The organism is Acinetobacter sp. yr461 (assembly GCF_900110445.1).
Classification (GTDB): domain Bacteria; phylum Pseudomonadota; class Gammaproteobacteria; order Pseudomonadales; family Moraxellaceae; genus Acinetobacter; species Acinetobacter calcoaceticus.
In genome coordinates this window covers 1-93,225 of record NZ_FODU01000012.1, presented here as the reverse complement: position 1 = coordinate 93,225, position 93,225 = coordinate 1, and the positions used below count along the sequence as shown (strand labels likewise).

Annotated in this window: 73 protein-coding genes, 4 tRNA genes and 1 pseudogene; 31 read left to right on the top strand and 47 right to left on the bottom strand. The window is 37.8% G+C overall.

All coding sequences use genetic code 11. The features are described from left to right. The 3 genes from BMW38_RS15130 to xerA form a co-directional block, all read right to left on the bottom strand. Nucleotides 1-556: electron transfer flavoprotein subunit beta/FixA family protein (locus BMW38_RS15130; RefSeq protein WP_092709544.1), on the bottom strand; the 556-nt coding region annotated here is incomplete at its 3' end. Nucleotides 557-1,005: 449 nt separating this feature from the next. After that, nucleotides 1,006-1,587, bottom strand: a complete 582-nt coding sequence (locus BMW38_RS15125; RefSeq protein WP_092709540.1) for an HD domain-containing protein — start codon at nt 1,585-1,587, stop codon at nt 1,006-1,008. Further along, entirely contained in the window at nt 1,577-2,470 is an 894-nt protein-coding gene (xerA, locus tag BMW38_RS15120) for a site-specific tyrosine recombinase/integron integrase (RefSeq protein ID WP_080595434.1), read from the bottom strand. Before xerA ends, BMW38_RS15125 begins: the two co-directional genes overlap by 11 nt. Nucleotides 2,471-2,644: 174 nt before the next feature. Between xerA and BMW38_RS15115 the strand changes: the two genes are divergently transcribed. Further along, nucleotides 2,645-3,268, top strand: a complete 624-nt coding sequence (locus BMW38_RS15115) for a LysE family translocator (RefSeq protein WP_092709537.1) — start codon at nt 2,645-2,647, stop codon at nt 3,266-3,268. Nucleotides 3,269-3,317: 49 nt separating this feature from the next. Here the strand turns inward: BMW38_RS15115 and BMW38_RS15110 are convergent, their stop codons facing one another. From BMW38_RS15110 to BMW38_RS15090, 5 genes are all read right to left on the bottom strand, one after another. After that, entirely contained in the window at nt 3,318-3,923 is a 606-nt protein-coding gene (locus tag BMW38_RS15110) for an alpha/beta fold hydrolase (RefSeq protein WP_092709534.1), read from the bottom strand. 101 nt (nt 3,924-4,024) lie between these two features. Next, entirely contained in the window at nt 4,025-4,870 is an 846-nt protein-coding gene (gene dapF, locus BMW38_RS15105; protein ID WP_092709531.1) for a diaminopimelate epimerase, read from the bottom strand. Between the two features lie 5 nt (nt 4,871-4,875). Beyond that, nucleotides 4,876-6,126: a diaminopimelate decarboxylase gene (gene lysA / locus BMW38_RS15100; RefSeq protein ID WP_092709527.1), complete on the bottom strand. Its 1,251-nt coding sequence runs from the start codon at nt 6,124-6,126 to the stop codon at nt 4,876-4,878. 22 nt (nt 6,127-6,148) lie between these two features. Further along, a complete protein-coding gene (locus BMW38_RS15095; protein ID WP_092709524.1) occupies nt 6,149-6,373 on the bottom strand; it encodes an LPS translocon maturation chaperone LptM in 225 nt (74 codons plus the stop codon). 140 nt (nt 6,374-6,513) lie between these two features. Then, nucleotides 6,514-7,920, bottom strand: a complete 1,407-nt coding sequence (locus tag BMW38_RS15090; RefSeq protein WP_092709521.1) for an amino acid permease — start codon at nt 7,918-7,920, stop codon at nt 6,514-6,516. A gap of 487 nt (nt 7,921-8,407) precedes the next feature. On the opposite strand from BMW38_RS15090, the gene radA reads away from it, so the two are divergent. Together radA and BMW38_RS15080 are read left to right on the top strand one after the other, a co-directional pair. Next, nucleotides 8,408-9,796 (top strand): DNA repair protein RadA, encoded by a 1,389-nt coding sequence (gene radA / locus BMW38_RS15085; RefSeq protein ID WP_092709518.1) that lies wholly within the window; start codon nt 8,408-8,410, stop codon nt 9,794-9,796. A gap of 82 nt (nt 9,797-9,878) precedes the next feature. Continuing rightward, nucleotides 9,879-10,868, top strand: a complete 990-nt coding sequence (locus BMW38_RS15080; protein WP_092709515.1) for a Tim44 domain-containing protein — start codon at nt 9,879-9,881, stop codon at nt 10,866-10,868. A 59-nt stretch (nt 10,869-10,927) separates the two neighbouring features. On the opposite strand, the gene epmA is transcribed toward BMW38_RS15080, so the two are convergent. From epmA to BMW38_RS15055, 5 genes are all read right to left on the bottom strand, one after another. Further along, entirely contained in the window at nt 10,928-11,902 is a 975-nt protein-coding gene (epmA, locus tag BMW38_RS15075) for an EF-P lysine aminoacylase EpmA (protein ID WP_092709512.1), read from the bottom strand. Then, nucleotides 11,899-12,966 (bottom strand): 4-phosphoerythronate dehydrogenase, encoded by a 1,068-nt coding sequence (locus tag BMW38_RS15070; RefSeq protein ID WP_092709509.1) that lies wholly within the window; start codon nt 12,964-12,966, stop codon nt 11,899-11,901. The genes epmA and BMW38_RS15070 overlap by 4 nt, the downstream gene beginning before the upstream one ends. 105 nt (nt 12,967-13,071) lie before the next feature. Continuing rightward, on the bottom strand, nt 13,072-13,464 hold the full coding sequence (locus BMW38_RS15065) for a YkvA family protein (RefSeq protein ID WP_092709506.1): 393 nt from the start codon (nt 13,462-13,464) through the stop codon (nt 13,072-13,074). A gap of 143 nt (nt 13,465-13,607) precedes the next feature. Further along, on the bottom strand, nt 13,608-14,399 hold the full coding sequence (fdhD, locus tag BMW38_RS15060) for a formate dehydrogenase accessory sulfurtransferase FdhD (protein ID WP_092709503.1): 792 nt from the start codon (nt 14,397-14,399) through the stop codon (nt 13,608-13,610). Between the two features lie 78 nt (nt 14,400-14,477). After that, nucleotides 14,478-16,886 carry an FdhF/YdeP family oxidoreductase gene (locus BMW38_RS15055; RefSeq protein WP_092709500.1) on the bottom strand — a complete coding sequence of 803 codons (2,409 nt, stop codon included), beginning with the start codon at nt 16,884-16,886 and terminating at the stop codon, nt 14,478-14,480. 397 nt (nt 16,887-17,283) lie between these two features. Between BMW38_RS15055 and BMW38_RS15050 the strand changes: the two genes are divergently transcribed. Then, complete coding sequence (locus tag BMW38_RS15050; protein WP_092709497.1) at nt 17,284-18,426, top strand: glycerate kinase; 1,143 nt, start codon at nt 17,284-17,286, stop codon at nt 18,424-18,426. 52 nt (nt 18,427-18,478) lie between these two features. Further along, nucleotides 18,479-19,084 (top strand): nitroreductase family protein, encoded by a 606-nt coding sequence (locus BMW38_RS15045; RefSeq protein ID WP_092709494.1) that lies wholly within the window; start codon nt 18,479-18,481, stop codon nt 19,082-19,084. 111 nt (nt 19,085-19,195) lie between these two features. On the opposite strand, the gene BMW38_RS15040 is transcribed toward BMW38_RS15045, so the two are convergent. Further along, nucleotides 19,196-19,813, bottom strand: a complete 618-nt coding sequence (locus tag BMW38_RS15040) for a TetR/AcrR family transcriptional regulator (protein ID WP_092709491.1) — start codon at nt 19,811-19,813, stop codon at nt 19,196-19,198. Between the two features lie 107 nt (nt 19,814-19,920). On the opposite strand from BMW38_RS15040, the gene BMW38_RS15035 reads away from it, so the two are divergent. Further along, nucleotides 19,921-20,784, top strand: a complete 864-nt coding sequence (locus BMW38_RS15035) for a metal-dependent hydrolase (protein ID WP_092709489.1) — start codon at nt 19,921-19,923, stop codon at nt 20,782-20,784. 68 nt (nt 20,785-20,852) lie between these two features. On the opposite strand, the gene BMW38_RS15030 is transcribed toward BMW38_RS15035, so the two are convergent. Continuing rightward, on the bottom strand, nt 20,853-21,422 hold the full coding sequence (locus BMW38_RS15030; protein ID WP_092709563.1) for a TetR/AcrR family transcriptional regulator: 570 nt from the start codon (nt 21,420-21,422) through the stop codon (nt 20,853-20,855). A gap of 718 nt (nt 21,423-22,140) precedes the next feature. Between BMW38_RS15030 and BMW38_RS15020 the strand changes: the two genes are divergently transcribed. Both BMW38_RS15020 and BMW38_RS15015 read left to right on the top strand, forming a co-directional pair. Further along, nucleotides 22,141-22,467, top strand: a complete 327-nt coding sequence (locus BMW38_RS15020; protein ID WP_092709486.1) for a hypothetical protein — start codon at nt 22,141-22,143, stop codon at nt 22,465-22,467. Between the two features lie 92 nt (nt 22,468-22,559). Beyond that, a complete protein-coding gene (locus BMW38_RS15015; protein WP_092709483.1) occupies nt 22,560-23,045 on the top strand; it encodes a hypothetical protein in 486 nt (161 codons plus the stop codon). Between the two features lie 193 nt (nt 23,046-23,238). Here the strand turns inward: BMW38_RS15015 and BMW38_RS15010 are convergent, their stop codons facing one another. Continuing rightward, nucleotides 23,239-23,664 carry a hypothetical protein gene (locus BMW38_RS15010; RefSeq protein WP_092709480.1) on the bottom strand — a complete coding sequence of 142 codons (426 nt, stop codon included), beginning with the start codon at nt 23,662-23,664 and terminating at the stop codon, nt 23,239-23,241. Nucleotides 23,665-23,712: 48 nt separating this feature from the next. Next, nucleotides 23,713-24,456: a hypothetical protein gene (locus BMW38_RS15005; protein ID WP_092709560.1), complete on the bottom strand. Its 744-nt coding sequence runs from the start codon at nt 24,454-24,456 to the stop codon at nt 23,713-23,715. A 319-nt stretch (nt 24,457-24,775) separates the two neighbouring features. Here BMW38_RS15005 and BMW38_RS15000 point away from each other — a divergent pair, with 319 nt between their 5' ends. The 3 genes from BMW38_RS15000 to BMW38_RS14990 are packed head-to-tail and all read left to right on the top strand — an operon-like array spanning nt 24,776 to nt 27,513. Beyond that, the gene (locus BMW38_RS15000) at nt 24,776-25,627 is read left to right on the top strand and encodes an alpha/beta fold hydrolase (RefSeq protein ID WP_092709477.1); all 852 of its coding nucleotides are present in this window, start codon (nt 24,776-24,778) and stop codon (nt 25,625-25,627) included. Nucleotides 25,628-25,661: 34 nt separating this feature from the next. Next, nucleotides 25,662-26,726, top strand: a complete 1,065-nt coding sequence (locus tag BMW38_RS14995) for a hypothetical protein (RefSeq protein WP_092709474.1) — start codon at nt 25,662-25,664, stop codon at nt 26,724-26,726. 4 nt (nt 26,727-26,730) lie between these two features. Further along, entirely contained in the window at nt 26,731-27,513 is a 783-nt protein-coding gene (locus BMW38_RS14990) for a TSUP family transporter (protein WP_003650131.1), read from the top strand. Between the two features lie 157 nt (nt 27,514-27,670). Here the strand turns inward: BMW38_RS14990 and BMW38_RS14985 are convergent, their stop codons facing one another. The 4 genes from BMW38_RS14985 to greB all read right to left on the bottom strand — a co-directional run bounded on the left by BMW38_RS14985 (nt 27,671) and on the right by greB (nt 34,024). Next, on the bottom strand, nt 27,671-28,549 hold the full coding sequence (locus tag BMW38_RS14985; protein ID WP_017391793.1) for a MetQ/NlpA family ABC transporter substrate-binding protein: 879 nt from the start codon (nt 28,547-28,549) through the stop codon (nt 27,671-27,673). 465 nt (nt 28,550-29,014) lie between these two features. Then, on the bottom strand, nt 29,015-33,013 hold the full coding sequence (gene posA, locus BMW38_RS14980) for a delta-poly-L-ornithine synthetase PosA (protein ID WP_092709471.1): 3,999 nt from the start codon (nt 33,011-33,013) through the stop codon (nt 29,015-29,017). A gap of 337 nt (nt 33,014-33,350) precedes the next feature. Next, a tRNA-Ser gene (locus BMW38_RS14975) sits at nt 33,351-33,440 on the bottom strand. Nucleotides 33,441-33,529: 89 nt separating this feature from the next. Continuing rightward, the gene (gene greB / locus BMW38_RS14970; RefSeq protein ID WP_092709468.1) at nt 33,530-34,024 is read right to left on the bottom strand and encodes a transcription elongation factor GreB; all 495 of its coding nucleotides are present in this window, start codon (nt 34,022-34,024) and stop codon (nt 33,530-33,532) included. Nucleotides 34,025-34,396: 372 nt separating this feature from the next. On the opposite strand from greB, the gene BMW38_RS14965 reads away from it, so the two are divergent. Then, the gene (locus BMW38_RS14965; protein WP_092709466.1) at nt 34,397-35,509 is read left to right on the top strand and encodes a transglycosylase SLT domain-containing protein; all 1,113 of its coding nucleotides are present in this window, start codon (nt 34,397-34,399) and stop codon (nt 35,507-35,509) included. Between the two features lie 91 nt (nt 35,510-35,600). Here BMW38_RS14965 and BMW38_RS14960 read toward each other — a convergent pair whose 3' ends face one another. Beyond that, the gene (locus BMW38_RS14960; RefSeq protein WP_003650124.1) at nt 35,601-35,984 is read right to left on the bottom strand and encodes an SCP2 sterol-binding domain-containing protein; all 384 of its coding nucleotides are present in this window, start codon (nt 35,982-35,984) and stop codon (nt 35,601-35,603) included. Between the two features lie 204 nt (nt 35,985-36,188). After that, complete coding sequence (ttcA, locus tag BMW38_RS14955; RefSeq protein ID WP_004643831.1) at nt 36,189-37,094, bottom strand: tRNA 2-thiocytidine(32) synthetase TtcA; 906 nt, start codon at nt 37,092-37,094, stop codon at nt 36,189-36,191. 504 nt (nt 37,095-37,598) lie between these two features. Here ttcA and BMW38_RS14945 point away from each other — a divergent pair. Continuing rightward, on the top strand, nt 37,599-38,468 hold the full coding sequence (locus tag BMW38_RS14945) for a lytic transglycosylase domain-containing protein (RefSeq protein ID WP_213031178.1): 870 nt from the start codon (nt 37,599-37,601) through the stop codon (nt 38,466-38,468). Between the two features lie 247 nt (nt 38,469-38,715). Then, a complete protein-coding gene (htpX, locus tag BMW38_RS14940; RefSeq protein ID WP_092709463.1) occupies nt 38,716-39,621 on the top strand; it encodes a protease HtpX in 906 nt (301 codons plus the stop codon). 46 nt (nt 39,622-39,667) lie between these two features. Here htpX and BMW38_RS14935 read toward each other — a convergent pair whose 3' ends face one another. Together BMW38_RS14935 and BMW38_RS14930 are read right to left on the bottom strand one after the other, a co-directional pair. Further along, nucleotides 39,668-40,246: a DUF4112 domain-containing protein gene (locus BMW38_RS14935; RefSeq protein ID WP_092709460.1), complete on the bottom strand. Its 579-nt coding sequence runs from the start codon at nt 40,244-40,246 to the stop codon at nt 39,668-39,670. A gap of 73 nt (nt 40,247-40,319) precedes the next feature. Next, entirely contained in the window at nt 40,320-43,415 is a 3,096-nt protein-coding gene (locus tag BMW38_RS14930) for a multidrug efflux RND transporter permease subunit (RefSeq protein ID WP_092709457.1), read from the bottom strand. Nucleotides 43,416-43,678: 263 nt separating this feature from the next. On the opposite strand from BMW38_RS14930, the gene BMW38_RS14925 reads away from it, so the two are divergent. Beyond that, nucleotides 43,679-44,821 (top strand): glycerophosphodiester phosphodiesterase, encoded by a 1,143-nt coding sequence (locus BMW38_RS14925; protein WP_092709454.1) that lies wholly within the window; start codon nt 43,679-43,681, stop codon nt 44,819-44,821. A gap of 44 nt (nt 44,822-44,865) precedes the next feature. Here BMW38_RS14925 and BMW38_RS14920 read toward each other — a convergent pair whose 3' ends face one another. Beyond that, the gene (locus tag BMW38_RS14920) at nt 44,866-45,828 is read right to left on the bottom strand and encodes an MBL fold metallo-hydrolase (RefSeq protein WP_092709451.1); all 963 of its coding nucleotides are present in this window, start codon (nt 45,826-45,828) and stop codon (nt 44,866-44,868) included. A gap of 106 nt (nt 45,829-45,934) precedes the next feature. On the opposite strand from BMW38_RS14920, the gene BMW38_RS14915 reads away from it, so the two are divergent. Then, complete coding sequence (locus tag BMW38_RS14915; RefSeq protein WP_092709448.1) at nt 45,935-46,309, top strand: diacylglycerol kinase; 375 nt, start codon at nt 45,935-45,937, stop codon at nt 46,307-46,309. Between the two features lie 171 nt (nt 46,310-46,480). On the opposite strand, the gene groL is transcribed toward BMW38_RS14915, so the two are convergent. From groL to BMW38_RS14890, 5 genes are all read right to left on the bottom strand, one after another. Further along, nucleotides 46,481-48,115 (bottom strand): chaperonin GroEL, encoded by a 1,635-nt coding sequence (gene groL / locus BMW38_RS14910; RefSeq protein ID WP_092709445.1) that lies wholly within the window; start codon nt 48,113-48,115, stop codon nt 46,481-46,483. 58 nt (nt 48,116-48,173) lie between these two features. After that, nucleotides 48,174-48,464, bottom strand: coding sequence for a co-chaperone GroES (locus BMW38_RS14905; protein WP_002120604.1), 291 nt, complete (start codon nt 48,462-48,464; stop codon nt 48,174-48,176). Between the two features lie 240 nt (nt 48,465-48,704). After that, nucleotides 48,705-58,244: a biofilm-associated Ig-like repeat protein Blp1 gene (blp1, locus tag BMW38_RS14900; protein ID WP_092709557.1), complete on the bottom strand. Its 9,540-nt coding sequence runs from the start codon at nt 58,242-58,244 to the stop codon at nt 48,705-48,707. A gap of 304 nt (nt 58,245-58,548) precedes the next feature. Then, nucleotides 58,549-59,307: a metallophosphoesterase family protein gene (locus tag BMW38_RS14895; protein ID WP_092709442.1), complete on the bottom strand. Its 759-nt coding sequence runs from the start codon at nt 59,305-59,307 to the stop codon at nt 58,549-58,551. Beyond that, the gene (locus BMW38_RS14890; RefSeq protein WP_092709439.1) at nt 59,288-60,226 is read right to left on the bottom strand and encodes a diacylglycerol/lipid kinase family protein; all 939 of its coding nucleotides are present in this window, start codon (nt 60,224-60,226) and stop codon (nt 59,288-59,290) included. The genes BMW38_RS14895 and BMW38_RS14890 overlap by 20 nt, the downstream gene beginning before the upstream one ends. A gap of 392 nt (nt 60,227-60,618) precedes the next feature. Here BMW38_RS14890 and BMW38_RS14885 point away from each other — a divergent pair, with 392 nt between their 5' ends. Beyond that, nucleotides 60,619-62,451: a phosphoenolpyruvate carboxykinase (GTP) gene (locus tag BMW38_RS14885; protein ID WP_092709436.1), complete on the top strand. Its 1,833-nt coding sequence runs from the start codon at nt 60,619-60,621 to the stop codon at nt 62,449-62,451. A gap of 41 nt (nt 62,452-62,492) precedes the next feature. Here the strand turns inward: BMW38_RS14885 and glpD are convergent, their stop codons facing one another. Together glpD and glpK are read right to left on the bottom strand one after the other, a co-directional pair. Continuing rightward, nucleotides 62,493-64,010, bottom strand: coding sequence for a glycerol-3-phosphate dehydrogenase (gene glpD, locus BMW38_RS14880; RefSeq protein ID WP_092709433.1), 1,518 nt, complete (start codon nt 64,008-64,010; stop codon nt 62,493-62,495). A gap of 150 nt (nt 64,011-64,160) precedes the next feature. Continuing rightward, the gene (glpK, locus tag BMW38_RS14875; protein ID WP_092709430.1) at nt 64,161-65,669 is read right to left on the bottom strand and encodes a glycerol kinase GlpK; all 1,509 of its coding nucleotides are present in this window, start codon (nt 65,667-65,669) and stop codon (nt 64,161-64,163) included. Nucleotides 65,670-66,041: 372 nt separating this feature from the next. On the opposite strand from glpK, the gene BMW38_RS14870 reads away from it, so the two are divergent. Together BMW38_RS14870 and BMW38_RS14865 are read left to right on the top strand one after the other, a co-directional pair. Next, a complete protein-coding gene (locus tag BMW38_RS14870) occupies nt 66,042-67,373 on the top strand; it encodes an MFS transporter (protein WP_092709427.1) in 1,332 nt (443 codons plus the stop codon). A gap of 117 nt (nt 67,374-67,490) precedes the next feature. Continuing rightward, the gene (locus BMW38_RS14865) at nt 67,491-67,913 is read left to right on the top strand and encodes a hypothetical protein (RefSeq protein WP_092709423.1); all 423 of its coding nucleotides are present in this window, start codon (nt 67,491-67,493) and stop codon (nt 67,911-67,913) included. Nucleotides 67,914-67,932: 19 nt separating this feature from the next. Here the strand turns inward: BMW38_RS14865 and BMW38_RS14860 are convergent, their stop codons facing one another. Both BMW38_RS14860 and folD read right to left on the bottom strand, forming a co-directional pair. Continuing rightward, on the bottom strand, nt 67,933-68,601 hold the full coding sequence (locus BMW38_RS14860; RefSeq protein ID WP_092709420.1) for a class I SAM-dependent methyltransferase: 669 nt from the start codon (nt 68,599-68,601) through the stop codon (nt 67,933-67,935). Between the two features lie 254 nt (nt 68,602-68,855). Next, nucleotides 68,856-69,704: a bifunctional methylenetetrahydrofolate dehydrogenase/methenyltetrahydrofolate cyclohydrolase FolD gene (folD, locus tag BMW38_RS14855; protein WP_045125884.1), complete on the bottom strand. Its 849-nt coding sequence runs from the start codon at nt 69,702-69,704 to the stop codon at nt 68,856-68,858. Between the two features lie 152 nt (nt 69,705-69,856). Between folD and BMW38_RS14850 the strand changes: the two genes are divergently transcribed. Together BMW38_RS14850 and BMW38_RS14845 are read left to right on the top strand one after the other, a co-directional pair. Beyond that, a tRNA-Cys gene (locus tag BMW38_RS14850) sits at nt 69,857-69,930 on the top strand. A gap of 11 nt (nt 69,931-69,941) precedes the next feature. Then, a tRNA-Leu gene (locus BMW38_RS14845) sits at nt 69,942-70,027 on the top strand. 109 nt (nt 70,028-70,136) lie between these two features. On the opposite strand, the gene BMW38_RS14840 is transcribed toward BMW38_RS14845, so the two are convergent. Next, nucleotides 70,137-71,900, bottom strand: a complete 1,764-nt coding sequence (locus BMW38_RS14840; RefSeq protein ID WP_092709417.1) for an alkaline phosphatase D family protein — start codon at nt 71,898-71,900, stop codon at nt 70,137-70,139. 173 nt (nt 71,901-72,073) lie between these two features. Here BMW38_RS14840 and BMW38_RS14835 point away from each other — a divergent pair. Next, nucleotides 72,074-72,159, top strand: a tRNA-Leu gene (locus tag BMW38_RS14835). Between the two features lie 76 nt (nt 72,160-72,235). Next, nucleotides 72,236-72,577 carry a hypothetical protein gene (locus BMW38_RS14830; protein ID WP_213031177.1) on the top strand — a complete coding sequence of 114 codons (342 nt, stop codon included), beginning with the start codon at nt 72,236-72,238 and terminating at the stop codon, nt 72,575-72,577. Here the strand turns inward: BMW38_RS14830 and BMW38_RS14825 are convergent, their stop codons facing one another. The 4 genes from BMW38_RS14825 to rlmE form a co-directional block, all read right to left on the bottom strand. Beyond that, nucleotides 72,578-72,892: a DUF5713 family protein gene (locus tag BMW38_RS14825; protein WP_213031176.1), complete on the bottom strand. Its 315-nt coding sequence runs from the start codon at nt 72,890-72,892 to the stop codon at nt 72,578-72,580. A 132-nt stretch (nt 72,893-73,024) separates the two neighbouring features. Further along, complete coding sequence (folP, locus tag BMW38_RS14820; RefSeq protein WP_213031175.1) at nt 73,025-73,876, bottom strand: dihydropteroate synthase; 852 nt, start codon at nt 73,874-73,876, stop codon at nt 73,025-73,027. Between the two features lie 135 nt (nt 73,877-74,011). After that, complete coding sequence (gene ftsH, locus BMW38_RS14815) at nt 74,012-75,907, bottom strand: ATP-dependent zinc metalloprotease FtsH (RefSeq protein WP_003650077.1); 1,896 nt, start codon at nt 75,905-75,907, stop codon at nt 74,012-74,014. Between the two features lie 133 nt (nt 75,908-76,040). Further along, complete coding sequence (gene rlmE, locus BMW38_RS14810; RefSeq protein ID WP_005038716.1) at nt 76,041-76,691, bottom strand: 23S rRNA (uridine(2552)-2'-O)-methyltransferase RlmE; 651 nt, start codon at nt 76,689-76,691, stop codon at nt 76,041-76,043. A gap of 199 nt (nt 76,692-76,890) precedes the next feature. Here rlmE and BMW38_RS14805 point away from each other — a divergent pair, with 199 nt between their 5' ends. Both BMW38_RS14805 and BMW38_RS14800 read left to right on the top strand, forming a co-directional pair. Next, nucleotides 76,891-77,214, top strand: coding sequence for a YhbY family RNA-binding protein (locus tag BMW38_RS14805; protein WP_092709414.1), 324 nt, complete (start codon nt 76,891-76,893; stop codon nt 77,212-77,214). Nucleotides 77,215-77,230: 16 nt separating this feature from the next. Continuing rightward, the gene (locus BMW38_RS14800; RefSeq protein ID WP_003650074.1) at nt 77,231-77,767 is read left to right on the top strand and encodes a DOMON-like domain-containing protein; all 537 of its coding nucleotides are present in this window, start codon (nt 77,231-77,233) and stop codon (nt 77,765-77,767) included. A 59-nt stretch (nt 77,768-77,826) separates the two neighbouring features. Here BMW38_RS14800 and BMW38_RS14795 read toward each other — a convergent pair whose 3' ends face one another. Both BMW38_RS14795 and BMW38_RS14790 read right to left on the bottom strand, forming a co-directional pair. After that, on the bottom strand, nt 77,827-78,414 hold the full coding sequence (locus BMW38_RS14795; protein ID WP_056481669.1) for a hypothetical protein: 588 nt from the start codon (nt 78,412-78,414) through the stop codon (nt 77,827-77,829). A gap of 29 nt (nt 78,415-78,443) precedes the next feature. Next, a pseudogene (locus BMW38_RS14790) lies at nt 78,444-78,600 on the bottom strand (hypothetical protein). Between the two features lie 123 nt (nt 78,601-78,723). On the opposite strand from BMW38_RS14790, the gene carA reads away from it, so the two are divergent. The 4 genes from carA to BMW38_RS14770 all read left to right on the top strand — a co-directional run bounded on the left by carA (nt 78,724) and on the right by BMW38_RS14770 (nt 84,376). Further along, entirely contained in the window at nt 78,724-79,863 is a 1,140-nt protein-coding gene (gene carA, locus BMW38_RS14785; protein ID WP_092709411.1) for a glutamine-hydrolyzing carbamoyl-phosphate synthase small subunit, read from the top strand. 14 nt (nt 79,864-79,877) lie between these two features. Beyond that, the gene (carB, locus tag BMW38_RS14780; protein WP_005038712.1) at nt 79,878-83,108 is read left to right on the top strand and encodes a carbamoyl-phosphate synthase large subunit; all 3,231 of its coding nucleotides are present in this window, start codon (nt 79,878-79,880) and stop codon (nt 83,106-83,108) included. An 87-nt stretch (nt 83,109-83,195) separates the two neighbouring features. Then, nucleotides 83,196-83,672: a transcription elongation factor GreA gene (gene greA / locus BMW38_RS14775; protein ID WP_003650066.1), complete on the top strand. Its 477-nt coding sequence runs from the start codon at nt 83,196-83,198 to the stop codon at nt 83,670-83,672. A 74-nt stretch (nt 83,673-83,746) separates the two neighbouring features. Next, nucleotides 83,747-84,376, top strand: coding sequence for a CatB-related O-acetyltransferase (locus BMW38_RS14770; RefSeq protein WP_092709408.1), 630 nt, complete (start codon nt 83,747-83,749; stop codon nt 84,374-84,376). On the opposite strand, the gene BMW38_RS14765 is transcribed toward BMW38_RS14770, so the two are convergent. Next, nucleotides 84,371-85,801 carry a KAP family P-loop NTPase fold protein gene (locus BMW38_RS14765; protein ID WP_086264424.1) on the bottom strand — a complete coding sequence of 477 codons (1,431 nt, stop codon included), beginning with the start codon at nt 85,799-85,801 and terminating at the stop codon, nt 84,371-84,373. The genes BMW38_RS14770 and BMW38_RS14765 overlap by 6 nt on opposite strands. 187 nt (nt 85,802-85,988) lie before the next feature. On the opposite strand from BMW38_RS14765, the gene BMW38_RS14760 reads away from it, so the two are divergent. Next, complete coding sequence (locus BMW38_RS14760) at nt 85,989-86,426, top strand: universal stress protein (protein WP_092709405.1); 438 nt, start codon at nt 85,989-85,991, stop codon at nt 86,424-86,426. A 75-nt stretch (nt 86,427-86,501) separates the two neighbouring features. Here BMW38_RS14760 and BMW38_RS14755 read toward each other — a convergent pair whose 3' ends face one another. Beyond that, on the bottom strand, nt 86,502-86,831 hold the full coding sequence (locus BMW38_RS14755) for an MGMT family protein (RefSeq protein WP_080028334.1): 330 nt from the start codon (nt 86,829-86,831) through the stop codon (nt 86,502-86,504). Between the two features lie 81 nt (nt 86,832-86,912). Between BMW38_RS14755 and BMW38_RS14750 the strand changes: the two genes are divergently transcribed. Next, on the top strand, nt 86,913-87,632 hold the full coding sequence (locus BMW38_RS14750; RefSeq protein ID WP_092709400.1) for a metalloprotease: 720 nt from the start codon (nt 86,913-86,915) through the stop codon (nt 87,630-87,632). Nucleotides 87,633-87,638: 6 nt separating this feature from the next. Here BMW38_RS14750 and BMW38_RS14745 read toward each other — a convergent pair whose 3' ends face one another. From BMW38_RS14745 to BMW38_RS14735, 3 genes are all read right to left on the bottom strand, one after another. Further along, nucleotides 87,639-89,369, bottom strand: coding sequence for a CapA family protein (locus BMW38_RS14745; RefSeq protein WP_092709397.1), 1,731 nt, complete (start codon nt 89,367-89,369; stop codon nt 87,639-87,641). Then, on the bottom strand, nt 89,366-91,021 hold the full coding sequence (locus tag BMW38_RS14740) for a poly alpha-glucosyltransferase (RefSeq protein WP_092709394.1): 1,656 nt from the start codon (nt 91,019-91,021) through the stop codon (nt 89,366-89,368). The genes BMW38_RS14745 and BMW38_RS14740 overlap by 4 nt, the downstream gene beginning before the upstream one ends. A gap of 145 nt (nt 91,022-91,166) precedes the next feature. Further along, on the bottom strand, nt 91,167-93,225 hold a 2,059-nt coding region (locus tag BMW38_RS14735; RefSeq protein WP_139193543.1), incomplete at its 5' end, for a beta strand repeat-containing protein.

Sequence of the window (93,225 nt, the reverse complement as noted above, 5' to 3'; positions counted from 1 at the left end):
CATAACGTGGCTCATTCAAACGCAAGTCAGTTGTAATGATTGCAGGAAGTGCCAGTTCAACAGTTTGTAAACCACCGTCAACTTCACGAGTTACTTGTACTTTGCCGCCATCAACTTTCACTTCAGAAGCGAATGTACCTTGGCCCGCACCTAATAATGCGCCAAGCATTTGACCTACTTGGTTAGAGTCATCATCAATTGCTTGTTTACCAAGAAGGATAAGTTCTGGTTTTTCAGCGTCCACAACACCTTTTAAAATTTTAGCAACTTCTAAAGCGCCAATTTCATCAGTAGTTTCAACTAAAATACCGCGGTCTGCACCCAAAGCCATTGCAGAACGGATTTGTTCTTGAGCTTCTTTAGGACCTACAGAAACAACAACGATTTCTGTTACTGTTCCTTTTTCTTTTAAGCGAACCGCTTCTTCCACTGCGATTTCACAAAATGGGTTAATTGACATTTTAACGTTAGTTAGGTCAACCCCACTATTGTCCGGCTTAACACGAACTTTGACGTTGGCATCAACCACGCGTTTTACAGCAACAAGAGCCTTCATGTAATCCTCGGCTGTTCTAGCAAAAGTAAATGTTGAGAAAAGTATATTAACTCTTCAATTAAAATTTTTTAGGTGCCCTATCTTGCAATGTGTTTGGCATTTCGGTCAAGTCACAATTTTCGCTACTGCTATAAAAAAGATGAAATGCCCAGTTCACTAATTCAAATTGCTTATTCGCTCAATGAATTTAGCAAATCAGCCAAATAAATTTTAAACCTTGAATTTCTTGATATTTTAAAAAATACGGCAGCTTAAAACCCTTTAATTCTAGTGAGGAGAAAAACAACAAAAACATCATTTTCCCACCCAATGAAAGTACTTAAGGTACTCTGAAAAACTGGCAATTAAGTAAGAACATCCATAAAATAATGTTACACAAAATAAAAAGCCATTTACTGCTAACCACTTAATATCTCAGCACATATTTCTATTAAAAACAGAATATTAAGTTACCATTTAAACATAGGTAAAGGACTCCAAGGCTTTTGTAAAAAACGTTTTAATCCTAAATAAACTAGCGTTTTATGGAATCCAGAATTTGGATATTGACTCGTTAACTTTTTAAACTCGCTTCTTGGAATATTTGAACGCAATAAACCTAAAGAAAAATCTGCATAATCAGCTTGTCTAAAATATTCAACCAATGGATATTCTGAACACTTTGTCGTTGTTAATTTATGATGCTCTGTAATCATCAATGTTATTTCTATTTGCCAATCTAATAACCGATGCAAAGTAAGATAACTTAACATCACTTTGACGGATGGCTCTAAATAATCAATTGTTTTACTTGTCCATATGCCAATATCATGAAAAGCAGCTACAATCGCTATTTTACGAATAGTGTCTTCACTACTATCTTGGCTTAATATTAAACAATATGCAGCCACACGTTTACAGTGATTTAAGTATCCTTGATAATCGGCATCAATAATAGTTTGATATTTCTTCAAAATCATCTCAATGAAAATACTACATTGACTAAACGCATCTTGATCAAGTGATAAAATCAAACCTTCTTTAGTGTTCATTCTTTTGTGCTCTTGGGTGAGCTCGATCATAGACTTGTGCCAAATGATCAAAATCAATATGCGTATAAATTTGTGTCGTAGACAAATTACTATGCCCCAACATTTCTTGAACTGAGCGTAAATCACCACTGCTTGATAACATATGGCTAGCAAAACAATGGCGTAATAAATGAGGATGTAAATCCACATTTACACCGGCTCTTTGCGCTTGAAGCTTTACACGTTTTTCAATTTGTCGCGGAGTTAACACGCCACCTCTTTGAGAAATAAAAACAAAAGCATTTTGATCAAAATGGCCTTTCCAGATTTTGTAAATTTTTAACCAATTCAATAGGCTTTCTTTCGCCTTTTTTCCAAACGGTACAATACGGGTTTTATTTCCTTTACCCGTAATACGGACGAGTTGCCGATTAAAATCTATATCTTTAATTGTTAAACCTTGCAGTTCAGCGAGTCGTAAACCACTTGAGTAAAGTAACTCCAACATGGCTTTATCACGTAACCAAAGTTGCTGATCAATTGGTTTTTCAGGCATAGGTTGATCTAAAATCTGATTAACTGTTTCTATGTCGATCATACCGGGCAAAGGTCTAGGCTGACGTTTTAGTTTAAAGTCATCTGTAGGGTTAATTTCTAGATATTTTCCTTGTTCAGCCCATTTCATGAACTGGCGAATGGAAGTGAGATGACGCTGCATACTGCTTGAACTTAACTGGTCCTGCTCAACACGCTGGGCCAAATATTCACGTAAATCTGAAGCTTCAACATTTCTTAAATCAATTTGTTTGAGATCACAAAACTCAAGAAAGCTTTTAACATCTCTTTCATAAGCAGTAATCGTGTGCTCAGACTGGTTCTGAATTTTTCTTTCTTTTAACCACATTGAGAGCAGTTGTAATGCAAAATCCAAATTGCTCTCCATTTATTTGCTCATTTTATTTTTTTCAGTGTACCAAAAAGTAGTTGATCAGGAAAATTGAGATCTTACAGCATAACAACTCAATACCTTATATATGTATTACACTTTAGCTCAAGTATTTGTCGGAACCTTGCTGCCATGACCACCATACTCATACCCTATCTACTTGCAATTACCTTACTTACGCTTACCCCTGGTCTAGATACGACTTTAATTATTCGTACTGCTACACTTGAAGGTAAATCTAAAGCATTCCAAGCAGCAGTAGGCATTAGCCTTGGTTGTATCGCGTGGGGAATTGTGGTTGCTTGTGGTCTGGGTGCTTTGCTCATGGCTTCTGATTTAGCTTTTAATATATTGAAATGGATGGGGGCCGCTTATCTTGCATGGCTGGGTTTAAATATGATTTTAAAACCGCGTAGCCAACTTACTGACATGCAAGGGAGTAATTCAAATACATCCCCTTCGCAAAATTGGTTCATTAAAGGTTTCTTAGGTAATTTACTTAATCCTAAAGTCGGCATTTTTTATATTTCATTTCTTCCCCAATTTATTCTACCGCAAGCATCAGCTGTTACTTGGGTCATGGGGCTTGTGATGATTCACGTGGTGATTGGAATGTTATGGTCAACTCTATTAATTTTGGCCATGCAACCACTGTCACGTTATCTAAAGCAACCTAAATTTGTGAAATATATGGACCGTATTACAGGCAGTATTTTTGTGTTGTTTGCTTTGAAATTGGCTTTGAGCAAAAAGTAAATCTAAAAAAGCGTGCTGATATCTAGCACGCTTAATATTACTTAAAGAGTTACTTCAGCTTTTTTAAATACTCTTTTATTTGGATTGCAACTTCATCTGCATATTTTTCTGCCAGCTGATGATCTCCCCCTTGAACAATATGCAATGTTGAACTTTTAAGTATCTGATTTAAGTGTGTCCCGACTTCAACTGGACTCACTGGATCTTGGTCGCCCCAAATTAGTAAAGTTTCGACGTTTATATCTGACAAAAATTCTTCATAGTTAATATTGGTAGTAACAAACCAATCTGGATATTTTAAAAATGCTTGGCGATATGCTTCACGCCAATCTTGAATATTAAATGCAGAGAGATCGATTCCACCGGAAGTTGCAATCAAGACCAATCCCTTAATCATTTGAGATTTTTGTAAAGCTGCGGCAACAGCAAAAATTCCTCCCATAGATTGAGCAACAATTACAGATTCATCATTAATTTGATTAAGAACATAGTTTGTTAGTTCTTCAAAATTTTTAACACCTACAGATTCTGGCGTATCTCCAAAGCCCGGATAACCAATAATTTTTGAATGATACTGCTGAGGTAGTTTTTCAATCAATGGGTGCCAGAATGTAGTACTTCCTGAAGCTCCGGGAAGGAAAATTAAATTATTCATATTTTTATAAAGTAATTAAATCAAATATTATTGTACATATAAAAGAAAGCCTCTTTTATCAGTTTAGTGGATGAAAAGAGGCTTCTATTTAGGTAACGCTATTAGCCTTGGAAATAACGTAAATCCAAACGCCCATCATACACATGGGTTGTTGGACCAGTCATCCAGACCACATCACCTTCTTGCCATTCAATTTGCAATTTACCGCCAGCCAATTCAACTTCCACAGAATTAGCAAGTAAGCCACGGCGCATACCACTTACCGCAGCAGCACAAGCACCTGTACCACATGCAAGTGTTTCACCTACACCACGTTCAAATACACGAAGGCGCACATGGTTTTCATCAATTACTTGCATAAAACCAGCATTAACACGCTCAGGAAAACGTTTATGTGACTCAACTTGTGGACCAATACCAGCAACATCTGCTGTGAGTACATCAGGAACAATAGTTACAGCGTGAGGATTGCCCATATTGACCACATCAATACTAATGGTTTGGTCATTGGCTAATTCAAGTGTATATAAAGCTTCCGGTTGTTCAGCAACAAATGGAATTTCATTTGGTAAAAATTTCGGGTAACCCATATTCACGCGTACCCAACCATTTTGCCCAAGTTCTGGCTTTACAATACCTGCTTTGGTTTGAACAGTAATATTGGTTTTGCTCGTTAAATGACGCTCATGGACAAAACGAGCAAAACAACGGACACCGTTACCACACTGTTCAACTTCAGAACCATCGGCATTAAAAATACGATATTTAAAATCCGCTTCTGGTAAATCTGGTGGTTCAACAATCAAAAGCTGATCAAAACCAATCCCAAAATGACGGTCAGCTAAGCGTTGAATTGTTTCTGTATCTAAATAAGCACGCTGGCTAATCAGATCAACCACCATAAAGTCATTGCCTAAGCCATGCATTTTAGTAAATTCTAATAACATCTCATTTACTCCTCAGGCAATAAACGTTCTTTTTCCCAAAGGGATTCAACTGTTTCACGTTCACGAATCAAATGAGCTTTATCACCTGATACCATTACTTCAGCGGCACGTCCACGTGTATTGTAATTTGAGCTCATTACAAAACCATAAGCACCAGCACCGAGAACAGCTAACAAGTCATTTTCTTTTAAAGCCAATGAACGATCTTTACCAATGAAGTCACCTGTCTCACAGATTGCACCAACAAGATCCCAAGTTTTTTCTTCAGTATCTGAACTTGGTACCACAGGCTGGATATCCATCCATGCTTCATATAATGCAGGGCGAATTAAATCGTTCATTGCAGCATCAATAATGGCAAAGTTACGGTGGCTCGTTGGTTTAAGCAAATCAACTTTTGTTAAAAGCACACCTGCATTTGCACTAATGCTACGACCCGGCTCCATATAAACTTTGAGACCTAACTTTTCTAAAGCAGGTTTCATTGAGTTAGCATATTCTTCAACACTTGGCGGTGTTTCATCTTTATAACAAACGCCTAAACCACCACCAATATCAATATGTTTAAGATTGATGCCAAGTTTTTTCAATTCATCGATCATTAACATGACACGATCTAAAGCATCAACAAATGGCTTAGTCTCAGTTAATTGCGAACCGATGTGGCAGTCAATCCCAATAATTTCAAGGTTAGGTAAAGATGCAGCATATTGATAGGTTTCATAAACGGTATCACTTGGAATACCAAATTTATTTTCTTTAAGACCTGTTGAAATATAAGGATGAGTTTTTGCATCTACATCAGGATTTACACGTAAAGAAATCGGAGCTTTCTTACCCAAACGAGCCGCAACTTTTTGGAGACGGTCTAGTTCTGCATATGACTCTACATTAAAGCAGGCAATACCCACATTTAATGATGTTTCAATATCAGCTTCCGTTTTACCTAAACCCGAAAAAACAATTTTAGATGCATCCCCGCCCGCTTTTAAAACACGTGCAAGTTCCCCACCAGATACAATGTCAAAACCCGCACCAAGTTTTGCCAATACATTAAGAACAGCTAAATTTGAGTTAGATTTCACCGCAAAACAGATTTGATGATCAATAAAGTCAAAAGCACGATCCATATCTAGATAATGTTTTTCAAAAGCTGTTTTTGAATAAACATACAACGGTGTGCCAAATTGCTGTGCAAGCTGCTCCAGAGAACATTGCTCTGCGTGCAATACTCCATTAATGCGGGTGAAACTCATGAATGTGTCCTTATTTCAAAGCTTAAGGTGATGTTGTTTGGGTTGGAGCTGTTGAAGATTCGACTGACTGTTCAGCCTTTTCATCGTTTTGCACAACTTGTTTTGATTCTTTATTACGATAGAGCAAGTATTTTGCACGTTTGTCATAATTTGGATCAGAAGGTAGTTGTAATACTCCTGACTGACCACAAGCACTAAGCAAAACACTGCTGCTCAATAAACTGATGAGGCAAATGACACGACGCATCTGAGCACCTGATTTAAACAATTCGATGCAGTATACCGTGATCATGCAAGCGGCTAAAGAGTAAACTTGAAGAGAAAAACAATATGCATAAAAAACGCCAGCTTTTCAGCCGGCGTTTAGTCATAACCAAATAAGTTTAATTATTTTTTATGACGCGGTTTATAGAAGAAGAAATAACCAATGAGCAAGATAATAAACCAGATTGGACTGACCTTAAGCGCCTTAAATGTGTCAGGCTCTAAAGACAACACGTAAATCATACCAACAAAGAAAATAATCGTGATCCAACATGTGAATAAACCACCCGGTAATTTAAATGTTGATTTGGCATGTAACTCAGGACGCGTAGTGTAATAGCGGATGTAACTCCAAATAATTAACAACCATACGCAAATGAACAGAATCGTTGAAAGCGTCGTTGCAAGCGTAAATGCTTCAACTGTATTTGGCACAAAATATTGTAAAGCGGCACCTAACAATAAACACGCAGCAGAGAAATACAATGCATTTGCAGGTACTGCACGTTTGTTAAGTTTACCAAAAGCTTTTGGCCCTTGGTCTTCACGTGATAGACCAAATAACATACGACTTGTTGAAAACACACCACTGTTCATTGATGACATCACTGATGACAACACGACTAAGTTCATCAAGATTGCTGCTGCTGCAACACCTGCTTGACTAAACAAGTTTACAAACGGACTGATGGCTGGATCAATTCTGTTCCATGGTGTTACTGACATTACAATAATTAATGCGAACACATAGAAAATAATGATACGAATTGGAATTGAGTTAATTGCTTTAGGCAAATTACGTTCAGGATCTTTAGTTTCCGCAGCTGTTGTTCCGACTAGTTCTACACCAACGAAAGCAAAAATCGCAATCTGGAAGCCTGCCAAGAAACCATGCACCCCTGTTGGGAAGAAACCACCATTGGCCCAAAGATGAGTAAATGAAGCAACTTCACCTGTAGTAGAGGTAAAGCCCGTAAAGATCATCCATAAACCCACAGCAATTAAAATAATAATTGCAAGGATCTTAATAAGCGCAAACCAAAACTCCAATTCACCAAACAAGCGAACCGTTAACAAGTTCAAGCCCATAATGAATACGATGGCCGCAACACTGATCATGGCACCTTCGACTGGTGAGAAAGGTAGACCATTATTGAAGAATTGTAAGTAATAGATAATTGCAGAAAGATCGGCAATACCAATGGTGATCCAGCATAGCCAGTACGTCCAGCCTACAAAATAACCTGCCCATGGGCCAATTAAATCTGTTGTAAAATCAATAAATGATTTATAGGCCAAATTTGAAAGAAGTAGTTCGCCAAGCGCACGCATGACAAAAAACACCATCACACCAATAATCAGGTAAATGAATAAGATTGATGGACCGGCAAGACTAATTGTTTTGCCTGATCCCATAAACAATCCCGTACCAATTGCACCGCCAATCGCGATCAGCTGTAAATGCCGATTAGAGAGGCTACGATGGAGCTCACCTTGTTCATGAGACTCACTCAGATTTTGATTCGACATCTTATCAATACACTCCAGTAATTTTTTTTAGTCCGTTAGCTAAAATCAAAAAGACGATATCGCACCATTTGCAGGTATCTTTTAAATGTATATTTTTTGACAATTTTTCAGCTAACCGATTTTTATCTGTATTGCTGATGATTTCAAGCTACATACAATTAAATCTGATAATACGCACAAGCCCATAGCAATACAACGCACTTTACGGTCTAAAAACATGACTTGAACTGGTCTGATTTTTAAATTAAAAAGACAACTCGATTTGATTGTTTCTCTAATATTCAATTTCATTTCAGTCCTTCATCTGTTTATTAAAAAACACCCCTGCTCGATCTTAATCTTTTAGATTATTTAACACATGACAAAGACCTGATTTTTACGTTGTTTTAAATTAAGCAAAATGTATTCCACATCAGTCAATTTCTCTATTTCGCTTTTTGCTATACTGTGTTTTTACTGATTATGAAGTTTTTAGCTGAAGTCGAATATGAGCAAAGTCAAAACTGTTTACCGTTGCGAACAATGTGGTGCTGACCACCTTAAATGGGCAGGTCAATGTTCAGAGTGTGGTGAATGGAATTGTCTTAGTGAAGTCAGAGTAGAACCAACCACTGCGCACCGAGCACGTCCCAAAACTGGGGGCTATGCAGGCCAAGCCGCCAATATTACAACACTCAATAAAGTCTCAGTTTCCCATGAAACCCGCTTACAGACAGGTATTAGCGAATTTGATCGTGTACTTGGCGGAGGCTTAGTTACCGGTTCAGTCGTACTGATCGGCGGTGACCCCGGTATTGGTAAATCAACCATTCTGTTACAAACCGCAACCCACATGGCAAGCGCAAAAAGCTCTGCACTTTATATTACGGGTGAAGAATCGTTATCTCAGGTTGCTCTTCGTGCTCAACGTCTTGATTTGCCTACTGACAAATTAAAAGCCATGGCCGAAACCTGTGTAGAACGAATTTGTGAAGTTTTAGAACAAGAAAAACCTGCGGTGGCTATTTTAGATTCTATTCAGACGCTTTACACCGAAACACTTCAATCGGCACCAGGTGGTGTTTCTCAAATTCGTGAATCTGCTGCATTACTTACACGCTATGCAAAAAATAGTGGCACAGCGCTATTTCTTGTTGGTCATGTGACCAAAGAAGGTGCACTTGCTGGTCCTCGTGTTTTAGAGCACATGGTGGATTGTGTACTTTACTTTGAAGGTCAATCTGACTCACGCTATCGAATGATTCGTGCGGTTAAAAACCGTTTTGGTGCGGTCAATGAACTGGGTGTATTTGCCATGACAGATAAAGGGTTACGTGAAGTTGCTAACCCTTCTGCCATTTTCTTGAGTCGTTATGATGAAGCCATCCCTGGTTCAATTGTCATGATTAGCCGTGAAGGGACTCGTCCTCTTTTGGTCGAAGTACAAGCTTTAGTTGACGATGCACAAGGCCAACCACGACGTGTCGCATTAGGTCTTGAACAAAACCGTTTAAACATGCTCCTTGCTGTAATGCATCGTCATGGCGGTGTCCAAACCACGGGACAAGACGTCTATGTCAACATTGTAGGTGGATTAAAAATTACTGAAACAGGTTCCGATTTAGCGGTTTTGTTAGCATGTGCTTCAAGTCTACGTACTAAAGCCCTACCCCAACAACTTGCAGTTTTTGGAGAAGTTGGTCTTTCTGGTGAAATTCGTCCAGTCCCTAATGGTCAGGAGCGCTTAAAAGAAGCGGCTAAACATGGCTTTAAATATGTCATTTTACCAAGAGGGAATGCGCCGCAAAAAGCAATTCCAGGCGTACAAGTCATTGCGGTTGCCCGCCTGCATGAAGCATTGACCGAAGCAATGCAACTTAGTGATGAATTGACATAAAAAAACATACTTTTATAGTTGAAATTTAGTGCAAATACCTTCATAAATACTATTACAATTTAATTTTAAACAGGAATTTCCTATGGAAGTACACCAGCGTGGCTTGATTACCGGTATTTTAATGGCTGCTTTAGCGATTTCGCCTCTTGCTGAAGCTAAACGTGCAGGTGGTGGTAAAAGCCACGGTATGGCACGCTCTACTACTTCAAGCCAGTCTTATCAACAACCTCGTCAAGTGACTCCTGCTCAACAACCTGCTACTGCACCTCAAAGATCTGGTCCAGGTGTGGGTTCAATGGTTGCAGCTGGTGTGGCTGGTGCTGCCGTAGGTGCTGTTGCAGCAAATGCTTTAGCTGATGACAAACCAACATCAACTGAACATCAAGCAACTCAAGCTGGAACAGACCAAGCTGCTCAAGCACAAGAAGAGAAAAAAGGTGGTATCCCTGGCTGGATTTGGGTTTTACTTGCAGCAGCTTTAGCCTTTTTTGTATTCCGCAAATTGGGCGCAAAAAAAAAATTAGCGGGTAATAATCCTTACGCACCAAACAACGGCGGTCAAAACCCATTTGGCCGTTCTGCTGCGCCACAAGCAACACCACGTAATGCTGGAGATAATACAAACATCTTTGGTCAGTCTGTGACTGGTGGTGCTGCAACCCAAGCTCCTTTTGGCGGTGTAACAACTAGCAATGGCAACCAACTTCCAGACGGTAGTGAACCAGCGGCGTTCTTGCGTATCGCACGTCAACGTTTTAACCACATCCAATCGATGAATACTGCAAGTAACATTGAAGAAATTCGCCGTTACTTAACACCAGAACTTTATACTTCTATGTATAACGACATCATGGAAAACCAAGATCAAGACGTTGCTGAATTTAGCAATCTTAATGCGATGGTTGTAGACAGTGCGACTGAAAATGGTCAATACGTTGTGAGCGTACGCTTCACAGGTAACGTGAGTGAAGATTTAAACAGCTTGCCACAACCATTTACTGAAATCTGGCACTTTGTTAAACCTGCTGGCTCTCAGCAAGACTGGGTAGTTGCTGGTATTCAACAAGCTTAAATTGAATAAGCTCTAAATAAAAAAGCCACAATATTGTGGCTTTTTTATTTGTTAGTTTTTTAAGCAATGTCTGCGGGAAATGTAATGACTTTTTCAATTTTGACCTGATCCATCGCAACCATTAATAGACGGTCTATACCTAAAGCAATTCCCGAACATTCCGGCATATGAGGTAAAGCAGCTAATAGATGTTCATCTAAAGGCATGACATGAAGGCCTTGCTTAGCCCGCTCTGAATTGTCTGCTTCAAAGCGTGAACGTAACACCTCTGCATCAAGCAATTCGTCATAGGCATTTGCCAGCTCTAAACCTTCAATATAAACCTCAAAACGGGCAGCAACCTCTTCCCCATCTTCATCCAGTTTTACCTTTGCCAAAGATGCCATTTCTGGTGGAAAGTCGGTTAAAAAGACAGGTGCATCAAACCCCAAACTTGGTTCAACAAAATGCGAGAATAATAAATCGGTATAAGCTAAACGGTCGTCACCTAAATCAAGGTTTAAGCCCACACGATTTGCCGTATCTTTAAGTTGCTTCAACGTTGCTTGTAATGGATTAATGTCTAGACGATCTTGAAAGGCATGCTTATAACTTAGAATAAAAGGACGAACTTCACCCAAACGATGCTGCAAGCAGGTTTGCAATAAATCGGCAGTTTCATGCATTAAAGCTTTTAAATCTAAACTCGGGCGGTACCATTCAAGCATCGTAAATTCACTATTGTGTTTACGCCCGTGTTCATCATCTCGAAAAACCTTACAAATCTGATAAATCGGCCCACTACCACTCGCCAATAGCCGTTTCATGGCAAACTCAGGCGAAGTCTGCAAATATTGAGTTTGCAATTTGCCATTGATATGGCGCAAAGCTTGAACAGACGCTAAATGCACATCGGTGACACCTGCTTGTGAAACAATCGGTGTTTCAACTTCCATGACGCCACGTTCTGCAAAAAACTGACGAATCTGGTTGTAGAGCTTGGCACGAGCTTTTAAGGCATCAATTGAACAAGTAGGTTGATAACTTAAACTCATGCCTGCGGCCCTCCATGTGCTGCCCATTCCCGACGTAGCGGATAGTTTTTACGTAATAAATCAAATGCTTTTTGCTCTACTTTGCCATCTTTAATACAAGCACGTATGTTGGCATCGTCTTGTGCAATATCATAAATTTGAGTTAATTTTTGCTTTAACACAGCCTTTAAGTCATGACCTGAAAAATAATCTTCGCACGCAGGCAATTGTGTCTCGAAACGCTTATTTATATTGAACCCAAACTTTTGGCAAAACGCTTCGTAAATCATTTGTGTACCGCGGGCCTTCCCTTCGAGGCTATAACCAGCAATATGCGGTGTCGCCAAAGCCAACATGTCTATAAGCTCTTCTGAGATGACTGGCTCATGCTCAAATACATCCAACACAACTTTACGTTTGGTACGTTGAATATCTTCGATTAAAGCCGCTTCTTTAACGACTGGACCACGCGCACTATTAATTAAAATCGTGTTAGGTTGAAGTACTGCAAAAGCTTGCTCATCAAAAAGATGATACGTCGCATGCTCAACATTTTTAGTTAAAGGCACATGAATTGAAATTGCATTCGCTTGTTTCAAAAGCGTTTCTAAGCTTACATTTTCAATTGAATCTAACTGTACATACGGGTCAAAGCCAATCACACGCCAGCCAAGCAACTGAGCCATATATGCTAACCGTTTACCGACGTTTCCAAGGCCCACAATGCCTAGGGTAAATTTTTCTTGTTGTTCTAAAAGGTTGGCATCTAAATGCAGTAAAGCAGTAATTACATATTCGGCAACCGCCTGTGCATTACAACCTGCTGCATTTGCCCACGTAATTTCTTGTTTTTCTAAAGCTGGAATATCTAAATGATCGGTACCAATAGTGGCACTACCTACATATTTTATTGAAGTGTCTCGAATTAAACTCTCGTTAACTGCGGTTACCGAGCGAACCAATAAAGCCTCTGCATCTTTTACATCTGCATGAGTTAAGGTACGCCCTGCATGGTGTTGAATATCGCCAAACTCTGAAAAAAAGTAATCGGTAAATGCCAAATTTTCATCTGCGACGATTTTCATTGTCTGCAACTCATAGCTTATAAAAACGTTATTATCCTTTGAGTTGTAGCAAAGTACAATGTTAATGCCTTTAAATTAGTACTCTATATCTTGAACCTTTAGAACTTATAAACCACCGCTAAAATAGAAATAAGCCATCATAGCCAAAGTTATCCAAACTAGAATAATCAACACAGCAACCAAATAATTTTGGGGACGGCGTTCTTGTTGTTCAAGCCATTCTTCAGCTTGTTGTTCCGCCTCTAAAATAACGTGTTTGGGCGTAAAGCGAACAGCTAACCAAATGAGTATTGGTAAAATTAAAGCCTCATCAAGCAAACCCAAAACAGGAATAAAATCTGGAATTAAATCAATAGGACTAAAAGCATAAGCTACCGCCACAACAGCAATAATTTTTGGTAACAACGGCATTTGCGGGTGCTTCGATGCAAACCACAGCATAATAATTTGTTTTTTTAGATGTTTTGCCCAATCTTTTAGAGACTGCAACCAAGACATTGGGACTCACTCCAACCTACCGAAGTCTGATAATAAAGTATAAAACTCATGCCTAGCTTAAAATTAGAAAAAATAGAAATGTAAATTTCTATCTTTTTGATCATTCTTTTAATGAGAGTTTATTTAATGGTTATTTTAAGGCTTCATACTTCGGTATATAAAACAAAGCCATCACCACGACAAAAACTAGCCAAAGTTAGACCCGATATTTTTGCCAGCCGAATAGCCATGCTGGTTGGGGCAGAAATTGAAGCCAATAAACCTATATTTAACTGAGCGCATTTACGAATTAATTCATAGCTTGCACGACTGGTCATGACAACAAAACCAGAACTTGTATCATAATTTTCTTGGGCTAAATAACCGAGTAATTTATCTAAAGCATTGTGACGTCCCACATCTTCAAACAAAGCGATAATTTGGCCTTCAACGACCCAAGCTGCTGCATGGGCGCCTCCTGTTAAAGCAGTAATTTCTTGCCGATTCTTTAAATGAGCAATTGCCATCGGAATTTGCGCAAGCCATTCTTTAGAAGGTTCGGTGGTAATTTTAGGAACATCGAGATGAAACTGCTCTAAACTTTCAATACCACATAAACCACAGCCCGTACGCCCAACCATCATTCGTCTACGTTCTTTTAATGTGGCAAATGCTCTAGATGAAATCGTCATTTGAACTTCAATACCAAGCTCACTTTGATGAACCTCAATGGCATACAGTTCTTTTAAGCTCGTTAAAATCCCTTCAGAGAGACTAAAACCTTTAGCAAACAAACTCACATCGGTCGGTGTCGCCATCATCACTGCATGAGAAATACCGTTATATACCAAAGCAATTGGATACTCTTGAACAATATTATCTAAAACACTTTCAGATTCGGTTTTCTTAAACCGTTGTACTTGTAATGTTTCAACCCCATAAGAATGTGGTGTCAAAATAATTTCCTTTATATTGGAATGGCGCCTTTTGGAAGCGCCATCTGTTTCAATTACATTTCTAATATCGCCTTTGATTTAAAGGCTGCTTACTTTTCTATCTGCATCTTCAGGGTCAACTGCTGTTGCCAAATTAAAGTGTTCAGGTGCATCACCGGCATGCAAAATCACAGGAACACTTTTTGAAGCCGGAATCTTGGCATATTTATCATGACTGCTTAAGGCCACTAAAGGATTGGTTTCCGGATAGTAAGCAGCTAAGCTGCCCCGTGGAATGTTGTAAGGCACAATTCGGAAACTATGCACAATACGTTTAACGCCATCCGAGAAAACACTTTCAATATCGACCCATTGGTTTGCTTCGAAGCCAGCTTCATCAATATCGGCCTGATTCATAAACAATACACGGCGTTGACCAAAGACCCCACGGTAACGGTCATCGAGACCATATAGCGTGGTGTTGTACTGATCGTGAGAACGAGTCGTCATTAAGGTATAAACTTTACTCTCGGTATAGGCCGCAGCATATTGATTTTCTTTATCGCCATAGACTTCATTAAGCGGCGTAATCATAAACTGTGCTTTACCACTTTTTGTATTCCAGATGTGCTGATTGGCTGGATGCTCTAAGTGGAATCCACCTGGTTCATAGACCCGTAGATTAAAGTCATGGAACTCATCAAAGACATCAGCAATTGAATCACGGATACGGTCATAGCTTTCGATGTACCATTTCCATTTAATTTGGCTATCTGGTAACACGGCCTCTGCCATTCTTGCCACAATGTCTGGCTCAGATAAAATATTTTCAGAAATTGGAGTATTACGCCCTGCCGACAAATGAATATTACTCATCGAATCTTCGACTGAAATGGCCTGTGGGCCATGGAGTTGCTCATCAATTTCAGTACGGCCTAAACATGGCAAAATGAGTGCCTCTTTACCACACACCAAATGACTACGGTTTAACTTGGTTGCGACATGAACAGTTAAATTACACTTTCTAAGTGCTTCTTGGGTATACGGTGTATCAGGGGTTGCAACTGCAAAGTTTCCGCCTAGACCAATAAAGACTTTGACCTCGCCTTCAGCCATGGCTTTAATGGTTTCGACGACACCATGTCCATTTTTTCTAGGGGATTTAATGCCAAACACACGGTCAATGTTGTCTAGTAATTTAGGGCTAGGTAACTCATTAATGCCCATGGTTCGGTCGCCTTGCACATTACTGTGCCCACGAACTGGACATAACCCTGCACCTGGCCTGCCAATTTGACCACGTGCCAACAATAAATTCGCTAACATATGTACATTGGCAGTTCCGTGGCGGTGCTGGGTAATTCCCATACCCCAACAAAAAATTGAACGTTCAGAATCTAAAAAGAGTTTGGCTAATTTTTCTAAATGTTCAGCAGACAAACCTGAATGTTTATAGATATCTGCCCATTCAGTTTTTTCAACCTCAGCAATCATTTCATCAAAACCAATGGTATTTACGGCAATAAAATTCCGGTCAAAAACGCTTGGTTTTCCTGACGCAATGGCTTTTTTATCCCACTCATTTAAGTGCTTTAAAATACCTAACATCAGTGCGTAGTCACCACCAATTTTAGGTTGGAAATAATAACGGCTAATCGGTGTACTGCCATTGGTCATCATTTCAAGCGGTGCTTGTGGGTCTTGGAAACGCTCTAAACCTCGTTCTTTAATTGGGTTAATCGCAACAATGTTGCCGCCACGTTTAGACACTTCACGCAAAGTACCTAACATACGCGGGTGATTGGTTCCGGGATTATGCCCAAAACTAAAAATTGCATCGGCTAAATCAAAGTCTTCTAGGGTGACTGTGCCCTTTCCTAAACCAATCGAATCAAGTAACCCAACGCTTGTCGTTTCATGGCACATGTTCGAACAATCTGGAAAGTTATTTGTACCAAAGCTTCGCACAAACAGTTGATATAGAAATGCCGCTTCGTTACTGGCGCGACCAGACGTATAAAATGCCGCTTGGTCTGGGTTGTCTAGCGCATGAAGATGTTTAGCAATAATCTGAAATGCTTCATCCCATGAAATGGGTACATATTTATCAGTTGCCGCATCGTAGCGAACTGGATCAGTTAAACGCCCTAAGTCTTCAAGAAAAAAATCACTTTGTTCGGACAACCAACTAACTGTATGCCCTGCAAAATATTCAGGAGTAACTGTTTTACTGGTTGCTTCAAACGCAACCGCTTTTGCTCCGTTTTCGCAGAAATTAAACGCATGAGCATTTTTCTTTTCAGGCCATGCACAACCCGGACAATCAAAGCCTGTAGGCTGATTAATATTGAGTAAGGTAATCGAACCTTTTTTTAAAATATCTTGTCGTTTTAGATTTCGAGCGACACTGAGTAGCGCCCCCCATCCCCCAGCAGGATGAGTGTAGGGTTCAATTCGTGCAAAGCCGTTATTTTCTTGTATATGCTTTTGTTCTTCTGAATTATCCACTTTGTCATCCTCTTAATTCTTTTTACATATTCAACAGATGCAATAAATTCACAACTTCATTATGGTTATATCTACGCTATCTGCTGTCTAGCTTATGGGTAGAGTCCGCTTTTTATGCTATTCCCAATATTTTAAAAGCTGGCTCAATCGTTCTTATAATATGTGCCATATTTTTTATAATTACAATAATTTAGCCAAATCCAAAAAATCATTTAAATTAAATAATAACAATACCTTAACATCAGAAAGATCTATTTTTTACAGATAAAAACATAATTAACTTTATATTTTTCACAAATAGAAATGATGTGATGAACTGAAATTTACGTCATTTTAAGTAGGTTTTTATTGGTTTAAGCAGTATAAATTAATTGAAAAAAACAGATTTAGAGAACGTATGAAGGTTGTGATTGCGCCAGACTCTTTTAAAGATAGCCTGTCGGCTTTGGGCGTAGCACAGGCAATTGCTCAAGGATGGCAAGTGGTTTTTCCTGAGGCCGAAACGATTCTATGCCCTATGGCAGATGGTGGTGAAGGCACACTTGAAGCAGTGTTAGAAGTCTGCAAAGGTGAATGGCGTGAAAAAACCGTAATTGGCCCCTTAGGTAAACCTGTTCAAGCAAAATGGGGATGGTTAGAAAAACAAAAAATAGCCATGATTGAAATGGCTCAAGCCAGCGGCATACAGTTAGTGCCACCGTCAGAACGTGATGCCTGCCAAAGCACAACATTTGGAACAGGTCAGCTTATTTTAGATGCTTTAGACGCAGGTGCAAAAGACATTATTTTAACTGTGGGTGGTAGTGCAACCAATGATGGCGGCACAGGTTTATTAACTGCATTAGGTGCACGTTTATTAGACTCAAACCAACACGTTTTACCCGCAGGCGGCCTCGCTTTAGAAACATTGTCTAAGATTGATTTAACTCATTTCGACCCGCGTATTCAGCAAACACGTTTTTTATTGGCTGCCGATGTGACAAATCCACTCTGTGGCCCAAATGGGGCATCTTATATTTTTGGTCCACAAAAAGGTGCTACCCCTGCTCAAGTACAGTTACTTGATGAAGCTCTTGCCCACTTTGCCGATGTCTCTGCACACTTACTCGGTTTCGATAAAAGAGATGAAGCTGGCTCTGGCGCGGCTGGAGGTTTAGGCTTTGCAGCCAAAAGCTATTTAAATGCTGAGTTTAAGGCTGGAGTCGAAGTTGTGGCTGAACTCAACCAACTGGCCAGTAAAATTTCCAATGCAGATTGGGTGATTACGGGTGAAGGTAAATTTGACCGACAGACGTTAAATGGCAAAACAGTTTTTGGTGTGAGCCGAGTCGCGAAAATGCAAAATATACCTGTTATTGTGATTGCAGGAACTTTAGGCGAAGGCTACCAAGCGCTTTATCAACACGGCGTTACGGCTGCTTTTTCACTGACAAATGGTCCAATCACATTAGAACAAGCCTGCGAACATGCATCAGAACTCATTTTCGATAGAACAATTGATATTGCTAGATTAATTAAGTTTAATCTGAAGCAACCATAACAATTTACCCAGTAATCTTTAAAACGGTTAAACCAACAAATAGGAATGTCTTATGAACGTTATTGATGCCATTCAGAAACGTCGTGCTATTAAGCGCTTCGATCCTTCATTTCAACTCTCTGAAGAAAATAAACAACAGTTATTACATGAAGTTTTAGCAAATGCACCAAGTGCGTTTAATTTGCAGCATTGGCGCCCTGTTGTAATTGAAGATGCTGAACTAAGACAAAAAATTCGCACTATTGCGTGGGACCAACCACAAGTGACAGAAGCATCATTACTCATTGTTTTATGTGCGAAAGTAAGCTCGTGGGAAACTGATGCAAAGCGTGTGTGGGATGGGGCTGCTCCAGAAGTTCAAAATATTATGGTTGGTGCAATTGATCAATATTATCGTGACCGCCCACAAACCCAACGCGACGAAGTGATGCGTAGTGCGGGCATTTTTGCTCAGACCTTAATGCTTCTTGCTCAAGAGCATGGTTTAGACAGTTGCCCAATGGATGGTTTTGACTTTGATGCGATGGCGAAGCTCATTAACTTACCAGAAGATCACGTGGTGTGTTTAATGATTGCAGTTGGTAAGTCAACTTCCGAGCCTTACCCACGTGTCGGCAAACTTCCTTTTGATGATGTAATTATTCAAAATACATTCTAAGTTGTTAGTCAGATTTCAGGCTTTCATTCTATTTAGTAGTTTTATTATAAATAGTTGGAAGCCTTTAATTTGGTACTTAAATTCTAATATTAAAGAATCATAAACGTTAAGTTAAACCACCTTATTCCTATCATTCTCGATGTATGACATCGTAAGATTAATTAAGCAGTCAACTAACTCTTCAAAAGTAAAACCCATATTTTGTGAAGTAAAAAAGTTCATCGTTAAAGCAATACTTGAATGAATCAAAATATAAACCATCATTTTTAAATTTTTGATTTTTAATACTTCAGGATGCTTCATGGCATATTCAATCGCCAATACATTAATCGCTTTTACAGCTTTTACATGACTTGCTTCAGTACTATATTTAGAAGAAACACTAAGCCAATAAAAATATTTATTATTATCCTTCGCCAAAAATTCACCAATTTTTAAAAAAATTCTTCTGATTGCTTCAGGAATCTCTAAATCCAAAATTTCTGGAATTACGTCATAAATGACTTTTGATATTTCCATAATAAAGTGCTGCTGCATCTCAATAAAAAGTGCTTCTTTATTTTTGAAATACTCATAAAAACTTCCCGATCCTACGCCTGCTATCTCACACACTTTAAGTACAGTTGTATGGTCCAAGCCGTTTTTCATAACAGATATAAATCCTGCACTTACTATAGACTCAAATGTGTTTTTAGCTCTATTTTGTTTTGGTTTTCTTATAGTTACCATTGATTTTTATCCTTCTAAAAATCCGTCTTTTTTCCGTATAAATTCATTGATAAATTCTAGTTGAAATCAAAATTTGATCAATTATTTTTTAAAGATGAGTTAAAAAAATGAATACAGCTCTCGCTACAAATCAAAAAATTGTTCGTCGTAATGTTGAACTTTCTTACGATGCGAATAAAAGTTACTCTTTTTATTACGAAGAAAATCCTGTCGTTACGTCTTTATTCGTTGTACTTTCCGCCATGTTTCCTCCAGGTGAAATGTTCTTTATTGAAAGTATCAGAAACGTTCGAAATCAAATTAAGGATGAAAAACTTTTAGAAGATATCAGAGCGTTTATTGCTCAAGAAGCTTTTCATAGCCGTGAACATAAAACACTGAACAATCACCTCATACATTCTAATTATCCAGAAGTAATCGAGATTGAGGTCAAAACCAAAGCACGTTTAGATAAGTTACGTAAACTTTCAACGGTCGAACAAGTCGCGGCGACCGTAGTCATGGAACACTACACAGCTACCCTCGCTCGGCTATTGCTTACAGATCAGTTAATTAAAAGAAAAACTACACAAGAGAGCAGAAATCTTTGGGAGTGGCATGCACTCGAAGAGCTTGAACATAAGTCGGTTGCATTTGATGTATTAAATGCCATCGGTGGCAACTCGAGCAAAAACAGAAAAGCAGCTTTAGCTAGAGTCACAAAACTTATCATGCCTATTATGTTTGAATATTGGATAAAAATCTTAAAAAGAAAAGATATTAGATTTAGCTTAAAACAGTTAAAGGATGGCGTTTATTTAGGATTTGGCGGAATCAATCGCTTAGGAATTTTATCGAAAGCATTTGTGGATATGCTTGATGTCAGAGATGAAAATTTTAATCCTTTACACATGCAAACCGAACAATTAGAAGCCGAATTCCGAGAAAAGTTATTTGGCCAACAAGGGGTTTTGAAGGAGTCTCTAAGCTAGAAAAATCAATGTATAAAGCCCTCATTTGAGGGCTTACAGACTTGATTCTCTTTAAAAATGTGTAGAGACTACATAGGCTCGCCGAATTTAAACTGCTTCAAAAAACATTCTAATATCATCTCTCGCTCCCCTGTTTTATCTGAGCTTAAAAGCTGAATAATTGCGCCTTCAATCATATATAAAAATAATTTGGCATCCTGAAAGGAAACATAGGTTTTTAGTTTTATCAGTTGGCTATAAATTTCATTAAGTAGCCACGTTCTATACCTCACTGCAATTTGATAGGCCTTTGGATAGGTCAGTTTCGTTTCAAAAATGGCTTTAAATAATAAATAGTACAACCCTTCTAAATCAGTATGTAAAAGATAAAGTGCTTTGAGTTTATCAATCGCGCCCGCTTCGTGGTCGTAATCAGCAATTGAAACTACTTTTTCTTTTAAGCGTTCTTTTTGCACAGTCATACAGATTTCGATAAACCGCTCTTTAGAGTGAAAATAATGATAAAAAGTGGCTTTGGGAATTTGAGATTCTTTCACGATTCTGTCAATTCCAACCGTATGAAATCCGTGGTGGTGAAACAGATTAATCGATTTATTTACGACTTGTATGGCACGTGGGGAGATCACTAAATGTCGCATAGTTTTACCGTTATAAAATTCTTGTTGTAGATAAACGAGATACTTTTTTGGGAGAAAAAAAGGCATAGCAAAGCCGTAAAGACTGTGCTCGGCACATCTCAAGTTTTATTGTTGATTAAGTTTTTTGGTCGTGACGATTTAAAGCCTGAAAAGCCCAATGGCCATCAAACTGCTTTAAACGTTTAAGTCGTGTCGTTATAGCTTGTGGCAAAGGCTGCCAAGAAATAATGGGTGTGCAAAGCCAACTCCTTTTTATTGGGAGTTCTGCCAGACATTAAGATTATGGTGGCAGAACGAGAAAGGGTTCGCAGACTAGTAATAACTCAAACTAGCACACCCGAAGGTGTCCCTCTCCCGTCCTACCGCTACGGGAAAGGGACGAGTAGCTACCACACAAGACTATTCCTCAGAAGGAATGACTCTGATGCGGGAGTTATTATGCGGTCTGCGACGACCGACTGGCAATGTAGGCCAGCAGGCAAAGGATAGTGCTCTGCCCTTTTTCAGTCAAGCACACAAAATGACATTTGTTTTAAATTAGATCATTAAAAAGTAAGGATAAATAATGAGTGAGTTATTGTTAAAGTGGGGTTTATAAAGTTATAGAAATTCAGTAAATTTTAGTGATTTATGGGCTTTTTGATTTGGGTCTACGCAAGCATTTCGTATAAGGTGTATGTTATTAATTCTAGAATATCTTTAAAATATAGGTCTTTGAATGAATCAAGAATATAAGCGACTTTTGAAAATTAGAAAGTACTTTGTTATTTTTACACTCTTTGGAAATCCTTTTTTCTTGTTTTGTATCTTTCAGCTTCTCACCTACTTTAACGTTAATATTTCAGTGACTACACTTGTTTTGATTATAGTAGCTTTATTACTCATGCTTTTTAGTAGCTTTTTTTTCTTGTCTAAAGATATTTGTCCTTGGTGTAAAGAGAGTTTTTTTACTGAAGGTTTTGGAACGGATGGAATAAGCCTTGTATTTAGAAGAAACTGTAAGCATTGCGGAATGCCTAAAAAGGTAAGAAATTCTTCATATTAAAATCTTATTTTATATAAAATGAGGCAGCCTACTAATGATAGGCTATTTGTGTAAGGTATATTATATGAATGCTAAAAAGTGAATAATATAAAATGAATGATGCAGAAAAATTTCAGTTCAAACTGGAATTAACATTAAACTTAAAATCTGCTAAAGACATTCAAAACTGGGCTATAGATAAATTAGACAAAAATCCAGCAGATCTATTAGCTTTAGACATTTGTTTTTTCTCTAAAGATGAAGAAGTCTTAGATTATTTTAATAATATTAGTATTGCTGAAACTAACGTAAAACCTACTCTTAAGAAAAAAATTCTTTGTGAAGTATTAAAGAAACATGTAGAGACACTATCATCTAGCAAATATTCAATAGAATTAATCTCTAATTTATTTGCAATATTACTAGAAATATCCAGATACGCTGACGATGAAGATTTATACGATTTTATAAATTATTATGATGATGAGTTATATCTGGCTTTAGAAGGTATATCTAAATTAGAACCAGAAGAGATATGGCCTACCTTCTTAAATGATCTTAAAAATTGGCTTTCATTACAATATGAACTTCTTTCATAGAATGACTACTCTTAGAAATTAACATCACTTAAGAAAGCTGGTTCATATTTTTCTAATAATTTTCCAATTCATACTCTAAATCATTTAGTACCTGTCTTATCTCTGGAGTTATGCCATTGTTTAAAGGAGTATAAACAAAGCAGTCTATTGATTATAGGCGGCTTTAAGCTAGAAAAATTTCATATAAGTTGCATTACGTTAATTTTAAATAATCTTCATAACTCATTATCTCTAAAACGTGTAATTTACTTATTTCTAGTTTTTTCATAATATCTGGGATCAAAGATGTATTAGCTAAAAAGAGCTGATCAGTCCTATCAAATCCACCTTTTAACTTTATTCTTCCATTTTGAACATAAATATCCATTAACCGATGTTCTCTTAGACTTTGTATAACAGTGGCTTTATATTCATCAAAATCTATTTTTTTATTATCTTTAAAAGAATACTCATCAAAAAGTTGATAGTAAAAGTTTAAGAATTTTTCTTCTCCATTTAAATATTTATCCAAGCTATTATTTTTCAATGAGATGTCATAGCAAATGATATTCGATTGATCAGCTTCTACTTCTGAAAGCCAATGATCAAAAATAGAAATAGAAATGACCGTGTCCCACATAAATTTACTCAAATTACTAGAATTTTATAAGGATACATTAAGAGCTTTTCAGTAAAGTTGAAACCAAGGCTGCTTTGGCTTAGCCCCAATATATGCAGGGCTAACTTTAATTGGTTCCTGACCTTTTTCACATTCTTGGACACCCCATTCACTTGGGCGAAAACGCGCATTAGCTCCATCGGGTTCAGGTTTACCAAATTCTTTTCCAATATCATAATCAATGAGTGGAATTTCAAGTAACACTATATCTCCACGAGAACAAGCGATTGTAGGATGCTTTGTGTCGTAAACCCATTTACCATAACCATTTTCTTCATTAGGATCAAAGCGCATGACTGGACCTATTTGCTGATCCCACGCCAATTCCACTCGAGGAGGCTCCATCGCAGTTACCCACATTCCTGCGACTTGTACAGGATGAGGGAAACGTACAGCCTGTAATCCACGTAAACTCAGAGGTAATTGTGGCTCACCGTTGTCAAAAGCATCGTAACGACTAATTAAGCTCCCTTTGGGAATCAACAGTTCGCCATATTGTGCATCTTGAGATAAAACGAAATGACTACGACTTTCCTTGTAATGCTCTTTAAGTGCGATCTCATACTTTACCGATGCAGTCATATAAAATAAATAACCTGCCCATAGGTCACATATCAATGCCAATAGCATAATGAATAATGTCTTTTTAGAAAAAAACCTCACAGGCTTTTGAGCCTTATCTCGCCAAAAGAATAGTGCTTTCACCAATAGGCCTAGTGTTAGTACAACACCAATTAATGGCGCAATAAACAACAGAAAAATTGCAAAAAGAGAGAATGGTTGTACAGGTATCATAATTTTTAAATCTTTAATTTCATATTTTTCTTAGGCGGGCCGCTAAGAAAATTGTATATATGTATATTAAAAAATAGAAATGATTAGTCAACAAATTAAGTTGTTACAATACGAAAAAGATAAATCTTTTTGATGTTTAAAAATATATTAAATATATAATTAAAAGCTTGTATAAACTTGCAAAAAATTAAATTTAAGAATGCTGTTAAAGTTTTTTATTTAAATTTTATTTTATCAACAATAAACTCCTTAACACTTCTATCAGGAACAATGAGTCATGGAAAAACAAGATAAGATATCAATTGCTCATAAATATCTTTCTAATACCATTTCTAAAGTAACAAACCAGCCCACACATGAGCTAAAAAACAATAATCCTGTCGAAAATGAAAACTCTTTCTTCTTTGTACATGATTTTGGTACTTATGAATTAGAAGCCAAATTCAATTATTGTGATGGTTTTCCAGAAAAAATAGCTTTACTTATACATGGAGGTAACTCTGATTTAAGCTCTTTAAATCCTTTAGAAGATCTACTTAGAAGGGAAAATATTGGAACTCTTTCATTTAATTTAAGTGGGTTAAATAGTACGAGTAACACAAAATCATCGTTATCTCAAAATATAAATGAAAGTATTGCTTTTTACAGTCTCTTAAAAAAGGTGGATATTGTTATTGGATATAGTTTGGGTGGTTATATTGCAATAAATTTAGCAAAAAAATTTCAAATAGATCAATTAATTTTATTATGTCCAGCTATATATTCAGATCAAGCAGTAAACAAAAATTATGGAAATGAATTTAAGAATGAAATTTCTAAACCTTATAGTTTTTATTCATCATCAATTTGGTATTTTTTAATGGAGTATAAAAGAGAAGTATTAATAGTATATGGAGAATTGGATGGAATAAAAACGTGTGATGGAAAGTCGAAAGGATTTTATAAAATTAATGGTATAACTCAGTATTCTCCAATTCCCTATGAAATAGTTCAAGCATTTAAAAAAATTTCTATGCGAAAAGCTAATTTTAATTTAATAATTGAGAAAGATAAAGATCATTATCTCTTAAAAAATATAAAAACTTATAATATTAAAAAAAATATTGATTTATCAAAAGAGACACTCTAGTCTGTAGCAGAATTTTAATCACAATAAACTAGCCATGAATCAAATAGTTAAGAAATTAGAAACTTATCACCTTCATCTTTCTTCCGAGATTTCTCATTTAATTAATGAAATGTCATATGAGTTGGCGTTATTAGGAGGTCCAGATTCTTTATATGTTCAAGAAAAGATTCTGGCTTTTAAGGAAATACTAAGTACAAAGTTAAATTCATATGAAAAAAGTATGATAGAAAAATACATTCATAGAGAAATACCTTACCTAGTACTTGAAGGGCTAAATATTAAAAAATTAGATCGAAGTAAAATTGATATTACTCAATCAACTCAACTACCACCCCTTGAAACACTCGAAAAAGATATAGATATATTAACCTTAGCGTCTTCTGAACAAATAATATTGGCACTCCTTGAAGAAGATGCTTTTGCATTTGATATTGATAATGTGGGTAAAATCGTTAGAGTTGTTGCAAACCTAAAAGGCGGTGGAGCTACAAAAATTGATAATGAGAATCCTGATAAGAGTTCACATTCAGGGATAGAATTAACTGCACATACCGAAGCGCCTTACCATACAGTTACTAAAGTTGTTAATAATCACTCACCAGCTCCTTCTTCCTTAATTTTAACAGCAAGATGGAACCCCTTAAATGAACCTACAAGTTTAATTCCAATATCAAGAGTGTTAAGCCAATTAACTATTGAAGAGATACTGGCTTTAACAACAGAAAGTTTTAATTTCACAAGAAGTGAAACATTTAATGAGGGCCAAGGATCTGGAGGAGAAAATGTTTCTATCCTAGAAGTAGATAAATATGGTTATAAAGCCATGAAATACAATTCATATAGATTCACTCCAAATGAGAATGCCTCTATAAAAATTAAAAATGCTTTTTATAAATTTGAATCAATTGTTCGAAAAACTAGTATTGTTGATTCTATTAATTTAAATCCTAATACCGTTTTAATTATTAATAATAGTTTATGCTTACATTGCCGAGATACTATTAAAGATAACCGAAGAACATTAGTTCGTTTATTTGGTTATAGAAAAAATCTTGATTATATTGTACTGAAAAAAAATCCTCTTATTGTGAAAGGCTAATAAATTGAATTTTGAACTCCTACTTATCTTAGGCTTAGTGGCTATGGTAGCTGGATTTATTGATGCTATTGCAGGTGGGGGTGGCTTAATAACTCTACCCGCATTGCTCTTATCAGGTGTTCCTCCTGTATCTGCAATAGCAACCAATAAATTGCAAGCTGCCTCTGCAACACTTTCAGCAACTATTAGTTTCGCAAGAAAAGGACTCATCGAGTGGCGTAAAGCAATCCCTATAGCTTGTATGTCTTTTTTAGGTGGAATATTAGGGGCACTTTCAGTTACCCTCATGCCTAAAAATGTACTTTTAACGATTGTTCCAATACTTTTAATTTTAGTAGCCTTATATTTTATTTTTTCACCAAAACTAAGCGATGTAGATAAAAAACCTCTTATTCCTTATTTTCTATTTGCACTTTTAGTAGCACCGTTACTAGGGTTTTATGATGGAGTTTTTGGTCCTGGAGTCGGTTCATTTTTCATAGTTGCATTTGTACTATTATTAGGTTTTAAGTTGGTGAGTGCTTTATCTTATACCAAGTTAGCAAATGTGGCTTGTAACCTAGGTTCTTTATCTATTTTCATCATTAAAGGATATGTCATTTTTCCAATCGCCTTAGTAATGGCTGGTGGAGCTTTTATTGGGGCTTCGATTGGCGCAAAATTTGCGGTAAGATTTGGATCAAGAGTGATTAAGCCTTTGTTAATATTGATAAGCTTATGTATGGCTCTAAAATTATTATTGGATCATAAGAACCCTATTTTCATATATTTTAGCCATTTCTTTTGATCTATTTATTGCATTATTTGCATCTCAATAGCGTGTTTTCTAGAGGCTCTTAAGTCTGTTAAGAGCTCATTACTCTGAAACAGAACATACCATAGAAAAAGCTAAGCCCCGATTACCGAGGCTTAGCTCTGGAAAATAATTTTAATTAAAAAATTACTTATTTGATGTCTGTAAACTCAGAAACAGGTTTGTTGACTTCAACTTTTGTACCAGCAAATTTTTCGCTCACAAATTTTTGTACTTTAGGTAAGTGGTAAAGTTCACCCAACTTCGTATAGATCGGGTCATTTTTATTCGCTTCAGCCACACCTAATAAGTTCACATAAAGCTTTGTAGACTGGTCAATAGGCTCACGGAAGATAGAATCTTTCAGTACGTTTAAACCGCCTTCAAGTGCCAATGTGTTACCCAGTACAATTGCATCTACATCGTTTTTAACACGAACTGCCGTAGTCATTTGAATTGGTTTTAATTTTAAACCTTTAGGATTTTCAGCGATGTCGTTGGTTGTCCCTTTTACAGGGTCAAAGTCTGGTTTAAGTTTAATTAATTTAGCAGACTGTAATAATGTTAATGCACGCGCTTCGTTAGCAGTATCGTTTGGAATCGCGATTGTCGCGCCTTGTGGGAACTCATCTACAGTTTTAACTTTATTTGCATAAAGGCCCATTGGTTCCAAGTAAGTTGTTGCAACAGCAGCAACTTTGGCAGTATTTGAAGCATTGTAAGCCGCTAAGTAGTTAAATGACTGGAACGCATTTACGTCTTGCTCACCACTTGCTACAGATGTATTTAACACAACGTAGTCAGTCAGATTAGTCACTTCAAGTTTAATACCCGCTTCTTTAGTCTCAGGAAGCGTTGCAACATATTTCCATACGTCAGTGTCTGAACCTGTTGAAACAAGTTTAATTGTGCGTACTGACTCAGTTTTGTCTTTAGCTGGTGCTGTATTTTCAGTTTGTGCAGGTTGTTTATTACATGCAGTCAGTGTGAGTACAGATGCGCTGAACAGGACACTAAATAATTTTTTCATAGATACATCCTAAAATAGGAAACGCCTACTCTAAAAAAGTGAGACATTCCCAACCATTGGGTCGAAATGCAATATTTGGCTGGAAATAATTTCCAGATATATAAGGGTTTAGAAGCCTGAATTCAGCCTAATTTCTTCCTTGATCTTGCTCGCTGAACAATAGAATTATGTTTTGAATCAGTTTCTAAATATGGGTTCATCATATATCAATAAGTGAATATTCTACAAATAACTTGTTCGATTTTGATATATAGACACGTTGTCGGTAAGACACTGAAAATAAAAAACATATTATATAAATAAAACAATTTTGATTAAAATATATACTTATTTGATTTATATGAAATTTTCAGGATTTGTTAGCAATATTTAAGCTAACTATGACGCTAATTTATAGGCTATGCATAAAAAAGCCCCTGTTTTCACAAGGACTTTTTTAAATGAGATGATTCAACTTAATTTGAGTTATTTATGAACCCAAGGCACAGCTGGTGAACCAATCCACGCAGATTTAGCAGGAATATTTTCACCTTTCATGACCAACGTTAATGGCCCTAGCACTGCATGATGGCTAACATTAGCGTTGTATAAAATAATACTACGTGAATTTACGACTACATCATTTCCAACATTGACCTTTCCAATTTTCATAATACGATCTTCAAACAAGTGGGTTTGTGGTCCTGAAAAGCTATTAAATTCTGCACGGTCACCAATGCTTACACAGTCAAATTCTGTGATATCAGCCGTATCCATGTAGACATCTTTACCAATTCGAACACCTAAAATACGCAAGAAGAATGGCAACATTGGCGTTCCTCTTAAGTAATTTAAGAAGTTTGGAATGGCAACTGATTCATATAAGCTGGTAATCCCTTCACTTAACCACACAAACATGGTCCACATTGGCGCTGAACGTGGTTGATAACGTCCAATCAAGATCCATTTTAATAAAGCCACAATAATGAAACAGCCGATGCCATAGAGCAGCCCTGCAATGGTTAATGCTAATAGTCCTTTCGCTATGCCGTAGTTATTAATAACATCAATAACGTCTAATACAATCATATAACCTACGCCAATTGCGAGTGCGGCTGGCAATACAACACGAAGTCCTTCAATAAAACCACGCATGAAACGGCGCTTGAAACTTGGTTTAAACGTTAAATGGTCAGGATATTTTTCGGCAGCTTCACGCGCAGGCAATAATAATGGCGGAGAACCAAACCAAGTTTGACCATCATACATTTCAAGGTTATCTGGTGTTTTTGACTGTACGCCAATTAAGACATTGTCTGGCAAGACAGTTCCATCAGCAATATAAGCACTGTTTCCGACAAAGCTACGATTTCCGATTTTAGTCGCTTTTAACGACATCCAACCGCCTTTAATTTCTTCATCGCCTAACATTACCGCATCGGCAATAAAGCTTTCTTCACCCAAAGTCAGCATTTCGGGAATCACACCCGTTGCTGTAGAAATTTCAGTATTTTTACCGACTTTTGCCCCGAGCATACGGAACCATGTAGGCGCATAAATCGTAGCAAACAGGCCATGCAATGTTTGTAAGCTTGTTTCTAAAATTTGAGCCGCAAACCATTTACGATAGTAAGTTCCACCATGAACTGCATAGGTTCCTGTCTCAAGGCTCGGTAATACAATTTTGCGCAGCCCAGAAGAAATTACAGCAGTAATCATCATCATCATTGCACTAGCAGGAATCGCTAAAATGAAATAATAAAGTGCGATTTGGAAGTGGTTATTCGGATTGATATTAAATACGTTTACATCTAACCAATCGACCAAAAGGAAACTTGGAAAAATTGGAATAAAGAAGATACAAGCAATAATTAAAGCACTAACACCATAATATCCATATTCAGAAATTTTACGAATGAACGATAATTTAGGTCGTTCTGGCATTTTAGCGTGTTCATCTACATGCCCTATTTTTTTAGCTGGCGTACCATCCCAAATTTCTCCGGCCGGTACAACCGTGTCATATTCAATTGAAGTTAAGGCATTTACATGAGCTTGTTTTTCTAACACTGTATTTTCTTCCAATACAGCATATGAACCCACATAGCTATCTTGTTTAAGGTGAATTGAGCCCAACACCAAATGGCCATGTTCGACTTTGGCATTTTCTAAATTCACTTGAGAGCCAATACTCACACCATCTTCAACAGTTAATAAAGATGGCATACGAATATGAACTGAACTAATCGTGACATCATGTCCGATTTTCGCGCCCAGTGCTTTTAAATAGAGGTTAAGTAAAGTTGAACCCGACAAAAGATAAACTGGTGAAATATTGCTAATACGGTCTGCTAACCACCAACGGAAATAAGTCATTCCCCAAAGTGGATAACGACCTGCACCAATGCCCAACATTAATAATCGTTTTACCGTAATTGAAAGCACAAAACTGCTAACAATAACGCTGATATAAACCAATAGAGACAACGCGATTGCATATGGAATGCTATCTCGGGTTCCCCCTGTAAAATAGTGATAGGTAAAGAATGGTGCCAACCACTGCAAAATATTAATCGAGATTAAAACGGGAATAGTTGCAAACTGAACGATACCACATAGCCATTTATAAGTTTGATTGCGTGGGTTGTCTTGCCCAATCTGACTATCAAATAAAGTAGGCTCTGGTTGCTCCAACATTAAAGCTGCTATAGCCCCCACTCTGCGGGCTTGATATAAGCTTTGAATTGTAAGATGGCTATATTGAGGATGTTCACGCAGGTTTGAAATTAAAACGGCCGCTAAAAGCGAATGCCCACCTAAATCATCAAAGAAGTCCGAATCTAGCTTAATCGGCATGTTTGGAAACAGGCGAGTCAAAATTTCAAATAAGATTTCTTCTGCTGGATTTTGTGGCTGATCAGACTCACTGCGGTCAATCACACTAGTGAGCGGTCTTGCTTTTAACGCTTTACGGTCAATTTTCCCAGATAATAAACGCGGTACTTCTTCAATAATCTCAAAACGATTCGGCACCATATAAGGTGGTAAACGTTGACCCAGATTATGTCGAAGCTGCTTAATCTCTATAGGCTGTTTTGCATCAAGTTCAGGTGCAATAAAAGCAATAAGCTGATCAATCCCGTCTTCTGGTCTTAAAATTACCGCTGCTGTACCAATACCGTCAATATCGCAAAGCGCCGCTTCAATTTCACCAAGTTCAACACGGAAACCACGGATTTTTACCTGATCATCAGCACGCCCTAAGCAGTGCACCTGACCAAATTCATCAATTTTTGCCAAATCACCAGTACGGTAAAGTAACTCTTCACCCGCACTCATTGCCCAAGGGTTTTCAATAAACTTATCAGCCGTTAAGTCAGGTCTACCTAAATAGCCTGGTGCCACACTTGGGCCAAAAATACAGAGCTCACCTGTTTCACCTTGAGCCAGTAATTCTCTTTCAGCGTTAATGACTAACATGCCATAGTTTGGTAAAGGTTTCCCAATCGTGACGGGTTTACCACGTTCTAACGACTCAAGGCTTGCAGTAACCGTCGTCTCAGTTGGACCATAGGTATTAAACATTTGATGGTGAGGTAATGCCCAACGGTCAACGAGTGAATCCGGACACATTTCCCCACCTAAGTTAATAATTCTTAAGTTAGGTACATCTTCAGGGAATAAAGCCAGTAATGTTGGTACAGCATGCAATACTGTAATTTGTTCCTGCTTTAATGTTTGGCATAACCGCTCAGGGTCACTCACCAAGTTTTTTGGAGCAATCCATAATGTTGCCCCAACTAAATAAGATAACCAGATTTCTTCAAATGACATATCGAAAGCGACTGAAAAGCCTTGATAGACCTTGTCTTGCTCTTGAATCCCTAAAATACTGTTTTCACTACGCAGAAAGTGACAAATATTTTTCTGGGTAATCACAATACCCTTCGGCTTTCCGGTTGAGCCTGAAGTGTAAATAATATAGGCAGGTTGATCTGGGGTAGTTTTCGGTAAGCTTACTTGTTTAATAACAGGCTGTTGTAGCTCAGTGTTTGTCCATTTGGTTTGTGACACTTCAGCTAAATGTTCATACCATTCATGTGTAGTAATCATTCCTACAGCTTCAGCATCTTCAAGACAAACTGCAATACGGTCTGCTGGCGTATCCATATCAAAAGGAAGCCAAGCCGCACCACTCAAACAAATTGCCAGTTGTGCTTTTAAAAGCTCAATACCCCTTGGTAGCCATAACCCGACAATATTCCCCGCTTTTACCCCATTTAAAGTCAGTTGTTGCGCCATAACGAAAGCTTGCTGATATAACTCGCCATAGCTCAGCGTTTTATTTGCTTCAATTAAAGCTGTTTTATCTGAGAGATTTTGAGCGGTTTGAATAAAAATATCGGCGAGTACTTCATCTTGCAAAAATTCGGGGTGAAATTTACCACGAATAATATTTTTCGAGCTTGTTACGCATTGGTTCATTTTTATAACTCTCTTTAAGTTCTTGATTTAACCTAAATACAGTCATGTTTGGATTTTTATGACCTATTAAAGAAATCAATTGTTAGGCTACAAATTAAAGAGTTGAACTTAAATGAAGATTAAAGATTTTATTTTAAGCGTAGAGAGTGAGTTATTAACTTAGAAGAACAATCGATTTTTATGACTTATAAATCAAACGGGAATGACAATAAGGGAAAATATATGCACGTGTTTCAATAAAATTTAAATAGCTTTATTCAAAATTGATATAAGTCGAGAAAATAAAAAACAGGCATGAAAAAAAGCCCTCGTCATTAACAAGGGCTTTTTAAGAATTTGGCGGAAGCGGTGAGATTCGAACTCACGGAGGACTCACACCCTCGTCGGTTTTCAAGACCGGTGCATTAAACCGCTCTGCCACGCTTCCAACGAGCGCTATCATATAAACAAAAAGCCAAGTTGGCAAACCTTTTATTTAACTTTTAATTCAAACGCTCAAAATAAATACAAATTAATTTAGTTTTCTGGGTTTTCGCTCTTCTCATAGCGAATTGTATTGATATACCAAAGCTTTTTTCCAGATGGCGTATGCACTTCAATCTCATCATCTACTTCTTTGCCAAGCAGTGCACGGGCCATCGGTGATTCAATCGAAATATGTTGCGGGTGATGATCATAAATTTCATCAATCCCCACAATACGTAAAGTTTTTTGCTCACCTTCTTCGTTTTCAATCTCAACCCAAGCGCCGAAATAAACCTTACCGGCTTGCTCAGGGGAGTAATCAATGATTTTTAATTCTTCTAAACGTTTTCCTAAATAGCGTACTCGTCGATCAATTTTTCTAAGTAGCTGCTTGTTGTACTGATAATCTGCATTTTCACTGCGATCACCCAAGCTTGCAGCCCAATTCACTTTCTTTGTGATTTCCGGTCGTTCTTCATGCCAAAGTTGTTTTAATTCAGCAACTAATTTGTCATGCCCTGATCGGGTGATTAAGTTAGATTTCATGATTAAAAACCACTGTTCAACAACATATCGCTTACAAGATGTAGCATTTTATACCCTATTTTCTCATATCAGAAGTGTATAAATTTTCTTCCTTAAGAAATTCATGTGTTTATGATGATATATCGAATATTTAATTGTACGAAATTTGACAATACTTTTTTTCAATACTATGATGCGCGCAGATTAAATGTTGAGCATTTTTTAACCTTTTAGAAAACTATGTAGATTTTCTACACAGTTTGTTTTTTTCATTTCATGTCATTTTGAATGACGTCATGACTGCCCACCCCTTATTGAATTTATCAACTTTTAAAAGTTATGGCAGCTTATTGTCTGACTTTTTGGGCATAAATTATCTGTAGCGGAGACAACATGCACAGTAATTCAAGTTCAGGGTCGAGGCTTTGCCTTAACTCTTTATTTTCTTCTCTCCCGTTAAAAGCACTTGCACTCAGTACTATGCTTTTTCCATTTCATAGTATTAATGCAGGAAAAACCCTACAGTACAATACTGTAGTAAATACAAACACTCTAACTGTTGTTGCGGTAGAAAGCCCGACAACCGTTTTCAAAGAAGATCAGTTCTTACATGGTTTTGGTTACGACTTAGCACGTAACTATGCACAAACCCTTAATGTAAAGCTGGACTTTAAAATTGTGGCAGACAATGCCACTGCACTTAGATGGGTTCAGCAAGGTAAAGCAAACTTTGCAATGACGACCGCAGGTTTAAGTACCATCGAGAACAAAGGTTTGATGTCTTTTTCTGCAAGTTGTGGCGACACAGTCAGTTTGCAAAAAAATGGTTTAAATTCTGAGTTGAGCTGGGTATTTAAACAAGCTGATGACCCCCTCACCCAGACTGCTAGTGGCTTTGTATGTCAAAGTAAGCAAAATGGTGTAACCCAGCAACTTGCTTCTTTCTATAATCGTAATGTGGTAAAACCAGAAGCTTGGTCAACCATTCAGCGTGACTTAACGACGCGTTTACCGATTTATAAAGCGAGCTTTAAACAAAGTGCAGCTAAATATGATCTCGACTGGCATTTACTTGCAGCCATTGGTTATCAAGAATCATATTTAAAGCCAGAATCTGTTTCTCCCACAGGTGTTCGTGGCTTAATGATGCTCACCAATAGCACTGCTCGAGCAATGGGTGTAAGCAATCGTAGTGATCCAGCTCAAAGCATTCAAGGTGGAGCAAAGTATTACGACCAGATGCTAAGTGAATATGATGATATTCCTTTCCCTGATCGGAACTGGTATGCGCTTGTGGCCTATAATATGGGACCAGGTGCGGTAAACCAGATTCAGAAGCGCTTGCAGGCACAAGGGAAAGATCCAAATCAGTGGGTTAATCTCTACGATTATTTGCAAAGTAATAAAACGCGTAATGGTCGATATAAGCAAGCGGTTCAATATGTCACTCGTATTCGTGCTTATCTTGAACATATCAAAACGGCGCAAACACGAATCAATATCTAATTTTTATTGTTTAAAAGTTGATAAATTCATTGTTTGTATGAATAAAAAGCTTACCTCTTGGGGTAAGCTTTTTATATGAATTCTTTTAAATTTAAGCTGTTTGCTCTAATACTTTCTTAAATAAATCTTTTTGTTCTTGGCTTGGCTTAGCTGTTTGCAAAGCCATCAATTGAGACATATCGCCTTGAACTTTAATTTTTCCAGTCATGAATGCCTGCATAGCAGCAGCCATATCAAACTCTAAGAATACTTTACGTAAAGTTTCAGCATCCATATTTAAAGTTGTTTTGGCATTTGAAGACAAACCTTTTTTGATTTTACCCCCATCTAAAGCTAATTCGGTATTTCCAGAAGCATCTGTAACTACTAAATTAATTGCCAAATTCGCAAGAGCGGGTGGCAAATTAAGATCCCCTGCTTCAGCAGTTAATTTTTCGACAGTAGCAAACCAATCTTCAGTTAAAAATGCAGGCATGATTCTTCCTCAAATTTATTTGTTCAATTTCTCTAGTTGCCTATCCAGACAACATCATGTGAAGCAATTCTGCTTGAGCGTTGTTATAGCATGTAATTTAAATTTTGGGCTATGACTTTTTGTACGGAACATTCATTTTTTAGTATTTTGATACATTAAAGGCACTTGTTTATAAAGTGCCTTTAATTGACTTATCAAGTAGTTTTACTCAGCAGCAAAACTTAAGTTCACAACATCTAAGCGATTCTTAAGCTCTTCTGGATCTTTAAAATCCAGCTCGCGCTGAGAATCTAGCGCTTCGAAATCAAACAATTCACGGTCCGCTAACTGAGACGGAGATACGTTTTGTAACGCACCGAAAATGCTGTGTAAGCGTTTTGGATATTGTTTATCCCAATCACGTAGCATGTCATTAAGCATGGCACGCTGTAAGTTTTCCTGCGAACCACAAAGGTTACATGGAATGATTGGGAACTGACGCAACTCGGCATACTTGATGATGTCTTTTTCTTCAACATATGCCAATGGACGAATCAGAATATTCTTCTTATCTGATGATAAAAGCTTTGGAGGCATCGCCTTTAAACTACCACCATGAAACAGATTTAAGAAGAACGTTGCAAGAATGTCATCGCGATGATGTCCTAAAGCAACTTTAGTCGCACCAATTTCTTGTGCAAAGCCATACAAAGAACCACGGCGTAAACGCGAACATACTGCACAGTAGGTTTTACCTTCCGGTGTTAAACGCTTAGTAATGGTATAGGTGTCTTTTTCTAAAATGTAATATGGAATGTTATTTTCTTCCATATAACGAGGTAAGACATCTTCAGGAAAGCCTGGTTGCTTTTGGTCAAGGTTAACAGCAACAACATCAAAATTGATTGGTGCAATACGTTTAAACTGCAACATGATATCGAGCAAGGTATAACTGTCTTTACCACCAGACACACACACCATGACCTTATCGCCCTCTTCAAGCATATTGAAGTCACGAATAGCATGCCCAACTTGACGGCGAAGCTTCTTGAGCAAACGGTAATAGGCCGAGCTTGTTGGAAGTTCAGGCTTAAAATTAAATCCCTGATTAGACTCAACTGGCGCGTACATAGACGAGATATACCCATAAATAAAAATACCGCGCAATTTTATATGATTCGGACGAGAATCGCATCAAAAGAATAGTTTCAATTCTTGAAGCCGTCACATTGCTCCTGCATGATGCAAAAGTCGTGCTTTATTTTGACTAGTGCGTTCAAAATTTGTGCAAAGTGCTTACTTTTTGGACTTTTCCACAGTTTTCCACAAAACCTGTGGATAAAATTGTGGATTTCTTCGTACTTGACAAACTGTTTAGACCTTCTGTTAAGGGTTTTATTTAAATTGATCATTTTTTAACCAATGTTTTTTACATTTAAATATCAACATGTTAGTCAAGTCAATAGAATCATTTTAAAAATAATTTTTAATTTTTTTTGATGAGCATTCGAACAAAACAGCTTGATTTTTTGAAAGAGTCGAAATAAAAAAAATTACACAAAAGTTCTTTCTGTAATATTTTTTGATAAACTCTTCGACAAGTTTTGAATATCTTAAAATTGTGAATAACATAAAATGAAAAAACCGGTTCAATTTCTTTTTTCTTGTTTACTGGGGATGACCACTTTTTCGGTCGGCATAACGTCGAGTTCAGCAGGTCAGATGTATATTTACCAAGATAAAAATGGTAGTACATTGCTGACGAATCGAAAAAGTTATGATCAATCACTTAAAAAAGTAAAAGTGACCTATTACCCTGACAGTAATATTCATAGTTATACCAACTGGGGAGCCTCAGAGGCCTCTGTTCTACCAAGCTACAATAAAAATAAAAACGCTTTTGACCACATTATTAAACAGGCTGCACAGCAACACGGCGTATCAGAAGGCTTAATTAAGGCCGTCATGCATACCGAGTCAGGATTTAATGTAAATGCCCGCTCTCCTGTGGGTGCACAAGGCCTTATGCAGCTTATGCCTGCGACTGCACGTCGATTTAACGTGACCAATGCCTTCGATGCCCAGCAAAATATTTTTGCAGGTGCAAAATATTTAAGCTGGCTGCTCAAGCGGTTTCGGGGCAATACACAAATGGCTCTTGCTGCTTATAATGCAGGTGAAGGTAACGTTGATAAATACGGCGGTATTCCACCTTTTCGTGAAACCCAAGATTACGTGCGCCGTGTAACCAGTCGATATCAAAACTTATATTCATCTGGTTCAGGTTTTTCATCTTTTACTAATTCTTCTAATACTTCAGCGCAAGTCTCTTCTCAGTCTTCTAATTTAACGGAAAACACAACAGCTCAAATAGCAGCGCCAGCACCTAAATATTCCTCTTCTCGTCAAATTGTGACTTTATCTAATGGGACATTTACTGATGCACCTACGGGTACTTATGTCACGAACAACGCCACGGCTATTGCACATATTCGAATTGAATAAGAACTTTTAATGACGGATCTATTCCGTCAAATTTCTGTGCTTTAAATTGTAAAGATCTATTACCTGATCCTTACCATTTAGGCGAATTTAGCCAATAATTCTTTAAATTTAGGTACATTCTACTTCGTGAAAGAATGTATCAATTCCTTATTTTTTTCTTGAATTTTTCCCCTAAGCCCCGCATATTAGCTGCATGATTTAGAATTTGTAAATCAGATAACATTTTATTTATAAGAGGGTTTTCTCAATGATGCGGATTGGTTTGTTTTTGCTTACCAACCTCGCGGTACTGGTTGTAGCTGGCATTATTTTGTCACTCTTCGGTGTCGGTAGTTACCATGGCGCGGGTGGCTTGAATCTAGGCAACCTTTTAGTGATCTGTTTTGTGTTTGGTATGGTGGGATCTTTAATCTCGTTATTCATGTCAAAATGGATGGCTAAGAAAACGACCGGTACAGAACTGATCGACCCGAATGCTCCCCGTAACCAAGCTGAAAGCTGGTTATTGCAAACAGTCGCTGAACTTTCTCAACGTTCTGGTATTAATATGCCAGAGGTTGGTATTTTTCCATCATATCAATCCAATGCTTTTGCAACAGGTTGGAATAAAAATGATGCCTTAGTTGCCGTTTCATCTGGTCTACTTGAGCGTATGAATAAAGATGAGCTCCGTGCTGTGCTTGCGCATGAGATTGGTCACGTTGCGAATGGTGACATGGTTACCCTAGCACTCATCCAAGGTGTCGTGAACGCCTTTGTTATGTTCTTTGCTCGTGTAGTCGGTGACTTTATCGACCGTAATGTTTTTGGTCGTCAAGATGATCAAGCCCCAGGTATGGGTTACTTCGTTATTACCATGGTATTAGATATTGTCTTTGGTATTCTCGCTTCTGCGATTGTGATGTGGTTCTCTCGTTATCGTGAATATCGTGCTGATGAAGCAGGTGCGCGTTTAGCAGGTAAACAAGCAATGATTTCTGCATTATTACGTCTACAAGCTGAGACAGAAATGCCAGATCAAATGCCAAAAGAAATGAAAGCTTTCGCGATTGCGGAAGGTAAAGAACAAGGTTTCAGCTTAGCTGCTTTGTTCCAAACCCACCCAACAATTGAACAGCGTGTAGCAGCTTTACATCAATTAGACTGCCCATAAAACGTTTAACGTGAAGAAATAAAGCCTCCAATCGGAGGCTTTATTTTTATGACATTGATTGATAAAAGCTCCACAGATAACTTGCTCCCCACCAAACAGCCAAGCCAATTAAAAGCAGTACAAAGGCACCTAATAAATCGGGTATATGTAACCATAACCAACTCACCACAGGATTACGCCAGAAGGCTGAGTGCTGCTGCTTCTTTTCAAGCTTTTCATGTAAATATGGATGAACGACATGAATATCACTTTGAATCGCATATTCTTCACGTATGTGCGTATGCACCACATCTAATGCTTTTCTACTAGGACGTATAAAAATATCGAAAATAGTTCCTGCAACCGGAACAAAGCCCACTACAGCATCTACAACTGCCAGTTTAATGACTGGAGTTAATTTATGTTGGGGTACACCAATTTGTTTGGCTTTATATATGGCATAGCACGTCAGCGCGAAACCAGCAACATCACCAGCAATTGGAATCGTACTCAATGCAGCATCAGCACCAATACCCTGCTTTGTAAAAGGAATGCGAACCGCACTATCCATCATGGTGGCAAACTTGGCAAGGTCTCGTTCTAGTGCGATGACCTGCTGCTCTGTTAATTTTTTTTCTTGAGGCATCTAAATCAAATATATGAAGAGAAGTTAAACTTAATATACTTGATTTAATACCTCTTTTTAAAATTGTTTACTTTTAACTAGAAGCTTTCGATCTAAACAATGAACGAAGCAACACGTACATCACTGGAATAAAGAATAAAACCAGCACAGTACCAAACATAACACCACCTAAAATACTAATACCGATTTCTTGGCGACTCACAGCCCCTGCGCCTTGAGCAAAGACCAAAGGGATTACTCCAGCACCGAAGGCTAAGGAAGTCATTAGAATGGGTCTTAAACGCAAGCTAGCGCCTTCTAAAGCCGCTTGAATCGCATTCTTACCTTTTTCTTGAGCCAATGCTGCAAACTCAACAATCAAAATTGCATTTTTGCACGATAGGCCAATCGTGGTTAACATTGCGATTTGGAAATACACGTCATTTGGTAGTCCAAAAATATAAGAGAAAATTACACTTCCCCCTACGCCAAGCGGAATAGATGTCATCACAGCCGCGGGAATGCTCAAGCTTTCATATAAAGCAGCTAAACATAAGAAAATAAAGCCTGCCGAGATTAAATATAACCAGACTGCCTGATTTGTCGACTTCTGTTCTTCAAAAGATAAGCCAGTCCATGCTAAACCTACATCCTTTTGCTGATTAACAAGTTGTTCAACATCTTTCATTGCTTGACCTGAACTGCTGCCACTCGTAACATCTGCTTGTAGCTGTAAAGCACTATATCCCATATAGCGTTTTACGATTTCAGGAGCTCCGCCCCAGCTAAAGTTAGCAAATGAACTAAAAGGCACCATTTCATTTTGGTTATTACGTACAGACCAATTATATAAATCTTCCGGTTTTGATCTGAACTCAGCATCACCTTGAATCATGACACGCTTGATACGACCACGATCGATAAAGTCATTCACATAAGTTCCACCCCACGCACTCGACAGGGTGTTATTAATCGCAGGTAGCTCTAGCCCATTTGCTAATGCCTGTTTCTGGTCAATTTTGATATTTAGGTTTGCTTTACTATTGGTTGATTGCTTATCAAAATTTTCGAAAGTTGAGTAACTTTTGCTCTGTGTTTGCAATTGACGGAAGGTGCTATCCAGAAAATCTTGCCCCTGCCCATTTAAATCTTGAATCCATAAATCCATGCCATCAGTTTGACCTAGACCATTGACTGAAGCAGGTAAAGTCACATTGATTTGAGCATTATTAAAACGGCTAAAATATTTCATCGCACGCTTTTGTATAGCGTCTGCCGAATCATCTTTTCCTGTACGCACATCCCATGGTTTTAAAGCAATAAATCCTTGTGCCAAGTTTTGTCCTGTACCCGAGTAATTTCGGCCATAACGGATTAAAACCAAGTCAACATTTTTATCTTCTTGAGTCAGGAAATATTGACGAACTTGTTCTCCAATTTTCTGACTTTGAGAAATTGGGGCGCTATCAACAAGTTTAATTTGAACACTTAAAATGCCTTGATCTTCTTTAGGAATAAAACCACTTTTTAAACCACTATAGAACAGGGCGAAAACAGCAATCAAAGCCACAAAAATCACAACAACCGATTTATTGTAACGAATACTTGTTTGTACGATCTTTATATATTGATTTTTAAGTTGATCAATTTTTTGGTTAAACCAAACTGCCCAACGCATAGGCTCAGGGTTAGGTTTTAAAATTAGGGCACACAAAGCTGGTGTAAGCACTAAGGCAACGACGAGCGACAACGCCATAGCGGCAACTAAAGTAATGGAAAACTGACGGTAAATAACCCCAATTGAACCACCTAAAAAGGACATTGGAATAAAAACCGCAGTTAAAACCAATGTAATCCCAATTAAAGCTCCACTAATTTCTCCCATCGACTCAATGGCTGCTTCTTTCGGTGTTAAGTGCTGTTCATGCATGAGCCGTTCAACGTTTTCCACGACTACAATTGCATCATCAACTAACAAGCCAATGGCGAGTACCAGTGCAAATAAAGTTAAAGTGTTAATACTAAAACCAAGCACATATAAGACAGCAAAAGTTCCTAAAATAACAACCGGAACGGTAATACTCGGAATGAGTGTAGCGCGCCAACTTTGTAAAAATAGGAACATCACCAAAATAACGAGAATAATCGCTTCAATAAGCGTCTTCACTACTTCCTTAATCGACTCTTGCACAAATGGCGTGTTATCTCGTGGATAAACAATTTTATATCCGGCAGGTAACTTGCTTGTAACCTGATCTAGAGTTTGATGGATAAGCTTAGAGGTTTGAATGGCATTCGCACCTGAAGATAACGAAATACCTAAACCTGCGGCAGGATAACCATTAATGGTATTAAAAGACTGATAATTTTCTGCACCCAACTCAACTCTCGCAATATCTTTTAAATAGACATAGCTCGCGGTTTGATTTGATTTCACTACAATATTTTTAAACTCTTCAACTGTTTTTAGTCGAGAACCTGCTGTAACTTTCGTATTTAAATATTGCCCATCGATAACAGGTAAATCACCAATTGCACCAGCGGCCACCTGTGTATTTTGAGCGGTGATTGCACTGGCAACGTCACTTGGCATTAAATTATATTGTTTTAATTTATCGGGATTTAACCAGATTCGCATTGCATATTGCGAACCAAACACATCTGACTCACCAACCCCTTCAATACGGTTTAAGTCATCTACCACATGCGTTGTTAAATAGTCCGATAGCTCAATATTGCCCGCTTTACCTGTCGAGTCATATAAACCTACCACCATAAAAGTATCGCCGAGTGACTTACTCACCGTCACCCCTTGGCGTTGGACTTCATCTGGTAAACGTCTTATTACACCACTAATACTATTTTGTACTTGCACCTGTGCCGTATCTGGATTTGTTCCATTATCAAAACTAATCGTAATTCGGCTACGTCCTGATGAGTCACTGGTCGAACTGAAATAAAGTAAGTGATCAATACCTTGTATTTGCTGTTCTAAAATCTGAGTAACACTTTGCTCAACCGTTTGTGCATCTGCCCCACTATAACTTGCCGATACTGTAATTTTTGGAGGTGCAATATCAGGATAACGTTCTACGGGTAAATTCAGCACCGAGAAAATACCAAATGCCATAACAATAATTGCTAGTACACTGGCAAAAATAGGGCGCTGAATAAAGAATTTAGATAGCATGGCTGCTCAGAATTAAGTCGTCAATTAACAGGTGGCAATACCGAATTCGGCATCTTGATCATCAACGAGCGATATATAAAAGACAAGTAGAATTAACACAATAAATGCAATTAAGACAAAAACAAAGCCAGAATGGGCATTTCCTACAAACCCATAAAAAAGGTTTTAACAAGTGTCACTGAAAATTCATGAATTCTTCATGATCACGTCAAGTTCAACGAGCAGACTAAATGCGTTTCGACTAAAACAATATGAGTAGCATTATGTTTAAAAAAGCAATTTTATGCTTAAGTTTAATTAGCTTGGTTGGTTGTAATGACGATGATAAAACTGAAAACACGCCAACTACACCAGAATATCAACTTCCTAAAATTTTAGTGATAGGACACCGTGGAGCTAGCGCTTTACGTCCAGAACACACCTTAGCTTCATATCAAAAAGCCATAGATGATGGTGCAGATTTTATTGAACCTGATCTAGTGTCTACAAAAGACGGCGTATTAGTTACTCGCCATGAAAATGAGATTGGTGGAACAACCAATGTGAGTACCTTAACTCAATTTGCAGACCGTAAAGTAACGAAAAATATTGATGGCAAGGACTTAACAGGTTGGTTTACGGAAGACTTTACTTTAAATGAATTACAGCAAATTAAAGCGCGTGAGCGTATTCCAGAGTTCCGACCTGCAAACACCGCTTATAATGATCTCTATCCAGTCCCGACCCTAGAACAAGTCATTGAGCTGGCTGAAGCAAATTATAAAAAAACTGGAAAAATTATTGGTTTATATATTGAAACTAAACATCCGACTTACTTTAAAAATCATAATCTGGCAATGGAAGATACCCTTCTTAAAACATTAGCCAAATATAAATATACACGTGATATTGCACCTGTCTATTTACAGTCTTTTGAAGTCAGCAATTTAAAATATCTAAAAGATCAACTCGACCTTCATAAAACCATTAAACACGCACAAATCATTCAATTATATGATGCTAAAACCTCTCAACCAGCTGACTTTGTTGAATCTGGAGAAACTAAAACTTATGCCGATTTAGCCACGTCACAAGGATTAAAAGACGTTGCTAAATATGCAAATGGTGTAGGACCAAGTAAAGGCTATATTCTGAGCTTTAATGACAATGGCTCAGTTCAAACGACTTCATTTATTTCTGATGCACATACAGCTGGCTTAAAAGTACATCCTTATACTTTCCGTCCAGAAAATAATTTTTTACCAGCGCCTTTAAAATGCAGTCAAGATAAACCAGCTGAGCGCTGCCCATCTGGTGCTTTAAAAGAGTTTGAAGCATATTTCAAAGCGGGTGTTGATGGAGTCTTTACAGATGACCCAGCACTTGGCCGTGAAGCTGTTAATAACTTTGAGAAAGCAGCAAAATAATCAAAGTTTCTAATAAAAAACAGGGCAATAAATGCCCTGTTTTTTTATTTCTCTACGACATTATCAAAATAAAGTGGGATCCACTGATATTGCTCAGCATTTACTTTATAAACATGACCAATGCCTGGGAATGGTAAATGTGGCGCTGCAACCCATTGCTGCTTATTTGAAATTTCAGCAAACATTTTTAAACGGGTATTAATCGCCTGCTCAGAGTTCACATCAAAATCTACGCCTGTTTTTGGAGCATCAAACTGCAAAGAATGTGAGTGAACAATGTCTCCGACAAAAATGATTTGTTGATCATTACTCTTTAAGCGAAAACTATGATGACCAGGTGTATGACCACGTGTATCGATCACTTCAAAGCCTTGAATGACATCACCATCTTTAAATGTCTTAAATGCTTTTTTTGCTTGATAGGGAGCAAGAGCAGTTTTTACATTTTTCACAGTACTTAAGTAGCTTTCTTTTTTATCTGCTGGCACTGTTTTTTCAGAAGCTGGATTTAACCAATAATCAGCCTCACGTTCATGTGCATAAACGGTTGCATTTGGAAATACAGCTTTTCCATTTTGAGCAATACCGCATACATGATCTGGGTGTAAATGCGTGAGCAATACTGTTTTTACATTTGCAAGTTGATAACCTGCCAATTCAATATTTTTCGCAATCGAGCCAAGTTGTGGACCAAAGCAACTTGCTGCACCACTATCCACAAGCGTCAAACTTTTGCCGTCATCTACTAAAAATGCATTGACCGAAGTTTGAATCCCCTTCTCATTCACAGCAGCATATTTAGTTAATATTTTAGTTTTCTGAGTCTGATTTAAGTTTTTAAATAAATTAGGATTTAGATAAATTGTGCCATCAAGTAAAGAAGTCACACGATATTTACCAAATTGATGGTGATAATAACCTGGTACTTGCTGGGTAGGAGCTTGCTCGGCATACGTTGCATGCATGCTACAGAATGCAAGACCCAAAGCTACACATAATTTTTTCATCTCTTCTTCTCTATTCAGTTATAAAGTCAAAATCTTTAAAAAAGATTTAATAATTTTTTAAGACCCAAATTATATAATGCATGAAATGTGTCAGAAATATAAGTAAATGAATAGCTATTCTCCTTATAAGGGCAAAACTGGTCTTAAGCGTATATTAAATGCAACGGGCTACTCTATTTCCGGATTTAAAGCAGCGTATAAAAATGAAGCAGCTTTCCGTCAAATTGTTTTTATTAATCTTATTTTAATTCCAGTCAGTTTTTTTCTTGATGTAACCCGCAGTGAACATGTCTTACTCATTATTGTATGTTTATTTGCAATGAGCGTTGAACTGTTCAATTCAGCTATTGAAGCTGTAGTTGACCGAGTTTCTCTTGAAAAACATCAACTTTCTAAAAATGCAAAAGATATGGGAAGTGCTGCTCAATTTGTTGCACTTTCTATTATTGCCATTACATGGTTGTTCATTTTATTAGGATAAAAAAAACCATGCTTATAAGTAAATAAGCATGGCTGTAACAAAGAGGAACTTCTAGCTGCTGTTCCTGTTTTTTAATATAAGTCATTGAACTTAACGATTTCTTAAAATCACGTAAAATAAAAAATCCCTGCATTTGCAGGGATTTTTTTAGGTTAAAGCGTTGATGTGTTATTACATCATGCCGCCCATACCACCCATACCGCCCATATCTGGAACAGCTGGTTTATCTTCTGGAATGTCAGTAATCATACATTCTGTAGTTAACATTAAACCAGCTACAGAAGCAGCGTGTTCAAGTGCAGAACGAGTTACTTTAGCAGGGTCAAGAATACCCATTTCTAACATATCGCCATATTCGCCAGTTGCAGCGTTATAACCGAAGTTACCTTCACCAGCTTTAACTGCATTAATCACTACAGATGGCTCATCACCTGCGTTTGAAACGATTTGACGAAGTGGAGCTTCAATCGCACGGCGTAAAATGTTGATACCCGCTGTTTGATCTTCGTTAATGCCTTTTAAGCCATCTAATGCATTTACTGCACGTACTAGCGCAACACCACCACCAGCGACTACACCTTCTTCAACTGCTGCACGAGTTGCATGAAGCGCGTCGTCTACACGGTCTTTCTTCTCTTTCATTTCAACTTCAGTTGCCGCACCGATTTTAATTACAGCAACACCGCCAGCTAATTTAGCAACACGTTCTTGTAATTTTTCACGGTCATATTCTGAAGAAGATTCTTCAATTTGAGCACGGATTTGTTGAACACGCTCAGCGATTGCAGCTGCATCACCAGCACCATCAACAATAACAGTGTTTTCTTTAGAAACAGTGATCTTGTGTGCAGTACCTAAATCTTGAAGAGTCGCTTGTTCTAAAGACATACCAACTTCTTCAGAAATAACAGTTGCGCCAGTCAAGATCGCGATATCTTGAAGCATTGCTTTACGGCGGTCACCAAAACCAGGAGCTTTAACAGCACATACTTTGATAATACCGCGCATGTTGTTTACAACAAGCGTAGCAAGCGCTTCGCCTTCAACATCTTCAGCGATGATAAGAAGTGGTTTACCAGTTTTCGCAACTGCTTCTAAAACAGAAATCAATTCACGAATGTTACCGATTTTCTTGTCAACAAGAAGAATGAACGGGTTTTCAAGCTCAGCTGTTAAAGTATCTTGCTTGTTTGCAAAGTACGGAGAGATATAACCACGGTCAAACTGCATACCTTCTACAACGTCTAATGCGTCTTCGAAGCCAGAACCTTCTTCTACAGTGATTACGCCTTCTTTACCTACTTTTTCCATCGCTTGAGCGATAAGTTTACCAACAGTAGTATCAGAGTTAGCAGAGATAGAACCAACTTGTTCGATCGCTTTGAAATCATCAGCAGGTTTTGCATTTGCACGGATATTTTCAACTACAGTTCTTACTGCGATATCGATACCACGTTTTAAATCCATTGGGTTCATACCTGCAGTTACAGATTTGATCCCTTCATTTAAAATTGCTTGAGCAAGTACAGTTGCAGTTGTCGTACCGTCACCAGCGATGTCGTTAGTTTTGCTAGAAACTTCACGAACAAGTTGAGCACCCATGTTCTCAAACTTGTCTTTTAATGAAATTTCTTTCGCAACAGTTACACCATCTTTAGTGATGTGTGGAGCACCGAAAGAACGGTCAATCACAACGTTACGACCTTTAGGGCCTAAAGTCACTTTAACAGCATCTGCAAGTACGTTTACGCCTGCAATCATTTTTGAGCGAGCTGAATCACCAAATTTTACGTCTTTAGCTGACATATTAAACTCCGAATCTTTTTAAATACTGAATCTGATAATGGATTGAGTTATGGATTGATTAGCCTTCCAACACAGCTAAAATATCTGACTCTTTCATGATTAAGAGTTCTTCACCACTTACTTTCACTGTTGTACCTGCATAAGTACCAAACAATACTTTGTCACCAACTTTAACATCCAAAGCACGTACGCCATTCTCAGTGATTTGACCATTACCTACTGCAATTACCTCACCTTGCGAAGGTTTCTCAGCAGCAGAACCTGGAAGTAAAATACCACCAGCAGTTTTGGTTTCTTCTTCTACGCGACGAATTACAACGCGATCATGTAATGGACGAATGTTGCTCATAATTAACTCCACCAGACTAAGTCTTTTTGATTAATCGTTATTGCCATAATCCAGAGCAATAACAAAATATTTAGATGTCACTTTTGTGGGGATGAAAAAAAACGCTTCAAGGGGAAAATGAAAAAAAACTTCTCTTTTTTGATCATTTTTTAACAGGTTGTGAAGAGTTTTTATTAAATTTAAAGCACAAAATAAAAGGGACTATTTTCATAGCCCCTTTTATTAATAAAAATAATAATATTAAACAATAAGTTGTTGGTTATTTAACAATTCATCCAATGTTGTATTTACATGATTCAAAGTAATCAATGAAATACTACTAAACATTGTACCTTCACCATCTCGGTCAAGACTAATAGTCGTGTTTCCTACATCTTGTTCTACGGTAATAAATTTCGCTAATGTGCTCACATCTTTAGAATAGTCAATTAATAGTTCACTTAAATCGATTTTGTCAGCTTGAGTATCAGTTCTTACATCACCTAAAGTAAAATCTAACACCGTGTCATGTCCATTCCCGCCAGTTGCATCTTGGCTATTTAGCAATTGGAACAGAATGGTATCTGTACCTTCATTAGTCATATAGGTATCGTTACCTTCACGCCCATTCAAAATGTTATTACCAGAGTTACCTGTTAAAAGATTATCTAAAGCATTGCCTGTTGCATTTAGATGAGCAGAGCCAACTAACTCCAAGTCTTCAACATAACGACCACTTTCTATATTTGACGACCAATCAGAATATCCAACCAGACTATAACTCACAGAGCTAATTATTTTATCGTGTCCACCAAAATCAACATCTCGATAGCCAGATTCAACCAGTTGACTCTGCCAATAACCGCTTTCTACGAAAACATCTTGATAGTGGCTAGTATCTACCCAAACATCTTCATAACGACTCAGATCAACATAAACGTCTTCATAATGACTAGTATCAACCCAACCTTCCTCTGAACGTATATAGGTCAATTCATAACCTTCTTGCCATTGCCCATTCGCAAAATCATAATATTGTTGTTCATATCGACTATAATCGCTATCTGACGTGCCATTATCAATATAAGTTATACCATTCTGATTTTGATAAACATTTTGTACAGTTGAATAACCACTTTTGACCAATTGGGAATCATAATAACCATCAACAAACCATATCTGTTCGTAATGACCTTCAGTGACCCATTCTGGATATGTATAGCTATCATCAATCCAGACATCTTTATATGTTGCATACGGCTCAACAATATATTCTTGAACAAAATCACTTATATGATCAACTATATAAATATTATCTGTAGCATCGCCTATAAACTGATCAACCGTGATCGTATGTAAGTCACTAATCGCTTTGCTGATAGTTTCACTACGATTTCCTGCACGATCAATAACAGTAATATCAAATGATGTCGCATTCTCATACATATAAGTAGAGAAAGTTCCATCTGCCATGACCATAGTATTTGTTACAAAAGGTTCTTGATCAGCAAAATGATATGTAACTTCAAGAGTAGCCTTACTTTCTGCATGCCCCGTCAGCTCGTCCCATCCCTTCATGGCAAGCTGTGTGGCTATCTTCGGCGCTGTTGTATCATTTATAGCAACAACCGTTGTACCCCCACTCTCATTTTGATTGGCATCAACTACTTTTACCGTCAATGTTTCACCGTGCCAATATTGTGACCATAAGTATGTTGTGAAACTTCCATCATTTCTGACAGTAGTCTGACCAACTAAATTATTATTAGCATCAAAAATATTAACTGTTGAATATGCTTCCGCTTGTCCAGAAAGTACATTTCCATCTTCTAAGACAAGCTGAGTTGCTGCATTTGGCGCGACGATGTCTATAGGTGCGGTAATTTCGGTGTAAGTGCTTAGATAGCCATTTTGTTCCACAACAATGCGTAAAGTCTGTCCACTCACCTGAGGTGAGTACAACTGGATATTAAAGTGTCCTGTTTCATCTACAGAACCACCACCAATATGATTAGTATACACATCAAAAATATATACATAACTACTTGCTAAAGCAGTCCCCTCAATAAACAAACCATTTTCAGAAACAACAATATGCTCTGCTGATGGAGGTGCATTAGTATCTGCATTAAAAGTAATATTAAATGGTGTACTTATATTTTTGGCTAAATCTATTACCGTGATAAATAACTGCTCTCCACGTAATATAGGTGGATAAATATTAGCATTGAAATATCCTAATTCATCCGATTGAGATTCTGCTCGTAAATACCCATCCGCATCCATTACCTGAATGATTGCTTTTGAATCAGTGTGGCCTGAAATTCCCTGACCATCATTGTTAATCACCACCTCGTCAATCACTGGAGCAATATTGTCTAAAGGCGCAATAATTTCAGAGATTGGGCTATATTGATTTGTATTCTGGTCATAAACTCGAACTTGTAATATCTGTCCCTTTAGATAATAGTCATTTAACTCAAGAGCAAAACTACCATCTTCGTTCATGACACTGTTCCACCCCCAATTAATGCTTTGACCATCCGCAGATGTAACAACAATCGTCATTCCTACTGTCGCCTTACCTGTAAGAATATGGCCATCAACATCCAATTTTAGCTCTGTTGCAGCAATTGGTGAATTCGAAAATACAGGCACTAATTCGTGAACAGCTTCACTGCGGTTACCAGCAATATCTTTGACAACAATACTCAAATTTTGTGTCTGATATTGACTCAGATTGATCCATTGATAAAATTTTCCATCATATCCAACATACATTGTTGTGATAACTGCACCATATTGATCAATAATTTCAACAGTTGTATTTGGTTCAGCCTCACCAAAAAGCAATCCGTCTGAGGCTAATGTAATATTTGCAGCAGCTGGCGGTGCGACATCATCAATTAAAGCATTTTGTTTAACCTCAATACTTCGATTACCTGCTATATCTACAACGATGAAAGTTAATTCCTCTCCATGTAAATAGACTTGATTAAAATAACCTGACACATTACCAGCACCATCTACATAGCCAGAACCTATCACCTCACCCGCAGCATTTTTGACTTCAATCCGAGTATTTACTTCTGCTTGCGCCGTAAAGTTTTGACCGTGTGAGTCGAGCACAATATTTTCAATCGGATTTGGTGCAATATCATCAATCAAAGCATTCTGCTTGATCTCTGTACTGCGGTTACCCGCTCGATCAACTACAACAAAAGTGAGCTCTTCGCCATGTAAATAGACCTGATATAAGTAACCAGAAACATTACCCATGCTATCGGTTGAACCAGATCCTACAATCTCACCAACAGCATTTTTAACTTCGATTCGACTATCTGCTTCCGCTTGCGCTGTAAAGTTTTGACCATTTTCATTTAAGACGATGTTTTCAATCGGATTTGGTGCAATATCATCAATCAAAGCATTTTGCTTAAATTCAACACTTTGATTACCTGCTTTATCTATAACGATAAAAGTGAGTTCCTCACCTTTTAAATAAACCTGATTGAAATAGCCTGTCACACTACCAGTGCTATCGACATAACCATAACCGACAAACTCACCCGCAGCATTTTTGACACCAATAAAACTATTGGCTTCTGCTTGTGCCGTAAAATTTTTCCCATTTTCGTCAAAGATGATGTTTTCAATCGGATCTGGCGTAATGGTATCCACCAAAGCATTTAACTTAAGTTCGACACTTTGATTGCCCATTCGATCTATGACAACGAAAGTTAATTCTTCTCCATGTAAATAAACTTGGTAGAAGTAACCTGTCACATTACCTGCGTTATCTGCAGAACCATGACCTATTAACGCACCCTCAGCATTTCTGACTTCTATATTACTATTTGCTTCTGCCTGCGCTATAAAGTTTTGACCGTTCGCATCAAGTACAATATTTTTAATCGGATTTGGCGCAATATCATCAAATGGAGCTTTTATTGAAACAACATCACTCACATTTCCAGCTCGATCTTTAACAGTAACTGTGAATTCTTGTCCATGTAAATTAGAGCTACCCAAGAAAATAGTGAATGTACCATCAGCATTTACACTCTGACTCCACGTATTCACCTGTTGACCATTCTGATCAAAAATCTGGATGAAGGTATTTGGCTCAGCTACACCAGAAAGGGATGAACCATCTTCATTGAAGGTAAGATTACTTGCAGCCGCGGGAGCAATATCATCAAGCGGTGCTTTTACAGTAACCCCACCACTCATATTACCAGCCCGATCTACTACAACTACCTTAAACTCTTCTCCATGCAAGTAGTTACTGTATAAAGAGATGTTAAATGTTCCATCCCAATTAACATTATTATTCCAAAGATTTACTAATTGACCATTCTGATCAAATATTTGAATCGTAGCATTGGGTTCAGCCATACCAGTTAGATATGAACCATCTTCGCTAAATACTAAATTAGTCGCATTTTCCGGTGCAGTATTATCAAGAAAGGCTGTTTGTTTTACTTCAACGCTACGATTACCAGCTTGATCAATCACAACAAAAGTGAGTTCCTCACCTTTTAAATAAACTTGATTCAAGTATCCTGAGACATTACCAGCACTATCTACATAACCTGAACCTACAACCTCACCCGCAGCATTTTTAACTTCAACTTGAGTATTTACTTCTGCTTGCGCTGTAAAGTTTTGACCATTTTCATTGAAGATGATGTTTTCAATCGCATTCGGAGCAATATCATCAATTAAAGCATTTTGTTTAACCTCTGCACTGCGGTTACCAGCTCGGTCAATTACAACAAAAGTAATTTCTTCTCCATGTAAATGAACCTGATATAAGTAGCCTGAAACATTGCCCATGCTATCGGTTGAACCATATCCTATGACTTCACCAGCAGCATTTTTGATTTCAATTTGAGTATTTGCTTCGGCCTGAGCTGTAAAGTTTTGGCCATTTTCGTTGAAAGTAATATTTTCAATCGGATTTGGTGCAATATCATCACTTAAAGCATTCTGCTTGACCTCTGTACTACGGTTACCAGCTCGGTCAACGACAACAAAAGTGAGTTCTTCCCCATGTAAATAGACTTGATATAAATAACCTGAGACATTACCAGCACCATCTACATAACCAGAACCTAAAATCTCACCTGCAGTATTTCTAACTTCAACTTGAGTATTTGCTTCTGCTTGCGCCGTAAAGTTTTGACCGTTTGAGTCAAGTACAATATTTTCAATCGGATTTGGTGCAATATCATCAATCAAAGCATTCTGCTTAACTTCTGTACTGCGGTTACCCGCTCGATCTACAACGATGAAAGTTAATTCTTCTCCATGTAAATAGACCTGATACAAGTAACCAAAAACATTGCCTGTACTATCTGCTGACCCATAACCTATGACGTCACCATTGGTATTTTTAATTTCAATTTGGCTATTTGCTTCGGCCAGAGCTGTAAAGTTCTGACCATTGATATCGAATACAATATTTTCAATCGGATTTGGCGCGATATCGTCATTCAAAGCACTCTGCTTGACCTCTGCACTACGGTTACCCGCTCGATCTATCACGACAAAAGTAAGTTCCTCACCATGTAAATAAACTTGCTGAAAATAACCAGATACATTACCTGAGCTATCGGTATAGCCAAAACCAATCTTATTTCCAGCCTGATCTAATACATCAATAGAGCTTCCAGCTTCTGCCTGAGCTGTAAAGCTTTGGCCATTTTCGTTAAAGATGATATTTTCAATCGCATTTGGTGCAATGGTATCAATTAAAGCATTTTGCTTAAATTCGACACTTCGGTTACCAACTCGATCTATGACAACAAAAGTAAGTTCTTCACCATGTAAATAGGTTTGATTGAAAGAACCAGAAGCATTACCAGCACTATCTGTAGAGCCCCAACCCATCTGATTACCTAATGAATCAAAAACTTCAATCTGACTATTTGCTTCTGCTTGCGCTGTAAAGTTTTGACCGTTTGCATCAAGTAAAATATTTTTAATTGGATTTGGTGCGATATCATCAAGTGGAGCTTTAATTGAAACAGCTTCACTCACATTTCCGGCTTGGTCTTTAACAGTGACCGTGAATGCCTCTCCATGTAAATTATTGCTACCTAAAAAAACAGTAAATGTACCGTCCGAGTTAACGGTATTATTCCATATATTCAATGGCTGACCATTATGATCAAAAACCTGAATCGTAGTATTCAGTTCTGCTACACCCGTAAGATATGAACCATCTTCTGAGAAAACTAAATTACTGGCTGGTGTAGGAGGAACTGTATCAGCGGTAATTACAGTATCGGTGCTTACTTGTCCACGAGCATCCTTAATTGATAAGAACAACTGCTCACCATCAACAAGAGGGCGGTCAAGCTGGAGTTTAAAATAACTTGATCCATTCCAGCCGTTATCTTCACCGACTTTAATTTCAGCTACAACTTCACCTTTGGCATCTTTAACAATGAGAGTACTATTATTTTCAGCTTGCCCACTTATCACTCCGTCTGAAGTAAAGCTATCTACATATGGGGCAAAAGCATAGTTAGGCGCCTGTATCTGAGCAGCTAAACTTACATTTCCATTTACATCTGTAGCCGTGACATAAACTGTCTCAGCATTGGTTAAAAACATACCTAATTCTATCGAGAAACTTCCACTCTCGTCGGTCCAGTTATTCCAAAACCATTTATTAAGAATGTTTCCTTGTCCATCTTTAACCAAAATTTCAGAGAAAGGTTCTGCATGACCATAAACTAGATCACCAACATCATTGAAATTTACATCTGTTGGAACAGGTGGAGGAGTCAGATCTACAACAATATTCTGCTCAGGGCTTATCAAACCTTTATTATCAATAATTTGAACGGAAATTTGCTCTCCATCAATTAAAGGTCGGTTTACACTCAAGCTAAAATGACTAAATTCATTCCCACTATTGTCATCACCTATTGTAACTTTTCCTAATTCATTTCCCTCAGCATCACGCACAATTACCGTACTATTATCTTCAGCAAAACCAGAAATTAAGCCTTCTTGTGTAATACGTTCAACATGTGGAATATAAGCAAAGTTTGGAACTTCGATTAGGGCTTCACTCGTATTTTGATTTTTATCTACTACTTGTACGGTAACCGACTCACCTTCTTTTAAAAATTGGAACACAGGTAAACTTGCAAAGCCTTGTTCATCTGTAACACCGTTAGCGATTAGATTTCCTGTTCCGGAAAACACAAGAATAAGGCTGTTAGGTTCATTGACATGTACTGATAAAGTTTCGCCACTGATATCAAATTGTGGAGTTTCTAAAAATACTGCGGGCGTATAGTCTGCGGTAATATATTGCGGATGGCCTGAAACATTATCTTTATCTGTAGAGATAATAATTTGAGTACCTTCCTTCAAAGGTTGGTCAAGGGATAAAGTAAATGGTCTGACTTCACCTAATTCCATTACACTAAAAGGCGTAATACCTGAGCCCTCAAATGCAATAGAGTTAAACTCTTGTAGAATATTTCCATTCTGATCTTTTACAATAAAATGACTACCTTCAGTCGCATAACCAGTGATCACACCTTCTGGACTAATTCGTAAAATACTAAGAGCTGGAACTTCAGTAACTAGTCCAATTGATGAATTTTCGCTGCTGTATCCATTATAAGTAGCAACTGCATAAACTTCTTCATTTGAACTAATTGAAAGGTCTTGTAGAGTAAATTTACCCTCATCATTAGTTATTGTACTTGCAAGCCAATCACCATTTTTATTGTAGATATCGACTTTACTTCCTTTATATGCGCTACCCGAAATGATAGCTCCATCTATATTATTAAAAGTTAGAGAATCTAGTATTGGTGAATTCGGAGTATGATCTACATTATAATTTTGAATCTGTTTAATAATCGCTGTATTGCCAGCTTGATCAGTAAGGCTAATATCAATTGATATATTGGTTTGCGATTCTTCTGACCACAAGAACTCTGCTGGAATTTCAGCAACCCATTCTTGGGTTAGCTCATCAAAATGAAAGTTATAAAGAACATCATTTAAGGTAGTATTTACTGTAGTCAACGCGCTGTTTAAATCTGTTGGTAAATTATCGATTTCTAGTTTTATCGAAATAATCTGATCTTTTTCAACTAGACTTATCTTATTATCTTCAGTAATTGATTTAACAGTTACTGTACTTTCTTGAATATTTAAAGAATTATCTACCACCACTTTTTGTACAGCGGTTTCTGAGGTATTGCCTGCAACGTCTGTCACCACAGCTTTATATTGGTAAACACCATCAGTTAAATCTTTTTGATCAGCTGTTGTTACCTGCCAAGTCTTTCCGTCATCTGTTGAAACTTCGTAATGGTCTAATAAAGCAGCTTGTTCTCCAATCACAATCGGTTGAGCCAACTTCAATGTAAAACTATTATCTTGTGTGATCTGGTCTGTTGCTGAAACACCTGTATCAGACAAATCAGATAAAGTTAGTTCACCTGCTGTCGGCGCCGTTGTATCCACAACTACTTTTTGTACAGCAGTTTCTGATGTATTCCCTGCAAGATCTGTCACCACAGCTTTATATTGGTAAACACCACCCATTAAATCTTTTTGATCAGCTGTTGTTTCCTGCCAAGTCTTTCCGTCATCTTTAGAAATTTCATAATGATCTAGTAAAGCTGCTTGTTCGCCGATAACAATCGGTTGGGCCAACTTCAAAGTAAAACTATTATCTTGCGTAATCTGGTCGGTTGTCGAAACACCTGTATCGGACAAATCAGATAAAGTTAGTTCACCTGCTTTCGGTGCTGTAGTATCCACCTCTACTTTTTGGACAGCAGTTTCTGATGTATTCCCAGCTCGATCTGTCACGATAGCTTTGTAAAGATAAATTCCGTCAGCTAAATCTTTTTGATCAGCTGTTGTTTCCTGCCAAGTCTTCCCTTCATCTTTCGATATCCAGTAAGTGATTTGGCTATTCACTTCTTGTCCGCTAATTATTAAGTTAAAAGTTTTATCTTGTGTGATCTGATCAGTTACAGAAACACCTGTATCGGACAAATCAAATAAAGTCAGTTCACCTGCTTTCGGCGCTGTAGTATCCACCACTACTTTTTGTATAGCGGTTTCCGATGCATTTCCAGCTCGGTCTGTCACTACAGCTTTATAAAGATAACTTCCATCAGCTAAATCTTTTTGAGTTACTGTTGTTTCCTGCCAAGTCTTTCCTTCATCAGTAGAAACCAAATACGTTACTCGGCTGCCACTTTCCTGGCCTTCAATCTTTAAATTGAAGTTTTTATCTTGAGTGATCTGGTCCGTTGTTGAGGCACCTGAGTCCAAAAGATTTTTGAGAATCAAATTACCTGGCTCAGGAGGGGTCGTGTCTTTAGGATCTTTCCGTGACAATAAAGCAATAGTTCCTGCACCAGCCAAAACACTGACCACCCCAGTCCAGAGAGGTACAGAAGATGATGAGTCTATAAACTTTGGTGCATCTTTTACTTCTAAATAATTAACAGTAGTCTGTCCGGTAGGATCTTCACCTAAACTGGCAGTCCAATAACTCTGCCCTTCATTTAAAAGAATTTGCGGATTTTCGCTAATAAAATAGTTTTCTAAAACAATTTCAGTTCCATCTTTTAGATGAATAATTGCATTATTTCCCTCTCTTGTTATTGAGGCAATTTTTTCTGGACTTATATCAATTTTTGCGATTTCTTTAGGATCTACTACAATATTTTTTGTCTGGCCTACATTAATATCAACTGTATTATTTTTTGAAGCAGTATTTGCCATTAATGATACTTGTACCATTTTTCCACCATGAAATTTTAAATAATTATTAAGTTTTTCTAAAATATTAAGTAAAATAGACACTCATTTTTATAAAATATTATTAAAGATCATAAAACACTAAACCCTTATTATAGCTGCATAAAAATTACGGCTTTTTATATGGTTAAAAATTTTTATGTATCCATTAATATTATTTTAAAATGATAAAACATTTAGAATGTTTTTCTATTCCCCATATATAGAATTTAAAGCTTAGGCATTGTAATGGATAAAATTTTATCAATCTACTCTTAAGTTAAATGTCTTATAGAATTTTTATAAATTAAATTAATTGAAAAATCTTTAAATCATAATTAAACCAATAATGATCAATTTTTCCCTCATTTGAAATGACATTAAAACTATTCGGAACATGATAATGCAAACGGCTAGATGTCGCTGTCCCTGCATGAATGTCATAAATAGGATGATCTATTTCTAAATGATAGATCTGCGTCAAATCATATACAGCAGTTTTATGTAGATGCCCATGTAACATACCGAATAGCCCTGTCGTGCTCCATTTTTCGAGTGCCATTTTTCCTAATACAGGGCAATCTTTAATACCGTGCTCGTCATCAGGTGGAGTATAAAAAGGCTGATGAAAAACCACTAATTTGATTTTATTCGCGGGCCCTTGTTGTAATCGCTCATATGTAGTTTGTATTTGTTCAATCGAAATATGCCCACGTGTGTGATAACGGCGACGTATGCTATTCACGCCAACGATATAAAAATGCTCAGTTTCTAATGTGGGTTCAAGCTGACCAAAAAAATATTGATAGCGAGTAAATGGAGAAAAAAAACGGTTCCAGACATGATACAAGGGAATATCGTGATTACCCGGTACAATAAGATAAGGAATATTAAGACTATCTAAAAATTGGCGACAATTATAAAACTGTTGATATCGGGCACGCTGAGTAATATCTCCACTCACAACAATAACTTCAGGTTTATGTTGGGTACAAAAAAGCCGGATCGCATCTAAACAGGCCTCAATTTCTGTTCCAAAATGCAAATCAGACAGATGTAATAACATTTGGCACCATAATATTTAAAGCATTCTTTTCTACAGTGAAATTTAATGGTGTTTTCATCTCTAATATTTCACCATCTAAAGCCACGGTAAGTTTTGATCTTTTTGCACAATCTACCATCACATGGTCTGCACAAAAACTATAAACATCTTGTGCCTCTTCTACTTTGCCTTGAATCCACTGCCACAACATGTTTAATAAACTAAGCCTATCACTTTTTGTAATGACCACTCCAGCGACTCGCCCTTGTGCAGCACAATCCGCAATTCTTAGTTTCATATCACATAGTTGCAATTGATTATTACCAAAAAAAATTAGAGGTGTTTTGACTGGATATTTCTTCCCATCAACCGTGACGGAGAGTTTCATTGATTTATTTTCTCTTAATAAAACGTCCAAAGCCGAGGTATAGGCATGTAAAGGCAAACGACCTAAGTATTTATTGTAGAGCTCGCGTTTTTTTATAAACAATGGATAAAGGCCTAAGCTCGCATTGTTCAAATAAATCTGATCGTTAATCGTCGCAATATGTACAGAACGTGGTGTACCTGTAGCGATGACTTCAGCGGCTTCTAATAAATCTAAAGGAATATCTAAAACTTTAGCGACATAATTAAAAGTCCCCAAAGGTAAAATTCCCATAGGGATATTGGTGTATCGAAGTTTTGAAGCGACTGCATTTAACGTCCCATCACCACCAGCTGCAACAACGACGCCTAAATTTGCACTTTGACTATGCCGATGGATGACTTTATTCATCAAATCATCAAAGGTGACGCCCTCTGCTAATTCAAAAACTTGTATTTCAAAACCAAATTCGGTTAGTACAGTCATTAATTGTTCATACATATCTTCATGTTTCGAAGCATGAAAGCCCGATTTCTGGTTATAGATGATAGAGAGAGGTTTTAAAGTCCGCATTTTTATTATCTTAGAGAGGATTTACCCTATATTTTGTATAGAAAATCGCCTAATAAAAGTCTCTTTATGTAAATTTCGAATGATGATCATTTGTTTAATCAATAATAATTCTCAAGAAAAATTTAAACATCAAGTTATTGATTTTTAAAAAAATAAATAATATAAATAACACACATACAACATAAAAATGTAAAGAATAAAATACACCAAAAAACAATAAATTCATGATTTTAATCAAGAAAATTTAAAAATCAAAATATCTATTTCTTATTCTTTAGTCTTATTTTTTTTATGATTTTATGCTTTAATACAGCCACTTTTTTATTTGATCTTTCATTGTACCTCAATGAATGACTTGTACATTGTTGTACATATTTTGAATAGGCCTCACCATGACCACAGTGAACGCACCAGAATTCGTTCGTCATCCTAAGCTTATCGCATGGGTTGAAGAAATTGCAAACGTAACCAAACCAGCAAAAATCGAATGGTGTGACGGAAGCGAAGAAGAGTATCAACGTCTAATCGACTTGATGATCGCTAACGGCACCATGCAGAAATTAAACCAAGAAAAACATCCTGGTTCTTATCTTGCAAATTCTGATCCATCTGATGTTGCGCGTGTTGAAGATCGTACCTACATTTGCTCTCAAAAGAAAGAAGATGCTGGTGCGACAAACAACTGGGAAGAACCAGCTGTTATGCGTGAAAAGTTAAATGGTTTGTTTGAAGGGTCAATGGAAGGTCGTACAATGTACGTTGTGCCTTTCTCTATGGGTCCACTTGGAAGCCATATTGCTCATATCGGCATTGAGTTAACTGACTCTCCTTACGTTGCTGTTAGCATGCGCAAAATGGCACGTATGGGTAAAGCAGTTTATGACGTGTTAGGTACAGACGGCGAATTTATTCCTTGTATTCATACCGTAGGTGCTCCACTCACTGAAGGGCAAAAAGACGTTGCATGGCCTTGCAACCCTGAAAAATACATCGTTCATTACCCAGAAACTCGTGAAATCTGGTCTTACGGTTCTGGTTACGGCGGTAACGCATTACTTGGTAAGAAATGTTTAGCACTTCGTATTGCTTCCGTTATGGGACGCGAACAAGGTTGGTTAGCTGAACATATGCTTATTCTTGGTGTAACTAACCCACAAGGTGAAAAACACTATATCGCTGCAGCATTCCCATCTGCATGTGGTAAAACAAACTTTGCAATGTTAATTCCACCAGCAGGCTATGAAGGCTGGAAAATTGAGACTGTAGGTGACGATATTGCTTGGATCAAACCAGGTGAAGATGGTCGTCTATACGCAATCAATCCAGAAGCTGGTTTCTTTGGTGTTGCTCCTGGTACAAATACTAAAACCAACCCTAACTGTATGGCAACTCTTCACAAAGATGTTATCTATACAAACGTTGCGGTAACTAATGATGGTCAAGTATGGTGGGAAGGTCTTTCTAAAGAAGTTCCAACTAACTTAACTAACTGGAAAGGTCAACCTCACGTAAATGGTGAAAAAGCTGCTCATCCAAATGCGCGCTTCACTGTTGCTGCTGGTCAATGCCCTTCTATCGATGCTGACTGGGAAAATCCAGCAGGTGTTCCGATTTCTGCATTTATCTTCGGTGGTCGCCGTGCAGATACAGTTCCTTTAGTTTCTGAAGCTTTTGATTGGGTTGATGGCGTTTATAAAGCTGCAACTATGGGTTCAGAAACCACTGCTGCTGCTGTTGGTCAACAAGGTATCGTTCGTCGTGACCCATTCGCGATGCTTCCATTTGCTGGCTACAACATGGCTGACTACTTCGATCACTGGTTAAGCCTTGGTGAAGAAGTAAGTACAAAAGCTGAAGCTGCTGGTAATAAATTACCAAAAATCTTCAACGTAAACTGGTTCCGTCGTGATGCTGAAGGCAACTTCGTATGGCCTGGTTTCGGTCAAAACATGCGTGTTCTTGAGTGGATCATTGACCGTTGTGAAGGTCGTGCAAACGCTGTTGAAACACCAATTGGTCTTGTTCCAACTTACGATGACTTGAACTGGGAAGGTACTGATTTCTCTAAAGAAGAATTTGACCTTATCACAGCTCAAAATAAAGATCAGTGGGTTACTGAAATTGAAAGCCACACTGAGTTATTCAATAAACTTGGTGAACGCTTACCAAAAGCATTAAAAGAACGTCAAACAGCTTTACTTGAAGCTGTAAAAACTGGCTTCTAATTGCTAAATATAAAAAAGGTCGCTATATGCGACCTTTTTTATTATGCGGCATCATCTTTTTGTCGACGTCCAGCCAAATAGCTTTCCAAATTTTTTACTTGTTTTTCATCAAATGCCAAACCTAGCTTAGTTCTACGCCACAATATATCTTCTGCCGTATTTGCCCATTCATTTTCACATAAATACTGAACTTCAGATTCAAATAAACCGTGACCAAAATCTTGTCCTAACTGCTCAAGAGTTTTTTGCTCATGCAAAATATTCCAAATTCTAGAGCCATACGCATTTGCCCAGCGCGTAGCAAGCTGCTCAGTTACCCCTTCCATTTGGTTTTGAATCCTTATAACTAAATCTTCAAGTGTGGTCCAATTCTCTGCACCAGGTAATACTTCATTTGCGGTCCACTCCTCTCCCATTTCTATGAAAAATGGGCTAAGTTGTTCCAGAGCTGATTCCGCTAATTTCCGGTAGGTCGTAATCTTTCCACCAAATACGGACAGCAAGGGAGTGGTTTTATCTTCCACTTGTAATGCTACAGTATAGTCACGGGTCACTGCTGAAGGATTATCTGACTCATCATCACATAAAGCTCGAACTCCAGAAAACTGACTTACAATATCTGCGCGGGTGAGCTGCTTTTTAAAATGCGAATTTGTCACCGTTAAAAGGTAATCAATTTCTACTTCTGTAATCTCTACCTTTTGTGGATCATCTAAATATTCCTGATCTGTCGTACCTATTAATGTGTAGTGTTCTAAATAAGGAATGGCAAACACAATACGTCGGTCTTCGTTTTGCATAATAAAGGCTTTATGGCAATCATACAGTTTAGGCACAACAATATGACTTCCTTGTATAAGCCGAATTTGATATGGCGATTTTAATTGTAGATTTTCACTAATAATTTCCTCGACCCACGGCCCTGCTGCATTCACTAAGGCTTTTGCACGTATTTGATAAAGCTCAGCCCCAGTTTGTAATTCCAGATGCCACAATTCTTGTTGTCTATAAGCCTTAATACATCGTGTTCGTGTTACAACTTTGGCCCCGTTCTCTTTCGCTTGTAGTGCGTTTAATACGACAAGACGTGCATCATCTACAGTACAATCAGAATATTCAAAGCCTCGGGTTATAGCTGGCTTTAAGGGACTATCTTCTTTGAAATATATGAGATTTGACCCTAATAATTTTTCTCGTTTCCCTAAATGATCATAAAAAAACAGGCCTGCCCGAATTAACCATGCAGGACGTAAATGTGGTCGATGAGGCATAATAAAACGCATTGGTTTAATAATATGAGGGGCTTTAGCCAACAAGACTTCACGCTCTGCTAAAGCTTCTCTAACCAACCGAAATTCTTTATGTTCTAAATAGCGTAAACCACCGTGAATTAATTTACTGCTCGCAGATGAGGTATGACTAGCTAAATCGTCTTTTTCACATAAAAATACAGATAATCCGCGGCCTGCTGCATCATTAGCAATACCTACACCATTAATACCGCCACCAATTATGGCAATATCATATATTTTTGAATAATCATTAGCTTGTACTGTCATTTCTCATTTTCTTTTTATTGTTTATGTTATTAAAAATTAAAACATCAAATTGATGAAACAACAATCAAAAAAGCAGAATAATCAATTTTAAATACCTATCAGGTTAATCCGTCATTGATTACTCTGCGATTTAATTACTTTCAGAAGAAATCAATCTTCTGCCCAATTTTGACTACGTTGAACTGCCTTCAACCATCCCTTATATATAACTTCAGTTTCTTCAAGGCTGGTACGTGGCTCGAAAACCTTTTCTATTGCGGACTTATTCTTCAATTCATTCAAATCTTGCCAGAAACCTGTTGCCAACCCAGCAAGAAAAGCAGCACCTAAAGCTGTTGTTTCTTTCATGGTGGGTCTTTCAACTGGAGTGGCTAAAATATCAGCCTGAAATTGCATTAAGAAATTATTAGCAGTTACTCCACCATCAACTCGGAGTGTTCGAAGCTCTTCTTCTGCATCTTGCTGCATCGCGTCAAGTACGTCTCGTGTCTGGTAAGCAATTGACTCTAAAGTTGCACGAATAATATGCTCTATACTCGCTCCGCGAGTGAGTCCAAAAATTGCCCCTCGAGCGGTCGGATCCCAATATGGAGCACCTAAACCTGTAAAGGCAGGTACGACATATACGCCATTACTGTCCTTTACACGTGTTGCATAAAGCTCCGAGTCTTTAGCGTTCTTAATTACCTTCAGCTCATCACGAAGCCACTGTACGCAAGAGCCGCCATTAAACACGGCGCCCTCTAAGGCATAGTTCACTTCACCATGTGCACCACACGCAATCGTCGTCAGTAAGCCATGCTCTGAACGGACAATCTTTTTACCCGTGTTCATTAATAGAAAGCAGCCTGTGCCATAAGTATTTTTTGCTTGTCCAGGTTCTACACACATTTGCCCAAAAAGTGCAGCTTGTTGATCCCCAGCTATACCTGCAATTGGAATTCCAACCTCTTGCCCACTAATTGTATGTGTATAGCCATACACCTCAGATGAACTACGTACCTCTGGTAGCATTGCTTTAGGAATGTCTAAAGTTTTTAAAAGTGCCTCATCCCAGTCTAGCTTTTCAATATCAAAAAGCATTGTTCGCGAAGCATTGGTGAAATCAGTGACATGGGCTGCACCATTGGTTAATTTCCAGATTAACCATGTATCGACCGTACCAAATAATAACTCCCCTCGCTCGGCACGTTCACGGCTTCCTTCTACATGGTCCAGAATCCATTTTATTTTGGTGGCAGAAAAATACGGATCAATCACCAAACCTGTCACTTTACGGATGTGATCTTGCCAACCCGCCTTTTGTAATTGATTACATATCTCTGTAGTTTGACGGCTTTGCCAAACAATTGCATTGTAAATAGGTTTTCCTGTTTTCTTATCCCATACAATTGTGGTTTCCCGCTGGTTTGTAATCCCAATTGCTGCAACTTGTTCACTCTTAATGCTAGCTTGAGCCAATACCTCTACCCATACAGCACTTTGTGTCGCCCAAATTTCCATAGGGTCATGCTCGACCCAACCTGGTTGAGGATAAATCTGGGTAAATTCTTTTTGAGCAATACTTACAACGTTAGCATCATGATCTAAAACAATTGCTCTTGAGCTTGTTGTTCCCTGATCGAAAGCGACAATATATTTTTTCGGGCAATTTGACATCTGAACGTCCCTTTCATTATCTACACACAACTAGCTCATGACGATAAAACATCATGTCTAACTGCATTATTCAAAATTTTCTTTGGAATATATCATTGTTTTTAACGCATATATTGCTTCTAAACTAAACATTGGTCATTCTTGATCAATTTTCTTATCTTTATGGGAAAATAATGTGCAGTAAATCAAAATTTAGCTACAAGAACATGCGAATTGTCTAATTTGAAATCACATAAATATTCAACCTATCCCTTTGCTTAAATAATAAACATTGTTTTACAGACATAAAAAAAATAAAGTGAAATACTCCTCTGGATAATATGTAAAAACGGAATAAATTCTCTCTTTTTTAGCATTCAACCCAAGCGAAACATGGAGCGACCCATGGTTGATCAACCCTCTACAGCAACAACTCCACAACCTCATTTAGATACAAAAACCCGCCTAAAATCAATTTTGGGTGGTTCTGCTGGTAACCTTGTCGAATGGTACGACTGGTATGTATATGCCGCATTTACCCTCTATTTTGCTCATGCATTTTTCCCAAAAGGAAGTCAAACCGCTCAGCTTCTTCAAGCTGCTGCAATTTTTGCAGTAGGTTTCTTGATGCGCCCAATCGGTGCATGGATTATGGGAATCTACTCAGACCGTAAAGGACGTAAAGCAGGTCTTACGCTTTCCGTCACTTTAATGTGTGTCGGTTCTCTACTCATTGCAGTCACCCCTTCCTATGAAAGCATTGGCGTATTCGCTCCACTACTTTTAGTTGTCGCACGTTTAATTCAAGGTTTAAGTGTAGGCGGTGAATATGGTGCAAGCGCCACATATTTAAGTGAAATGGCTGAAAGAAATCGACGTGGTTTTTTCTCGAGCTTTCAATATGTAACCTTAATTGCAGGACAATTGACGGCTTTATGTGTTCTTTTAATATTACAAATCGTATTAACCGAACAACAGTTGCATGATTGGGGATGGCGCATTCCATTCTTTATTGGCGCTTTACTTGCCATTGTTGTGTTCCGTATTCGTCGTGGCTTATTAGAAACACAATCTTTTAAAAATGCTCAAGCTGAAAAAGACCAGCCCGAATCAGGCATGTTTGCTTTATTCAAGCACTACCCAAAAGAAGCTTTTACAGTATTATTTTTAACAGCTGGCGGAACTTTAGCTTTTTATACTTACACGACTTACCTACAAAAATATTTAGTGAATACTTCCGGATTTACAAAACCCGAAGCCACTCAAATTACCACTTTAGCGCTATTTATTTTCATGTGCTTACAACCTGTAGCTGGTGCTTTGTCAGACCGAATCGGACGTAAACCACTCATGATCACTTTTGGTGTAACTGGGGTTTTATTTACTTATATTTTATTTAATACCCTTGCAACCACAGATAATTATTGGACTGCTTTCTGGTTATGTTTGGCAGGTCTAGTCATGGTAACGGGATATACATCAATTAATGCCGTGGTTAAAGCTGAACTTTTCCCTGCTCATATTCGGGCTTTAGGGGTAGCTTTACCCTACGCGATTGCCAATACCTTGTTTGGCGGTACAGCAGAGTTCTTTGCTTTGAGTTTTAAAGAGGCTGGTCATGAATCTTGGTACTTTATTTATGTAACTATTATGATCTTCATTTCACTCATTATTTATATTTTTATGAAAGATACTAAGCATCATTCAAAAATTAAAGAACATTAATATTTTACCAATAAGCGCTAATATCATCGGCCGATGTTAGCTTAAATCGTGCGATTAAGCCCCAACAATCGCTCTGTTTTATGAGATACTAGAGATAAGAATATAAGGATGATACTGATGAATAGAAGTATTTTATGTTTGGCATTAAGCAGCATGTTTATTTTAACTGCTTGTCAGACCACCCCTCGACAATATAATGGCTCAACTGGCTATCAGATTGAAAACCAAACAAAAACTTCTGCAACTTTAGCTTATACATTGGCTAGCCGCACTAATCAGCAGTTAGATGAACGTAAATTGCAACGTGCTTGTCAAAATGTATTGGGTGCTCAAAAAGTTTATAAATTGTCAGTTCTCAGCATTAATGAGATTTCAAACCCATCTCAACAAGAACATTATGGTGTCCAATTGGGTGAAACTCGTGCCTCATTTGGTTTATCTAATACACCGAGCTTAAACAATGGTGAAGATTATGCGACTCGCCAAGCGCTTGAAGCACGCCCGAGTACGCTAAAAGTCGTTCGTTATACTTGCTCATAATATAAAAAAGACGCTGTTTTTACAGCGTCTTATAAAAACTTACATTTCTAAATTCTTTAGCTTCATCAAGGTCTGGCCATGTTGATGCACTTCTTTCATCAATCTTTTGATATTTAGGATGGCTAAAGTTTTTAACACGGCTATCTGCGACCCAGACTTCGGGTGCAAATTTTAAAAATTCATCTAAGAAGAAGCGGTTGCACTGGTCATATAACACATCAGCAGCCAATAAAATATCAACTTGCTCTGCTTTATATAAATCGTCCAGATATTCAAGCTCAACATCATTTAACAAAGCATTTTCACGGCAGGCTGCAAGACTCACTTGATCAATATCACAACAAATTACTCTTTTAGCACCAGCCATTTTTGCTGCAATTGCAACAACACCTGAACCTGCACCAAAATCGAGAACAACCTTATCTTTAACATGATGCGGCTCTGCAAGTATCCACTGCGCCATCGCCAAACCAGATGCCCAACAAAAGATCCAATACGGCGTATCATTCCAAATACGGCGAATAATTTCATCATCTAAGCGATCAGTTGGAAAAACTGGCGGAATCAACCATAAAGAAATAGGTGTTTCCGGCAACTGCTGTGCCATTAACTCACAATGAGGGATGACTTCATGCAAGGCTTGAAGTAAATGTTCAGGGGCTTTGGTAAGTTGAAAGGTGCAGCTCATCAGATTTCTTTTAATTCGTTTTTATAACAGGCATAACAGAGTCATTCCATTATGATTTGAATTTTTAGAATAACCTTCAGTTAGACCTACTTTTCTTTCGGGAAAAGTAGGCAAAACCATTGTCATCCGCAAAACTCGACAAATACTATCTACACTCGATAGCATCGCAGAAACATTAAATTTTAATGTAATCCTGCCTCAAACAATTGCGGATAACGGTTACGCGTATCAATAACAGCCTAGCGTTAATTAAATTAACCTAAAGCTTTTTCAGCAGCTTCAACAGTTTGACGAATCAAAGTTGTAATTGTCATTGGACCTACACCACCCGGTACTGGTGTATATGCAGAAGCAATTTCTTCGATACCTTGTAGCTGGATGTCGCCTACACCACCGCCATCACGAGGATGGAAACCAGCATCCACAACCACTGCACCTGGTTTAATCCAGTCTTTTTGAATAAGTTCCGCCTTACCCACAGCACCAACAATAATGTCAGCCTGTTTCACAAGCTCAGGTAAGTTTTGTGTGCGTGAATGACAAATCGTTACTGTTGCATTAGCTTGCAAAAGCATCATTGCCATTGGTTTACCTAAAATTGCTGAACGACCAACCACAACTGCATGTTTGCCCGCAATTTCAATGTTGTTCTCTTTTAGGATAGTCATAATGCCGGCTGGAGTTGCTGAACCATATGCAGCTTCACCCATTGCCATACGACCAAAACCGAGGCAAGTCACGCCATCTACATCTTTAGCTAACGAAATCGCATCAAAACATGCGCGTTCATCAATTTGTGCAGGTACTGGATGTTGTAAAAGAATACCGTGAACATCTGGATTGGCATTAAGTTTTTCGATTTCTGCTAATAATTGTTCTGTTGTTGTTTCTTGTGATAATTCAATTTTTAAAGAATCCATCCCTACTCGACGGCAGGCATTTCCTTTCATGCGTACATAAGTTGCAGATGCGCCATCATCCCCAACCAAAATAGTCGCCAAAATTGGGGTACGACCTGTTTTAGCTTTTAAAGCTTCAACACGTACCGACAAATTTTCTTCAATTTGCTTTGCTAATGCGCGACCGTCTAAAACCAATGCCACAGCACATCTCCAAGGTAGACATGAATTTAATATGCCAATAATACATGATTATTTGGACAATTTTATTCTAGATGTTGCTTTTATGTTCATCTTCACTAAAAACAGTATTGTTTTTTCTGTAAAGGTTGCTAATATGTGCATCACCAAATGTAGGCGGGGTGGCAGAGTGGTCATGCAGCGGACTGCAACTCCGTGGACGCCGGTTCGATTCCGACCTCCGCCTCCAAATTTGGTAAAGCCCGGGTGGTGAAATAGGTAGACACAGGGGATTTAAAATCCCCCGCCCACAAAGCGTGCCGGTTCGAGTCCGGCCCCGGGCACCATTTTCTAATATTGAAAATGGTGCCATAAAGAATCCAGCGTAAGCTGGTTTTTTTATGCCTATAAAAAATAAAGGATGCTGCTTAGCACCCCTTACCCTACCCAATATATCTAAGCGGTTTTTTGCTTATCTTTTTCAGGTGTCAAATTCATATCTAACACTAATTGATAGTGTCGACTTGTATCTACTTTATATTCTGCATTTTTAATTGAATCTACAAAAATCCAGTTCGACTGCACCTGTGCTTGATCTAGCGTAACCAATAAATAGCCCCGCTGATTTAAATTACAATACGCCAACTCATCGATAAGCGTGGTAAAGGCAAATTCAAATTGTTGTAGTTGAGCTATTGGAATACTTAAATATTTTTCAAGGCCTGGTGAAGAAACTGAACTTGTCGCCAACTCAACCCCAACATATTGACCTTTTTGGCTATACAAATAAGATGCCCATGCATTATGAGTATCGCCTGCCAGCACAATAACTTTCTTATTCAAACTAGCTAAGTTTTCATATACGGTTTCACGTTCAGCATAATAACCATCCCAAGCATCAAGGTTATATGGCACTACTGTTGTGACTCGCGCTTTCTCTTGAGCAGTTAATGTTGGATCGCCCTGTTCTAACCGCAATTTCAAGGTGACTAGCTCTGTAATTTGAGCATTCATTTTAGCCAAGGTTTCAGCCGAAGCCCCACCTGAGGTAATTTGCCCTAAAGACAACAATAACTCGGCAGGAATCCACATCTTACTCATTAGAACTTGCTGACCAATCACATTCCATGTTGCTGTAGATTGCTTCAATTTATCAACCAACCAATCTCTTTGTGTATAGCCCATTAAAGTACGCTTTGGATCAGTTAAGTCGACCTGAAACTTTTGAGCATTCAAACCAGCAGCTGTCATATAATCAGCATATTCAAGCTGTTTATCACGCGCAATAATACGTGTATCCAGCATCGTCAGCTCAACCAATGAACCGAAATTAAACTGTCGGTAAATATTTAAATGATCTGTGCTAGCAACTGGACGAATAGGCATCCATTCAAAATAAGCTTGTAGAGCAGCTAATTTACGATCAGAAAAAGACCCTTCATCACTTTGATGATTTTCGGCCCCATCACGCCAAGTATCATTTGCTAACTCATGGTCATCCCAAATTACAATAAAAGGATGACGCTGGTGAGCTGCCTGCAAGTCTTTATCTTGACGATAAAGTGCATAACGTTTGCGATAATCATCTAATTTGATAATTTCTTTATTATTATCTGTTGGTAAGGTTCGACCAAGTTTTTCTGCATCTTCCGCCGCATAGCCATCTGCCCCATATTCATAAATATAATCACCTAAATGAATAATGACATCGACATTCTGCTTTGCCATTTCACGGTAAACATAAAAGTAACCTGCCGGATAGTTCGAGCAAGAACATACGGCAAAGCTAACCTTATTGGTACTTATTGGTAATGTTTTAGTTTGACCAACAGATGAAATTTTATTTCCAAAACGGAAACGATAATAATAAATGGTATTCGCCTGTAGTCCTGTTGCATCCACCTTTACCGTGAAGTCATCAGTCTTGGTCGTTTCAACCATCCCCGTCTTTAAATTCTGCTTAAATTGATTATCAGTGGCAATTTCCCAAGTAACTTTAAGATGTGCACTAAGATCTACTGGTGTTAATCGCGTCCATAAAATCACTTTATCTTGCAAAGGGTCGCCGCTCGCAACTCCATGTAAAAAATCTGCTTGTGCCTCTGTACTTTCATCGTCTGAGCCATCATTACATCCCGTAAAAGCTACAGGCAAAGACAGTGCCCCAAAACCGAATAGACTTTTTTGAATTAATTCTCGGCGTGAAATTTTCTCTGACATACAACTACCTAAGTTTTAAGCAATGAGTGCCTTAAACTTAAGTAGATAAGATGAAGAAATTATGACTTAAGTAGATCTTATTTTTAAATACATGTACGAACTGATTGAAAATAAAGCAAACTATCTGATTTTCTCTTGCCAATCGCCGTCTTGTCATCTATTATTGCGCACATGCCCGGGTGGTGAAATAGGTAGACACAGGGGATTTAAAATCCCCCGCCCACAAAGCGTGCCGGTTCGAGTCCGGCCCCGGGCACCATTTTCAAATATTGAATTTGGTGTTACAAAGAATCCAGCGTAAGCTGGTTTTTTTATGCCTAATTAAAATGAATTTTATGATAAGAATATTATTACTTCTGTGTAGCATCCTTTCTATATCCAAGGTTTACGCTACAGACCTTTTTTCTGGCACTATTTCTTTCAAAGATGACAACTGGTACTTTTCACGCTGCTCTATTACCAAAGATGATTACTTAATTAAAGCACCTGAGCAGATCATAGATAAATTCAAAGCATTACAACAAAAACGAGAAACTTATTGGATCAGTTTATTAGCAGATGCCGATTATCAAGAGAATGGTGTTTTAGTGTTAAAAATTAAAGAAATAAACGAAATTCATTCAAAGACATCTTGTCATTTATTAGATGCATTTGAAAATATTGAGAATCGAGAGTAATCACCACTCTCGATTCACAACCAGCTCTTCCATCTCAAGATCTATATATCCTGCACCCTGCGCCACCATCATCATTGCCTCAGCAATATAGTCAGCAGCACTATCATCTAGTGAAGAATCCAGATCTTCGAACTGTGGTTTCATTTCATTAATTTCAATAACAGTTTGATGAGCATATCGATAGATATCCTGATCAGCTAAAGCAGACTTTTGAACTTTTTTGGCAAATTGTTCAATTAACTGCTTGAGTTCAGCGACTAAAATATCTGGATAATACTCATCATCAAACATTGGGAGAAGTAAGTCTTCGAACATACAAAAGTTTACACAGCAGCAGAAACCTGCCGCTTATAACATATTTTCAGAATAATAACGACAAATTTCCCTGACTCAATCATCCAATTCATGAAATTAATTAATCATGATTTGTTTATAAAAGCTTATTTTTCAAGCTTGTTCCATCGCTTTCCAAACGAGAATTGCATCATGCATGGCTTTTACATCATGTGCACGAACAATGGATGCTCCTTGCTGAATACTAAGCAAATGCCCTGTAACGCTTCCTACCGCGCGTTGATCTGCTGCTACACCCTTTAAAGCTTCACCAATAAAACGTTTACGAGAAAGACCCGATAAAATTGGATAACCCATATCATTAAGTTTCCAAAACTCTTTTAATAATTTTAAATTCTGCTGAGCATTTTTTGCAAAACCAAATCCCGGATCAATAATAATATTATGCTTTTTCACACCAGCGGCTAGAGCCTCATTAATACGCTGCCGAAGCTCTTGCATTACATCCAACGTTACATCCGTATACTGATCTAGCTGATTCATTGTGGTGGGCTCACCACGCATATGCATGATCACTACAGGTATATCTAACTCTACTGCAGTTTTTAAAGCATTTGGTCGAGTAAGCGCACGTACATCATTCCAAATATGCGCGCCTGCTTCTTTCGCTGCACGGATAACATCTGGCTGACTTGTATCAATCGATAAAACCACATTATGTTTAGCTAAAGCTTCAACTACAGGAACAACTCGTCGTACCTCTTCTTCTACACTTACTTCAGATGCACCTGGTCGAGTAGATTCCCCACCTATATCTATAATTGTGGCGCCTTGTTCAATCATATTTAATGCATACGCCACAGCTTGATCTAACTGATTATGCTTTCCACCATCACTAAAAGAATCTGGTGTGACATTTAAAATGCCCATAACGTGAGGCTGTGATAAATCTAACTGAAGCTTTCCACATTGTAGGATTTGCTGAGGTAAAGGCATTAACTGCATGACAAGCTCCAATTTAATATTCGGCAACATTTTAACAAGTCTCTGCTCGATATACTGTTGATTTCTTTTCGGCTTTGTCTGAAATACACACATAAAAAAAGAGCCACATGATAGTGGCTCTTTTTTTTAACTGGTTTAGTTCATTGCTGGTAATGGTGGTGGTGTAGATGGACCATCTTTTGGTGGTTCAAATGCAGCCACTGGATTTTCAGCAACATAGACCTTAGGGGGTTGTGGTTCACGACCTTCCATAATGTCACGAATTTGATCACGATCAATAGTTTCCCACTCCATCAAAGCTTTTACCATTGCATGTGCAATATCTTTATTACCTTCTAAGATATTACGCGCAACTTTATATTGCTCATCAAGAATACGGCGTACTTCTTCGTCAACCAACTGTTGAGTTGCTTCAGAGATAGTACGACTACCTACATTTCCAAAGAAACCATTCTGGTTTTCGTCTTCATAAACCATTACGCCCATTTTGTCAGACATACCGTACTTAGTAACCATTGCACGCGCCATTTTAGTAGCTCGCTCAAAGTCATTTGAAGCACCAGTAGATTGCTGTTGAATAAACACTTCTTCAGCAATACGACCACCAAACAAAATCGCAATTTCGTTTAGCATCTTGTCTTTATAATGGCTAATCTGGTCTTGTTCAGGTAACTGCCAAGTTACACCCAAAGCCCAACCACGTGGCATGATTGTTACTTTATGAACAGGATCTGTACCAGGCAAAATCTCTGCAACAATTGCATGACCAGCTTCATGATAAGCAGTAGCACGACGCTCTTCTTCACGTAGTACCATCGACTTACGCTCTGGACCCATGTAGATTTTGTCTTTTGCATCTTCAAAGTCATGCATGTCAACAGTATTCTTATTACGACGTGCAGCAAATAATGCAGCTTCGTTAACAAGGTTTGCCAACTGCGCACCAGAGAAACCTGGTGTACCACGCGCTAAGACTTGCATGTCCACACCCGTGACTGAAGGTAACTTTTTCAAATGTACATTCAGAATTTGCTCACGACCACGAATATCAGGTAAACCAACCATTACTTGACGGTCAAAACGACCCGGACGCAATAATGCTTTATCAAGCACATCAGCACGGTTAGTTGCAGCAATAACAATTACACCTTCATTACCTTCAAAACCGTCCATCTCTACAAGCATTTGGTTTAAGGTTTGTTCACGCTCATCATGACCACCACCTGTACCTGAACCACGGTGACGACCCACTGCATCAATCTCATCAATAAAGATGATACATGGTGCGTGACGCTTCGCTTGCTCAAACATATCACGGACACGGGACGCACCCACACCCACGAACATTTCTACAAAGTCAGAACCTGAAATGCTGAAGAAAGGAACCTTGGCTTCACCAGCAATTGCTTTAGCTAATAACGTTTTACCAGTACCCGGCGGGCCAACCATAAGTACGCCACGAGGAATAGTAGCGCCCAAACGTTTGAATTTTGCAGGGTCTTTTAAGAAATCTACAATTTCAACAACTTCTTGTTTTGCTTCATCACAGCCGGCGACGTCAGAAAAATTGAGTTTAATCTGGTCTTCAGAAAGCATTTTTGCCTTTGATTTACCAAAACTCATCGGTCCATTCTTTCCGCCTGCACCACCACCCATGTTACGCATAAAGAACATGAATAACAAAATGATTAACAGTACAGGGAAACTAGCAATGAGAAGTTGCATCAAAATGCCTTGACGTTGTGGAGCTGTTCCCTCTACAACAACATTTTGTTTATTTAAGCTTGGCATAAGTTCAGTGTCTTCAACTTGCGGACGAACAGTTTCAAACTGTGATCCGTTAGTTTTTTCACCATTAATATTTAAACCGTCAATTGTGACTTGCTTAATTTGGCCACTATTCACCGCTGCAACGAAATCTGAATATTTCATCGCAGTAGGCTTATTGCGGTCACTGATATTACTGAAAATTAAAATCAGAACACCAAGTATTATTAGCCACAATACGGCATTCTTGAAGTAATCGCTCAAAGCTTTATTCCCATATCGATCTAATTTGATCATGCCCAATCTTGGCCGATCGTCATAAAAGCAGCAACTGTATTGCTTGCGGATAACCTAAAAGTACAAAATGCACAATTTTTAGGAGCTTGGCAAGTAAACTTTATTGCAATGCTTTCTTACGCCCTTGTCCAATCAAAAAAACCTCTTTAGACCGCGCCCGAGAAGCTGCTGGTTTTGCTGTCTTTAACACATCAAAACTATCAACTACTTGTTTACGAAACTCATCGAATCCTGTGCCCTGGAACACTTTAACAACAAATTGTCCATTAGGACCCAGAACCTTTTGAGCAAAATCTAAAGCCAATTCACATAAGTAAATCTGTCTAGGTTGATCAACAGCCCTATTACCTGATGTATTGGGGGCCATATCAGAAATTACAATGTCTACTTGTCGCCCATTTAAAATATTTAACAATTTTTCAAATACATCTTCTTCTCTAAAGTCGCCTTGTAAGAAAGTGACATCAGGCAAAGCATCCATAGGCAAAATGTCGGAAGCAACCACTAAACCTTTGCTACCAACGAGTTTCCCAGCGATTTGAGACCAACTACCAGGAGCCGCGCCTAAATCCACTACAGTCATGCCTGGCTTGATCAACTTATATTTTTCTTGGATTTCAAGAAGTTTATAGGCTGCTCGAGCACGATATCCTTCCTTTTGTGCTTTTTTTACAAAAGGATCGTCAAGATGTTCCCTCATCCATACACGACTACTTTTCGACAATTTCTGGTTTGTAATGCGTGTTGCCATAACTCACTAAATATCAAAAAAACTTCTGATCGTTCATTGTACGTGAAAATTACTCTCATTACAGTACGGATGTAGCGTAATCTCACTAAGTTTTACAGTTTTTTTCCAATAATGTTGATCGATTATTTATACAGTTTTTCGTACATCTGGATTTAAGTTTTTTGCTATACTAAGCCGTTTTTAAAATCAGGTATTTTTAATGGCCGCTTTATCTATCCATGAACGTAAACGTTTACGTCAAATTGGTCATGTGCTTAATCCAGTTGTCATGATTGGTGGACAAGGCTTAACAGACGCGGTAATCGAAGAAACGCTTCGTGCTTTAAATGACCATGAGCTTATTAAAGTTAAGATTGCTGGTGAAGACCGTGCAGCGCGTACTGCAACAATTGACGCAATTGTAGAAGCAACAGGTGCTCAAGCTGTGCAAAAAATTGGTAAAATTGTTTTGCTTTACAAAAAGGCAGCTAAACAAAACCAGCATTTGTCTAATCTTGTTCGTCACGCTCATCTAGCAAACTAATTTAATTTGACAAACTATGGCAAGTTACGAACTTTCAGCTTTTGATCGTTTTCAAGCTGTTTCCGTTGTTGGCGCAATTGAACAGCAAGCACCCTATACCTTAAATATCGGTTTTTGGATTCGTGATCCAAATCAACTTATTATCTGGCCTCAAGAAGTCGCGGCTCATCCTCGTCAAGATTTTTTGTGGGAAGAAACTTGTTTCGAAATTTTTGTTGGCGTGCATGGTGAAGATTATTATCGGGAAATTAATCTTTCCCCTTCTCAAGCATGGCAGTCATATCAGTTTGAAGAATATCGCTATCCAGAAAGTATACCTCCCCTTGCTGCTTACGATATTGAACTGAATCATCTCAAGCGTACTCACTATGGCTTAAATGTTAGTCTTGATTTAGGACAATTTATGCAACAGCATCGCTTGAAATGGGCAAACCTTTATTTAGGTTTGACTACAGTTTTAAAGACCAAAGAAGGTATGCAGTACTATGCAATGCAGCATAGTGGAAAAAGTGCAGATTTCCATAATAAACGTGACTGGTTACATCAGTTCTAAAAATAAAAAAGCGAGAAATTAATTCTCGCTTTTTTATAGCTGGATCAAAGCAGAGATCATTAATTGTCTCGTGCTTTATTCCAAGCTTCGACTGCATTACTTTTAGTACGCTTAATACTTTCACTTAGAGAATCTTTGTGTTTCAAAGAAATCTGGCTAATATCACCCTTAAGCTCTTTGCTCACTTTCGTTAAATCTTCAATAAGTGCATTAATTTCTGCTTTCAAAGCATTTTTAAGGTCAGACAATCCTTCTTGTGAAGTACTAAATTGAGCTTTAATCACATCCAGACGCTGTAGAATATCTTGTTTAATTTGAACAAATTGATTTTGAATGTTCTTATTTAATTCGTGAGTTTCAGCTTCAATTTTCTCTTGAGTCTCGCTTAAAACTTCTTTGACTTGCTCTTGAGTCTCAGTAATTGCCTCTTTTACCTGAGTTGTTGCTTCTGTAGCAACTTCTTTAACTTGCTCAGTTTTTTCGGCAACAGCTTCTTTTACCTGTGCAGTTTTAGCAGTTACTGTTTTTTTAGCCTTAGTTGTAGTAGCAGCTATGGTTTCTTTCACTTCATTAACCTCAGCTTTTACCGACTCAACTACCGCTTGAGCTTTTTCGCTCACATCTTTTGAAACTTCATTATTGCTCATACTATTTCCTCATATTGTTTATTTTTTAACTAGCAATACAATAAATCTAGTTCCAAGAATTCCCCTTCCAAATTGTTAGACAATTTATCAAAAGTATCTAATTCAGATAAGCGGATATTTTTTGTAAAAAGCAAGCAATGAATTATATTTTTTAGCAAAAAAGAAATAGACTTTAGAGGGTTCCATGCGTATAATGCGCTGTTAAGTTACAAGCGGGCAGACCGATAGGGAGGGCATGTTTTACCAAAACATCGCCGATCTTTTTTGGGTCTACTCGCTTTTTTACAGCCGAAATTCAGGAGCTTTGGTTTGAGCATCCCCGCCATTTTAGCCCTCGCAGATGGAACGATCTTTAAAGGAACGTCAATCGGCGCACCGGGAAGTACGACTGGTGAAGTCGTTTTTAACACAGCCATGACAGGCTATCAAGAAATTTTGACTGACCCAAGTTATGCACAACAAATTGTGACATTAACTTACCCTCATATTGGTAACACTGGTTGCAACTCGGAAGACGTTGAATCTGGCCGTATCCATAAAGTATGGGCGAATGGTTTAATTATTCGTGACCTTCCACTACTACACAGTAATTTCCGTGCTGAGCAGTCATTGAGTGAATATTTGCAAGCGCATAATGTTGTTGCTATCGCAGATATCGATACTCGTAAACTGACTCGTATTTTACGTCAGACTGGCGCTCAAAACGGATGTATCCTTGCTGGCGAAAATATTACAGAAGAAGAAGCAATTGCAAAAGCACGTGCTTTTGGTGGCTTAAACGGTTTAGACCTTGCAAAAGAATGTTGTGATCCAGCAGGTTTTGAATGGTCTGAAGGTTCATGGACCTTAGGCAAAGGCTTCTCTCAACCTGAATTAAAATACCATGTAGTTGCATACGATTACGGTGTCAAAACCAACATCTTGCGTATGCTTGCAGACCGCGGTTGCAAACTAACCATTGTTCCTGCAGAAACTCCGGCTGAAAAAGTATTGGCACTTAATCCGGATGGCGTATTCCTCTCAAATGGTCCTGGCGATCCAGCTGCTTGTGATTACGCGATCGAATCTGTAAAAACTATTGTTGAAACCACAACATTACCTGTATTTGGTATCTGCTTAGGTCACCAAATTCTGGCACTCGCTTCTGGCGCAAAAACTGTAAAAATGAACCATGGTCACCACGGTGCTAACCATCCTGTACAAAATCTTGAAGATGGTACAGTGATGATTACTTCACAGAACCATGGTTTTGCTGTAGATGCAGAAACTTTACCGGCTAACTTAAAAGCAACGCATAAATCATTGTTCGATGGCACCTTACAAGGTATCCACCGTACAGACAAACCAGCTTTCAGCTTCCAAGGTCACCCTGAAGCAAGCCCTGGTCCACATGATTGTGCACCTTTGTTCGATCATTTCATCGAACTTATCGAAGCATCTAAACAGTAATTACGGAGCGAATAATGCCTAAACGTACGGATATTAAAAGCATCTTAATTATTGGTGCTGGCCCGATTGTGATTGGACAAGCATGTGAGTTTGACTACTCAGGTGCTCAAGCGTGTAAAGCACTTCGTGAAGAAGGCTATCGTGTTATTTTGGTTAACTCTAATCCAGCAACCATCATGACAGATCCGTCAATGGCTGATGCAACTTATATTGAGCCGATTACTTGGCAAACAGTTGCACAGATTATTGAAAAAGAACGTCCAGATGCAGTATTACCAACTATGGGTGGTCAAACTGCATTGAACTGTGCCCTCGCACTTGATGAGCACGGCGTTCTTGCTAAATATAATGTTGAATTAATTGGTGCAAGCAAAGAAGCGATTGAGAAAGCCGAAGATCGTAAACTCTTCGATATCGCTATGCGTAAAATTGGCTTGGAATGTCCAAAAGCTGCCATTGCTGAAACAATGGAAGAAGCTTTAACAATCCAGTCGCGCTTTGGTTTTCCTGTAATTATTCGTCCATCATTTACAATGGGTGGTTCTGGCGGTGGTATTGCATATAACCGCGAAGAATTCCTTGAAATTTGTGAACGCGGTTTTGACCTCTCTCCTACTCACCAGTTATTGATCGATGAATCTTTAATTGGCTGGAAAGAGTACGAAATGGAAGTTGTTCGTGACAAAAACGACAACTGTATTATCGTATGTGCTATCGAAAACTTCGATCCAATGGGCGTTCACACTGGTGACTCAATTACCGTTGCTCCTGCTCAGACATTAACAGACAAAGAATATCAATTGATGCGTAATGCTTCGGTTGCAGTTCTTCGTGAAATTGGTGTTGAAACAGGTGGTTCTAACGTTCAATTCGGTATTAACCCGAAAGATGGACGTATGGTTGTCATTGAGATGAACCCTCGTGTATCTCGTTCATCTGCTCTTGCTTCTAAAGCAACAGGTTTCCCAATCGCAAAAATCGCAGCAAAACTTGCTGTTGGTTATACCCTTGATGAATTGAAAAATGACATCACTGGTGGCGTGACTCCTGCAAGCTTCGAACCATCGATTGACTATGTTGTAACGAAGATTCCTCGTTTTAACTTCGAGAAATTCCCACAAGCAGAACCTGTATTAACCACTCAGATGAAATCTGTTGGTGAAGTAATGGCTATTGGCCGTAACTTCCAGGAATCTGTACAAAAAGCATTACGTGGTCTTGAAGTTGGTGTAAGCGGTTTTGATGAAAAAATCGAAGCTGGTGCAACAAATGCAAAAGAAACCATCTTAAAAGAGCTTAAAGTTCCAGGCCCTGAGCGTATCTGGTATGTAGCAGATGCTTTCCGTCATGGCTTCTCTTTAGATGAAGTGTTTGAAGCAACCAAAATTGACCGTTGGTTCCTCATTCAAATTCAAGACATCGTTAAAACTGAAGCTGAAGTAAAAGCTTTAGGTTTTGGTGACTTAAACGCTGACAATATCCGTGCTTTCAAACGCAAAGGTTTATCTGACTTGCGTATTGCTGACCTCATGGGTATTTCACAAAAGCAATTCCGTAAACAACGTTGGAATTTGGGTGTTTACCCAGTTTACAAACGTGTTGATACATGTGCTGCCGAGTTTGAATCTGGTACTGCATACATGTATTCAACTTACGATGAAGAGTGTGAAGCAAACCCATCAAATCGTGACAAGATCATGGTGATTGGTGGTGGTCCAAACCGTATTGGTCAAGGTATCGAATTTGACTACTGCTGTGTACACGCGGCACTTGCTATGCGTGAAGATGGTTATGAAACAATCATGGTTAACTGTAACCCTGAAACTGTTTCTACCGACTATGACACATCTGACCGTCTATACTTCGAGCCTGTAACACTTGAAGATGTGCTTGAAATTGTACGTACAGAAAAGCCTAAAGGTGTAATCGTACAGTACGGTGGTCAAACTCCTCTTAAATTGGCACGTGCTTTAGAAGAAGCTGGTACACCAATTATTGGTACATCACCAGATGCAATTGACCGTGCAGAAGACCGTGAACGTTTCCAGCAAATGATCCAACGTTTACAGCTTCGTCAACCAAACAACAGCATTGTAAAATCTGCTGAAGAAGGTATCTCTGAAGCTGCAAAAGTAGGTTATCCGTTAGTTGTTCGCCCATCTTATGTATTAGGTGGTCGTGCAATGGAAATCGTATATAACGAAGAAGAACTTAAACGTTACCTTCGTGAAGCAGTTCAGGCATCTAATGAAGCCCCTGTCCTTCTTGACCGCTTCCTAGATGATGCAACTGAAGTTGATGTTGACTGTGTATCTGACGGTAAAGACGTTGTGATCGGCGGTATTATGCAGCACATTGAACAAGCTGGTATTCACTCAGGTGACTCTGCATGTTCAATTCCTCCTTATTCTTTATCAAAAGAAATTCAGGATGAAATGCGTCGTCAAACTGTTGCGATGGCAAAAGAACTTGGTGTGGTTGGTTTGATGAACGTTCAGTTCGCAGTTAAAGGCGATGACGTTTACATTCTTGAAGTTAACCCACGTGCTTCACGTACAGTTCCATTCGTATCGAAATGTATTGGTGATTCTTTAGCAAAAGTAGCTGCACGCTGTATGGCTGGTCAATCACTTGAATCTCAAGGATTTACTAAAGAAATCATTCCAACACACTTTGCTGTGAAAGAAGCTGTTTTCCCATTCGCTAAATTCCAAGGCGTAGATCCAATGCTTGGACCTGAGATGAAATCTACAGGTGAAGTAATGGGTGTAGGTAAAACATTTGGTGAAGCATTCTATAAAGCTGTTTTAGGCTCAAATGAACGCTTACCAGGTTTACCAACCGAAGGCGAAGTAAAACATGCTTTCTTATCAGTACGTGAATCTGACAAGAAATATATTGCAGATATCGCTAAGAAATTAGCTGCATATGGCTTCAAGCTTATTGCAACAGGTGGTACATACCAAGTGCTTAAAGAAGCAGGTTTAGAATGTGAATCTGTGAATAAAGTCACCGAAGGTCGTCCACATATTGTTGACCGCTTGAAAAATGGTGAAATACACCTTATTGTCAATACCACTGAAGGTAAACAGGCTCAATATGACTCTGCTATGATTCGTCGTGCTGCCCTACAAGGCAAAGTGTATTACACAACGACTATCAATGGTGCAGAAGCTGTTTGCCAAGCCTTTGCTGTGAAATTGCCAATGGATGTATACCGCTTGCAAGATTTAACTGTAGGTTAATTTGTTACCGATAAGTCCCGTCACCTTATCGGTGGCGGGATTTTTTCATTTTTTTAACTGTGTTTTCTCAACTTAAGAGGGACCAAAATGCAACGTTATCCAATGACCCCTGAAGGTAAAATTGCCTTAGAGAAAGAATTACAACATTTAAAATCTGTTGAACGCCCACGTATTATCCAGGCGATTGCTGAAGCGCGTGAACATGGCGATTTAAAAGAAAATGCAGAATACCACGCTGCTCGTGAACAGCAAGGTTTCTGTGAAGGCCGTATTCAGGATATCGAAGGTAAACTCGGTGCAGTTCAAGAAATTGATGTCAAAACACTTGAGCAAAATGGTCGTGTTGTATTTGGTGTGACTGTCACCATTGAAAATCTTGATACTGAAGAACGTAAGACTTATAAAATTGTAGGCGATGACGAAGCAGATTTTAAAATTAATAAAATTTCTGTGAACTCACCAATCGCACGTGGTCTTTTGAGTAAGAGTGAAGGCGATGAAGTAAAAATCGTGACTCCTCAAGGCGAAGTCGAATATGAAATCGTAAGTGTAGAATATCTCTAAGATAATACACAACTAGCCCCTCTTTATGAGGGGTTTTTATTTAATACCATTGATATATTTTTGGGAAATCACAAATGGATACTTCTTTAATTAACACCCCCGTTCGTCATTGGTGTGAATTTGAGTTTATTTCCAAAACTGTTAAAAACCCAAATATCCATATTAAAGGTCATTATTCATATTATTCAGCCTATTGGGACCAAGGTTTTGAACGTTGTGTCGTACGTTATTTACATGATAAAGCCTCGACACCGGACAAACCAATTGACCAACTTTATATAGGTAATTTTGTTTGTTTTGGCGCTGAATGCGTAATTATGATGGGTGGTAACCAACTTCATAGACCAGACTGGATTTCGACTTTTCCTTTTGATACGCGTAGCTTTTTAGCTGCTGGCGACACAATTATTGCTGATGGGTGTTGGATTGGCAGTCGGGCAATGATTATGCAAGGTGTCAAACTTGGTGAAGGTGCAGTCGTTGCAACTGGAGCTGTAGTAACTAAAGATGTTCCACCCTATGCAATTGTAGGTGGTGTGCCTGCGAAAATTATTAAATATCGCTTTCCTCAAGAACAAATCGATAAACTGCTTGCTTTAAAACTGTATGATTTAGATGAAAAGCAGATTCTGAAAATACGTGAATATTTGCAAACTGATGATATAGCTTGTCTATATGAATATATGGAAACTCAAAAATTATAGCCCTTCTTTAATATATGATTTCCAATCTTCCTCAAAACGATTTGAGTGATCAATGTTATAAATAGCTAAATCTTTAAGGAAATTTCGTAAAGTATATTCTCTTGAAGAACTATCATTACTACGTCTAGCTTGATCATATGCTTGTATTAATTTATCAATAATAGTTCCCTTTACTTGATAATCATATTCGAGAATAATTCTATACCACTCTGCGTCTGAAATATTTTCAATACCATGCATACCTGCACTCAAATGATGCTTGCTTAGAAATTCGCGCTTATCTTTACATAGATAAGAAATTAATTTGTTAATGACTTTCTCTATATAAATTTGATGATTTGCAAATGGCTCTACCCCCATCATATAGCTTAGTAAAATCAAATTTTTATTAGCATTATCAGTTCGTAACAATGCAAATTGATTAATTTTCCTTATAAATGCACGCGCATTGAGTTTTTTTTCAAGCTGCAAGGCCAAAGTAAAAAAATATAATTCATTCACTTCATCTAAACTTGTTAACTCTCCGATCCTAAACAATTGTTCTTTAATTATATTTTCATAATGGTAATCTGCAATATTGGATGGAAATTGAATTGTAAAATCGACGAATTTTTCTAAATAATCACCTTGTATTTCCGAATCATATCCATAAAAAGTTTTTATTGACTGAAGTAATTGTGTTTTATTCATTACTAGAACAAAAACAATTTTTGGAGTATCAAAAAAATGCTTAATTCGTTCAATCAAACGAATAGCAAAATCAGGACGACAGCGATCTAGTTCATCTATTATAAAAACTAATGGTTGATCCAACTTACTAACTGTCTCTGTTAAATATTTTTTGAAGTCATTTAGTGTTTTCTTTTCAGCTTCATGCCCTGCAATTTTTTCTTGAATGCTTTCCTTAATTCGATCACTTGCTTCCTCAGTTAGACTTTCTACTTCATCTTTTGCATTTTCATAACCTTGCTGTAAAAGTCCACCTAAAAAACCAGCTCCAATTAAATGTAATCCTATAGTAAGTGCTACTTTAGGCAAAGATGGTAATAGAGCTGTTCCAATAGATGCCGACAATTTGATTAGATTTTCCACATTTTTCTTAGTTTTTTGGTCTTTACTTAAAATATTTGTAATTTCTGAAGTTATTACTAAAAAGGGGTCATCTAAGTAATCATTCGCAAAAGCATCTAAATAAATTACATTATGGCCAGTATGCTCAAGGTGTTTTTGCCAATGTTTAACAAACCATGTTTTTCCCTCTCCCCAACGTGCATCCAACGTCAGAACAGCTCCACACTGTAACCGATCAACATAGTTAGTTAATCTTTCTCCCAAATATTTTCGCCCCCAAAGGTCTCCCTCCCAAGCATTCTCAATATTATCTAAGTTTGTATTGTTCCAATTAAGTTGGTTTAATTCGCTCATTGTATTAATTAGATAAAAATAAAATTTATTATTCCAATATAGCATTTAGAATGATTGAACTAAAAATAAATAATTTAGATTGTTCTACTAGGTTTTTTTAAGTATTTAATGGGTTTAAGATAAAGGAATAGTCATTTTTTAAAAATTATTTAAGACTAACTGAAATAAAATGATAAGGAACAATCTCATGTTATATCAACATATTCTTGTACCAATTGACGGTTCTGAAACTTCTATGATTGCCATGAAAGAGGCGATCAAACTGGGAAAAGCGCTAAACAGCAAAATTACGGTTGTACAAGTTATGGCACTTGACCCGTTTATTGCAGACGTCTATGTAAAAACTGGTCAAACGAATGATTTGATTGAACGCACACGAACTTATTTACTCGACATTTTAGAACAAGCAAAACAAAAATTTGCCGAAGAAGGTATTACTGTTGAAACTAAGTTATTGGAAGGTTTTGTGGTGCATGAAGAAATTATTCAGGCTGCTCAAGAGTTAAATGCAGATTTGATCGTAATGGGTTCACATGGTCGTACAGGAGTACGAAAACTTGTGCTGGGTAGCGTTGCACAAAAAGTCTTAGGAGAAAGTCATATTCCTGTTTTAATTGTTCGATAACTTCCATATTGCCTATCTTGTTGACCTTAATAATTTAGGCAATTATTTTTTAAATAAATAGCCTTTTGAGTGCCTTTAAGGCTGCCAAGCAAATTGCTTTAAGTTTACTTTGCCATTTAACAAATAGACTCCTTCAGCTTCGAGCTTTAACTGTTGAACATTTTCACCCTTTTCATTAAATTTACTTAGGCTAATTTTGCCTTGAGAGTTAATAACGCGATACCACGGAACTTGATGATCTGCTTCAAGATGCTTAAGGACATAGCCAACTAATCTAGCATGTTTAGGTAATCCTGCCATACGAGCGACTTGCCCATAAGTTGCAACTTTTCCGTAAGGAATCAAAGCAATGACTTCTAAAATCTGCCGATGTAGTTCATACTGAGTTGTCAAAATGGACTCCATAAAAATTGACATTATTTATATCATATAAAAAAATCTGACTAAAATTAAATGTAATCCAAGGTAGGTTTGAGGGACATTTACATGAAAAAAAACATACTGGTAGTCACTGGAACTTTACTATGTATTTCTTGTACTACTCGCCCCCCTATTATTCCTTCAAGAGAAGTACCTAAAGTATCTATAGATGGCCGCCCTATTGTTCCAGTCACTTTCGTTTTTACCACTGATTCTCCGGAAGCTGTAAAGTTTGATAATTACCAACAAATGCGGAAAGAAATTAAAATATTAAATAAATATTATGTAGATGATAAAAACAATAAAATCTTTAAGTTCAAATTAAACCGTTATATCTCTTACGAAGATTTTTCAAAATTACATTGCGATTTAAAGCAGCAAATTAATCAGCCCTATCCTATTTCCCTCGAAACTATTCCGACAAGCATAAAGACCTGTTTTCCAAAACGCACAGCAAGTAAAGAAGTCATTATTTTTATTTACGATGCATACTCACCTAAATGGAAATTTGAAGATGTTACCAGCAGAGCTTTTCGCAACAATGGTGAACCCTTTGTTTTGTTAGACTGGAATCGTTTAAATTATAATATTCAGGCAGGAAGCGTGCATGAAATGGGGCATGTATTTGGTCTAAAACATGTTTGCGCACCGAATGCTACAAAACGGACTCCAACGAATATTATGGCGAGTGCTGAATGTAAACGCGGTAGTGGCGGATTAAGGAATTTAGGCTTTACACCTGTACAACTTCAAACAATTTTATCGAATTATCAAAGTTATCCTTAACATATTTTAAAAACCAAGCTCGATATAAAAACCTAATTTATCTTGAGCCAAACTATAATTTTCTTGGGTCAGTAATGAAGTCATATAATTGCTGACCTTTGAAAATTCTTCCTCATTGACTGGATACGGCTGCCAAAATGTTTTTAAATTATTGGTATAGATCGGATATAAACGCAGTCGATCTTTTGACAAATCTAGCCGTGCTATACACCCATACGGCAAAGCATTGTGCTCTTCATATTCACCATTACTATTAAAAACTGCATTGCCAATACCAAATACTACAGGCTTTTGATGAATGGATTGAATAGGCTGAACAGTGTGCGCACCATGTCCAATCACAAGGTCGGCGCCCGCTTGGGTTAAAATATTGGCGAGCTTAGTTTGTTCTTTCGTAATAGGTTTAAAATCAACGCCCCAATGACAAATAACGATGACTTTATGGTGAGGATGAGCCAACTTATAACGGCTTATTTGTTCAATTAAAACTCCATTTAGACAGGCTACTCCACTCTTATGCCCTAAAGCGTAAAAATCATAATCTAAATAAGCCGTATCTCTGTGCCAATAGCCATTAAAAATAGCGTAATACTTGTTATTAAACGTGATTTCAAAATAGCTATGGGCATCTTTTTGGTTCAATCCTGCGCCAATATAAGAAATATTGGCCTGATCAAATTGCTGTAATGTATAAGTTATTCCACTATTGCCATGATCTTTTAGATGGTTATTGGCCAACACAACATGGTTAAGGTGAATATTCTTAAATTCTGCTAATGTTTTTTCAGCCTCAGCTTTAAGAATAAATGGCTTTTTATGTGTTAATGGTGATTGATCTTCTAAAGAAAATACTGCTTCAAAGTTAGCGATATTTAAGTCATTTTCACCTAAAAAAGCTTTTATTTTTTCAAATGAATAGCTGTATCCATATTGTTGTAGGGCATCTTTTTGCCCCTTAGACTTGCGCTTTTCTGTATAGATCTCCCCAAAATAAGTATCTCCCAAAATGTTGATCATGCCACTTTGAGTAGAGCAAACTTTAGGTTTTACGTTCTGCTCTTGAAAGCAGTGATAGTAAGGAACCAAATGTTCAATTCGATGAATATCATCTAAAAATGAAAAGAAACCAACGGTCTGGTTTTCTTCAAAAAACGTGAGATAAATTTTTCTAAACGAATTAGATAGGTATAAGACCGTTACGACTGATTGAGCCATTAATGGCGTCTGAGGATGATAAGCCTTCCCTTTAAAATCTAGCTCCTTTACAAAGAACAGATTTCTGATTTCAACTGTATAGGTATAAATATTTTTGACTAATAAAAACAAATGCTTTAGCTGATTTCGTATACCGTCTTTTTTTAAATTTAAGTGATAGATATCAGCTCTTTCGGACAAAATTAAATGTGCTTTTTCACTTGTACCGTAAAGCATATTGCTTAAAGCATTTTTTACATCTGCTGCTTGGGTGAAAATTAAGAACTGCAATAGTTCAATAAAGGTGTAATTTTCAGAAGGCTTTAGGCCTAGATTGTGCTGACCTACTTGTTCAGATAGGTGCTCAGGCACGACATAGACATCTTGAGCTTGGATGTTGTTTTGCTGAAATTGCTCTAATGCATAGTCGATGAGTAAGAGCGTTGAAATATCATCATCAAATTCGAATTGCCATAAAGTTTCATCAAAACTTGTAGTATCGACATGTGCTAATAATTTGATCTCAACGGGTTGGTATTTCATGGCTCATCACCCTTGTAATCTTTTACATAGGCGATATAACCCGACAAGTTATGCTCTTGGTCATCAATCCGTACTCGAAAACGGTCATGTCGAATATAAAATGCATGCAAGATTTTATCTGGTCTTGCCATATACATGGCCATTTCCGGATAAAAAAATCCTGTAGTTTGAAAATCAGCTCTAAACTCAATTAGCTTTTGAAGCTCAGACATATAAGCCTGTTCAAAAAGTGTTGTACGCCCCTGTTCTTTTAAACGACTCACCATTTTATAAGCAGCCATTAACATCTCTAACAAAGTTGCATATGTTGTTTTTCGATTTTTAATAAAAATAAAATGTTTTAAATAATTATTTAAACCAAAAATAAAATATTTATCTTCAGGACATATTTTAGTGAGTTCATTGGTACAATAACTTAACCAATGGTCATGATATTTTTCATATCTCTTTTCAATAAAACATTCAAACATTAACTTAACTGTTTCTAATAATCTAGAATCTTGGTTAATTTGGTATAAACGTAATAAAGCTAAAGCAGCTTCCCCATCATAATAAATAATTCTAAATTTTTCTTTTAAATCATAGTTAGGGTAATTTAATACATGAGTCGTTGATCCATTTGAATCTACTAGCTTTAAAATACCATTTGCGAGTTTCTCTGCATATTTTTGATAATCAGCTTTTTGTGTGATTTCTTGATATTTAGTCAGCATTAAAATAGCTGCTGCATTAGCACCCAGTTTAATTTCCAAATCTCCTTCTTTACCATCAATCATAAACGCGGTTGATGAATCTTTTTCTTTATAAAAGTTGGTCAGTGCATAGTGAATCGCGGCATGAATTTTAGACCAATATTCAGGCTTATTTTGCACCTCAAATGTTTCTAGTAAGGCATACGCCGAGGTACAGTGACGTACCGTATTATAGTTACGAATATCTCGATCATAGGCAGAAAAATAACCATAAATAAATTTGCCATTTTCTTGAATCTGGCTATGCAGGAATCCCGAATTTTGTTCAATTAGCAGCTTAAAATGCTGTTTCTTATTGTTTGAAATTCCTCTAATACCATTTACATCATAGCGACTCGCTAAATTAATGAATTGCCCATTTTCATAAAATGCTCCGTAGGTATCAAAAGTCCAAATGTCTTTCAACTCTTGTAGTTTAATCTGTGGTTTTGTAGCGTTATATTTTTGCTTAATTGCATAATTCAGATTAGTTTCATCAAAGAAGTTCGGCTTATCGTAGCTCAAGCCTCGAATAATTGCTTTTCCATAGATCTCTTGTTCAAGAAAAGCCAGTGAACAGTGTTCATCAAAGCAAATACCTTTACGGTAATGGTTGTTGTGAAATTGATGGTGGACCTGCTGCTCTACTTCTTTCCAAGCTTGTTTCGCTAAATTATATGCGATATCGATTTTTATATAATCAGCAAGTGATGCCTGTGCAAACTGGTCATTAATAAAATCTAATAATTGTTTTTTAGCAGACTCTAAATTAGTTTTCTCACTGTGCCATACGCTACATCTTTGGTCTTTGGGGCCATAAGATAAAAATAAAATAATATCCTGTTTAAGACTCGGAACGTGCTGAACAACTTGTTCTAACCAAAGATTCAGTTGTCTTTGGAAGTTTAAAAATGCAGTCACTCGAATTCAGTCCCTGATTGTTTGTTGTTCTATAAAGTTTTGAATACATCATAGCATGAACACGCTAAAAGCTAAGTTAACGTATTGTTTGAACATAAAAAAAGAGAACCCTAGGGTTCTCTTTTTTTATTCAGTTAATTATCTATTAATAGATAATTTGACCATTAGCAAGTAACTCTGCCTCACTAGTAGTAACACCTTGTAAAACCAACAAATTCGTAAAGTTATTTGAAGGTAAAATCACCCCAGTTAAACCATCACGGTCAATCTGAATTGTTGTATTACCACCACTTACAGTAACATTTAGATATTGTCCAATAGTAAGGTCTGATTGGGCTCCATCGAGTAATCCTCTGATATCAATCAAATCAGCCTGCTGATCTGTAGCAACATTACCTACATGGAAGTTAGTCCAAGTATCTACACCATTACCACCAGTAGTTGCACCATTGCTAGCTGTTGCAGCACTTCCATTCAACACGTGGTAGATCAATGTATCTGAACCAAAACCAATCGTGCCAGTATCAGTATTGAATGTGTCATTCGCTGCTGTACTAACTACATGAGTATTGTAATCAGAAGTAGTTAGGTTAACCGTCAATGATGATAAAGACTCGTCGCCATTCGCTGCCACTAACTTATAGTTAATAGTATCGGTTGGATTAGCCAATGTTAATGATGAAGTATTGGCACGGTAATCATAGTCACCATTCGAATTGATCACAAATGTACCATTCGCAGTAGTGATAGATTGTCCAGTAGCCTCAACATACACACCAGGACTTGTTTCAACATAGAGCTTCACGCCATCAGCAGTAAAGGTACCAGTGTCTGCAACCCCACCTATTGTGTCGCCGTCTACAATGTTTCCATGAATCCAATCAGATGAGTAATTGTTCAAGTGCGTTGTTGTAGTCGTTACTTGGGTATCCAACGTTGTTACACCAAGTGTTATCGCTGTCAACGTATATTCAACACGGTATGTACCTGCTCCTAAGTGCAGAACAGCATCTTGGAAAGCTACAGTTCCGAGACTAATACCACCCACACTCGCAAGAGCAGTCGCCGAACCAGTATAAGTCGTATCAACCCATACTCCACCAACGAATTGCTGAACAACATAGCTCACTGTTGGTAAAGCACTTAACAATGGCTGGTTAGCATAAGTTGCTGCTACTTGCACATCGACTAGGTCTCCTGCCGCAACGGTGAAGCTATTAGAAACTACAGAAGTCGAACCAATCAAGTTAATTGATATGTTCGGACTCACAACATCAACAGGTGTATCAGTTGAGTTACTAAAATCAACCGTTGCAACAGCTTGGTCTGCATTGGCAACGATTTGAGTCGTACCATCCGTTCCAGGACTAGCAGTATTCCAAGTAATGCTGACATCAGGTGATCCAATCTGTATGTGCAATACCGCTGTACTCGTTCCACCTGATACAGGATCAGTAATGGTGTAAGTGAAGCTATCTACTTTACCAATGTTTGCAGGATTAGCAGTTGGTGTGTAGCTATATGAACCATTTGCAGAGATAGTAAGTGTTCCATAAGCTCCAATTACTGCTGTTGAAGAGCCAATAGATGTTGGTATTGCACCTACTTGCTCACCCACAACAGTAGAGACTACTGTTGTTCCAGTAATTGTATCTGGCACATATGAAGGACCATAAATAGTCGAATCATCATCTGTGAGCACATTTCCATTCACTGTTGCTGCACTATATGTAGGTACTACTGTGTGATTATAATCATCGCGAACCACACTCATTGTACCTAACAATCCTACACCTACACCGGTATAGACCATAAACGCTCGATAAGAACCACTAGCTAAGTCTGTGATAGTTGCACCGAATCCATTACCACCGAGTATTCCGACGTTAATTAGTCCAGTACTAGCATCACCTGCAACATTCTGCCAAGAACCATCTGGTGCTTGTTTCTGTAAGACTATTTTATAGTCGTTAAGTAAAGACAGACTTAGTAAAGCACCATAGCTAATCGTTGCATCTGAAGTATGTCCAGCGGCAATATTGAAACTCACACTTGGGGTACCTAGAAGCGATACGTTAAGATTCTCAGTTATACCTATCAATGCTAGATAAGTTGCAGAACCAGCATTAATACCCGTTGTAGTTAATGGAACAATATCTATTGCCACACTATCTACATTGTCATGTGCAGTGATTGTTGGCACA

Excerpts from the sequence above, each read along its gene's own strand:
- BMW38_RS14750 (WP_092709400.1), top strand. The coding sequence starts at position 86,913 with ATGAAAAAAAACATACTGGTAGTCACTGGAACTTTACTATGTATTTCT.
- BMW38_RS14935 (WP_092709460.1), bottom strand. The coding sequence starts at position 40,246 with ATGCCTCAAGAAAAAAAATTAACAGAGCAGCAGGTCATCGCACTAGAA.
- BMW38_RS14905 (WP_002120604.1), bottom strand. The coding sequence starts at position 48,464 with ATGAGCAACATTCGTCCATTACATGATCGCGTTGTAATTCGTCGCGTA.
- BMW38_RS14915 (WP_092709448.1), top strand. The coding sequence starts at position 45,935 with ATGAATAGCTATTCTCCTTATAAGGGCAAAACTGGTCTTAAGCGTATA.
- BMW38_RS15110 (WP_092709534.1), bottom strand. The coding sequence starts at position 3,923 with ATGAATAATTTAATTTTCCTTCCCGGAGCTTCAGGAAGTACTACATTC.
- BMW38_RS15090 (WP_092709521.1), bottom strand. The coding sequence starts at position 7,920 with ATGTCGAATCAAAATCTGAGTGAGTCTCATGAACAAGGTGAGCTCCAT.
- BMW38_RS14945 (WP_213031178.1), top strand. The coding sequence starts at position 37,599 with ATGAAAAAACCGGTTCAATTTCTTTTTTCTTGTTTACTGGGGATGACC.
- BMW38_RS14745 (WP_092709397.1), bottom strand. The coding sequence starts at position 89,369 with ATGAAATACCAACCCGTTGAGATCAAATTATTAGCACATGTCGATACT.
- posA (WP_092709471.1), bottom strand. The coding sequence starts at position 33,013 with ATGAACCAATGCGTAACAAGCTCGAAAAATATTATTCGTGGTAAATTT.
- htpX (WP_092709463.1), top strand. The coding sequence starts at position 38,716 with ATGATGCGGATTGGTTTGTTTTTGCTTACCAACCTCGCGGTACTGGTT.
- BMW38_RS14825 (WP_213031176.1), bottom strand. The coding sequence starts at position 72,892 with ATGTTCGAAGACTTACTTCTCCCAATGTTTGATGATGAGTATTATCCA.
- carB (WP_005038712.1), top strand. The coding sequence starts at position 79,878 with ATGCCTAAACGTACGGATATTAAAAGCATCTTAATTATTGGTGCTGGC.
- BMW38_RS14865 (WP_092709423.1), top strand. The coding sequence starts at position 67,491 with ATGAATAGAAGTATTTTATGTTTGGCATTAAGCAGCATGTTTATTTTA.
- ttcA (WP_004643831.1), bottom strand. The coding sequence starts at position 37,094 with ATGTACGCGCCAGTTGAGTCTAATCAGGGATTTAATTTTAAGCCTGAA.
- BMW38_RS14925 (WP_092709454.1), top strand. The coding sequence starts at position 43,679 with ATGTTTAAAAAAGCAATTTTATGCTTAAGTTTAATTAGCTTGGTTGGT.
- BMW38_RS15080 (WP_092709515.1), top strand. The coding sequence starts at position 9,879 with ATGGAAGTACACCAGCGTGGCTTGATTACCGGTATTTTAATGGCTGCT.
- glpD (WP_092709433.1), bottom strand. The coding sequence starts at position 64,010 with ATGACAGTACAAGCTAATGATTATTCAAAAATATATGATATTGCCATA.
- BMW38_RS14960 (WP_003650124.1), bottom strand. The coding sequence starts at position 35,984 with ATGCCTGCATTTTTAACTGAAGATTGGTTTGCTACTGTCGAAAAATTA.
- BMW38_RS14895 (WP_092709442.1), bottom strand. The coding sequence starts at position 59,307 with ATGTTATTACATCTGTCTGATTTGCATTTTGGAACAGAAATTGAGGCC.
- BMW38_RS15030 (WP_092709563.1), bottom strand. The coding sequence starts at position 21,422 with ATGCGACATTTAGTGATCTCCCCACGTGCCATACAAGTCGTAAATAAA.
- BMW38_RS14830 (WP_213031177.1), top strand. The coding sequence starts at position 72,236 with ATGATAAGAATATTATTACTTCTGTGTAGCATCCTTTCTATATCCAAG.
- BMW38_RS14965 (WP_092709466.1), top strand. The coding sequence starts at position 34,397 with ATGCACAGTAATTCAAGTTCAGGGTCGAGGCTTTGCCTTAACTCTTTA.
- BMW38_RS14795 (WP_056481669.1), bottom strand. The coding sequence starts at position 78,414 with ATGAGCAATAATGAAGTTTCAAAAGATGTGAGCGAAAAAGCTCAAGCG.
- radA (WP_092709518.1), top strand. The coding sequence starts at position 8,408 with ATGAGCAAAGTCAAAACTGTTTACCGTTGCGAACAATGTGGTGCTGAC.
- BMW38_RS15125 (WP_092709540.1), bottom strand. The coding sequence starts at position 1,587 with ATGAACACTAAAGAAGGTTTGATTTTATCACTTGATCAAGATGCGTTT.
- lysA (WP_092709527.1), bottom strand. The coding sequence starts at position 6,126 with ATGAGTTTCACCCGCATTAATGGAGTATTGCACGCAGAGCAATGTTCT.
- BMW38_RS14930 (WP_092709457.1), bottom strand. The coding sequence starts at position 43,415 with ATGCTATCTAAATTCTTTATTCAGCGCCCTATTTTTGCCAGTGTACTA.
- BMW38_RS15015 (WP_092709483.1), top strand. The coding sequence starts at position 22,560 with ATGAATGATGCAGAAAAATTTCAGTTCAAACTGGAATTAACATTAAAC.
- BMW38_RS14920 (WP_092709451.1), bottom strand. The coding sequence starts at position 45,828 with ATGAAAAAATTATGTGTAGCTTTGGGTCTTGCATTCTGTAGCATGCAT.
- BMW38_RS14870 (WP_092709427.1), top strand. The coding sequence starts at position 66,042 with ATGGAGCGACCCATGGTTGATCAACCCTCTACAGCAACAACTCCACAA.
- BMW38_RS14755 (WP_080028334.1), bottom strand. The coding sequence starts at position 86,831 with ATGGAGTCCATTTTGACAACTCAGTATGAACTACATCGGCAGATTTTA.
- greB (WP_092709468.1), bottom strand. The coding sequence starts at position 34,024 with ATGAAATCTAACTTAATCACCCGATCAGGGCATGACAAATTAGTTGCT.
- blp1 (WP_092709557.1), bottom strand. The coding sequence starts at position 58,244 with ATGGTACAAGTATCATTAATGGCAAATACTGCTTCAAAAAATAATACA.
- groL (WP_092709445.1), bottom strand. The coding sequence starts at position 48,115 with ATGTCAGCTAAAGACGTAAAATTTGGTGATTCAGCTCGCTCAAAAATG.
- BMW38_RS15050 (WP_092709497.1), top strand. The coding sequence starts at position 17,284 with ATGAAGGTTGTGATTGCGCCAGACTCTTTTAAAGATAGCCTGTCGGCT.
- BMW38_RS14885 (WP_092709436.1), top strand. The coding sequence starts at position 60,619 with ATGACCACAGTGAACGCACCAGAATTCGTTCGTCATCCTAAGCTTATC.
- BMW38_RS14765 (WP_086264424.1), bottom strand. The coding sequence starts at position 85,801 with ATGAGCGAATTAAACCAACTTAATTGGAACAATACAAACTTAGATAAT.
- BMW38_RS15115 (WP_092709537.1), top strand. The coding sequence starts at position 2,645 with ATGACCACCATACTCATACCCTATCTACTTGCAATTACCTTACTTACG.
- BMW38_RS15035 (WP_092709489.1), top strand. The coding sequence starts at position 19,921 with ATGAATACAGCTCTCGCTACAAATCAAAAAATTGTTCGTCGTAATGTT.
- folP (WP_213031175.1), bottom strand. The coding sequence starts at position 73,876 with ATGCAGTTAATGCCTTTACCTCAGCAAATCCTACAATGTGGAAAGCTT.
- greA (WP_003650066.1), top strand. The coding sequence starts at position 83,196 with ATGCAACGTTATCCAATGACCCCTGAAGGTAAAATTGCCTTAGAGAAA.
- BMW38_RS14760 (WP_092709405.1), top strand. The coding sequence starts at position 85,989 with ATGTTATATCAACATATTCTTGTACCAATTGACGGTTCTGAAACTTCT.
- BMW38_RS14985 (WP_017391793.1), bottom strand. The coding sequence starts at position 28,549 with ATGAAAAAATTATTTAGTGTCCTGTTCAGCGCATCTGTACTCACACTG.
- BMW38_RS15010 (WP_092709480.1), bottom strand. The coding sequence starts at position 23,664 with ATGTGGGACACGGTCATTTCTATTTCTATTTTTGATCATTGGCTTTCA.
- BMW38_RS14805 (WP_092709414.1), top strand. The coding sequence starts at position 76,891 with ATGGCCGCTTTATCTATCCATGAACGTAAACGTTTACGTCAAATTGGT.
- BMW38_RS15070 (WP_092709509.1), bottom strand. The coding sequence starts at position 12,966 with ATGAAAATCGTCGCAGATGAAAATTTGGCATTTACCGATTACTTTTTT.
- BMW38_RS14890 (WP_092709439.1), bottom strand. The coding sequence starts at position 60,226 with ATGCGGACTTTAAAACCTCTCTCTATCATCTATAACCAGAAATCGGGC.
- BMW38_RS14995 (WP_092709474.1), top strand. The coding sequence starts at position 25,662 with ATGAATCAAATAGTTAAGAAATTAGAAACTTATCACCTTCATCTTTCT.
- epmA (WP_092709512.1), bottom strand. The coding sequence starts at position 11,902 with ATGAGTTTAAGTTATCAACCTACTTGTTCAATTGATGCCTTAAAAGCT.
- BMW38_RS15065 (WP_092709506.1), bottom strand. The coding sequence starts at position 13,464 with ATGTCTTGGTTGCAGTCTCTAAAAGATTGGGCAAAACATCTAAAAAAA.
- BMW38_RS15000 (WP_092709477.1), top strand. The coding sequence starts at position 24,776 with ATGGAAAAACAAGATAAGATATCAATTGCTCATAAATATCTTTCTAAT.
- BMW38_RS14840 (WP_092709417.1), bottom strand. The coding sequence starts at position 71,900 with ATGTCAGAGAAAATTTCACGCCGAGAATTAATTCAAAAAAGTCTATTC.
- BMW38_RS14860 (WP_092709420.1), bottom strand. The coding sequence starts at position 68,601 with ATGAGCTGCACCTTTCAACTTACCAAAGCCCCTGAACATTTACTTCAA.
- BMW38_RS15095 (WP_092709524.1), bottom strand. The coding sequence starts at position 6,373 with ATGCGTCGTGTCATTTGCCTCATCAGTTTATTGAGCAGCAGTGTTTTG.
- BMW38_RS15040 (WP_092709491.1), bottom strand. The coding sequence starts at position 19,813 with ATGGTAACTATAAGAAAACCAAAACAAAATAGAGCTAAAAACACATTT.
- rlmE (WP_005038716.1), bottom strand. The coding sequence starts at position 76,691 with ATGGCAACACGCATTACAAACCAGAAATTGTCGAAAAGTAGTCGTGTA.
- BMW38_RS14770 (WP_092709408.1), top strand. The coding sequence starts at position 83,747 with ATGGATACTTCTTTAATTAACACCCCCGTTCGTCATTGGTGTGAATTT.
- BMW38_RS14800 (WP_003650074.1), top strand. The coding sequence starts at position 77,231 with ATGGCAAGTTACGAACTTTCAGCTTTTGATCGTTTTCAAGCTGTTTCC.
- glpK (WP_092709430.1), bottom strand. The coding sequence starts at position 65,669 with ATGTCAAATTGCCCGAAAAAATATATTGTCGCTTTCGATCAGGGAACA.
- BMW38_RS15020 (WP_092709486.1), top strand. The coding sequence starts at position 22,141 with ATGAATCAAGAATATAAGCGACTTTTGAAAATTAGAAAGTACTTTGTT.
- xerA (WP_080595434.1), bottom strand. The coding sequence starts at position 2,470 with ATGTGGTTAAAAGAAAGAAAAATTCAGAACCAGTCTGAGCACACGATT.
- BMW38_RS15045 (WP_092709494.1), top strand. The coding sequence starts at position 18,479 with ATGAACGTTATTGATGCCATTCAGAAACGTCGTGCTATTAAGCGCTTC.
- dapF (WP_092709531.1), bottom strand. The coding sequence starts at position 4,870 with ATGTTATTAGAATTTACTAAAATGCATGGCTTAGGCAATGACTTTATG.